Source organism: Rhizobium sp. 10N414 (assembly GCF_056394785.1).
The window spans coordinates 1-114,463 of the sequence record NZ_JBFTIN010000013.1; the positions used below are offsets into that span (position 1 = coordinate 1).

Annotated in this window: 105 protein-coding genes, 1 tRNA gene and 2 pseudogenes (1 of these 108 cut by a window edge); 61 read left to right on the plus strand and 47 right to left on the minus strand. The window is 60.7% G+C overall.

The features are described 5' to 3' along the window. Nucleotides 1-82: 82 nt before the first annotated feature. A tRNA-Met gene (locus tag AC1DE4_RS14140) sits at nt 83-159 on the plus strand. A 123-nt stretch (nt 160-282) separates the two neighbouring features. Here AC1DE4_RS14140 and AC1DE4_RS14145 read toward each other — a convergent pair. Next, entirely contained in the window at nt 283-543 is a 261-nt protein-coding gene (locus AC1DE4_RS14145; RefSeq protein WP_018856437.1) for a DUF4242 domain-containing protein, read from the minus strand. Between the two features lie 41 nt (nt 544-584). Beyond that, nucleotides 585-4,100 carry an AAA family ATPase gene (locus AC1DE4_RS14150; RefSeq protein WP_192241496.1) on the minus strand — a complete coding sequence of 1,172 codons (3,516 nt, stop codon included), beginning with the start codon at nt 4,098-4,100 and terminating at the stop codon, nt 585-587. 321 nt (nt 4,101-4,421) lie between these two features. On the opposite strand from AC1DE4_RS14150, the gene AC1DE4_RS14155 reads away from it, so the two are divergent. Further along, a complete protein-coding gene (locus AC1DE4_RS14155; protein ID WP_025658815.1) occupies nt 4,422-5,804 on the plus strand; it encodes an FAD-binding oxidoreductase in 1,383 nt (460 codons plus the stop codon). A gap of 385 nt (nt 5,805-6,189) precedes the next feature. Beyond that, nucleotides 6,190-7,188, plus strand: a complete 999-nt coding sequence (locus AC1DE4_RS14160) for a sulfite oxidase (RefSeq protein WP_348648609.1) — start codon at nt 6,190-6,192, stop codon at nt 7,186-7,188. 37 nt (nt 7,189-7,225) lie between these two features. Here the strand turns inward: AC1DE4_RS14160 and AC1DE4_RS14165 are convergent. Then, nucleotides 7,226-7,726: pseudogene (locus AC1DE4_RS14165) on the minus strand (IS30 family transposase); the annotation flags it as partial. Nucleotides 7,727-8,668: 942 nt separating this feature from the next. Here AC1DE4_RS14165 and AC1DE4_RS14170 point away from each other — a divergent pair. Then, nucleotides 8,669-9,619, plus strand: coding sequence for a hypothetical protein (locus AC1DE4_RS14170; protein ID WP_192241494.1), 951 nt, complete (start codon nt 8,669-8,671; stop codon nt 9,617-9,619). 56 nt (nt 9,620-9,675) lie between these two features. On the opposite strand, the gene AC1DE4_RS14175 is transcribed toward AC1DE4_RS14170, so the two are convergent. The 6 genes from AC1DE4_RS14175 to AC1DE4_RS14200 form a co-directional block, all read right to left on the minus strand. Beyond that, nucleotides 9,676-11,466 (minus strand): hypothetical protein, encoded by a 1,791-nt coding sequence (locus tag AC1DE4_RS14175; RefSeq protein WP_192241493.1) that lies wholly within the window; start codon nt 11,464-11,466, stop codon nt 9,676-9,678. Nucleotides 11,467-11,667: 201 nt separating this feature from the next. Further along, nucleotides 11,668-12,807 carry an AI-2E family transporter gene (locus AC1DE4_RS14180; RefSeq protein WP_192241492.1) on the minus strand — a complete coding sequence of 380 codons (1,140 nt, stop codon included), beginning with the start codon at nt 12,805-12,807 and terminating at the stop codon, nt 11,668-11,670. Between the two features lie 52 nt (nt 12,808-12,859). Next, nucleotides 12,860-13,696, minus strand: a complete 837-nt coding sequence (gene ppk2, locus AC1DE4_RS14185) for a polyphosphate kinase 2 (RefSeq protein ID WP_025658822.1) — start codon at nt 13,694-13,696, stop codon at nt 12,860-12,862. Between the two features lie 15 nt (nt 13,697-13,711). Continuing rightward, nucleotides 13,712-15,388 (minus strand): SulP family inorganic anion transporter, encoded by a 1,677-nt coding sequence (locus AC1DE4_RS14190; RefSeq protein ID WP_477881811.1) that lies wholly within the window; start codon nt 15,386-15,388, stop codon nt 13,712-13,714. Between the two features lie 104 nt (nt 15,389-15,492). Then, complete coding sequence (locus tag AC1DE4_RS14195; RefSeq protein WP_018856448.1) at nt 15,493-16,650, minus strand: HlyD family secretion protein; 1,158 nt, start codon at nt 16,648-16,650, stop codon at nt 15,493-15,495. Further along, nucleotides 16,650-16,991, minus strand: coding sequence for a DUF3302 domain-containing protein (locus AC1DE4_RS14200; RefSeq protein WP_018856449.1), 342 nt, complete (start codon nt 16,989-16,991; stop codon nt 16,650-16,652). Before AC1DE4_RS14200 ends, AC1DE4_RS14195 begins: the two co-directional genes overlap by 1 nt. Before the next feature lie 319 nt (nt 16,992-17,310). Here AC1DE4_RS14200 and AC1DE4_RS14205 point away from each other — a divergent pair, with 319 nt between their 5' ends. The 4 genes from AC1DE4_RS14205 to AC1DE4_RS14220 all read left to right on the plus strand — a co-directional run bounded on the left by AC1DE4_RS14205 (nt 17,311) and on the right by AC1DE4_RS14220 (nt 20,976). Continuing rightward, nucleotides 17,311-17,625: a hypothetical protein gene (locus AC1DE4_RS14205; RefSeq protein WP_026371697.1), complete on the plus strand. Its 315-nt coding sequence runs from the start codon at nt 17,311-17,313 to the stop codon at nt 17,623-17,625. Nucleotides 17,626-17,671: 46 nt separating this feature from the next. Further along, entirely contained in the window at nt 17,672-19,099 is a 1,428-nt protein-coding gene (locus AC1DE4_RS14210) for a DUF3300 domain-containing protein (protein ID WP_113472064.1), read from the plus strand. A gap of 34 nt (nt 19,100-19,133) precedes the next feature. Next, complete coding sequence (locus tag AC1DE4_RS14215) at nt 19,134-20,069, plus strand: DUF2950 family protein (protein WP_018856452.1); 936 nt, start codon at nt 19,134-19,136, stop codon at nt 20,067-20,069. A gap of 409 nt (nt 20,070-20,478) precedes the next feature. Next, a complete protein-coding gene (locus AC1DE4_RS14220; RefSeq protein ID WP_281419720.1) occupies nt 20,479-20,976 on the plus strand; it encodes a DUF2971 domain-containing protein in 498 nt (165 codons plus the stop codon). 59 nt (nt 20,977-21,035) lie between these two features. On the opposite strand, the gene AC1DE4_RS14225 is transcribed toward AC1DE4_RS14220, so the two are convergent. Then, entirely contained in the window at nt 21,036-22,985 is a 1,950-nt protein-coding gene (locus AC1DE4_RS14225) for an adenylate/guanylate cyclase domain-containing protein (RefSeq protein WP_477881814.1), read from the minus strand. 2 nt (nt 22,986-22,987) lie between these two features. After that, nucleotides 22,988-23,659: a VIT1/CCC1 transporter family protein gene (locus AC1DE4_RS14230; protein ID WP_192241490.1), complete on the minus strand. Its 672-nt coding sequence runs from the start codon at nt 23,657-23,659 to the stop codon at nt 22,988-22,990. Nucleotides 23,660-23,742: 83 nt separating this feature from the next. On the opposite strand from AC1DE4_RS14230, the gene AC1DE4_RS14235 reads away from it, so the two are divergent. After that, entirely contained in the window at nt 23,743-23,871 is a 129-nt protein-coding gene (locus tag AC1DE4_RS14235; protein WP_281419719.1) for a hypothetical protein, read from the plus strand. Nucleotides 23,872-24,173: 302 nt separating this feature from the next. Here the strand turns inward: AC1DE4_RS14235 and AC1DE4_RS14240 are convergent, their stop codons facing one another. Next, a complete protein-coding gene (locus tag AC1DE4_RS14240; RefSeq protein WP_026371699.1) occupies nt 24,174-24,638 on the minus strand; it encodes a hypothetical protein in 465 nt (154 codons plus the stop codon). A 332-nt stretch (nt 24,639-24,970) separates the two neighbouring features. Between AC1DE4_RS14240 and AC1DE4_RS14245 the strand changes: the two genes are divergently transcribed. From AC1DE4_RS14245 to AC1DE4_RS14265, 5 genes are all read left to right on the plus strand, one after another. Continuing rightward, nucleotides 24,971-25,168 (plus strand): hypothetical protein, encoded by a 198-nt coding sequence (locus tag AC1DE4_RS14245; RefSeq protein WP_018856458.1) that lies wholly within the window; start codon nt 24,971-24,973, stop codon nt 25,166-25,168. A gap of 61 nt (nt 25,169-25,229) precedes the next feature. Next, on the plus strand, nt 25,230-25,874 hold the full coding sequence (locus AC1DE4_RS14250; RefSeq protein ID WP_192241489.1) for an alpha/beta hydrolase family protein: 645 nt from the start codon (nt 25,230-25,232) through the stop codon (nt 25,872-25,874). A gap of 111 nt (nt 25,875-25,985) precedes the next feature. Then, entirely contained in the window at nt 25,986-26,948 is a 963-nt protein-coding gene (locus AC1DE4_RS14255) for an ABC transporter substrate-binding protein (RefSeq protein ID WP_192241488.1), read from the plus strand. Continuing rightward, on the plus strand, nt 26,945-27,643 hold the full coding sequence (locus AC1DE4_RS14260; RefSeq protein WP_025658833.1) for a L,D-transpeptidase: 699 nt from the start codon (nt 26,945-26,947) through the stop codon (nt 27,641-27,643). The genes AC1DE4_RS14255 and AC1DE4_RS14260 overlap by 4 nt, the downstream gene beginning before the upstream one ends. 111 nt (nt 27,644-27,754) lie before the next feature. Next, entirely contained in the window at nt 27,755-28,039 is a 285-nt protein-coding gene (locus tag AC1DE4_RS14265) for a hypothetical protein (RefSeq protein ID WP_082728634.1), read from the plus strand. A gap of 38 nt (nt 28,040-28,077) precedes the next feature. On the opposite strand, the gene AC1DE4_RS14270 is transcribed toward AC1DE4_RS14265, so the two are convergent. From AC1DE4_RS14270 to AC1DE4_RS14285, 4 genes are all read right to left on the minus strand, one after another. Further along, entirely contained in the window at nt 28,078-30,321 is a 2,244-nt protein-coding gene (locus tag AC1DE4_RS14270) for a glycoside hydrolase family 2 protein (protein WP_113472052.1), read from the minus strand. 143 nt (nt 30,322-30,464) lie between these two features. Beyond that, a complete protein-coding gene (locus AC1DE4_RS14275) occupies nt 30,465-31,376 on the minus strand; it encodes an SMP-30/gluconolactonase/LRE family protein (protein ID WP_018856465.1) in 912 nt (303 codons plus the stop codon). Between the two features lie 99 nt (nt 31,377-31,475). Beyond that, nucleotides 31,476-32,297 carry an SDR family oxidoreductase gene (locus AC1DE4_RS14280; protein WP_169682939.1) on the minus strand — a complete coding sequence of 274 codons (822 nt, stop codon included), beginning with the start codon at nt 32,295-32,297 and terminating at the stop codon, nt 31,476-31,478. 84 nt (nt 32,298-32,381) lie between these two features. Continuing rightward, entirely contained in the window at nt 32,382-33,563 is a 1,182-nt protein-coding gene (locus AC1DE4_RS14285; RefSeq protein ID WP_192241487.1) for a phytanoyl-CoA dioxygenase family protein, read from the minus strand. A gap of 94 nt (nt 33,564-33,657) precedes the next feature. On the opposite strand from AC1DE4_RS14285, the gene AC1DE4_RS14290 reads away from it, so the two are divergent. The 6 genes from AC1DE4_RS14290 (at nt 33,658) to AC1DE4_RS14315 (ending at nt 41,810) form a co-directional block, all read left to right on the plus strand. After that, entirely contained in the window at nt 33,658-34,680 is a 1,023-nt protein-coding gene (locus AC1DE4_RS14290; RefSeq protein WP_169682941.1) for a substrate-binding domain-containing protein, read from the plus strand. 62 nt (nt 34,681-34,742) lie between these two features. Further along, complete coding sequence (locus AC1DE4_RS14295) at nt 34,743-35,960, plus strand: adenylate/guanylate cyclase domain-containing protein (RefSeq protein ID WP_018856469.1); 1,218 nt, start codon at nt 34,743-34,745, stop codon at nt 35,958-35,960. Between the two features lie 149 nt (nt 35,961-36,109). Next, nucleotides 36,110-36,541, plus strand: coding sequence for an OsmC family protein (locus AC1DE4_RS14300; protein WP_018856470.1), 432 nt, complete (start codon nt 36,110-36,112; stop codon nt 36,539-36,541). Nucleotides 36,542-36,836: 295 nt separating this feature from the next. Then, the gene (locus tag AC1DE4_RS14305; RefSeq protein WP_192241500.1) at nt 36,837-37,445 is read left to right on the plus strand and encodes a TetR family transcriptional regulator; all 609 of its coding nucleotides are present in this window, start codon (nt 36,837-36,839) and stop codon (nt 37,443-37,445) included. A 52-nt stretch (nt 37,446-37,497) separates the two neighbouring features. Further along, a complete protein-coding gene (locus AC1DE4_RS14310; protein WP_113472048.1) occupies nt 37,498-38,634 on the plus strand; it encodes an efflux RND transporter periplasmic adaptor subunit in 1,137 nt (378 codons plus the stop codon). Between the two features lie 26 nt (nt 38,635-38,660). Further along, nucleotides 38,661-41,810 (plus strand): efflux RND transporter permease subunit, encoded by a 3,150-nt coding sequence (locus AC1DE4_RS14315; protein ID WP_169682966.1) that lies wholly within the window; start codon nt 38,661-38,663, stop codon nt 41,808-41,810. A 44-nt stretch (nt 41,811-41,854) separates the two neighbouring features. Here AC1DE4_RS14315 and AC1DE4_RS14320 read toward each other — a convergent pair whose 3' ends face one another. From AC1DE4_RS14320 to AC1DE4_RS14330, 3 genes are all read right to left on the minus strand, one after another. Then, the gene (locus AC1DE4_RS14320; protein ID WP_169682948.1) at nt 41,855-42,778 is read right to left on the minus strand and encodes an ROK family protein; all 924 of its coding nucleotides are present in this window, start codon (nt 42,776-42,778) and stop codon (nt 41,855-41,857) included. Between the two features lie 72 nt (nt 42,779-42,850). Beyond that, nucleotides 42,851-44,185 carry a sensor histidine kinase gene (locus tag AC1DE4_RS14325; protein WP_192241486.1) on the minus strand — a complete coding sequence of 445 codons (1,335 nt, stop codon included), beginning with the start codon at nt 44,183-44,185 and terminating at the stop codon, nt 42,851-42,853. Nucleotides 44,186-44,187: 2 nt separating this feature from the next. Further along, a complete protein-coding gene (locus AC1DE4_RS14330; protein ID WP_025658844.1) occupies nt 44,188-44,841 on the minus strand; it encodes a response regulator in 654 nt (217 codons plus the stop codon). 222 nt (nt 44,842-45,063) lie between these two features. On the opposite strand from AC1DE4_RS14330, the gene AC1DE4_RS14335 reads away from it, so the two are divergent. The 8 genes from AC1DE4_RS14335 (at nt 45,064) to AC1DE4_RS14370 (ending at nt 54,274) form a co-directional block, all read left to right on the plus strand. Then, nucleotides 45,064-46,017, plus strand: coding sequence for a sugar-binding transcriptional regulator (locus AC1DE4_RS14335; protein ID WP_025658845.1), 954 nt, complete (start codon nt 45,064-45,066; stop codon nt 46,015-46,017). Nucleotides 46,018-46,162: 145 nt separating this feature from the next. Beyond that, nucleotides 46,163-47,473, plus strand: coding sequence for an ABC transporter substrate-binding protein (locus AC1DE4_RS14340; protein ID WP_026371702.1), 1,311 nt, complete (start codon nt 46,163-46,165; stop codon nt 47,471-47,473). Nucleotides 47,474-47,608: 135 nt separating this feature from the next. Further along, on the plus strand, nt 47,609-48,481 hold the full coding sequence (locus AC1DE4_RS14345) for a carbohydrate ABC transporter permease (RefSeq protein ID WP_025658847.1): 873 nt from the start codon (nt 47,609-47,611) through the stop codon (nt 48,479-48,481). A 1-nt stretch (nt 48,482) separates the two neighbouring features. Next, nucleotides 48,483-49,313 (plus strand): carbohydrate ABC transporter permease, encoded by an 831-nt coding sequence (locus AC1DE4_RS14350; protein ID WP_026371704.1) that lies wholly within the window; start codon nt 48,483-48,485, stop codon nt 49,311-49,313. An 18-nt stretch (nt 49,314-49,331) separates the two neighbouring features. Next, nucleotides 49,332-50,330: an ABC transporter ATP-binding protein gene (locus AC1DE4_RS14355; RefSeq protein WP_018856481.1), complete on the plus strand. Its 999-nt coding sequence runs from the start codon at nt 49,332-49,334 to the stop codon at nt 50,328-50,330. 106 nt (nt 50,331-50,436) lie between these two features. After that, nucleotides 50,437-51,918 (plus strand): mannitol dehydrogenase family protein, encoded by a 1,482-nt coding sequence (locus AC1DE4_RS14360; protein ID WP_192241485.1) that lies wholly within the window; start codon nt 50,437-50,439, stop codon nt 51,916-51,918. 83 nt (nt 51,919-52,001) lie between these two features. Continuing rightward, on the plus strand, nt 52,002-52,691 hold the full coding sequence (locus AC1DE4_RS14365) for an HAD family hydrolase (RefSeq protein WP_018856483.1): 690 nt from the start codon (nt 52,002-52,004) through the stop codon (nt 52,689-52,691). Continuing rightward, nucleotides 52,691-54,274 (plus strand): FGGY-family carbohydrate kinase, encoded by a 1,584-nt coding sequence (locus AC1DE4_RS14370; RefSeq protein ID WP_192241484.1) that lies wholly within the window; start codon nt 52,691-52,693, stop codon nt 54,272-54,274. The genes AC1DE4_RS14365 and AC1DE4_RS14370 overlap by 1 nt, the downstream gene beginning before the upstream one ends. Before the next feature lie 20 nt (nt 54,275-54,294). Here AC1DE4_RS14370 and AC1DE4_RS14375 read toward each other — a convergent pair whose 3' ends face one another. Then, entirely contained in the window at nt 54,295-55,149 is an 855-nt protein-coding gene (locus AC1DE4_RS14375; protein WP_025658852.1) for a MurR/RpiR family transcriptional regulator, read from the minus strand. A 231-nt stretch (nt 55,150-55,380) separates the two neighbouring features. On the opposite strand from AC1DE4_RS14375, the gene AC1DE4_RS14380 reads away from it, so the two are divergent. After that, nucleotides 55,381-56,094, plus strand: coding sequence for a sulfate transporter family protein (locus tag AC1DE4_RS14380; protein ID WP_192241499.1), 714 nt, complete (start codon nt 55,381-55,383; stop codon nt 56,092-56,094). 34 nt (nt 56,095-56,128) lie between these two features. On the opposite strand, the gene nth is transcribed toward AC1DE4_RS14380, so the two are convergent. Then, nucleotides 56,129-56,911, minus strand: coding sequence for an endonuclease III (gene nth, locus AC1DE4_RS14385; RefSeq protein ID WP_018856487.1), 783 nt, complete (start codon nt 56,909-56,911; stop codon nt 56,129-56,131). A 22-nt stretch (nt 56,912-56,933) separates the two neighbouring features. Between nth and AC1DE4_RS14390 the strand changes: the two genes are divergently transcribed. The 3 genes from AC1DE4_RS14390 to AC1DE4_RS14400 all read left to right on the plus strand — a co-directional run bounded on the left by AC1DE4_RS14390 (nt 56,934) and on the right by AC1DE4_RS14400 (nt 58,967). After that, on the plus strand, nt 56,934-57,431 hold the full coding sequence (locus tag AC1DE4_RS14390; RefSeq protein WP_112646056.1) for a DUF2244 domain-containing protein: 498 nt from the start codon (nt 56,934-56,936) through the stop codon (nt 57,429-57,431). A gap of 69 nt (nt 57,432-57,500) precedes the next feature. After that, on the plus strand, nt 57,501-58,373 hold the full coding sequence (locus AC1DE4_RS14395) for a methylated-DNA--[protein]-cysteine S-methyltransferase (RefSeq protein ID WP_062374322.1): 873 nt from the start codon (nt 57,501-57,503) through the stop codon (nt 58,371-58,373). A 114-nt stretch (nt 58,374-58,487) separates the two neighbouring features. Continuing rightward, the gene (locus tag AC1DE4_RS14400) at nt 58,488-58,967 is read left to right on the plus strand and encodes a hypothetical protein (RefSeq protein ID WP_062374324.1); all 480 of its coding nucleotides are present in this window, start codon (nt 58,488-58,490) and stop codon (nt 58,965-58,967) included. A 20-nt stretch (nt 58,968-58,987) separates the two neighbouring features. Here the strand turns inward: AC1DE4_RS14400 and AC1DE4_RS14405 are convergent, their stop codons facing one another. Next, the gene (locus AC1DE4_RS14405) at nt 58,988-59,971 is read right to left on the minus strand and encodes a sugar-binding transcriptional regulator (protein ID WP_025658858.1); all 984 of its coding nucleotides are present in this window, start codon (nt 59,969-59,971) and stop codon (nt 58,988-58,990) included. 355 nt (nt 59,972-60,326) lie between these two features. Between AC1DE4_RS14405 and tal the strand changes: the two genes are divergently transcribed. After that, nucleotides 60,327-61,292 (plus strand): transaldolase, encoded by a 966-nt coding sequence (tal, locus tag AC1DE4_RS14410; RefSeq protein ID WP_018856492.1) that lies wholly within the window; start codon nt 60,327-60,329, stop codon nt 61,290-61,292. A 57-nt stretch (nt 61,293-61,349) separates the two neighbouring features. Here tal and AC1DE4_RS14415 read toward each other — a convergent pair whose 3' ends face one another. Continuing rightward, complete coding sequence (locus tag AC1DE4_RS14415; protein ID WP_477881823.1) at nt 61,350-62,186, minus strand: amidohydrolase family protein; 837 nt, start codon at nt 62,184-62,186, stop codon at nt 61,350-61,352. A 208-nt stretch (nt 62,187-62,394) separates the two neighbouring features. On the opposite strand from AC1DE4_RS14415, the gene AC1DE4_RS14420 reads away from it, so the two are divergent. The 5 genes from AC1DE4_RS14420 to AC1DE4_RS14440 all read left to right on the plus strand — a co-directional run bounded on the left by AC1DE4_RS14420 (nt 62,395) and on the right by AC1DE4_RS14440 (nt 65,146). After that, nucleotides 62,395-63,126 (plus strand): SDR family oxidoreductase, encoded by a 732-nt coding sequence (locus AC1DE4_RS14420; protein ID WP_192241481.1) that lies wholly within the window; start codon nt 62,395-62,397, stop codon nt 63,124-63,126. Nucleotides 63,127-63,226: 100 nt separating this feature from the next. Further along, entirely contained in the window at nt 63,227-63,865 is a 639-nt protein-coding gene (locus AC1DE4_RS14425) for a DUF1345 domain-containing protein (protein WP_192241480.1), read from the plus strand. A 38-nt stretch (nt 63,866-63,903) separates the two neighbouring features. After that, nucleotides 63,904-64,245 carry a MerR family transcriptional regulator gene (locus tag AC1DE4_RS14430; protein ID WP_162763489.1) on the plus strand — a complete coding sequence of 114 codons (342 nt, stop codon included), beginning with the start codon at nt 63,904-63,906 and terminating at the stop codon, nt 64,243-64,245. 23 nt (nt 64,246-64,268) lie between these two features. Continuing rightward, complete coding sequence (locus AC1DE4_RS14435; protein WP_246779272.1) at nt 64,269-64,697, plus strand: hypothetical protein; 429 nt, start codon at nt 64,269-64,271, stop codon at nt 64,695-64,697. After that, a complete protein-coding gene (locus tag AC1DE4_RS14440) occupies nt 64,694-65,146 on the plus strand; it encodes an adenylate/guanylate cyclase domain-containing protein (RefSeq protein ID WP_246779271.1) in 453 nt (150 codons plus the stop codon). The genes AC1DE4_RS14435 and AC1DE4_RS14440 overlap by 4 nt, the downstream gene beginning before the upstream one ends. Here AC1DE4_RS14440 and AC1DE4_RS14445 read toward each other — a convergent pair. The 8 genes from AC1DE4_RS14445 to AC1DE4_RS14480 form a co-directional block, all read right to left on the minus strand. After that, entirely contained in the window at nt 65,143-65,316 is a 174-nt protein-coding gene (locus AC1DE4_RS14445) for a DUF1328 domain-containing protein (RefSeq protein ID WP_018856498.1), read from the minus strand. The two genes, AC1DE4_RS14440 and AC1DE4_RS14445, sit on opposite strands and share 4 nt — an antisense overlap. Nucleotides 65,317-65,462: 146 nt before the next feature. Beyond that, nucleotides 65,463-65,957 carry an ester cyclase gene (locus tag AC1DE4_RS14450; protein WP_018856499.1) on the minus strand — a complete coding sequence of 165 codons (495 nt, stop codon included), beginning with the start codon at nt 65,955-65,957 and terminating at the stop codon, nt 65,463-65,465. A 58-nt stretch (nt 65,958-66,015) separates the two neighbouring features. Continuing rightward, nucleotides 66,016-67,443 carry a gamma-aminobutyraldehyde dehydrogenase gene (locus tag AC1DE4_RS14455; RefSeq protein ID WP_192241479.1) on the minus strand — a complete coding sequence of 476 codons (1,428 nt, stop codon included), beginning with the start codon at nt 67,441-67,443 and terminating at the stop codon, nt 66,016-66,018. A 15-nt stretch (nt 67,444-67,458) separates the two neighbouring features. Further along, nucleotides 67,459-68,274: an ABC transporter permease gene (locus AC1DE4_RS14460; RefSeq protein WP_018856501.1), complete on the minus strand. Its 816-nt coding sequence runs from the start codon at nt 68,272-68,274 to the stop codon at nt 67,459-67,461. After that, nucleotides 68,264-69,238, minus strand: a complete 975-nt coding sequence (locus AC1DE4_RS14465; protein ID WP_018856502.1) for an ABC transporter permease — start codon at nt 69,236-69,238, stop codon at nt 68,264-68,266. Before AC1DE4_RS14465 ends, AC1DE4_RS14460 begins: the two co-directional genes overlap by 11 nt. After that, on the minus strand, nt 69,235-70,221 hold the full coding sequence (locus AC1DE4_RS14470) for an ABC transporter ATP-binding protein (protein WP_018856503.1): 987 nt from the start codon (nt 70,219-70,221) through the stop codon (nt 69,235-69,237). Before AC1DE4_RS14470 ends, AC1DE4_RS14465 begins: the two co-directional genes overlap by 4 nt. A 199-nt stretch (nt 70,222-70,420) precedes the next feature. After that, on the minus strand, nt 70,421-71,581 hold the full coding sequence (locus AC1DE4_RS14475; protein WP_018856504.1) for an ABC transporter substrate-binding protein: 1,161 nt from the start codon (nt 71,579-71,581) through the stop codon (nt 70,421-70,423). Nucleotides 71,582-71,711: 130 nt separating this feature from the next. Next, the gene (locus tag AC1DE4_RS14480; RefSeq protein ID WP_018856505.1) at nt 71,712-72,620 is read right to left on the minus strand and encodes a LysR family transcriptional regulator; all 909 of its coding nucleotides are present in this window, start codon (nt 72,618-72,620) and stop codon (nt 71,712-71,714) included. Nucleotides 72,621-72,801: 181 nt separating this feature from the next. Between AC1DE4_RS14480 and AC1DE4_RS14485 the strand changes: the two genes are divergently transcribed. Further along, nucleotides 72,802-73,527 (plus strand): hypothetical protein, encoded by a 726-nt coding sequence (locus AC1DE4_RS14485; RefSeq protein ID WP_113471964.1) that lies wholly within the window; start codon nt 72,802-72,804, stop codon nt 73,525-73,527. 67 nt (nt 73,528-73,594) lie between these two features. Here the strand turns inward: AC1DE4_RS14485 and lysS are convergent, their stop codons facing one another. The 4 genes from lysS to AC1DE4_RS14505 form a co-directional block, all read right to left on the minus strand. Next, a complete protein-coding gene (lysS, locus tag AC1DE4_RS14490) occupies nt 73,595-75,091 on the minus strand; it encodes a lysine--tRNA ligase (protein ID WP_477881827.1) in 1,497 nt (498 codons plus the stop codon). A 16-nt stretch (nt 75,092-75,107) separates the two neighbouring features. Continuing rightward, the gene (gltX, locus tag AC1DE4_RS14495; RefSeq protein WP_025658866.1) at nt 75,108-76,565 is read right to left on the minus strand and encodes a glutamate--tRNA ligase; all 1,458 of its coding nucleotides are present in this window, start codon (nt 76,563-76,565) and stop codon (nt 75,108-75,110) included. 190 nt (nt 76,566-76,755) lie between these two features. Then, entirely contained in the window at nt 76,756-78,525 is a 1,770-nt protein-coding gene (locus AC1DE4_RS14500) for an SLC13 family permease (RefSeq protein WP_192241478.1), read from the minus strand. Nucleotides 78,526-78,625: 100 nt separating this feature from the next. Next, nucleotides 78,626-79,180 (minus strand): TetR/AcrR family transcriptional regulator, encoded by a 555-nt coding sequence (locus tag AC1DE4_RS14505; RefSeq protein WP_018856510.1) that lies wholly within the window; start codon nt 79,178-79,180, stop codon nt 78,626-78,628. A gap of 112 nt (nt 79,181-79,292) precedes the next feature. Here AC1DE4_RS14505 and AC1DE4_RS14510 point away from each other — a divergent pair, with 112 nt between their 5' ends. Further along, the gene (locus AC1DE4_RS14510) at nt 79,293-80,327 is read left to right on the plus strand and encodes an aldo/keto reductase (protein ID WP_477881829.1); all 1,035 of its coding nucleotides are present in this window, start codon (nt 79,293-79,295) and stop codon (nt 80,325-80,327) included. A 60-nt stretch (nt 80,328-80,387) separates the two neighbouring features. Here AC1DE4_RS14510 and AC1DE4_RS14515 read toward each other — a convergent pair whose 3' ends face one another. Beyond that, nucleotides 80,388-81,149: a bestrophin-like domain gene (locus tag AC1DE4_RS14515; protein WP_018856512.1), complete on the minus strand. Its 762-nt coding sequence runs from the start codon at nt 81,147-81,149 to the stop codon at nt 80,388-80,390. Nucleotides 81,150-81,285: 136 nt separating this feature from the next. Here AC1DE4_RS14515 and AC1DE4_RS14520 point away from each other — a divergent pair, with 136 nt between their 5' ends. Next, complete coding sequence (locus AC1DE4_RS14520) at nt 81,286-81,834, plus strand: glutathione peroxidase (protein WP_018856513.1); 549 nt, start codon at nt 81,286-81,288, stop codon at nt 81,832-81,834. A 9-nt stretch (nt 81,835-81,843) separates the two neighbouring features. Here the strand turns inward: AC1DE4_RS14520 and AC1DE4_RS14525 are convergent, their stop codons facing one another. After that, on the minus strand, nt 81,844-82,500 hold the full coding sequence (locus AC1DE4_RS14525; protein WP_192241475.1) for a TetR/AcrR family transcriptional regulator: 657 nt from the start codon (nt 82,498-82,500) through the stop codon (nt 81,844-81,846). 123 nt (nt 82,501-82,623) lie between these two features. Between AC1DE4_RS14525 and AC1DE4_RS14530 the strand changes: the two genes are divergently transcribed. Further along, on the plus strand, nt 82,624-83,823 hold the full coding sequence (locus AC1DE4_RS14530; protein ID WP_192241474.1) for an HlyD family secretion protein: 1,200 nt from the start codon (nt 82,624-82,626) through the stop codon (nt 83,821-83,823). A 23-nt stretch (nt 83,824-83,846) separates the two neighbouring features. After that, complete coding sequence (locus AC1DE4_RS14535; protein ID WP_018856516.1) at nt 83,847-85,430, plus strand: DHA2 family efflux MFS transporter permease subunit; 1,584 nt, start codon at nt 83,847-83,849, stop codon at nt 85,428-85,430. A 57-nt stretch (nt 85,431-85,487) separates the two neighbouring features. On the opposite strand, the gene AC1DE4_RS14540 is transcribed toward AC1DE4_RS14535, so the two are convergent. Continuing rightward, entirely contained in the window at nt 85,488-86,315 is an 828-nt protein-coding gene (locus AC1DE4_RS14540) for a helix-turn-helix transcriptional regulator (RefSeq protein WP_192241473.1), read from the minus strand. 93 nt (nt 86,316-86,408) lie between these two features. On the opposite strand from AC1DE4_RS14540, the gene AC1DE4_RS14545 reads away from it, so the two are divergent. Next, complete coding sequence (locus AC1DE4_RS14545; protein WP_113471959.1) at nt 86,409-87,341, plus strand: phytanoyl-CoA dioxygenase family protein; 933 nt, start codon at nt 86,409-86,411, stop codon at nt 87,339-87,341. Nucleotides 87,342-87,372: 31 nt separating this feature from the next. Here AC1DE4_RS14545 and AC1DE4_RS14550 read toward each other — a convergent pair whose 3' ends face one another. The 3 genes from AC1DE4_RS14550 to AC1DE4_RS14560 all read right to left on the minus strand — a co-directional run bounded on the left by AC1DE4_RS14550 (nt 87,373) and on the right by AC1DE4_RS14560 (nt 89,841). Beyond that, nucleotides 87,373-88,122, minus strand: coding sequence for a TerC family protein (locus tag AC1DE4_RS14550; protein ID WP_113471958.1), 750 nt, complete (start codon nt 88,120-88,122; stop codon nt 87,373-87,375). A 101-nt stretch (nt 88,123-88,223) separates the two neighbouring features. Continuing rightward, on the minus strand, nt 88,224-89,063 hold the full coding sequence (locus tag AC1DE4_RS14555) for an AraC family transcriptional regulator (RefSeq protein ID WP_192241472.1): 840 nt from the start codon (nt 89,061-89,063) through the stop codon (nt 88,224-88,226). 106 nt (nt 89,064-89,169) lie between these two features. Further along, on the minus strand, nt 89,170-89,841 hold the full coding sequence (locus tag AC1DE4_RS14560; protein WP_025658877.1) for a TetR/AcrR family transcriptional regulator: 672 nt from the start codon (nt 89,839-89,841) through the stop codon (nt 89,170-89,172). A gap of 154 nt (nt 89,842-89,995) precedes the next feature. On the opposite strand from AC1DE4_RS14560, the gene AC1DE4_RS14565 reads away from it, so the two are divergent. The 9 genes from AC1DE4_RS14565 to AC1DE4_RS14605 all read left to right on the plus strand — a co-directional run bounded on the left by AC1DE4_RS14565 (nt 89,996) and on the right by AC1DE4_RS14605 (nt 99,145). Beyond that, nucleotides 89,996-91,192 (plus strand): HlyD family secretion protein, encoded by a 1,197-nt coding sequence (locus tag AC1DE4_RS14565; protein ID WP_113471957.1) that lies wholly within the window; start codon nt 89,996-89,998, stop codon nt 91,190-91,192. Between the two features lie 19 nt (nt 91,193-91,211). Continuing rightward, nucleotides 91,212-92,804, plus strand: a complete 1,593-nt coding sequence (locus tag AC1DE4_RS14570) for a DHA2 family efflux MFS transporter permease subunit (RefSeq protein WP_018856523.1) — start codon at nt 91,212-91,214, stop codon at nt 92,802-92,804. Between the two features lie 147 nt (nt 92,805-92,951). Then, on the plus strand, nt 92,952-93,977 hold the full coding sequence (locus AC1DE4_RS14575) for a LacI family DNA-binding transcriptional regulator (protein ID WP_018856524.1): 1,026 nt from the start codon (nt 92,952-92,954) through the stop codon (nt 93,975-93,977). An 18-nt stretch (nt 93,978-93,995) separates the two neighbouring features. Beyond that, a complete protein-coding gene (xylB, locus tag AC1DE4_RS14580) occupies nt 93,996-95,450 on the plus strand; it encodes a xylulokinase (RefSeq protein ID WP_192241471.1) in 1,455 nt (484 codons plus the stop codon). 39 nt (nt 95,451-95,489) lie between these two features. Then, the gene (xylA, locus tag AC1DE4_RS14585; protein WP_192241470.1) at nt 95,490-96,800 is read left to right on the plus strand and encodes a xylose isomerase; all 1,311 of its coding nucleotides are present in this window, start codon (nt 95,490-95,492) and stop codon (nt 96,798-96,800) included. A 166-nt stretch (nt 96,801-96,966) separates the two neighbouring features. Continuing rightward, entirely contained in the window at nt 96,967-97,743 is a 777-nt protein-coding gene (locus AC1DE4_RS14590; RefSeq protein WP_026371711.1) for a phosphodiester glycosidase family protein, read from the plus strand. A 109-nt stretch (nt 97,744-97,852) separates the two neighbouring features. Continuing rightward, a complete protein-coding gene (locus AC1DE4_RS14595) occupies nt 97,853-98,245 on the plus strand; it encodes an ester cyclase (protein WP_026371712.1) in 393 nt (130 codons plus the stop codon). 80 nt (nt 98,246-98,325) lie between these two features. Next, nucleotides 98,326-98,547 carry a hypothetical protein gene (locus AC1DE4_RS14600; RefSeq protein ID WP_018856529.1) on the plus strand — a complete coding sequence of 74 codons (222 nt, stop codon included), beginning with the start codon at nt 98,326-98,328 and terminating at the stop codon, nt 98,545-98,547. Between the two features lie 127 nt (nt 98,548-98,674). After that, entirely contained in the window at nt 98,675-99,145 is a 471-nt protein-coding gene (locus AC1DE4_RS14605; RefSeq protein WP_018856530.1) for a cupin domain-containing protein, read from the plus strand. 133 nt (nt 99,146-99,278) lie between these two features. On the opposite strand, the gene AC1DE4_RS14610 is transcribed toward AC1DE4_RS14605, so the two are convergent. After that, on the minus strand, nt 99,279-99,905 hold the full coding sequence (locus tag AC1DE4_RS14610; RefSeq protein WP_113471954.1) for a cysteine hydrolase family protein: 627 nt from the start codon (nt 99,903-99,905) through the stop codon (nt 99,279-99,281). Between the two features lie 33 nt (nt 99,906-99,938). Beyond that, entirely contained in the window at nt 99,939-100,463 is a 525-nt protein-coding gene (locus AC1DE4_RS14615; protein WP_018856532.1) for a hypothetical protein, read from the minus strand. A 224-nt stretch (nt 100,464-100,687) separates the two neighbouring features. Here AC1DE4_RS14615 and AC1DE4_RS14620 point away from each other — a divergent pair, with 224 nt between their 5' ends. Further along, the gene (locus AC1DE4_RS14620) at nt 100,688-101,185 is read left to right on the plus strand and encodes a winged helix-turn-helix transcriptional regulator (RefSeq protein ID WP_018856533.1); all 498 of its coding nucleotides are present in this window, start codon (nt 100,688-100,690) and stop codon (nt 101,183-101,185) included. Between the two features lie 45 nt (nt 101,186-101,230). Here the strand turns inward: AC1DE4_RS14620 and AC1DE4_RS14625 are convergent, their stop codons facing one another. Then, complete coding sequence (locus AC1DE4_RS14625; protein ID WP_018856534.1) at nt 101,231-102,262, minus strand: LacI family DNA-binding transcriptional regulator; 1,032 nt, start codon at nt 102,260-102,262, stop codon at nt 101,231-101,233. A gap of 170 nt (nt 102,263-102,432) precedes the next feature. Here AC1DE4_RS14625 and AC1DE4_RS14630 point away from each other — a divergent pair, with 170 nt between their 5' ends. From AC1DE4_RS14630 to AC1DE4_RS14640, 3 genes are all read left to right on the plus strand, one after another. Next, nucleotides 102,433-103,956, plus strand: coding sequence for a sugar ABC transporter ATP-binding protein (locus tag AC1DE4_RS14630; RefSeq protein ID WP_192241469.1), 1,524 nt, complete (start codon nt 102,433-102,435; stop codon nt 103,954-103,956). Nucleotides 103,957-104,036: 80 nt separating this feature from the next. Further along, nucleotides 104,037-105,041, plus strand: coding sequence for an ABC transporter permease (locus AC1DE4_RS14635; protein ID WP_025658889.1), 1,005 nt, complete (start codon nt 104,037-104,039; stop codon nt 105,039-105,041). A gap of 88 nt (nt 105,042-105,129) precedes the next feature. After that, entirely contained in the window at nt 105,130-106,077 is a 948-nt protein-coding gene (locus tag AC1DE4_RS14640) for a substrate-binding domain-containing protein (protein ID WP_016556996.1), read from the plus strand. A gap of 64 nt (nt 106,078-106,141) precedes the next feature. Here AC1DE4_RS14640 and AC1DE4_RS14645 read toward each other — a convergent pair whose 3' ends face one another. Beyond that, complete coding sequence (locus tag AC1DE4_RS14645; RefSeq protein ID WP_169682962.1) at nt 106,142-107,920, minus strand: adenylate/guanylate cyclase domain-containing protein; 1,779 nt, start codon at nt 107,918-107,920, stop codon at nt 106,142-106,144. A 285-nt stretch (nt 107,921-108,205) separates the two neighbouring features. Here AC1DE4_RS14645 and AC1DE4_RS14650 point away from each other — a divergent pair, with 285 nt between their 5' ends. The 4 genes and pseudogenes from AC1DE4_RS14650 (at nt 108,206) to AC1DE4_RS14665 (ending at nt 112,906) form a co-directional block, all read left to right on the plus strand. Beyond that, nucleotides 108,206-109,258 carry a sugar phosphate isomerase/epimerase family protein gene (locus tag AC1DE4_RS14650; RefSeq protein WP_018856538.1) on the plus strand — a complete coding sequence of 351 codons (1,053 nt, stop codon included), beginning with the start codon at nt 108,206-108,208 and terminating at the stop codon, nt 109,256-109,258. Nucleotides 109,259-109,372: 114 nt separating this feature from the next. Further along, nucleotides 109,373-110,560: a Gfo/Idh/MocA family protein gene (locus AC1DE4_RS14655; RefSeq protein ID WP_018856539.1), complete on the plus strand. Its 1,188-nt coding sequence runs from the start codon at nt 109,373-109,375 to the stop codon at nt 110,558-110,560. Nucleotides 110,561-110,686: 126 nt separating this feature from the next. Beyond that, a complete protein-coding gene (locus tag AC1DE4_RS14660) occupies nt 110,687-111,070 on the plus strand; it encodes a hypothetical protein (RefSeq protein ID WP_018856540.1) in 384 nt (127 codons plus the stop codon). A gap of 236 nt (nt 111,071-111,306) precedes the next feature. Beyond that, nucleotides 111,307-112,906 (plus strand): annotated as a pseudogene (locus tag AC1DE4_RS14665) (ABC-F family ATP-binding cassette domain-containing protein). Between the two features lie 17 nt (nt 112,907-112,923). On the opposite strand, the gene AC1DE4_RS14670 reads toward AC1DE4_RS14665, so the two are convergent. Together AC1DE4_RS14670 and AC1DE4_RS14675 are read right to left on the minus strand one after the other, a co-directional pair. Further along, nucleotides 112,924-113,652 carry an esterase family protein gene (locus AC1DE4_RS14670; protein ID WP_192241468.1) on the minus strand — a complete coding sequence of 243 codons (729 nt, stop codon included), beginning with the start codon at nt 113,650-113,652 and terminating at the stop codon, nt 112,924-112,926. Further along, nucleotides 113,649-114,463: the 3' portion of an acetylxylan esterase gene (locus tag AC1DE4_RS14675; protein WP_477881838.1), read on the minus strand. The gene runs 151 nt beyond the window's last position; only the last 815 of its 966 coding nucleotides appear in the window; its start codon lies beyond the right edge, outside the window; its stop codon occupies nt 113,649-113,651. The genes AC1DE4_RS14670 and AC1DE4_RS14675 overlap by 4 nt, the downstream gene beginning before the upstream one ends.

Consider the following 114,463-nt stretch of genomic DNA (forward strand, 5'->3'; position numbering starts at 1 on the left):
TGCTCGGGCAGTAGCGTAAACTGAGCGTAAACTGCTTCGCAGTTTACGCACCGTGACAAAACCCAAAGGGTTTTGCACTTGGCGCGGGGTGGAGCAGCCCGGTAGCTCGTCAGGCTCATAACCTGAAGGCCGCAGGTTCAAATCCTGCCCCCGCAACCAACAAAACCTGAATATTTGCCAGTCAAGTCGCCTCACAGAAAGCTCCTCCGCATAGGCGGACGGCCTTCACGTGTAAATTCGGTAGCTCAAGCAGGTGCAGCCGGGAGGGGCGGTCGGGCAGGGCTATGCAAACATATTGGGGCCGATCTCCCCGCCAACTTCAATGATCACATCCGCGGGGACATTGTTCCTCCTTGCCGCGGCGCGAATGGCTTCAGGATTTGGCGCTTCGTAAAGGCAGTATGTCTTTTTCCTGTCGGCGCTGAGGAACGAAAAAATCCACTTCACCCCTTCCTCGTCGTTGATCAGGTTGATTTCCTCGACTCCCTCTTTCGACAGTTGGAGTTGTTCGGCAAAGTTTCTTTCGATGATATAGCGTGGCATGATGAGACCCTCTTCTCACCCAAAGCGGCGAACCTCTGATCCTAATGAATGGTCTGCTTCAGTCGCTGTTGCAGCCTGACCATTCCCAGTTCGGCCGCAGTTGACCGGGCATGCTCGGATAAGGACATTGCTCTCTTTATCGCGGCTCTGCTACCTATTTTCATTAGCAAATCGGAATATTCTGCCTGCGTGTGCGCGAGCCACGGTCGCGAGCCGATCGCCGAGTTCATCTCGAGAGCATGCTCATAGTGCTTTGACGCCCGATCGAATTCACCCAGCGCGGCGGACAACATACCCAGATAGCGGCTTGCGGCACCGAAGCAGACAGTCGCCATACCTATCGTGACGGTCATCTCCTTGTAGTCGAGCATAAGCTTATAGAGTGTCCTGGCCGCTTCCATGTCCCCCAGGCCGGCGGCGACTTCCGTTAGAAACGAGAGGGATGCGCTTCGTTTTCCGTCAAGCGGCAGGGTGAAGCGTGTGCTGAAAAGCTCTTCCAATCTCCGCTGGGCGGCTTCCCGATAACCCAGGTCAAAGGCGACCAACGCGAAGCCCGGTAGCCAGGTGATTTCGTCCGGGTTTTCCTCGATCAACAATTTCATGACCGGTGCGACCTCCGAGAGACGGCTCTGCTCCCGGCGGATCGCGAACATTTGCATGCCGTAGACACCTTCGGGTGCCACGCCAAGGGTGTGCTTGCCCAGCTTCAGCGCTTCTTCGGCAAGCTTCTCGGCGGCGGTGAACCTCCCATCGAGGATGGCCATCATCGCTCTTGCGATCCGAGCGTAGAACTGGACGTTGAGATGCTGGCGCTTGGTGCCGAGTTCCTCCAGGGCGTCGACCGCCCGATCGGCCCGTGCGCGCTCGCCCAGTTCAGTCGAGACGTAGGTGTCAATCGAAAGCGCCCTGGTTAGCACATCGTCATCGTCGATCTCGCCCGCGAGGCGTCGTATTTCGTCAATGCGGGCCATCCGGTTGTTTTTCTCCGTGGCGGTTTTAACCGGTGAGGCTGTCAGGAGCGGGAGAACGGAGAGCTCCACAAGAGAAGTCTTGTCGCCAACCTCCCGGGCAAGTTCTATTCCAACGCTATGGCATTTTGCGGCCTTCTCGCTGTCACTGAGGTAGGCGTAAGCCCGCGCAAGGTGGCTAAGAATCTGGCACCGCGACTTCTTGTCCGCTGGTTCAACCATCGCCATGGCCTCCTCGAGAAGCGGCAGGGTTTCGGCAAGCGAGTTCGAGGAGAGAAATTGGGAGCCGTCGAGGCCGATCACTGCGCGAACGAAGCCCTGAATGTCTGCCGCTTTGCGTGCCAATGGGGCGGCCAGCCTGTATTTCGCCAGCGAATCCGTCATGCGGCCGGCAGCGTACAGGGCGTCGCCTAGTTTCAGGACTGCTGCGAGAAGGTCTGTTTGGTGGCCGGGCTCGTTGGGCAACTGTTCCGCGATCGACAGTGCGTTCTGGAAATGGTCGACCGCCTCGTAGTTGGCGGATCGTGCAAGGGCTCGTTCTCCAGCTTTCATCCAGTATGGAAGCGCGAGTTCGACCCGTTGCGCTTTCTCGTAGTGTTGGGCGATGAGTTCGGGCTGCGTGGCAGCGACATCGGCATACTGGTCGACGAGAACCTTGGCGATTTCCTCGTGGAAATGTCGCCGCCGCCGGTTGAGGAGCGATTGGTAGGCGGCATCCTGAATGAGCGCATGACGGAAAACGAGGGTATCATTCAAGACACCGCCTCCGACGACGATCTGGCTGGAAACAAGCTGGTGCAGTGCTTTCTCGAGGATCCTATCATCGAGACCTGCAATCTTCGACAGAAGGCCACGATCGAACTCCCTGCCAATAACGGCAGCAATCTGGGCGACCTCTTTGGCTGTTGCCGCTAGATGATCGAGACGAGCCATCAAAGAACCCTGCAGGCTGTCCGGGATCTCTACGTTGAGCGACGGTGACGTTCCGCTCTCGATGATCGTGCGGGTCAACTCCTCTATGAACAACGGCACGCCGTCCGCTCGCTCTAAGATCATTTCGGCAAGCTGTTCGGAAATGTCGCAGTCCATCGATCCGATGAGCTCGCGCATCTGTTGCCTAGTCAGACGTCCAATGGAGAGTGTTGTCGACTGCGCCAATCCACTGGCCCAGTCCGCGCTCCATTCCGGTCTATGGGTGACGACGACGAGGGCGGCCGTGCCGTGAAGCCGGCCGACGAGTTCTTCTAGCAATTCGATGGTGGACGGATCCATCCAGTGTGCGTCTTCTACGACCATGAGCACCGGTGCGATTCTGGTCGCAAGAAGCAATCGGTTCGCGAGAGTGCGGACGAGAAGTTCCTTACGCTGGTGGGCGGAGAGATTTAGCGGCTTGAACTCGTCACCGCCATCGAGCGAAAGCAGCTCCGCATAGATCGCACCAACTTCCGAGGGCCTTTCGCCGTAGCGGCTGACAAGTGTGCGAAACTTCTCGACTCGCGTGTTTCGGTCGTCTGCCGGCGTAAACATCGCGACCCGGCTCAGTCGCTCGACGATCGGGTAAAAGGCCGATGTGGCGTGATAGGGCGAGCACTGCAATCGGATGAGTTCATGCTCTGTCTCGCGCAGATGTTCTTCGAAGGCTTCGACAAGACGGGATTTTCCGATGCCCGCCTCCCCCGACAAAAAGACCATCTGTCCTTGGCCGGCCTTCGCCAGCTCCCACCGTTCGAGCAGTAGCCCGATCTCGCTGGCACGTCCGACAAATTTCGAGAGCTTTCTGGAATGCGCGGCTTCGAAACGGCTGTCCACCTCTCGCTCGCCGCGGACTTCGAACAGCGCAGTGGGCGAGGTGAAGCCTCTCAGCGTCCGCTCGCCGAGGCTGGCGATTTCGAACGACCGCCCGGCGAGGCGGCGGGTGCTGTTCGAGACCACGATCTGCCCTGGGGCGGCCGCCCCCTGCAGACGTGCCGCCAAGTTTGGGGTGTCGCCGGCGATCGATCCACGCTCCTTCGCGCTGCCATCGGTGTCGCCAACGACCACGTGCCCGGATGCGATGCCGATCCGAGCCTTCAGTCCCCGCTGGTTGGGCGACTGCAGCGCATCGACGGCGGTTATCGCCTCGAGACCGGCCCGGATCGCGCGCTCGGCGTGGTCCTCATAAGCCATGGGCCACCCAAAATAGGCAAGCACGCCATCTCCGAGATACTTGGCGACATAGCCTCCGAACCGCGTGACTGCGCCCGCGACGCTATCCTGATAACGGCGGATCAGCTCGTGCATGTCTTCCGGGTCGAGTTGCTCCGACAACGCAGTCGATCCTACGAGGTCGCAGAAGAGCACGCTGAGCAGCCGTCGGTCAGCCGCAGCGTCCGTCGCGACGGGAGCGGGCTGCTGTTCGTCCGGAGGTTGCTGCGCAAGTCCGTTTATCGCGGCTAGAATAATCTTCCGGTGACCAAGCGAGACGCCGAGTTCACGGAGGTCGGATTCCGCGACATGAGGGAGCGCTCGCAGATCGACGTCATTCTCGATGAAGGCCGCGGCGTACTTGCCGAGACCGAGTTGGGCTAGCCAATCCTCAATCGTCTGCATCGACTTTCAATCCGCTCAACCGTTCCCGAAAAATACCACGAACGTCGGCATCCTGCCACGCAGTGCCGGGAGCCGCTCGCGTTGAACAGGCCGAGCAATCGATGGCGAATTTGCGAACGCAGCCCTCGCAGATCATGCGGCATTTCAGCGCCAACACTAAGGACGATTATAGACTATCCGCATCTTGCAGCGCATTCTTCGAAGTCGCAATCGACCGCTGTGGGGAGCGAATTCAGTCGTCAGCGCATCATCCTTCAAACGCCCCTCGTCAGTATTCGATTCGACGTCATGAGCTCGGAGGCTCGGCTTCAGGAGGGTGTTATGATCAGCGAAAATATCGGGAAGTTCACACAGATTCTTCGCGGTGCTCTTATCGGGCGCGACCATGCCGACTACGAGGACGCCCGCAGGCTCTACAACGCCATGATCGACAAGCGGCCGCTCTTGATCGCAAAGTGTACGGATGCTGCGGACGTGATTGCCTCCGTGAACTTCGGCCGCGACAACGAACTTCCGATCGCCGTCCGGGGCGGCGGCCACAACGGGGCTGGGTTTGCCAGCGTTGACGACGGCATCGTCATCGACCTGTCGCCGATGCGGGGTGTGCGCGTCGATCCCGTCAAGCGGACAGTTCGTGTAGGGGCCGGGTGTACGACCGGCGAGGTCGATCATGCCACCCACGCCTTTGGGCTTGCCATCCCCTTCGGTGTCGTCTCAACCACAGGTGTGGCGGGCCTGACGCTGAACGGCGGCCACGGATACCTCACCCGCCAATATGGGCTTGCCATCGACAATCTGATCGAGGCCGACGTCGTGCTCGCGGACGGCACGCTCGTCACCGCCAGCAAGGCCGAGCGCCCGGATCTGTTCTGGGGGCTGCGCGGCGGCGGTGGCAACTTTGGTGTGGTCACCAGTTTTCTGTTCGAGGCGCACCCTGCGGACAGCGTTTATGCCGGTCCGATCTTCTGGGAGTTGAAGGATGCTGCGACGGTGATGCGCTGGTACCGCGAGTTTTTGGCGACTGCGCCGGACGAGTTCTACGTCTTCCTTGGGCTGCAGACGGTTCCCTCCGCCGATCCGTTCCCGGTGGAGCATCGTGGCAAGAAGATCTGCGTGCTTCTCGTTTCCTACAATGGAGCGGTCGCCGACGGGGAGAAGGCAGTTAACGCCGTCCGCAGGGCGCTCCCGCAGCCGATTGTCGATTTTGCCGGTCCGATCCCGTACCCGACACTTCAAGGCATGTTCGACGGACTCTTTCCGAAGGGCCTTCAATGGTACTGGAAGGGTGATTTTGTGAAGACGCTTCCGGACGCGGCGATCGAAGCACACATCGAGCAGGTGGCCAAGGCACCCAGCGAACCCTCGTGCATGCACCTCTACCCGATCGATGCCGCCGTCCATCGCAAGGCAAGAGATGAAACGGCGTGGAATTGCCGGGATGCCACATGGTCGATGGTTATTGCCGGCGTTGACGCCGATCCGCGCCAGGCGGCGACGCTGAAAAAATGGGCGACCGACTACTGGCAGGCGGTCCACCCGTTCAACCTCGACGGCGCTTACCCGAACTTCATGATGGACGACGAAGGCGATGTGCGCCTGAAGGCCACGTATGGCGACAATTACGAGGGTCTTGTCCACCTGAAAAAGAAGTACGACGGGAGCAACCTGTTTCGGATGAACCACAATATTCGCCCTGCCGCCTGACGCCGAGAGGGGCGTCACTGAAAGGCGCTTCCTCGATCCTGGCGGCCACTGCGATGGTGGCTGCCAATGTACACCTTTGGCGTAATGGCGTCACCCGCCGAGGCCGCTTGCGGCCCTTTGCTGCCGTTCGAGATCGATCCGAGGAACGTGCGGTATGTGCTAGAATGCGGCCCGAAAGCGGAATGCGACAGACGCACGGCGAGGGGCGGTGTGATCGAACCGGAATTCGCGCGACCGAGCCGACGTTGTGCTCTTGGAAGGAGAGACGAGGACGATGCCGACACCACAGCAACCCAGTCTAATAGTTCGACAGAAATCCCCACAGAACATCGAGTTTCCGTTTGCGTCGCTCTCCGATTGGCGGATCCCAACGGAGCTGTTCTTCGTGCGAAACCATTTTCCGTCACCGGACCTCAATGCGCGAGACTGGAGATTGCGCGTTGACGGGGCGGTGGAGCGGCCGATCGAACTTGACCTCGACAGCATCAAGGCGATGCAGAGCACGACTTTCACCGCCGTCGTCGAGTGCGCAGGGAATGGGCGCGTCTACTATGTGCCGGCGAAGGAGGGGTTGCAGTGGCAGAACGGGGCCGTCGGCAACGCCGCGTGGACGGGTGTTCTTCTGCGCGAGATTTTGGAAATGGCGGGCGTTAGGCGAACCGCACGTGAGGTTCTGCTCGTAGGCGCCGACAGCGGCGTCGTCGACGCGAACAAGAAAACGGCTTCTCCAGGCCCCATCGCTTTTGCCCGCAGTTTACCGCTGGAGAAGGCCGTCGCTGACAGCACGATCCTTGCCTATTCGATGAACGACGAACCGTTGACGCGCGATCACGGCTACCCGCTACGCGCGGTGGTGGGTGGCTGGTTCGGCATGGCTTGGGTCAAGTGGATCACGCATATCACGGTTGTGGAGCAACCGTTCCTTGGCTACTGGCAGGCGCGCGACTATTTCCGTTGGGAGCGCAGCCTTGGGGAACCTAGGCTGGTCCCCCTTACGGAGATGGAGGTCAAAGCGCAGATCGCGCGTCCCGTACAGGGGGCGCATCTCATCCTCGGCCAACCGTGCCGGATTTTCGGAGCCGCCTGGAGCGGAGAGGCTGGTATCCGGCAGGTGCAGGTCTGCACCGGAGATGGCAGGGGCTGGCGCGAGGGAAGGCTTCTCGAAACAGAATGTCCCTTCGCATGGCGCTTGTGGGAGTACAAGTGGACCCCTGAAAAAGTGGGGCGATATATATTGCGATGTCGCGCGATCGATGGGGCGGGGTGCGTGCAGCCCGACCTCCCGCGTTCCGACTGCGAGAGCTACGCGGCCAATTGGATTATTCCGGTGGATGTTACGGTCGTTCCCGAGCCACAGACGTACGCGGAGGAATTCGTGATCTAATCACCCGCGTGGGGGATGGCGGCTTATGGCAGTGGGTTCAATTGATCGCCGCAACACATTCTGCAAATTTTTGCGCGGGCGTCTGATAAAGCAAGGTCTTTCTTGGACGTTCGTTGAGCTGCCTGGCGATAGCATTGAGCTGGGCTTGGCTATGTACGGACAGGTCAGTGGCGCGCGGTAGGTATTGGCGCAGCAATCGATTGGTGTTCTCATTTGAACCGCGCTGCCAGGGTGATCTGGGATCGCAGAAGTAAATCTCAACGTCAGCGGCTATTGCCAGTCGTTGATGGTCAGCCAACTCCTTGCCCCGATCCCAGGTCAATGATTTGTAGAGTTCGCCCGGCAGTTTCTGTGACTGCTTTATCAGCGCAGAAACTACGCTTTCGGTATCCTTATTGGCGACCTTGATCAGCATGACGTAGCGCGAGTGACGCTCGACCAGCGTCGCGATGTAACTGTTCTTCGACCCACCGATAAGATCGCCCTCCCAGTGACCGGGGACTGCACGGTCGTCAGCGGACGCAGGCCTCTCGCTTAGAACCTCAATCTCGACGACCGGCTGGCTACGAATACAGTCGAGTTGTTGGTCGGCACCGCGTGCGCCTCCTCCGCAGTGCTGGTCGGAGGCGAATGGCTGGTATGCTTTGACAACTCACATCTTGAAGAGCCTTTCAAAGCCCCGATTCTGACCGCATCCGAATACGAGCCGGACTGGCCCCCGAAGCCGCGTGATCGCCTTAGACTCGGATCGGGCACCGGGGAACGTGGCACATTCGGCCCGGCAACGCTTTGGAATTCCAAGGCAATCGGGAACTATTATCCGAGCGACTTTGCCGATGGTTCCATCATCAAGTCGATCGGCGATGCGTTGTTCTGGAACATGTTTCCAGCAAAGGAACCTGAGAAGCATTCGTCTGCCGATTTTGATTGGGAAGTATTTCTCGTCACCCTCGCACCAGGCCGAGTTTCGCGCCAATGAAGACGCTGAGCTATTGAAGCGCTACGGGGTTTCCAACCTGTCGTTTGCTGACCGCATCCTTGGTGGCGAAGTGTCAGACGTGCCGAGCTCAGCCCGCCAGTTGAGGGTTTGACGAGCCGGGGTCTGCGGGAACCCGAAAAGCCCAGACAATAACCGGGCGCGAATCTCCTTGATGACAAGACTTCTGACCAGCCTGGGCTCGAGTGCGGAGCGCAGGGTCTGCTTGTGAAAGTGATCGGCCTTGCCGCTGGTCGCCGCGATTTCAAGTACTCGGGAGTGTGTGGTTGTTCCCGACTTGCTATCGCATCTATGGATTCCATATCATTCCAAAATGAAGCCCCAGAGCATTGGGGATCTACACGACGTTTACCCCGTCGACAGGCAGCTGAGAGTCTTAAGTTCGTCGCGGCACAGTCTGCGAGACAGAGCGACCGGTCGGGTCGCAAGCCCTATACGTCGCCTTGAGCGCTTGTGAGAGCGATATGTTTACGGGAGGGAGCCATGAGTTCGCGGGGCGGACAAGGCGATGATCTGTCACTGGAACCCGAAAGGGTTCGTGATCAGCTTGATCGCATCTTGTCGAGCGCCGAGTTTCAGGTTCCGGAGCGTAGTCGGAGATTTCTTGCATATGTCGTCGATGAAGCACTGGCGGGACGATCAGAGAATCTGAAGGCTTACACCATTGCGCAGGCGGTCTTCGGCCGAGATGCTTCCTTTGATGCCCAAAACGATCCGGTCGTTCGTATCGAAACAGGGCGTATTCGCCGCGCCCTGGAGCGATACTACCTCGTGGTCGGGCAAAGCGATTCCATACACATCGCCATACCCAAGGGTGGATACGTACCGAGTTTCACCGCAAGCCAGTCAGAGATTGCGTCAGGACGTCATTCGCCGGGAAAAGATGTCGACGTGCAGGAGGCGCCGGTGGCGCAACATAAACGTCCGCTTGCCTACCGGGATTTTATCCTGCCGGTTGGTGTCCTGCTTGTCATCGCCGCCATGGGCATGTTGGTGCTGATGCGGCCGCTCCAAGAACTGGTTGCTTCACTGAACCCTTCGTCGGGCACACCTTTGCCTGCGGGAGATGAGATGCGGCCGCAGATCGTCGTGGAGCCTTTGGTCGGCATAGGTCGGGACAATGGCGACGCCGGCATCGCCAAGAGTCTGACGGATGGCGTCATTGTGGAACTGACGAAGGTCAAATCAATCGCTGTCAGGACGCCTGGGCCGAAGGCGCATATCGCGGCGCCAAACCAACCGTCACTCTCCATCCAGGGCAGCGTGGGCACCGAGGATAAGCGGTTGCATGTCCAAATCCGGCTGGTTGATCGAGCCGACGGAACCGTTGTCTGGACAGGCGCCTATGACAGAAACCTTGACGAAGGACGCATTCTTGACGTGCAGGATGAAATCGCCCGGCTGATCGCGAATGCGATATCTCGGAGGCAGTAGGGTCAGCCTCCTTCCATATAGAGAGTGCAGATGCCACAGATGCTGCAGCGTCGAACTTATTTACCGGTGTCCGCGGCGGGTTCGATTGCGACACCTGCGGCTCGTAGACCTTTGAAAAATGCTTCCTGATCTTCCGGGCGCTGCAGACGCAAGGAAACCTCCTTGCGGATGTTCTTCATCAATCCGGATGCATGGGCATTCAGCCATTCCCGTTCCTGCCTGGCGTCAGCCGTTTTCCCGGCCGTGCCAAGAATAGCAAGGAGCACGAGGTGATGCGTGGGATTGTATTCCAGGTCGGACATGCGAGACCACAGTTCCGCGGCCCGGACGTCATTCCTCATCAGGGCACACAATGCCATGCCCACTTCGTAGTATCCCCTCGGGCCCGCATTCTTGTTGACGGCGCTCGAAATCAGCTCGCAGCCTGACTGCCATTTCCCCGACATGGCCAGCCGCAACCCGTATTCCCCCGCGACCTCGGTATCATTGGGGTTCATGGCATAGGCTGCCGCACCCGCCTGAAGGGCTTTGTCGACATCATTTCTGAAAAAGCTCACCTGCATGAGAGCCTCAAGGACACGCGCATCGTTTGGGGCAAGCGAGGCTGCCCGCTCCGCCGCGCTGGCGGCTAATTCCAGCGTCTCGTCCGTTGAGGATGTGCCGAGCTTATAACGAAACCTCATCTCGTCCAGGTAGGTGAGGGACAGAAGCGCCCAGGAGGCAGCGCTTTTCGGAAACAGCTCTGTCGCTCGTTGCAGACAGTCGCGCGCCGTGTTGTGCGTCTGGGCATTCATCGACCTACGGTAGCTATAGTAAGCCAATCTGCAGGCATAGGCGTCCGCATCTCCGCTCTGCGGCTGCCGGGCAAGTGCGTCGGTGTCGGCTTGAAAAACCGCACCATATGGTTCCGCGACAGTGCTGGCGATCTCTTCAGCGGCGCCGGTCAGGATCTCGAGCTTGCTTTGCGCACGAAGGTCCGCGTCGTAATTGTTCGCCCAAATCACTGCACCGTCGGATTGGCGCACGAGCCGGGCGACAAGCCGCAATCTTGGCCCGTCGAGTTGGACATTGCCTTGCAAACCATAAGCATTCGGGCTCGGTTGTTCGGCCTTCGACGCATCCGCGACAACGACGACGTCATCGAACTTTGCTAGCTTGCCGATAATCTCGTCCCTCAGGCCACGCGCGATGTCGGAAGCAGCATTTGCGGAACCCTCATCCTCAAAGGACTCGACAATGACTCTGGGTTCGGCCGCTTCTGTCGGCGAGGCGCCTGAGGGATTTTGGTGCCACCCCGACAATGCCTGTGGAAGGACGATATAAAGCGAAGCTGCCGCGAGCAAAAGGGCGGTGCCGAGCGTCAGCGTGGTCGATAATTGAGGGCGGCGGAAAGATTGGCCGAGGCGGTGAAGCGGCCCGGTGTCACGGTGACGCTCGATCGCTGGCGCGAGATCAAACTGCGGCGCCGCGAGCGACGGTGTCGGAACGTTGTGAGCATATTCGAAGCACGGCCTGTACCCACCCTTGGGGATCGTAATCGTTACCTCGTCCGCTTGGCCGGCGATGAGGTAGTAGCGTTCAAGTGCTCGGCGGACTCGGCCTGCTTCGATCCTGACGACAGGATCGTTCTGGGCGTCGAAATTGACCTGGCGACCAAAGACCTCATTGGCGATTGTGAAGGCCTTCAGGAATTCCGATCGGCCTGCCAAGGCCTCGCTTATGATGAATTGCAGAAACTTGCGGCCCCGCTCCGGCGAATGGAATTCTTCGCTCGCCAGTATCCGTTCAAGTTGGTCGTAGATTTCCTCGGCCGTCGGCTTCGAGGGCTTGGCTATTGCGCTGCTCATGATGACGCCCTAACGAGATCACGCAAATATTTTAGCTGAATATAGTATTAGCTCAGAACTGCCGGTGGCTGCAACCGCTACATACGATACACCTTCAAATGGTTACCCGCCGGTTGAGCGCGGTGCAGTCCGATTTGGGTCACTGGTTTTGGCCTAGAACAGTCCATCAAACCGATCGATAGGTGCAGCGTTGGATAAAATTCAATCCGTGCCGGTGTTCTCTGCCATCGCCGGGGCAGCCGTAGCCCCGGGCAATGTCTCTGATGGCCAAGCCCAGGCGCGCAGCAGTTCGTAAAAGACACTGAGCACGATTGGCCCCAGAAACAGGCCGAGCAGGCCATGCGAGAGAGTTCCGCCGATGACGCCGATGAGGATTACCGGCATCGGAGTTGAAAGCCCTCGGGACATCAAGATCGGCTTCAGCACGTTGTCCACGACCGTGATCGGGATCGCCACGACAGTGAAGGCAAAGGCCATCGATGCAGGCCACGAGAACCATGCCCAGATGATGGCCGGGATAAGAACGAGGCCAGGGCCAAGCTGCATGAGGCAAAGCATGAACACGACAAAAGTCAGGGCTCCGCGCGCCGGAATATCGAAGAAGGCAAAGCACAGGCCGCATAGGAGCGTCTGAAGCAAGGCTACGCCGATGACGCCGCGCGAGACGTTGCGAACCGTTGATCCCGCCAGCCGCGCAAAGCCAACCCCCCTCTCTCCGCCGATGCGGCCCGCCAATACCTGAATCGTTGCTGCAAGGCGGGGGGACATGGTGAGGAAGATGCCGGAGAGAATGACCGAAGCGACGAAGCTCAGCACCCCACCGCCGATTGCTGCAAATTTGGCGATGATGACTCCCATGACCTCGCGGAGAGGCGCCTGGAATTTCATGATTGCTGCCGCGAGATTGCCGGCGACCTGGTTCCAGCCGGCGTAAAGGCGCTCGCCGACCACTGGCCAACCACGTATAGCCTCAGGAGCCGCGGGCAAGGTGAAATTGTCGGACTTCAATTGCGCCACGAGAGCCAGGATTGCATCGGCGAAATTGACCGCGACAAGCGCCAATGGCGCGATTATGAGCACAAGGCACGCTATGACAATAATGGTGGCCGAAAGCTTGGGCCGATTTCCTAGAAGTCTGGACAGACCGGTGAACATCGGAAAGAGCGCTACCGCGAGGATCGCGGACCAGATGACGATCAGCGCGAATGGCGCAATCAGCTGCAGGCTCCAATAGGCGAATAGTCCAATGATGCCGATCCGCACCAAGTCGCTGACCCGTGCCTCTACCGAAATCTGCGCGGGACCGGCTTCTGCCGCGGTCCCGCTCTTTTGTTGCTGCATCGCGTAGCCTATTCCACGGTTTTCCACAGTGCATGCCTGAACGGATCAGGCGTCATCGAGTCGTCTCCGGCACAACATGCCTGACGCTCTGATCCTCGACATAGTTCGATGGCCGCTTCTGTCGTTTGCCAAGATCCGGTGCGTCGAACTTTACCCGCTCGTAGGGGATCGACTGCAGGATATGGGAGATGCAGTTTATCCGGGCGCGCTCCTTGTCGTCGGAAGGCACGAGCCACCACGGCGCGTGGTTGCTGTCCGTCATCCGCAGCATCTCGTCATAGGCTCGCGTGTAGTCCCACCAGCGCTGGTAGGACTCGACGTCCATGGGGCTGAGTTTCCACTGCCGAACCGGATCGTCGATGCGCCGCTTGAAGCGGCGTTCCTGTTCTTCCTCGCTGACGGTCAGGAAATACTTCAGCAGAATAACGCCGCTTTCGACGATGGCCGCCTCGAAGCGGGGCGCAAGTTCCAGGAAGCGCTGAGCCTTCTTCTCGCTGGCGAAGCCCATGACGCGGTCAACGCCGGCGCGGTTGTACCAACTGCGGTCGAAGATCACGACCTCGCCGGCTGCCGGCAAATGCGCAATATAGCGCTGCATGTAGATCTGGGTTTTCTCGCGATCGGTGGGAGCGGGTAAGGCGACGACGCGGAATACACGCGGGCTGACCTTTTCCGTTATCCGCTTAATCATCCCACCCTTGCCGGCGGCGTCACGGCCTTCGAAGATGATGACAATCCGGGCGCCCGACTTCTTTACCCATGCCTGCAGATTCGCCAGTTCGATCTGCAGTCGCTTGATTTCCTTGTCGTAGTCCCAGGACTTGGCTTTCTTATGCTTGCCCTTGCGTTCCGCTGGAACCTCTTGCTTCGGATCGTATGCTTCGTCCATCGTTCCCTCCATTGTTTAACGCGCATTCCCTGCGACATTGCCCATGAGCGCGCGCAGGGCCTCTTCCCGACCATTGAAAAGATTGTGGGCGCCGATCTTCTTGATGAACCCGGCACGCTCCAGGATGCCGCGACTCTCCTCGCTGACGTCGGCAATGGCAAAGACGATGTCCCGCTTGGCCAAGTCATCGGCCACAGCGTCGAGTGCGAGCGCACCTGTGCTATCCACGTGCGTGATGGCACCGGCGTCGAGAACGAAGCACTTGGTTCCGGGAGCAAGCTCTCTGGCAACCTCCGTCAGACGCATGCGGACATAGTCGGCGTTATAGAACAGGATGTTGCCCTGGATGGCGAAGACGGCAGCGCCTTCGACGGGGCGCGCTTCCGGGAAGCGGGCGAGCTCGAAGAAGCCGTGCCGTCCGGCAATGTGACCAAGGAGGCTGTCACGCGGAAACATCGTCTTGCGCAGGAGGTAGACGAAGGTTGCGGCAACGGCAAYGACCACGCCGTTGAGGACGCCGAAGCTGATTGCGCCCCACATGGCGATCAGCGCAAAGACGAATTCCATGCGGCTGATGTGCCAGATCTTCTTGAGTTCCTGAACATCGATGAGGCTGATGGCGGCGCTTGCAAGGATGGCTGCGAGCGCGGGGATCGGCAGGATCCGCAGAGCGCTGTGGAGGAATACAAGAGCGGCGATCAGCGTGGCAGCTGAGACCAGTCCCGCCAGCTGGGAGACGCCGCCCGTGGAGAGGTTTATCGCGGTTCTCGAGTCCGACATGCTGATGGGAAAGGAACCGAACAGGCCGGGCGCGATGTTGGCCGCGCCGAGACCGATCAGTTCCTGGTTCGCATTGACGTTTTCACCAGTGCGCGATCCGAAGCTTCGCGCGGTCACGATGCCGGCGCCGAAGCTCACCAGAAAGATCGCGGCCGAACCAAGCACAAGCTTATCGAGCGGCATCTGATGGATTGCCGGCAGGGAAAAGCTCGGGAAGCCGCTTGGGATATTGCCCACGACAGCCATGCCACGTCCCTGGAAGTCGAAAAGCGCCGAGAGAATGACGGAAATAACAACCACGAGCACAGGACCCGGAACCTTGAGGTGGAACGCCTTGACGATCCAAAGCAGCGCAAACATGGAGAGACCGAAGAGAAGCGACGGCCAGTGGATCAAGGCGGCCTTGCCAAGAATTTCGGCAACCGGCGCAAGGAGACCATCCGACTCAATCTTTACACCAGTGAAGCGGCTGATCTGCCCGACGAGGATGGAAAGCGACACGCCGGCAAAGAAGCCCACCAGGATCGGGCGCGACAGGAAGCTCGCGAGGACGCCGAGGCGCAGCAGTTTTGCGGCGATGCAAAAGACGCCGACGCCAAGGGCGAGCGCCGATGCGATGGCAACCCGGTCAATGTTGGCAGCAGCCGGATCGGCCGCGATGATAACGGTCATCGCAGCCGCAAGCACCGTCATCGTTGYGGCATCGGGGCCGACGACCAAGAGCCGGGAAGGGCCGAAAAGTGCGTAGGCGATCGGCCCAACGATGCTGGCGTAGATGCCGGTCTCTGGAGGCAGGCCAGCAATCGCCGGATAGGCAATGGCGCTCGGCAAACCCACCGCGGCGATCGACAATCCGGCAGGGATATCGCTACGAAGCCAGTCTTTCTTGAAACCGGCCAGGCCCCGCAACATTGGTAGGCTGCCTATCAACTCGGGCTCCCTCTGCTCTCTCGTGGTTGATCTCCAAGCTTGTCCGGCCGCCGCATCCAGGCAACGACCGGAAATTGTTGATGCGTTCAGTGTTCGAGGAAGACGTAGTTCATCCAGCTGCTCATGCGTAGCAGGACCTTTCGGAGGAGAGCGACGTGGTGCCAGTAATGTGTGTAGACCGCGACCTCGGCGACCACACCGCCGGGCAGTTGATACCCGTCGGTGCTCTCCAGTATTTCGATACCCGCCAGTGTCTGCCCCGGCGACAGCCGTTCGGGCGATTGCGGGTCGATCAGCGCGCCGCCTGGCTGCAACTGGCCTTGCGCCATCACATCGATGACTTCCCGGACGCGCGCCTTGAAGATCTTGCCGGGGACGGCCTTGAACGCCACCTCGGCCTCGTCGCCAACCCGCACGCGCTGGAGCGAATTCTGAATGAAGGCGGCAGCGAGGTACCGGTCCTCGCTGTTGATGAAGACCATCACCGGCCGCAAGGGCAGGGGATTCGCCATCATGCCGGGACGTAGGAAAACCTGCGTCACGTATCCGTCGCTCGGTGCGCGCACGGTCGTCTGGTCAAGCTCGTATTGCGCGTTCGCCAACTCTGCCTCCAGCCGCGCGACCGTGGGATTCGTTCCGTTGATCTCGGACTCGTAGGCGAGCCTTGCTTGCGCCGCCTGAGCACGGGCTGTATCGACGGCGGCCTCGGCCGTCAGGTAGATGCCGCGCCGGTTCTCGACTTCGAGTTCGGAGTAGACGGCACCTCTGCCGCTGGATTTTGCGTTTTCATTCGATGCCTGAAACTTTTCGAAGGCCTGCAGCGAGCGGTCCCTAGATGCTTCCGCACCTGTTACGGCCGAATTGGCGGCATCGAGAGCAGCCTTCAACTGCAGGACGGTCTGCTTGGCTTCGGCAAGCGACGCCGTTTTCTGATCGACGGCATATTGATAGGGCCGAGGATCGATCCTGAAGAGAACATCGCCCTTCTTCAACGGAGCATTTGGCGTGACCGGCACCTCTACGACCTGGCCGCCCACGACCGGGATGACCGGAGCCGAGGTAAAATAAATGCGCCCATCGCTGGAATAGGGATGGTTGTAGCTCATGAGCAGCACCAGCCCGGCAATTATGAATATGCCGCCGAGGACAGCCGTCGCAAGCGACCACTGGTTCACTGGAATTCTGAACAACTTGAAGATCGCGAAGCAAAAAGCCGCGTAGGTCAGCATCAGGAGTAATTCCATCAGACCTTCTCCCTCTCTGCCATTGGAGCCTCGAGTTCCGCGATCCGTGCGTGGAGACGGGCAATTTCAGCGTTGGCTTCGGCTTCTGGGGATAGCTTGCCATCCGTCCGGATGCCCCAACCGCGATCCTCGCGGTAAAGGGTGGCCCAGATGAAAAGGAAGGGCCAGATGACGTGCAGCGTGAACAGGCTCACCCATCCGGCAACGTGGATGGCGTCCTGGTGCGGATGGTTCCTGGCCTTGGCGATCAGGTGTGGGATGTCGTGGATCGCGATCACTGCATAGAACAGAGTGACTACGACGAAGAGCAACACTCCCAGTGCAAAATAGTCGAGAAACACCGTTCCTCCTTTTCGGTTTGGTCTGGCCGCCTCTTCGGCTTGGTCTGGCCGCCCGTTCGCTTGCTGTCGACCTGCGGATACTAGACCCACTTTGGCGCAAAGACCCGTAGCATCACGTATCCTCTATTGGTCTGACGAAAGGTGCAGCTGCTGAAGATGATCCTGGATGGTCGCCGTAGCAGATCGATGGAGGATGGCAGGAGCGACAGGCGCATAAGGGAAAACTCCGCCGAACGTAGGATCGCGTAAGTTACGCCGCCATTCCGGGCTGACGCTATATGATGCAACTCTGCTTAACGCATTTGACAGCGGGGCGGGGATGGTTTCGGGAGATAGCAATTCTACACCTTTGTCGGTTCTCGAAAGGGCCGAGGCGCACTTTCCTGGCCAGGCGCAGCTGGTGCAGCGGCTCTTTTACGGGAGCGACGCGTTTCACAGCATGTGCGAGGATCTGGCAATCGCGGTGGAAACCTTGACGCATATCGAGCGCCTTCCCGAAAGCGTGCGCGAAGCGCGGCGGCAAGAATATGCCGCACTGGTTGAAGCCCTTTTGAAGGAAATGGGTGAGGCGCTCGCACAATCGAAAATCGTGATGCTTAGGCGGCCTTCGGACACCAGACCAAAATCTCCGTGAGGCACTTACACAAAATTTGTTTTGATTCAGAGGAGGTCGTTGCGTGGTGAAAGCAAGATATTTGAGATTGCTTGCGGGGCTTTCTGCGCTGGCAATCATTTCGATGCATCCCGGCCCGCCAGCGTATTCACAGACCGCGACCCCCACACAGAAACTCGCCTCGACAGAGACGACGGCGCCGGAGGCCGCTCTGCTTTCCGAGAATGAGCTTGAAGTGCTTGTGGCACGCATCGCCCTCTATCCGGACGAGCTCGTGGCGGCGATCTCGGCGGCTTCACTGTTTCCGGTGCAGGTCATCGAGGCTCAGCGTTTCCTGGAGGCCAAGAAGAAAGACGCCGATCTCAAGCCGAAGGATGATTGGGATGGAAGTGTCATCTCGCTCCTCAACTATCCAGATATCGTCAAGATGATGAGCGACGATCTCGATTGGACTCAATCGCTGGGTGACGCGCTTACAAACCAGCAAAAGGATGTACTGATCGCCATTCAGCAGCTTCGCGACGAAGCGGTGGCGAAGAACGTCATCAAAACCGACGACAAGATCACGGTCGTGACTGAGAACGAGAACGTCGTCATACGACCGACCAATCCCGAGAAGGTCTATATCCCTCAATATCCACCCGAAATGCTCTATGAGCCAGGCTATACGGCCGCTCCGATCTCCTACTATCCCAATTCTTACGACAGCTACTATTATCCGGGTGCCGGGTTCTTTGCCGCCGCGGTGACGGGCGTCGCCTGGGCTGCCATCGTCAATTGGGACGATTGGGGCGTTTGGGGCGGCAATTGGGGCGGCGATGTCGATATCGACTGCAACAACTGCTTTAACGACCGAAATTTCAACGGCAAGGTCAAATGGAACGACGTCGACTGGACCAAGGTCGATCGCAGCAAGCTGAATATCGACAGGGATCAGCTCGCCAACATCGATCGTTCGGCGATCAAATCCAGCCTGCAGTCCGACAACCGCAACCAGCTCAAGAACAAGGTCAGCGACCGGCAGGCGAACCGCGGACAAGGAGCCAGAAATGTCAGCACACGTGCTGACGATATTCGAAAGAGCACTGCGGAGGGCCTGAGGGCAAATCCGAGGGCAGGCGATGCTGTCGCCAACCGGCCGGGTGGGGCGCGTCCGGATGCCCGTCCGGGCGATCTGGGCAATCGCGTGGATGCGCGTCCAGGAAATGCCGCCAATCGACCGGGCAATGCTGCCAACCGTCCATCAAAGCCGGCAGTCAAGAAGCCAAGCGCACCGAAGATGGCGGCGCGGCCCGACAACCGTTCGCGCCAACCGAGCGCCCTCGGCAACGTGCAGTCCGGCCGGCGTGAAGCGGTGGCTTCCCAGCGAGGCGGACAGAGCATGGGAGGCGGGCAACGGGGTGGTCCACGTCCCTCCGCTCAACGCTCGCGCCCGATCCCACACGGCGGCGGTGGGGGGCGTGGAGGTGGCGGTCGCGGCGGCGGTCGGCGATAGGGTGTCCAGCTATTCAGATTTCCGGAGATAAACCATGAGACCACAGTTTAAGTTGATTCCGCTGTTGCTCGGAACGGCTCTCTCCCTGGCGTGGGCGGCCCCGTCGATGTCGCAGATTCAGACGAATCTTCAGGAATTCGTGGCCGGTACGCCGCCGTCATTCGATGACCCATCGGCGGCGCTTGAGCGGTTCAAGACGGTGTTGAGCGCCAATGATATCGATGGCCTCGCGAGCCTTCTCGGTCTGGACGCGGCCAAACTGCGATCCAGCAAGGAGGCGATGCTAAGCTATGAAACGATCCGCGAGGGCGCTTTGCGCCAACTGCAATTGCAGGACCTCCATGATCGCAAGGTGGTTCTGATTGGCGACGTCATGTGGCCGCTGCCCTTTCCTCTGTCGAAGAACAAGGACGGCAAATGGGCATTCGATACCGAGGTCGGTTTGCAGGAGATCGTCAACCGCCGTGTCGGTCAGAGCGAACTGGCGACAATCCAGACGATGCATGACTATGTGAACGCCCAATACGCGTACGCGCAAATCGACGAGGACGAGGACGGACTTTTCGAATTTGCGCAGAAGCTGATCAGCACCCCGGGACAACGCGACGGCCTCTACTGGGAGCCCGGTGCCTTTGATGAAGAAAGCCCGGCGGGGCCCCTGATCGAAACGGCCGCCTTCAGTAAGGCGAAGCGCGGCGAAGGCTACTATGGCTACCGCTATCGCATCCTGACGGCCCAGGGCCCCAACGTGATCGGTGGAAAGCAGAGCTATATCATCAATGGCAACATGACGGGCGGTTTTGCGTTGATCGCCTGGCCGGTCAAGTATCACGTGACCGGGGCTCAGACCTTCGTCGTCAACGGTTCCAACATCGTCTACCAGCGAGATCTGGGGCCCGAGACCGAGCAGCGCGCCGCGGCGATCAAGGAGTTCAACCCCGACGACAACTGGACGGTCGTGCGCGACTGAGGTGTGGTTCTGGCAGAACGGTTCAATTTAGCCCTGAAAGGCTCCAGCGTGGTTTCGCCTCAACGGAGCTCGACTGACGCCAAATATGATTAACGATCACCTTTCGCTTCTGCCGACGTCAGCCGGCAGGGCGAGCGCGACACTGCGGCCGCGCCTTTTCCACTACACGACACTTCAAGGGTTTCTCGGTATTGTCAGTTCGAAAGTGATATGGGCGACAAACATCCACTATCTGAATGATTCAGAGGGAGTTCCTATATGGGCTGGGCTACCTGAAGGCGGAGGCAGAAGCGTGCGAAGGCCGCATCGTCAAGACAGCAGGCCATTTTGCTTCGGGTAGCCTCTCTCATCGATTTCTTCCAGCAGGGGATATGTCTACACGGCGTCCTTTGCGGAGGACGACGATCTCCTGAGCCAATGGAGGGGCTATGGTGCGGGTGGAGGAGTATGCTTGGGATTTGTCGTCAGCGACCTGCAAAGGGTTGCCGAAAGGGCGGGCTTCCGCCTTGTCAAGTGTATCTATGAGCAAAGCCAGAAAACGCCCTTGGACGATGAACGGGTCGAAGAGTTCGCAAACCAGATTGTCACTCGTTACCAGCAGCTAGCCTGTGCCTTCAAGGATCCGTCCTTTCGTGAGGAGTGCGAATGGCGCATCATTTCGAAGTTCGTACCACGTGACCATCAGTCCGTGAGAGTCCGTGGGACGGCGACGATGCTGGTGCCTTATTTTGAAGTCGACCTTGATCTGGGCAACGATAGTGAGGGCCGCACAAACCTCGGGTTTGAGACGGTGATCGCGGTACCCAGCCTGCAGAAAGAGCGAATACTCCAGGCAGCTTCGATCGCCACGAGGCACCTGAGCGTAGAAGCCTCAAGGCCATCCGATATCCCCTACCGATCGCTATAGCCGCGCTCTCTGGCAGGGGCCAAGAGCCTTCCTGCAATGGACGGATTGTTCGAGCGATACTAGCCCCGAAGCTCGTAAAGCTCGGTCTGCCCCGTTCGGCCCCTGACGCTGACAGTGCCGATAGGCAGGAAACTGAAATTCTCCGCAACTGCGTTGCGGACCGCGCTGCTGACGAGGATCGAGGTTCCATAGTCGCGGTTCAGGCCCTCCAGTCGCGAGGCGATGTTTACAGTGTCTCCGATTGCGGTGTATTGCCGGCGGGTTTCGGCGCCGACGCTGCCGACGACGGCCGGTCCGGTGTGCAGGCCGAAGCGGGTAACGAGTTCGGGGCGACCGGCGGCGCGATTGGAAGCATTCATCTCGTCGATCGCCGCTTTCATCGACAAGGCACAACGGCAGGCGTTTTCGATATGCCGCTCGTCATGAACCGGTGCGTTCCACATCGCCAAAACGGAGTCGCCGATATATTGCACTATGGTACCGCCGTGGCGCTCGACAATCATATTGAGGGTTTCGAAATAGGTGGAAAGCAGGGCGACGACCTCTTCGGGCGAGCGCCGTTCGGAGATGGTGGTAAACTCTCTGATGTCGGTGAAGAGGACAGTGATCTCCTGCCTGGAGGCGGAGCCGATCGCTGATTGGCCTGTCATGACAATCCTGCGGACCAGTTCACGCGGCACGTAGAGCGAGAACATCCGGATGGTATCACGGGCGGAACCGAGCGCTTTGCCGAGCGCGTTCACCTCGGATATCCAGGAGCGCGAGACGCGGCTCTGTTTGAATTCCAGATTGCCCAGTTGCCTCGCCTCGTCGGCCAACGCATAGAGCGAGCGGCTGATCAACCGGGAGATGATGATCGCGGCGATCGCGCCCGCCGACAGGAAGGCGGCTGCGGCAGCCAGATTGCGCCTCAGGGTCCGCTCGACAGGACCGACCAGGTCGTCAAGCGGTGCTGCGATGACGACCGTGTAGTTTTTCAGCATGCCGGCTATTTCCGCACGAAAGCTTTGGGCCAGATACTCGCGGCCATTCACCAGAAAGCGGACGACATCGCCATCCGGCCGGCTGCGGTCCTGTGCCAGATTCGCGACGGCCGGGATGGCTGGGTCTGTCGCTGCCACGTCTGCAACAGACATCAGCCTCCCGCGACGCATCTGATCGCGCAGTTTCGTCATGATCGCGGGGTCGGAGTGAACGATCAGGCGGCCAGTGCTGTCGAATACGTAGCCATGCGCCGCTTCCGAGATCGTCCCGGTATCGACAACCTCTCCCAAGGTCACAAGCATCACATCGGCGCCGATAACGACCTGGTCCTTCCCGGCTACGGGCGTAGCGAACGTCAGGGTGAGGTAGTTGGTCGCAGCGGAAACATAGGGGCCGACCGATGTCGTCCGGCCCTCCGAGACGGCGGCCTTGTACCAGGGCCGGGACCGCGGGTCGAAGACATCGTCGCCGTCTGCGCGCCGAGCGAGAGGTCGAATGTCCTGGTCGAAGAACGTCCAGGTCGTCACTGGAATACCGATGACCTTCGTGATCGCACGAACCGCGAATGCGGCGTCGGCCGGAGCATTCAAGGCGTCGCGCCACGCCGGATTTGTCGCAAGGTTGGTGGCCTGAATGTACGTCCCGTCAGCAAAGCCGACATAGACCCCGTCTATGTGGAAGGACGACTTCAGTTCTCGCAGCAGCAGGGCCTGCTTCGCCGGCAGATCCTGGGGTGGCGGCGTGAGTATTTGCGGGACGGCGGCGGCCGTCTCGATCGCGGTGTATCCGCCGTTGAACACATCGCGGTAGTTCTCGATGGTGCGCAAGCCGAGTTGACGCATTTGTGCTTCGCCAGCGGACAGGGCGGTCACCTTGCCTTGGGTATATGCCATCCACACGAGCGGCAGCGCCGTGCAAGCCAGCAGCCCGACAATGATGACGCTGAGGTGCAATCGCAGGGGAAATGCCCAGTCCGATGCACTCCTGGTCCCTGTCGCGGGCGGTGGCGTAGCGCGGTCCACCATCCCTACCCCCCGAGAGCAATCGCAATGCCGACCAGCGCGAGGCCTAGGCACGTCATCGTTATGCCTGCGTTGAGCGGCTTTGCGTCCGAAAAATGCGCCCAGGCACAGCCTGTCAGGAAGAGCAGGGCAACCAGTAGAAAATTGCTGGTTCTCAGCGCAAGGTCCGCACTGCTGATCATGAAGAAGGGGATAACCGCAGGCAGCGATGTCGCCGATACCAGGAGAAAGACGATGAAGGCGGCGAGAAAATCATCTCTCGACAGACGAGTGTTGGCAGGGCTTCCTCGCCGCGCGAGGCCGAGCATGGCTTGGTAGAGTGCCTCTTCATCCGCTGCCGCGGAAACTAGCGGTTCGCCGTCGATCGGAAATTCCTTCCGGAGCGCAGCAATGGCGTCCCGCTCGTTTTGAGCGGCCCTGACCTGCCGAAAGACGCGTCCGCGTCGGCTCTTGTAGAATACCACGCCCAAGACGAACAGCACGGCGTCGATGATGCCCCATGCCACGTTGCAGCCGATGGTCGCGACGATCAGCTCGCGGACGTCAAGGCCCCCTTCGGTGAAGATGACCCGTGAGCCGACGGTAAATGTCAGCGCCATAATCAGTCCGAAGAGGACTTCGCCGAGGGCATCACCCGGGTCGATTACATCGGCGATCTGTGGCCTGCCGGATGCCATGAAATGCCTGCTCCTTCGCGGCTGCTGAATTCCTCATATGGAACGATCCACGACTTCAACGAAGCAGCGCGGACGCAAAACTAATGATGAGGATCCCCGAGATCCGTCGCTGTCTTGTCTCCGTGGCAAGCGAGACATTGAGCGCTCTTTTCGAGTCCTACGACCTGGGGGTCGACGCCTTGGGGCGCTTCCTCGGCCAGCTCGACGGATGAGCGGCGCATCCTTGAATCTGAACGGCTTTGCTCGAACCTCGAGGCGGAGGTGGTGGTGTACTGCAATGAGCGATACGGCCAGGAGATGCGTTCGCAATATGCTTCAATCGCCTTCATCGCCACGGGCTCCGATGCCTTGAGAATACGTCCTGGCGAGTGCTGTGCGCTTCCATGCCGTCTTGGCGCACCGTGGCATCGCGTGCTCCGTTGGCGCGGAGGGCCAAGCTTCTCCCCGCTTACCCCGCAAAGCGCAGGACGTTCGCAAACCCTGTCGGCCGGTATCGCGCGCTTTCCGCTCCGAATTATTCGACGGGCGGCTCCCAGGTCAGGTAGAAGCCGACGTCGCCGGGGATGCCCCCCGGAAAATTGATGATCACCGCCTTCAGCCCATAGCCCTGGGGCTTGGCCGCCGTCTCGAAGAGATCGTAAAGTTCCCTTGCCTTGCCCTGGAGGGTATTCTGCCAGCCGGGCAGGTTGTTGTTGATGTGTCGACCGCCATCCGAGCAGAGGCTCGACGGGAAGCTGTAGACCATCGCTTCGTATTTTCCGTCCGCGGCGGCTTTCATCACCAGCCGTTTGATGACCGCCCGCTCTGTCTCGCCGATATGCTTCTGGAAAAAATCCTCGACGAACTCTGCATGTTTCGTCGCCTCGCGGGCCTTTATCTTGTCGTCGCGTTCCATCTCCGCAAGCTGAAGTTCAAGGGCACGCTTGCGCAGATCTTCGGCACTGGTCATCGACTGAGGGGTCGTCTCGTTTGCAGTCATCGCCATGTCCTCCGAGTTTTCCAAAGGATAAGATGAGTACGGGCGTCAAGGCAGTAAAATACACAGGGGATGAGGTAGTATACGGTATATTACGCCGTGGGCCACTGGCTGATCTTGTCCCAGTGCATGTGCTCGGCAGACAGAGTTGAAACGGCCCCTGGGGGGAAGCCGCCAAGTGCGGCATGGACATTTGGTGATCGAAGGGGCGTCGACCGCATATTAATTAGTAATCTGTAATAAAATCCCGCAGTCGCCGTTCAGGAAATGTTGCTGGCGGTCCCTGGAACATTTAGCGCAGTCGCAGGTTGCTTCTGGAAATTAGGAGCGAAGCGATGCTAATTCTTGAAGAAGTTCTCCTCGTTTCTGCCGATCGGGTGGCCTGCTGTCGCGGTCAGCTCGAACTGGATCTCGACCAAATGATCCTGCAACTCGAACGGTCGGGCTTCTCCCGCAAGGAGATCCTGGTCGCCATGAGCGAAATGATCAGCGAAGAATTCTCGGCGCTTCCCGACATGCCGAAATTCCATTGACCGGCTATCACCTTGCACGTCCGATATGGTGAGGCTTTGCTCATTGCGCTATGACATCGCGATGAGCGAGACGTTTCTGATCACCGGCCCGGACAATCCCCCAGCCACCATCCTGCTTGCCCACGGTGCCGGCGCACCGATGGACTCGAAGTCCATGACGGCGGCTTCCGAAGCGCTTGTCGGTAAAGGCTTCCGGATCGCGCGCTTCGAGTTCGCCTACATGGCGGCGCGGCGGACGTCGGATGCAAGAAAACCGCCGCCGAAAGCCGAGACCCTCATCCCCGAATACATGGAGGCGGTAAAGGAGGTCGCGAGCAGCGGGCCGCTCATCATCGGCGGCAAATCCATGGGCGGACGAGTGGCCAGCATAATTGCCGACGAGCTATATGACCAAGGCGCGATCTGTGGATTGTTGTGCCTTGGCTATCCTTTTCATCCACCCGGCAAGCCGCAACAACTGCGCACCGCGCATCTGAGAAACCTGCGTTCGCCGACGCTTATCTGCCAGGGGACGCGCGACGAATTCGGTACGCGCGAGGAGGTCGAGAACTATCCGCTTTCCCCCGCAATATCATTGCGTTGGCTCGAGGATGGCGACCACGATCTCGCGCCGCGCAAGAAGATATCCGGCTTCTCCGTCGCCGATCATCTCGCCACGATGGCAGCGAGCGTCAAGGCTTGGGCAGACGAAAACTGCCTTCGCTAGGACCGGGTGCGAACGTCAATTCGACTTGACGCATGTAAATGCTTTATGCATGTTCGCCTGCAAGATGTGACGTGCATTTCTGCGATCCTTTCTCGCATGTTTGGGGGCAGCATGATGAAGTGCGTAGCATGTTCAGGGCTCTTCTCATCCATTCTCGCCGCAGCGCTTGCGATGAGTAGTGCCGCCTTCGCCGCCGATCTCGTGATCGCGATGCCGAACTGGCCTTCCGGGCAGGCGACGGCGAATATTCTCAAGGTCAGCATTGCCAAGGAATTCGGGCTCAATGCCGATGTGCAGGAGCTCGGGACGCTACTTGCGTTCAATGGCATGGAGAAAGGCACGGTGGACATCCAGCCGGAGGTCTGGCAGCCGAACCTCGAAGATGTCATCAAAACCTTTGTCACGGAAAAGGGTGCCGTGGTTCTCGCCAAGCATGGCGTGCCGGCATGGCAGGGCATCTGCGCGACGCCGGCTGCCGCCGAAAAGGGGCTGAAGTCGATCGCGGATCTCAGCGATCCGGAGAAAACAAAGATTCTCGACACTGATGGTGACGGCAAGGGCGAGCTGTGGCTCGGCGCGCCGACCTGGGCTTCGACGGGGATCGAGCGGGTGCGGGCAAACACCTACGGCTACGCCAAGAACCTGACGCTGGTCGAGTCGGAAGAAGAAGTCGCCATGGCGGGGCTGGATATCGCGATCGCAACAAACCAGCCGCTTGTCTTTGCCTGCTACGCGCCGCACTTCATCTTTGACCTGCACAGGATCGTCCGCCTTACCGAGCCCCCGCATGATGCCAGCAAGTGGAAGCTCGTCGGTCCCAGTGATCCGCTCTGGGTCACCAAGTCCTCCGCATCGACGGCCTGGGATACAGCCAACTTCCGCATCGGATACGGCGCCGCTTTCGCCAAGAAACGCCCCGAGATCGCGGCGTTTCTGGAAAAAGTCGATCTGACGCCGGAGGAGGCGACGGCGATGAGCTATGCGCTTGAAGTCGACCGCATACCGCCGCTCGACTACGCGAAAAAATGGGTCGCCGACAACGCAAAGCGCGTGGATGGGTGGGCTAAGCAATGACGGCACGCTGCAAATTTCCGGTGAAGAGGAAAGAGGCCATCCGGCCGCGCAAGCTGACTTTGGCTCTGCTTGCTGCGGCAGCCTGCCTCGGCCCCCTGGCTGCCTGGGCTCAGACACAGATCTATGACTCCAAGACGCACACTTGGGTCGACTACGACAAGAAGAAAGCTCGCCAGTACTACGCGCGCAACAACCAACCGCCGGAAGCATTCCGGATGCAGACCGTGACCTTCAGGACCGCGGAGCCGCCAGGAACGATCATCATCGACGGCAACCAGCATTTCCTCTACCTCACCCAGCCTGGCGGGCAGGCCATCCGCTACGGTATCGGCGTCGGGCGCGAAGGCTTCGGTTGGGCCGGGATCGTGCGTGTGGGCCGGACAGCGGAATGGCCGACCTGGACACCACCGGCCGAAATGGTGGCGCGTGACCCAAACGCGGCCAAGTGGGCAGCCGGGATGCCGGGCGGACCGGAAAATCCATTGGGTGCCCGGGCGCTCTACCTCTACGAAGGCGACCAGGACACCATCTATCGCATCCATGGGACGGCGGAACCTTGGACCATCGGTCTCGACGTTTCCTCCGGCTGCATCCGTATGAACAATAACGACATCGTCGACCTCGCCTCGCGGATCAAGATTGGCGCCAAGGTCATCGTGCTGATGCAGGGGGCGGCGCTCTACAAGGGCGTCTGACAATAGGTCCGGCACAAGCGCCGGAAATGGAGAAAACAACGCTAGTCGGGGGACAGGATCTTGGGGCAGAGAATCGCGAGGGGAATTTCGATCGGCTGGGCGATAACGGCAATGGCGAGCGCGGCGTTGCTCGGCGCCTGCACGCCGCCGACGCCGCCAGCGCCTGACAGCATGGCCCGCACCACGTTGCAGACCGCACCGGCGGATCTCCAGCTACTCTGCGCCAATTCGGCGGCCGGAATTGCCGGCGCGAACGCCAAGGTACTGCCCACGGCCTCCCGTCAACTGCCCGACGGCACCTTCGGCGTCGATCTCGATGCCGGCGGCAAGAAGTTCTCTTGCATCGTCGACAACAACGGCACAGTCCGGTCAGTGCAGCCGGCGCGGTCCGGCTGACGGCACGCCCCGCGAGGTCGGGCGTACCGCCATTATGCTCAAACGGCGGTCAGTTCGATCTTGACGGCAGGGAGCCGGCTGCAGTTCGCCTGTACGCTGATCGCGCCGGTCAGTCCTGTCGCTTCCAACCAGAAGCCGGCCGTGCCGCCCTGTAGCGGAATCGATGCCGGCCCGACAATCTTCGCCGGTCCGTCGACGTGCATGGTGACATTGTCATTCATGAAGGGCAGGCGCTGTCCCTGCTGATCGAGCGCGCGGATGATGACGCGGGTCGTGTCGCGCTCCCGGGCCTTTAAAGTCGGGCTGTCGGCAACGACCTGCAGCGTTGTCGGCAGCGGGTCGGCCGCGAGCGTCAACCTGGCAACCGGCTCGCCCGCAATGTAGCCGGTGAATTCGCCATCGATCCATTCAAGCCCCCACGTGCCAAGCTCGTCCGGCGTGAAATGGCGGTGGTCGAGAACGACAGGCGGATGCGGCAGGTGCGGATAGTTCTCGCGGTCCGGGCCGATCCGCTTCGTCACCGCGCCGTATCGCAATTCGACCTCATCGCAGTTGGTCAGGATGATCAACGGCAAAACGCCGCCGATGTTGCGCTCGCCGCGAGCCCAGAAGGTGACGGGCTTCATGACGACCTCTTCGGAAGGATCGCATTGGCTCGCGTAGACATAGGCGGCAAACTTCGGCTCGCGGAACATGTCCATGACGCCGTGGTAGCAGATGCGGTCGCCGGAGCCGAAGTCCTTGTGGGTGTTGTAGTCGAACATGCACCAGCCGATCGCACCCGCGATATCAGGATCGCCATAGGCTGCGTTCAGCACCTCGAGATGTCGGCGGACATGCTCGGCTTGGCGAGCCTCCTGGTCGTAGATCTTGGTGGGATACATGTGGCCACCAAACTCGGTGATCATGTAGGGCACCTTGTACGACAGACCGGTGGATTCCTGCTGTGGACGAAGCGCCGTGCGCGGGCGGTTGTTGCCGGGCAGTTCCTCGTTGCCGAGGATGAAGTCGTTCATCGTGTAGACGTCTTCGAGCAGTTCGCTGTCGGTTATGTAGCGGACGCCGCCGGTCTGCCGCGTACGGTCCAGTTCACGGGCAAGTTGGTTGGTCTCGACATAGAAATCGTGGCTGTCCTGTGATTCGTTGATGCGAACGCCCCAGATGATGATCGAGGGATGGTTCCAGTCGCGCTCAATCATGCGCCGCACGTTGCGGATCGATTCCTGCTGCCATTCGACGTCGCCGATATGCTGCCAGCCTGGGATTTCCTCGAAGACCAGAAGACCAATGCGATCGCACCGATCGAGGAACCACTTCGATTGCGGATAGTGCGACGTGCGGACGATATTGCACTTCAGCACGGATTTCATGATATCGGCGTCGCGTTCCTGGGCCGATCTGCCAGCGGCATAGCCGACATAGGGGAAAGCCTGGTGGCGATTGAGACCGCGTAGCTTCAGCGGCCGGCCATTGAGAAGAAAGCCTTCGATCGTGAACTCGGCGGTGCGGAAGCCGAAGTGCGACGAGACGCGGTCGGAACCGTGACTTGTCTTCAGTTCGACGGTGACTTCGTAAAGCGCCGGATTGTCGATATCCCAGAGCGATATACCGGTCAGCTCATTGAAAGAGAGAGTAACATCTTCACCGGTCGTTTCCGCGGAAGCCGTGGCGAGCACGCGCCCATCCTCATCCTTCAGGGATGCGGATACCGAGCCCAGGAAGGTGAGTTGTTGCAGATTGGCAAGATCGACACGCACGCTTGCCGACTTTTCCTCCGCCAACACATTGTGGGTTTCGATCTTCAGGTTGGCGATGGAAACCGGGTCCGTGACCTTCAGCCAGACGTCACGGTAAATGCCGGCATAGGTCAGGTAGTCGATGCGGCCGCCGAAGGGCGGGATTTCAGGGTTTTCGCTGCCGTCGATTTTCACGGTAATCAGATTGTCGCCGACCACCAGGCTGCCGTTGAGGCGCGCCTCGAACGGTGTGTAGCCATCCTTGTGCGCGATGATCTCTTCACCGTTCAAATAGACGACGGCATCGGCCATGGCGGCGTCGAAGACAAGCGAGACCTCACGGCCCTCGAATTCCGGCATCCAGCGCAGGATCTTTTGGTAGGTGAATGCCCGCTGGTAGCTTGTCTCGTCGAAGTAGTTGAACGGCAGTTCAACGGCCGTGTGTGGCAGGCTGACGGTCGCTGAGCCATCGAAGCTCCCGAGCAGGCGCTGGCCGAAACCCTCGTGGAAACTCCAGCTCTCGTTGAAAGAGACGACGGAACGCATCTCAGGCTCCCATGCAAAAGGCGTTGCGAACAGATTGGCGCTGCTGAAGGGCGCGTGGAAACTCAAGCATCGATGGTTCTTTCTGGATTGGAGATGGCTGACTGGTAGTCAGCGCTGACGTCCTAGTGGCGCGCGATGCTATCCTATGGATATTGGGCGCCGTTGGTCGTGGTGTAAATCGAATAGAGCGATAGGGTGGCGGTGATGAACAGTCGGTTCTTCTTTACGCCGCCGAAGGCGATATTCGAGACCGTCTGCGGCACCTTGATCTTGCCGAGGAGCGTGCCGTCGGGCGCGAAGCAGTGAACGCCATCGGCAGCGCTGGTCCAGAGATTGCCGCTGACATCGAAACGGAACCCATCCGGCACGCCGCTGTCTATCGAGCAGAAATACCGGCTGTTCGCGAGCCTTTTGCCGTCCACGATGTCGAAAACGCGGATGTGGCGGGGGACATCATGGTTTCGGGAGCCGGAATCGGCGATGTAGAGCTGCTTCTCATCCGGCGCGAAGGCTAGGCCGTTGGGCTGAATGAAATCCGTGGCAACAGCTTCGATCTCGCCCGTCGATGCGTCGATGCGGTAGACGTTGCGGGTTTCCTGTTCGGGCTCGGACTTATGGCCCTCGTAGTCGGACATGATGCCGTAGGTCGGGTCGGTGAACCAGATCGAGCCGTCCGATTTCACGACGACGTCGTTCGGAGAGTTCAGGCGTTTGCCTTTGTAACTGTCGGCCAGCACCGTGATGCGGCCGTCGAATTCAGTGCGAGTCACGCGGCGGCCGCCGTGCTCGCAGGAAACCAACCGGCCCTGGCGGTCCCGGGTGTTGCCGTTGACGTAATTCGAGGGAGAGCGGAAAACTGAAACGCTACCGTCGGGCACCCAGCGCATCATCCGCTCATTGGGAATATCACTCCAGATCAGGCAATTGAGGTCCGAGAACCAGACGGGACCCTCTGCCCAACGACAGCCGCTATAAAGTTCTTCCAGCCGGGCGCTGCCGGCGATCAAGCCACGGAAACGGTCGTCACGAATGTCATAGAGCGCATCTTCTGACACGGGTCAGCTCCTCCCAAAGCGATGTGACGATCTTCGTAAACGTAAACGGTCAAGTGTTCCAGAGCCCGGCGCCGGCAAAAGCGCCGGGCTCTGCATTTTTTAGAGGGCTGTGTCCGGATGCGGCGAGCCGTCATAGGCGCCCCAGATCGACTGGTCGAAGCAGATCACGGACCCGGTCATGAGGCCTGATTCCGGCGAGGAAAGATAGGCGCAGGCACGCGCCACTTCCTCGGGATCCACGAGGCGGCCGAACGGCTGGGCCGCGGCCGCCTTTTCCAGCCAATCAGCCGGTGCGTCGTGATATTCCCGCTGAATGCGGTCCTCGCCCTCGGAGGCCATCCAGCCGATATTGAGGCCGTTGACGCGGATGCGGTTGCGTAGAAGCGCGTAGGCGGTGTTCTTTGTCAGGGTTTCCAGTGCACCTTTCGAGGCGCAATAGGCGGCAATGAAGGGCTGCCCTGCCTTGGCCGACATGGAGCCGATATTGACGATGGTGCCCTCGATTTTTTCGCGCCGCATCACTTTTACTGTCTCCTGCATCAGGAAGAACGGGGCACGGACATTGACGGCGAACATGGCGTCGAAGAGCTCCGGACTGGTGTTCAAAATTGTGCCGCGGTCGGTGATGGCGGCCGCATTCACCAGGGCATCCACGCGACCGAATGTCTCGTCGCAGACTTGAACGACGTTTCTGGCATCCTCGACCTGGCCAAGGTCGGCCTTCACATAAACGACCTTGGCCCCGGTGGCGGCAGCGATCTCATGGGCCTTGGCCTTTCCCTTCTGCTCGTTGCGGCCGCAGATGACAAGGCCCTTGGCGCCGCGCTCGGCGAAGAGGCGGGAGATCGTTGCCCCGAGTCCCTGAGTGCCGCCGGTTACGATGGCGATCTTGCCGTCGAGGCGGCTGTGGTTTGTTGTCATGTACTCCTCCTTTGAATGATGGCCTATATGCCGAAAGCTCCCGGCACCAAGGCGCCGGGAGCTGATTTCGTCAATGCGGATGCGTCAGCTTAGTCGCCGCTCGCTCTGTTGCGCCAGTGCCGAGAGGAACCGCGCGTCATCCCAATCCTCCCGCAGCGCCTCGTGCATCAGCTGCGCTTGCGTCTTCGGCGCGAGGCCACCAAGCGGTGGGTCGCGGTCGAGGTTGGTCGGGAACGAGTAGCCCTCGGCGCAGGCGGCAACGGCATAGCCGATCTCGATTTCGGACAGCTTGCCCCTCAGGGCCTTCAAAGCCGGGAACAGCTTGGCGCTCATGCGCTCGCGGTTCACGGTCTCCATTGCCCGCCCGAATGCCGAGGAGACCTGCAACAGATTAGCGACGCGCTTGATGTCGGTCGAGCGGTTCGTACCAGCCGCGTGGAACAGCGCCGGATTGAAGAACACCACGTCGCCCTTTTCGAGCGGCAGCTGGACATGATGCGTCTCGAAATAGTCCTTGAACTCCTGGCGCTTGACCGCGAGGTAGCCCGGCTCATAGGTCTGGCTGTGCGGCAGGAAGAGGGTTGGACCGCTTTCGAGCGGCATGTCGCAATGAGCGATCGCGCCCTGCAGGGTCAGCACCGGCGAGAGCCGGTGCACATGCGCCGGGAATTGCTCGATCACCTTGGAAGACTGGAAGCCGAGATGGTAGTCGCGGTGCGCGGACTGTGCCGCGCCACCCGGATTGACCCGGTTGACCTGGGCGGTCATTTGATAGCTTGGGCCCAGCCAGGCTTCGCTTGCGATCGCGACGATGGGGTTTGCGTAGTACTCGGCGAAGTTCTCGGGATCGGCGAGGCAGTGCTTTTCCAGCGAGTTCCAGATGCGGTCATTGGCACCCGGCTTAGCAAAGTGATCGCCGCCGCCGCTCGCGGTTCGGTGTTGCTCCTCGATGATCTCGCTGAATATTGCGCTGGCGCGGTCGATGACGCCGGGATCCCTGTAGGCGCGCTTGAAAACGACGACGCCCGGGCCGTCGCCAAAGGCTTCGCAGATCTCGGCGAGAACCGCTCTGCGGCCGCTGGCGATCGCTGCAGCGACCTTGGGGCTATCATAAATCAGAATGTTCTTTTCGACGGCGTCGGCCGTCGGATAGTCGGCGAGAGCCGTTGTCTTTTCGGCAAGCTTGCGGAAGTCGCCGAGATCGCAAGCATCCTCGGTCAGCCAGACGCGATCGGCGCGCAATTTCTGAAGGTTGTCGGTTTTCATCAGGTGCTCCTCCCTTTCCGATGAGGGCACTATACGCCGCCGACTGGTGTGTTATAGATCAGGAATCCATCAAAAAACCATCAAGACGGATTGTGTGGCACACCGGTTTCTCGTCAAGGATATCGCCTTCCAGGCCGGGCTGAGCACAGCGACGGTGGATCGCGTTCTCAATGGCAGGAGTGGCGTCAGGCATCAGACGATGATGCGGGTGCAGGCTGCGATCGCAGAGCTGGAAAAGCAGCAGATCGGCGGCGAGGTGAGCGGGCGGAAGCTCGCCATCGATGTCGTGATGGAAACGCCGGACCGCTTCAGCACCGCCGTTCGCGATGCCTTTGAGGCGGAGGTCGCCACCTTTCTGCCGACGGTGTTCCGGTGCCGCTTCCATTTCGCCGAGGTGATGAAGCAGGCAGAGCTGGTGCAGTTGCTCGACCGGGTCCGGCTGCGCGGCACGAACGGCATCGTCTTGAAAGCACCGGATGTTCCGGAGGTCACTGCTGCGGTTTCCCGCGCAACGGACGCCGGCATTCCGGTAGTCACTTTGGTGACGGACCTGCCGAATTCCTCCCGCAGTGCTTACGCGGGCGCTGATAATCGAGCGGCCGGTGAGACTGCAGCCTATCTTATTGGCGAGCATTTCGGCGACGCGCCCGGGCGGGTTCTCGTCACGCTCTCCAGCGGTCGATTTCGCGGTGAGGAGGAGCGCGAGATGGGCTTTCGCCGCGTGCTGCGCGAACGCTATCCCCAGATTGGGATGATCGAAATCAGCGAAGGCCACGGAACGGATGCAGCGACGGGCACGCTGGCCGCTCGTGCAATCGCGGCGGATCCGGCGATCAACGCGGTCTATTCCATCGGCGGCGGAAACCAGGCAGTGCTGGCCGCCTTCGAGGCGGCGAAGCGGCCGATCCGCGTGTTCGTCGCGCATGATCTCGATGCGGACAATCGCGCGCTGCTTGCCGACCGCAAGATCGGCTTCGTCTTGCACCACGATCTGCGCACGGATGCCCGCTCGGCCTTTCGCGCCGTCATGGGCCGTTCTGTCAGGGGCGGAATTGCGCCTCCGGCATTGTCGTCGCTGGAGATTGTTACACCTTACAACATGCCTGCTACGGATTGAGGTTTGCCTTTCCCTTAGCGGTAAAATCGCGATAGTGCTTTCGCAGGAGCGAGGGAAACGGTATGGAATACAGCGATATAGGGACAGTTGCGGCCTGGCTGACGGAGCAGGGGCTCAAGGGCGCGTCGGAGGCCGAACTGTTGACCGGCTTCTGCGACGCCTGCCGCGAACGTGGCTTGCCGCTCGATCGCGGCATGGCTCTGATGGACACACTGCATCCCGTACACGAAGGCCGGGCGTTCCGTTGGGACAGCCAGGAGGAGATCGAGACCGAATTCGAGTATGGCTCCACCAGCGAAGGACCGGCATTGGAGAGCTGGCAACGTTCCGCCTTCTACTATCTGTGGGCGGGAGAGGAGAACGAGGTCAGACGGCGCATCGGTTTTGGCGATCCGGCCGACTTCGCCATGCTCGACACGATGCAGGCGCAGGGCCACACCGATTTCGTCGCGATGGTCCACCGGTTTGCCAAGGCCGGCACGATCGGCGAGATGGATTGCTTCTTCTCTCATTTCGCGACCCGCCATCCCGAGGGATTTTCTGATCACGATCTCATCATTCTGCGGAAGCTGGTGCCGGTGTTGGCCCTTGCGATCAAGTGTATCGCGCTGGCGCGTATCGCGAGGACCATCGCGGAGGTTTATCTTGGCGATGACGCCGCGCGGCAGGTATTGGAAGGCAAAATCACCCGAGGCAAGTCGGAGCGGATCTCGGCGGCTCTCTGGTTCTCGGATCTTCTGAACTATACGAAAATATCCGACACCGCGCCGCCGGAAGAAATCCTGCCGATGCTGAACGCCTATAGCGATGTGGTCATTTCCGCGATCCATGAGGCCGGTGGCGATGTGTTGAAGCTTATCGGCGACGGTGTCCTGGCGATCTTCAAGGCGGACGAGCCTGCCGATGCCTGTGCTGCGTCGCTGCAAGCCGAGCGATTGCTGCGGCAGAAGCTGAAGGCGTTGAACGATGAGCGCGCGCTGGAAGAACGGCCGACGACCGAGGTCTATATCGGCCTGCACATCGGTGATGTCTTCTATGGCAATATCGGCAGCCGCGAGCGACTGGACTTTACCGTCATCGGCCCCGCCGTCAACGAAGTCAGCCGGATTGCCTCGATGTGCCGATCGGTCGATCTCAACGTGCTGATGTCGTCGGAGTTTGCGGCGACGATCCCGGAGAACGAACGCGGCGCGCTGGCCTGCATCGGCCGTTACGCGCTCCGTGGCGTCAAGCGCGCGCAGGAGCTTTATACGCTCGACACGGCGCGAATCGAGATCTGACGCCTTCTGTCCGTGCGCCGTCAGAAGAAATTTCACGGCGTTGTCGCCTTCTGCCGATAGAGGATTATATCGGTCGAAGAGGCGGGTTGCCTCGTAGATCGGGCGAAGCGGCGACAGCCCGCTTTCTCTCATCCAAACAGGAGGACGGCATGCAGATCAATCGTACAGGTTCAGCGCAGTGGTCCGGTGGACTGAAGGACGGCAAGGGGCAGATCTCCACGCAGAGTGGCGCGCTCAAACACTATCCCTACGGTTTTTCGAGCCGTTTCGAAGGCATCCCAGGGACAAATCCGGAGGAACTGATCGGGGCGGCGCATGCCGGCTGCTTCACGATGGCCTTGTCGCTGATCCTTGAGGAGGCGGGTCTCAAGGCGACCGATATGGAAACGACGGCAAAGGTGACGCTCGAGAGCGTAGAGAGCGGCTTTGCCATCACGGCGATCCATCTCACGCTGACCGGCACGGTTCCGAATGCCGATGAAAGGACATTCATCGAGCTCGCCAACAAGGCCAAGGCCGGATGCCCTGTCTCCAAGGCCCTTTCGGCTGTCCCGATCTCGCTCGACGTCAAGCTCGCCTGAGCCTTGAGGTGAGACCGAGTGCCGCACCGAGGTGTCGGCACTTCGTCACCTGTCCATCTTTCCAAGCTTCGATCGACTGAATCTATGCGCCCTGCGGCCCAAGCCGTCGGGGCGATTTTCCGTGCTCGCCACGCGCGCAGATAAGCGGGAACGGCGAGAGTTGGCAGATGCCCATCCTATTTACACCAGATCGGCCGTGAGTCTCAGATGCGGCCAAACCTTGACAAATTACGAATGATGTCTTACGACTGACGAAATTCAAAAATCGTCAGTCGTAAGTGAGTGCGCAAAATTGATTAGCGATGCTGCGGAAAACACGATCGAAATAACGCGCCAGGAGAATGTGACCCGCATTCTCGACGCTGCCGAGCGGCTTTTCCGTCATTACGGGTATTCGAAGACGACGGTGGCAGACATCGCTCGTGATCTCGGCATGTCGCCGGCCAACGTCTATCGCTTCTTCGCCTCGAAGGTGGAGATCCACCAGGCGATCTGTGGCCGTATGCTGGTTCACAGCTACCAGATGGCGTACGACGTCTGCCACCTGCCGATCAGCGCTTCCGACCGGCTGCGACGTTTTGTGCAGGGCCAGTATCAGATTACGGTCGACACCATGCTCGATCAGGAAAAAGTGCATGAGATGGTCATCGTCGCCATCGAGCGCGACTGGCACGTAATCGAAAGGCATATCGACAGTATTCATGAATTGCTCGCCGATGTGATCCGTGAGGGGATCGCTGCCGGCGAGTTTGCCGAGCAGGACGCGGATGTCGCGTCCCGCTGCTTCGGGGCTGCAACAATCAGCCTCTGTCATCCGCAGATGGTGGCGCAATGTCTTGCCAAGACCAACCGCGCCACCGTCGACGAACTGGTCGAGTTCTCGATCAGGGCGCTAAAGAAATAATTCGCGGCAAGGGCCGCAAATCAACCGATAGCCGATTTCAGGAGTGCGAAAGATGATTTCGCTGAAGAGAGTTCAGTTGCCGTCCGTAGTCAGTCTCGCGCTCCTCGGCGCCGTCGCACTTGCCGTATCCGGATGCAGCGACGAGAAGAAAGCCGAGACGAAAGAGGTCATCCGGCCGGTAAAGGTCGTGGAGATTGCCGAGGCCGGCGATACCCGCGCGCTGGACTATTCCGGTGCAGTGAAGGCTCGTGTCGAGATGAACCTCGGCTTCCGGGTCGCCGGCAAGATCACCGACCGCCGTGTCAACATCGGCGATCGCGTCAAGCCGGGCGATCTGCTCGCCCAAATCGACCCGACGGACTATCAACTGGCGGTCAAGACCGCCGAGGCGAACCTCGCCGCCGCCGAAAAGGGCGTGGCAACCGCTGATCTCGCCAACAAACGCGCGCAGCAACTGTTCGACAAGAGTGTCACGGCGAAATCGCAGATGGAGCAGGCAGCCCTTAGCTATGATCAGGCCGTCTCGACGCGCGATGCCGCGGCGTCGTCGGTCGACCAGGCTAGGAACCAGGTCGCCTATACCGAGTTGAAGGCCGACCGTAGTGGCATCGTTACCTCGATCAGCGCCGACACAGGCGCGGTCGTCGCGGCTGGCACGCCTGTCGCGACCGTCGCGCTTGATGGCGAGAAGGAAGTGCAGATCGCCGTTCCGGAGAACGACATCGCGCAGTTCAAACCCGGCAAGACCGTCAAGGCCAGCTTCTGGTCGGACAACAAGCTCGTGCTCGATGGCAAGGTGCGTGAGGTTTCCGGCAGTGCCGATGCGCAGTCGCGCACCTTCTCGGTCCGCGTCAGCCTTCCGAACGACGATCGCGTGCTGCTCGGCATGACGGCGACGATCGAGGCCGCCGTTGGCAATGCCGAGACCAACGTCGCCATTCCGCTCAGCGCGCTCGCCGAGAAGGATGGCAAGAAGATCGTCTGGATCGTCGATCGCAATGCATCGACCGTCCATGCCCGCGAAATCAAGGTTACGGACTTCACCGGCGCTGGCGTCCACGTCGCCGACGGCCTGAAAACCGGCGACCTCGTCGTCGCGGCCGGCACGCAGTTCATGGCCGAGAACCTGAAGGTCAAGCTGCCCGAACAGCAGTCGGCGCAGGCCGAAACCGGCGACGTCATCCGTTAAGGCCTGGTCAGGAGAGGATTATGACCATGGACAACTCCAACGCCGAAAAGCGCCCCTTCAACCTGTCACGCTGGGCGATCGGCCATCCGAGCATTGCACGCTTCCTGTTCGGCCTGATCCTGATCACCGGCGTCCTTGGCTTGATGCGCATGGGCCAGAAGGAAGACCCGGACTTCACCTTTCGCGTCATGGTCGTGCAGGCCATCTGGCCGGGCGCCTCCATCCAGGAGATGGAAGACCAGGTCGTCAACAAGATCGAGCGCAAGCTCCAGGAAACGCCGCATATCGATTGGGTGAAATCCTACACGCGGGCCGGCAGCGCCATCATCACCCTGCAGGTGAAGGGCGATACCAACAGCCAGCAGGTCGCTGACGCCTTCTACCAGGTGCGCAAGAAGGTCGGCGACATTTCCAGCGAGTTGCCCGAAGGGCTGCTTGGACCCTATTTCAACGATGAGTTCGGCGATACCTACATCACGCTGCATTCGATCAGCGGCGAAGGTTACAGCTATCCGGAGCTGAAGAAATTCGCCATCCAGGCGCGTGACATGCTTCTGACGACGCCGGGCGTTGAGAAGGCTGTCATCATCGGCGATCAGCCAGAGAAGATCTACATCGACGTATCCTCGAAGGCTCTGGCCGAACGCGGACTGACCGTGCTCGACCTGCAGAACGCGATCAAGGGACAGAACAGCGTCGATCCGGCCGGCTCCGTCGACACCGGCATACGTTCGGTGCGGATTTCCGTCGAAGGCGACGTAACGAAGGCCGAGGACATCCGCGAACTGCGGCTAAAGGCCGGCAATCAGGTCACGCGTCTTGGCGATATAGCTACCGTCTATTCGGGCCTCGAGGATCCCTATCAGCGCAAGTATCGCTTCAACGGGCATGAAAGCGTCCAGGTCGGCGTCGTCATGGCCAAGGGCTTCAAGGTCACCGATGTCGGCAAGGATGTCGAATCGACCTACGAGCGGTTCGCGGGATCACTGCCCTACGGTGTCGCCGTCGACCAGATCTCCAACCAGCCCGACGTCGTCACCGATGCGATCAGCGAGTTCATGCATGCGCTTGGCGAGGCCCTGATCATCGTGCTGATCGTCTCCTTCCTGTCGATCGGCTGGCGCTCGGGTCTCGTTATCGCCATCGCCATCCCGCTCGTGCTGGCAGCGACCTTCGCCATCATGTACGAGTTCGGCATCGATCTGCAGCGCATTTCGCTCGGCGCACTCATCATCGCGCTCGGCCTACTCGTGGACGATGCCATGATCGTCGTCGAGCTGATGGAGCGAAAGCTAGAGGAAGGCCTTGTAAAGATCGAAGCGGCCAGTTTTGCCTACTCCTCGACCGCCTTCCCGATGCTGACCGGCACGCTGATTACCACCGCGGGCTTCATCCCGGTCGGCTTTGCGGCGTCGACCGCCGGCGAATATGTGCGTACGCTGTTCTACGTGGTCGGCATTGCGCTGGTTGTCTCATGGTTCGTGGCGGTCTATTTCACGCCATGGCTCGGCTACATGATCCTGAAGCAGCGCCACCATGCGGGCGAGCATCACGATGCCTTCGACACGCGGTTTTATCATCGCCTGAGAGCGACGGTCAGCTGGGCGGTGCGCCATCGCATTATCGTCATTGCCATGACGCTGGTGACCTTTGCGACCAGCCTTTGGGCGTTCCAGTTCATCCCGCAGAACTTCTTCCCGCAATCTTCGCGCCCGGAAATCCTTGTTGATCTCTGGCTGCCAGAGGGCACCAGCATCAAGGAAGTCGAGACGCAGGCAAAAGCGCTCGAAGCCAAGATCATGGATGACAAGGACAAGAAGTTCGTCGCCACCTACATCGGCGAGGGCGCCCCGCGCTTCTTCCTGCCGCTCGACCAGCAGCTCCGCAATCCGAACTTCGCGCAGCTTCTCGTCATGGCAAACGACGAGCCGGCGCGCGAGCGGTTGATTGTCAAGCTGCGGACCATCCTTGCGGAAGACTTCCCTGATATCAGAGGCAAGGTCGATCGTCTGTTCCTTGGCCCGCCGACGGGCTGGCCGGTGCAGATGCGCATCATGGGACCGGATCGTCAGGAAGTCCGCAAAATCGCCGACGAGGTGAAGGCGAAGTTTGAAGCCAATCCGCAACTCGGTGCGATCCACGACGACTGGCTGGAGCCGGTGCCGGCGATGAAGCTGGTGATCGATCAGGACCGTGCCCGTGCGCTTGGCGTTACGTCGCAGCGTGTTCGCCAGATGCTGCAAACGGCTGTCTCCGGCGCCCCGCTCGATGATTTCCGTGACGGCGAGGAGACGGTGTCGATCGTCGCCCGTGAGCCGGAAACCAATCGCTCGCTGTTGTCGGCCGTCAACTCGGTCTACGTGCCGACGGACTTCGGCGGCTTCGTCCCAGTTTCCCAGGTTGCCAAGGTGGTGCCCGTTCTGGAGCAGGGGATCGAATGGCGGCGCAACCGTCTGCCGACGATCAGCGTTCGTGCAACATTGCCGGATGGCGTCCAGTCGAACGACGTAGTTATGAAGATGTATGCCGACATGCAGCCGCTACGAGACAGCCTGCCGGCCGGTTACAAGATCGAGATCCAGGGTGGCGCGGAAGATTCCGCCGAAAGCCAGGCCTCGATCGCGGCCAAAGCACCGATCATGCTCGTCGTCATCGTCCTCTTGCTGATGGCGCAGCTGCAGCACTTCGGCAAGGCGATGCTGGTGCTGGCGACCGGTCCGCTCGGGATCATCGGTGCGGCTGCGGCCCTGCTGATATCGGGCGCTCCGTTCGGCTTTGTCGCCATCCTCGGCGTCATCGCGCTGCTCGGCATCATCATCCGCAACTCGATTATCCTCGTCGACCAGATCGACCAGGACATCAAGGCGGGGATGAACAGGCAGGAAGCGATCGTCGGTGCTGCCGTGCGGCGGTTCCGCCCGATCATGCTGACGGCGCTGACGGCTGTCCTGGCGCTGATCCCGATCTCGCGCGGCGTTTTCTGGGGTCCGCTCGCCTATGCGATGATGGGCGGCATCCTTGTCGCGACGGTGCTGACAATCCTGGTGCTGCCCGCCGCTTACGCCCTCTTCTTCGGCAAGGAGCCGAAAGCAGCTGCGGCCAAGGACGGTGTCGCAAACGGCAACGCACCTGAAGAGGCGGAGGAAATGCACCCGCCGGCCCTGGCGGCCGAATGACGGGAAAGACGATGGCGCGGTGAGAACCGCGCCATTTTCGTTAGTCAGACCGTGGTTTCCGCGGCTTCCGCTTTCAAGCCGAGCAGTGCGGCGCCGATCAGGCCCGGCTCGACGCGGCATTCGCTGCGGACCACGAGCGGGCGATCGAATTTGCGCAGGATGCGCTGGCGGACAGCCTTGTCCAGCTCCGCAAGCAGCTCTTCGACATTCGAAAGACCGCCGCCGACGGGCACGATGGTGGCACCCGTGATATTCACCGTCAGGGCGAGTGGCGAGGCGACGAGGTCGACGAAGACATCGATGGTGCGAGCCGCCTTGGTCTCAGCCTTCAGCCAATCATCGATGATCTCCTGGCTGGACAGGTCGATTTCATGCAGCGTTTTGTGCAGCCGCTCGAGGCCGCGGGCGCCGCCGACCGTATCGACGCAGCCCGTCTGGCCGCAGCCGCAGGGAAAGGCCGGAATGGCAACCGGCGGATTGCCGGCATGAGATGCCAGCGCCGGGCCATGACCCCATTCGCCAGCAAAGCCGCCCGCGGCATTGATCAGCCGGCCATCTGCGACGACGCCACCGCCGACGCCGGTTCCGAGAATGGCGCCCAGAACGATGCGGTGGCCGCGCCCGGCGCCGAGATCGGCTTCCGCCATAGCGAAACAATCCGCGTCATTTGCAATCAGGACGGGCAGGCCAAGTTCGGCCTCGAGATCAGCGGCGAGGTTGCGGCCGTGGATACAGGGAATATTGGCGCAGGTCAGCCGCTGCGTATCCGGATCGACGACGCCGGCGATCGAGAAGGCCAGGCGTGTCGGTTGCTCGCCGGTTTCCGCGATGATGGCACGCAGCGTGTCGACGAATGCGGCAAAATCGTCCTTGGGGGTGGGACGCCGGCCGAGCGGCGTGATGTCGGCTTCGGAGTGCGCCACTCCGCCCTTGATGGCGGAGCCGCCGATGTCGAAAGAGATGATCATTAGGGTTCTGCTGGTTGGATGGCCTCTGCGTCTGCTCGCACCCTTCCGCGGGTTTTGCAAGCCAAATCCGGGTCAGGCAGGCAGGGTCATCTTGGCTTCGAAGCCGGCTTTCTCGCCAGCTGGCGGGGAGCGCAATTCCAATGTACCGCCCATCTGGGAGACGATACGGTCGGCGATGGCGAGCCCGAGCCCCGAACCGGATGCTGTCGTCTTGCCGCGGCGGAAGCGCTTCTTCAGGCCCGCCATCTCGGCCTCGCGGATCGGTGGCCCGCCGTTGACGACACGGATGATGCCGCCACTTTCGAGACTGACATTGACCGGCAGGTCGGGATCGCCATGGATCAGGGCATTCTCGATCAGGTTTCGCGTGACGATGCCGAAGGCATCCATGTCGGCGTTGCGGACGAGCTTTGCATCGGGCGCAGCAGAATACTTGAGCCTGCCGTTCGTACGGCTGTCGCGCTGGAAGTCGGTGACGACCATGTCGAGGACAGGACGCAGGTCGATCGGGCTCGCGCTCCCGCCGATACCCGCCTCGGCGCGTGACAGTTGCAGAAGCTTTTCCGCCAACCGGCTGAGATTGACCAATGAGGCTTCGACCTGCTGTACGCGATCCTGCGTTGGGCCGGGCGGCAATTCTTCCGCAAGCCGTTGGGTCTGTGCCAGCGCACCGGCAATCGGCGTTCTCAGCTCATGCGCACTGTTGGCGGTGAATTCGCGCTCCGCTTCGAGGGCCGCTCGCAGGCGCCCGAGGAGGAGGTTGACCGATCGAGCGATTGGCCTAAGCTCGACCGGCAGGTTCTGGCCATCGACCTCAACCATGTTGCCGCTGTCCTTCGTCCCGATGTCTCGCCGGAGCGCCTCAATCGGCCGCAGCGCCCGCCCGACGACGAACCAGATCGCAAAGATGCTGGCGGGAATCAGTGCTGCCAGGGGGATAAGCAGCGTCACGGCGCTTTCGCGCGCGGCTTCGTTCCGGTTCTTGAACCGGTCGGCCACCTGCAGGAACAGCGAGCCGTCGGCCGCCATTTCGGTGTAGATCCGGGCCGTTGGTGTATCGTGAAAGCCGGTGCTCAGCGGCGCGTCGAACGGCTCGGCTGGAGCGTCATTCGAATGCAACACGACCTTGCCGCTGGCGTTGCGCACTTGATAGGTCAAATACTCGCGTCTGGCGGCAGCGTCGAACATCGCCATGTTGCGTGGATCGCGATCTGTGCCCTGGTTCAGCTCGGCTAGGATAAGCGCCAGCAGGCGCTCGGTCGTCTCCTGCTGGGCAGCGTCGAAAATTTCATCGAATTCATGCTGCATCACGCGGAAACTCAGGCCGATCGCTGCAAGCCAGGAGACAACCAATACGGTCGTCAGGGCAAGGATCAACGGGCCGGTGATGCTGCGTTCACGTTTCATTTTCATCCGAGTGTGTAGCCGATGCCGCGTGCCGTGCGGATACGGTCCTTGCCGATTTTCTTGCGCAGGCGGCTCACATATACCTCGACCGTATTGCTTTCGATTTCGGAGCCGAATGCATAGAGCGCTTCCTCGATCCGGTCCTTTGGAACGATCGCGCCCGGGCGCGCCGTCAGGAGGTCGAGCACCGCCCACTCGCGGCTCGTCAGGATGATCGGCTCGCCGGCCACGGAGAGCTGATGCAGTGGCCGGTTGATCTCGATATCGGAAATGCGGATCACCGGATGCGGATTGGCGTCGTAGCGGCGCGCGACGGCCATGATGCGCGCTTCCAGCTCGTCCAGATTGAAGGGCTTCACGAGATAGTCATCGGCGCCGGCGTTCAGTCCGTCGATACGATCCGAGATCTGATCGCGCGCGGTTAATATGATGACGGGCGTTTTCAGGCCCCTTTCGCGAAGACGGCGCAGAAACTCGACGCCGCTGCCATCCGGGAGCTGAAGATCGAGAAGGATCAGCCCGTAATCGACAGGTCGAGCGGCGGCGTCGGCATCGGCGAGATTTTGCACCCAGTCAACGGCATGATTGGCAGCGGCGACGTGATCCCGCACTGCTCCACCAATCATCCTGTCATCTTCAACCAGCAGAATTCGCACAGTTTTTTCCTCGGTGCCAGTTAGCTCGCAGTTCAACCTTCGGTCAAGCAAGGCTTGATCGACAAAGATGACAAGCAGATGGCACCCGGCTCCAGCTCCAAGCCAAAATAGGCTGTGCAATTTCTCAATGCACTCGACATTTGCCCGAATTCTGGTTTGATTTGGCGCGATGTACATCTTCCCGTCGGCGGTGGCCGCCCCTTTCAGCATGGTAGAGACTTGATGGTACGAAAATCCGAGACTTCGGGACGGCTGGATGATGCGGCGCGTGCGGGATGGCTCTACTACGTGGCGGGGCGAACGCAGGATGAGATTGCTTCCTCCATGGGGATTTCCCGGCAGTCGGCCCAACGGCTGGTGTCGCTCGCGGTCGCCGAACGGCTGATCAAGGTGCGGCTTGACCATCCGATCGCTGCCTGCCTCGAACTCGCCAATGCGGTGCGCAAGAAGTTCAACCTGAAGCATGTCGAGGTCGTCCCGAGCGATCCCGGTTCCAGTTCGGCGACGGTCGGCATCGCGGAGGCCGCCGCAGCGGAGATCGAGCGCTGGCTGAAGCGGCCGGATCCGATCGTGCTGGCGGTCGGCACAGGGAGAACGTTGAAGGCGGCGGTCGATCAACTGCCCGCCATCGAATGTCCCAACCATCGCATCGTATCGCTGACCGGCAACATCGCGCCCGATGGTTCGGCGGCCTACTACAACGTCATCTTCAGCATGGCCGACGCGGTGAAGGCGCGGCATTTCCCGATGCCGCTGCCGGTTCTCGTGACGTCGGCGGCGGAACGGGAAACCCTGCATGGCCAGCAGCTCGTTCGCTCGACACTCGAGATCAGCGCGCAGGCGGACGTGACGTTCGTCGGCATCGGCGAGCTCGGCATCGACGGCCCGCTTTGCGTCGACGGATTTCTCGAGAAAGACGAGATGATGGAGCTGATGCGCAACGGTGCCGTCGGCGAGATCTGCGGCTGGGTGTTCGACAGCGAGGGCAAGCTTCTCGACAACCCGATCAACGAGCGGGTAGCCTCGGCCTCGATTCCCTCACGCGAGTCGTCGACGGTCATCGGAATCGGCAAGGGAAAGCGCAAGTTCAAGGCGATCAAGGCTGCTGTAATAGGCCATCAGATCAACGCGCTGATCACCGATGAGGATACTGCCGAGTATTTGCTCAAGGCATGAGCAAATATTTATTTCTTTAAAATCAGCTAGATAACACCATTGTTCGCTGATGCAGCAACGAATGGTGATTGACATTCTTTGCCTGCGGGTGAGTAATTGCTCATGAGCAAAGCGAATGCTCGCACTCATCTTCTGGGAGGAAGATATGACATTGAGAACTCTCCTGCTGGGCGCCTGCTCAGCACTGGCGTTTGCCGGCATGGCTTCGGCCGAAACGTTGACCATCGCGACCGTGAACAACGGCGACATGATCCGGATGCAGAAGCTGACGGATGACTTCAAAGCAAAGAACCCCGGTATTGAACTCGAGTGGGTAACGCTCGAAGAAAACGTCCTGCGCCAAAAGGTTACGACCGACATCGCAACCAAGGGCGGTCAGTACGACGTTCTGACGATCGGTACCTATGAAGTTCCGATCTGGGCAAAGCAGGGTTGGCTGCTGCCACTCGACAATCTCGGCGCCAACTACGATACCGACGACCTGCTGCCGGCAATCCGCAGCGGCCTGACCACCGACGGCAAGCTCTACGCAGCGCCGTTCTACGGCGAAAGCTCGATGGTCATGTACCGCAAGGACCTGTTCGACGCCGCCGGCCTGAAGATGCCTGACGCGCCGACCTGGGATTTCATCGCGGATGCCGCGAAGAAGATCACCAACAAGGACAAGGAAATCTACGGCATCTGCCTGCGCGGCAAGGCTGGCTGGGGCGAAAACATGGCCTTCCTGACGGCTATGTCGAACTCCTTCGGCGCCCGCTGGTTCGACGAGCAGTGGAAGCCGCAGTTCGATCAGCCGGAGTGGAAGGACACGCTGAACTTCTACGTCAACCTGATGAAGGACGCCGGACCTCCCGGTGCTTCGTCGAACGGCTTCAACGAAAACCTGGCGCTGTTCCAGACCGGCAAGTGCGGCATGTGGATCGACGCGACCGTTGCTGCGTCCTTCGTCAGCAACCCGAAGGAATCGACCGTGGCTGACAAGGTCGGCTTCGCTCTGGCTCCGGACAAGGGCCTTGGCAAGCGCGGCAACTGGCTCTGGGCCTGGAACCTCGCCATCCCGGCAGGCTCGCAGAAGGTCGAAGCGGCCGAGAAGTTCGTCGCCTGGGCAACCAGCAAGGATTACACCAACCTGGTCGCCGAGAAGGAAGGCTGGCTGAATGCACCTCCCGGTACCCGCTCCTCGCTCTATGCGAACGCGGATTACCAGAAGGCGGCGCCTTTCGCGAAGATGACGCTCGACAGCATCAACGCGGCTGACCCGACAAAGCCGACCGTCAAGCCGGTCCCTTATGTCGGCGTCCAGTTTGTCGCCATTCCTGAATTCCAGGGCATCGGCACGGCCGTCGGACAGCAGTTCTCCGCAGCTCTTGCAGGACAGGTTTCTGTCGACCAGGCACTGCAGAGTGCGCAGCAGCTGACGACCCGCGAAATGACCAAGGCTGGTTATATCAAATAGGTAAAACCTCCTGAGAAGGCGGGGGAGTTGAGACCCCGCCCATCTGGGTCGCCGAATGCCCAAATTGCGTCGGCGCCCCTTTTTTCTTAGCTGCCCTGCAGCCGTCTGCCCTTTTGAAGAGGATCGGTCATCGCCATGGCAACGTTACACACCCGCTCCGCAGCGCGAATGATGATCGCACCGTCCGTTGTGCTTCTCTTCCTGTGGATGATCGTCCCGCTCGTGATGACGATCTATTTCTCATTGCTGAATTACAATCTGCTCAGCCCGGGCATGGAAACCTTCGTCGGTTTCCTGAACTACAAATATTTTCTGACCGACCCGGCCTTTATCGCCGCCTTGATCAACACGTTGCTGCTGGTGCTCGGCGTGCTCCTGATCACTGTCGTGGGCGGCATCGCGTTTGCGCTGCTCCTGAACCAGGATATCTACGGGCAGGGGATCGTTCGCATCCTGGTGATCGCACCCTTCTTCGTGATGCCGACGGTTGCGGCTCTGGTGTGGAAGAACATGTTCATGAACCCGGTCAACGGGCTCTTCGCACATCTCGCCAAGGCGCTTGGATTGCAACCCTTTGACTGGCTTGCCAACGCGCCGCTCTTCTCGATCATTCTGATCGTCGCGTGGCAGTGGCTGCCTTTCGCGACGCTGATCATGCTCACCGCCCTTCAGTCACTGGACGAAGAACAGCAGGAAGCTGCCGAAATGGACGGCGCCGGCGCGATCTCGAAATTCTTCTACATCATCCTGCCGCACATGGCCCGCGCCATCACGGTTGTGATTCTGATCCAGACGATCTTCCTGCTCTCCGTCTTTGCCGAAATCCTGGTGACGACGAACGGCGGGCCTGGCACGCAAAGCACCAACCTTACCTTCCTCGTCTATTCGCAGGCATTGCTGCAATTCGATATCGGCGGCGCCTCGGCGGGTGGTATCGTCGCGGTTATCCTTGCCAATATCGTTGCTATCTTCCTCGTGCGCCTTGTTGGCAAGAATCTGGAGGCTTAAGATGGCTAGAAAGGTCTCAACTCGACGCAAAATGGTCATGACGGCGGTCGCCTGGGCGCTCGGCATCCTGATCTTCTTCCCGATCCTCTGGACGTTCCTGACGAGCTTCAAGACGGAAGCGGATGCCATCGCCTCGCCGCCGCAGTTCCTGTTCTTCCACTGGACGACCGAGAGCTACGCGGAAGTGCAGAGCCGCTCGAACTACCTCAGTCACTTCATGAACTCGGTGATCATTTCCTTCGGTTCGACGCTGATCGGACTGATCATCGCGATCCCGGCCGCCTGGGCGATGGCGTTTTCGCCGACCAAGCGGACGAAGGACGTCTTGATGTGGATGCTGTCGACGAAGATGATGCCGCCGGTCGGGGCGCTCATCCCGATCTACCTGATGTTCAGAAATTTTGGCTTGCTCGACAGCCGCAGCGGTCTGGTGATCATTCTCACTTTGATCAACCTGCCGATCATAGTGTGGATGCTCTACACCTACTTCAAGGAAATCCCCGGCGAGATACTTGAGGCGGCCCGCATGGATGGTGCTTCGCTCTTCAAGGAGATCATCTACGTGCTTACGCCGATGGCGGTGCCGGGCATTGCATCGACGCTGCTTCTCAACATCATCCTTGCCTGGAACGAAGCCTTCTGGACTCTGAACCTCACTGCCTCGAAAGCAGCGCCACTGACGGCGTTCATCGCTTCCTATTCCAGCCCCGAAGGCCTGTTTTATGCCAAGCTTTCGGCAGCATCGACCATGGCGATCGCCCCGATCCTGATCCTCGGCTGGTTCTCGCAGAAACAACTCGTCCGCGGCCTGACCTTCGGCGCGGTGAAATAAGACACTACGGAGAGAAACATGGGCAGCATTACCCTTCAAAAAGTCTCGAAGGTCTTCGGCGAAGCCAAGGTCATCCCGTCGATCGACCTCGACATCAAGGACGGCGAGTTCGTCGTCTTCGTCGGGCCTTCGGGCTGTGGCAAGTCCACTCTGCTCAGGCTGATTGCGGGCCTCGAGGACGTGTCGGATGGCAAGATCGTGATCGACGGAAAGGATGCAACCGAGAAAGCCCCGTCAGAGCGCGGCCTTGCGATGGTGTTTCAGTCCTATGCGCTCTATCCGCACATGAGCGTGCGCAACAACATCGCCTTTCCGCTGAAGATGGCCAACGTCGACAAGGCCGAGATTGACAGAAAGGTCGCAGACGCCGCACGCGTCCTCAACCTCACCGACTATCTTGAGCGCAAGCCGCGCCAGCTCTCGGGCGGCCAGCGCCAGCGCGTCGCCATCGGCCGCGCGATTGTACGCCAGCCATCGGCGTTTCTGTTCGACGAACCGCTTTCGAACCTGGATGCCGCCCTTCGCGTCAACATGCGCCTGGAGATCAGCGAACTTCATCAGCAGCTGAAGACCACGATGATCTACGTCACCCACGACCAGGTGGAAGCCATGACCATGGCCGACAAGATCGTCGTGCTGAACCGTGGAAATATCGAACAGGTCGGCTCACCGCTTGAACTCTACCACAAGCCGCGAAACCTCTTCGTCGCGGGCTTTATCGGCTCGCCGAAGATGAACTTCGTCAAAAGCCAGTATGCCGCGCAATTCGGAGCGCACACGATCGGCGTGCGGCCGGAACATGTGCTGTTGTCGACCGAAAGCGGCGACTGGAAGGGCAAGGTCATGGTCGCCGAACATCTCGGCGCGGACACCTTCCTGCACGTGGATGTCGAGGGTATTGGTCATGTCACCGCGCGTGGCGGCGGCGATTTCCCGGCAAAGGCCGGCGATGTCGTCTATCTGACTCCCGACAAGACGCGGATCCACAAATTCAACGAGGGTGGTCTCACCATCTGAGAGCATTGCTGCCGGGTTGGGGACGAGAGCGCACGCCGGACAAAGCGCCCGGCGTACCGATGCCGGGATCTTAGCCGATCCCGAAGACCTTCAAGAGGACTGAAACATGACGTGCAAACTATCGTTGGCAACGCTTTCCGAGGTGGCAAAAACGGCCGCCGTACCGACCTACGAGCGGGCGTCGTTGAAGGCGGGCATCGTGCACTTCGGCGTGGGCAATTTCCACCGCGCCCACCAGGCGATCTATCTGGACGACCTGTTCAATCTGGGTCAGGATCATGACTGGGCGATCATCGGCGCGGGTATTCTCCCTTCCGACGCCGCAATGCGCGAGAAGCTCGCCGCCCAGGATTTCCTGACGACGGTCGTCGAGCAGGACAACAACAAGACTGCTGCGCGCGTTACGGCGCCGATGATCGACATCCTGCCGGTCGGTGACGCCAAGGCGATTATCGCCAAGCTTGCGGATCCAGCGATCCGCATCGTTTCGATGACGATTACCGAGGGCGGCTACTTCATCGACGCCTCGGGCAAATTCAATCCCGGTCATCCGGCGATCGCTGCGGACGGCCAGAATCCTGCCGAGCCGAAGACCGTCTTTGGCCTTGTCGTCGCCGGTCTCAAGGCGCGTAAGGAGAAGGGCATCGTGCCTTTCACCGTCATGTCCTGCGACAACATTCCCCACAACGGCGTCGTCACGTCGAATGCCGTCGTTGGCACGGCGCGTCTCTCCGATCCTGCCTTTGCCGACTGGATCAAGGCGAACGTCGCCTTCCCGAATGCCATGGTGGACCGCATCACGCCGGCAACGGGTCAGCGCGAAATCGACTTGTTGAAGGACGCCTTCGGCATCGAGGACAACTGGCCCGTCTATTGCGAAGAGTTCAAGCAGTGGGTGCTGGAAGACAAGTTTACGGCGGGGCGGCCGGCGCTTGAGAAGGTCGGCGTCACCTTCGTGCCCGATGTAACGCCCTACGAGCACATGAAGATCCGCATTCTGAACGGGGGACATGCGGCGATCGCCTATCCGGCAGCGCTGATGGATATCCATTTCGTGCACGACTCGATGGAGGATCCGTTGATCCGTGCCTTCCTCGCCAAACTTGAGAAGGATGAGATCATCCCGATCGTTCCGCCGGTCCCGGATACCTCGCTGACGGACTATTTCGCGCTGATCGAGCATCGGCTTCTCAATCCGAAGATTGCCGACACCATCCCGCGCCTGGCACAGGACGGATCGAACCGACAGCCGAAATTCATCCTGCCCTCTACGCTCGACAATCTGAACCAGGGGCGGGACGTGGTCGGGCTCGCGCTGGTTTCTGCTCTGTGGTGCCGCTATTTTGCCGGCAAGACGGACAGCGGCAAGGACATCGTCTTCAACGACGCCAGCGCCGATCGGCTGCATGCGGCCGCACTGAAGGCCAAGGACGATCCGATGGCGTTCCTCGTTTTCGACGACACCTTTGGCGAGGTGTCAAAATCCGAGCTGTTCCGAAAGCGCTTTGCCCACGCATTGAAAACCCTGTGGGAAAAGGGCACGCGTGAAACCCTGCAGCTTTATCTTGATAACAAGCTTGCTGTGTAAGGATCACTGGCGGCATTCCTGCCGCCGGCTTCCGCCTTATCCGGCGGATGCATCTTCCTGCACCAACTGCGATTGGGTCTGCCATGGCTGAGGCTGAAACACGGCTCGTCATCTTTGATTGCGACGGCGTGCTCGTCGATAGCGAACCGATATCGGTGAGCGTTCTCGTGAAGGCGATGAACGATCTCGATGTCCCGATTACCGAGGAAGAGGTCTATGGCCGTTTCCTCGGGCGAAGTCTCGCGACTGTCATCGAGACGATGAAGACCGAATACAACGTCCACCCGGGTCAGGAATTTCTTGAGCAAATCCGCACCGATCTCTACGCCCGGTTTCGCAGGGAGCTGAAGCCGATGGCCGGGATCGCCGAGACGATCGACACCCTCGGCATTCCCTGTTGCGTCGCCTCTTCCAGCCAAGTCGAGCGTATCCGCCTGTCGCTGACGGTCACCGGCCTGATCGACCGGCTGCCTGATATCTTCAGCGCAACCATGGTCAAGCATGGCAAGCCCGCGCCCGATCTCTTCCTGCATGCGGCGCACGAAATGAACGTAGAGCCCGCCAATTGCGTGGTCGTGGAGGACAGCCCCGCCGGGATCGAGGCGGCGAAGGCAGCGGGCATGAGGGTGTTTGCCTTCACGGGCGGATCACACGCCAATTTTTCCGGCTATCGCGCTGAACTTGACCGACTTTCTCCCGAAGCCGTGTTTGACGCCATGCCGGATTTAATACACCTTGTCCGCAAACATAAGCAGGACGGGATGCACCTTTAATGCCTCAGCATGTGGTTGCGGTTGATATCGGCACGGGCAGTGCGCGCGCCGGCGTCTTCGACGCTCGCGGCGCATTGCTGGGCAAGGCCGAACACCCGATCATCATGAACAGGCCGCGTGAAAACCACGCCGAGCATGACTCCGAAGACATCTGGTCGGCGGTCTGCATTGCCGTTCGCAAGGCGATGGAGCAATCAGGCGCGGCGCCAGCATCGGTGGGCGCGATCGGTTTCGATGCTACCTGTTCGCTCGTCGTGCGCGATGTCGACGGCAACCAGATCAGTGTTTCCACCGGCGGAGAGCGCCGTTTCGATACGATCGTCTGGCTCGATCACCGGGCGCTGAAGGAAGCCGATTTCTGCACGGCGACGGAACATCCCGTGCTGGAGCACTCCGGGCACTTCATGTCGCCGGAAATGGAAATGCCGAAGCTGATGTGGCTGAAGAAGAAGCTGCCCGGCACCTGGATGAACACCGGCTATCTGTTCGACCTCGCCGATTTCATGACCTGGAAAGCAACTGGCGCGCTCGCCCGCTCGCGCTGCACGCTGACGGCCAAGTGGAATTATCTCGCACATCTCGACAAAGGGTGGCGGAAGGATTTTCTCGAGCGGATTGGGCTCGATGACCTACTGGATCGCGGACGGCTGCCGGAGGAAACGGTGCCGGTCGGCAAGAGTGTCGGGACGCTGACGCAAGAGGTCGCCTCGGCGCTCGGGCTGACGACGGCGTGCCATGTTTCCTCAGGCATGATCGACGCCTATGCCGGGGCGCTGGGTGCGCTTGGCGGCGAGGCGCAGGATGCTCGCAGGCTGGAACGCCAATTGGCGCTGATCGCCGGCACCTCGAGCTGCATCGTTTCGTTCTCGCGCGAGCGCAAACCGAGCCACGGCATGTGGGGGCCGTATTACGAAGCCGTCTTTCCTGAATCCTGGCTTGTCGAGGCGGGGCAATCGGCAACGGGCGCGCTGCTCGATCATATCGTGCGGATGCACGCAGCCGGTGGCGAGCCAACGGCTACGCTGCATCAGAAGATCGTCGAGCGTATTGCGCAGCTTCGCGCCGAGGAGGGCGACGAGTTCGGTGCCCGCATCTTTATACTGCCGGATTTTCACGGCAACCGCTCGCCACTCGCCGATCCGCATGCCGTCGGCAGCATCAGCGGCCTGACGCTCGACACGTCGTTCGACGGACTCTGCGCGCTCTATTGGCGCGCAGCAGTCGCGATCGCGCTCGGGATCCGTCACATCCTCGAGCGGATGAAGGAATATGGCTATGTGCCTGACACCCTGCATGTCGCAGGCGGCCATGTGAAAAATCCGGTGCTGATGGAGCTCTATTCCGATGCAACCGGCTGCAGGGTCGTTGTGCCGAAGATGAACGAGGCGGTGCTCCTCGGTACGGCGATGGCCGCTTCCGTGGCGTGCGGTCTCTATCGAGATCTCGCAGAAGCAGGGGCGGCCATGTACTCCGGTGGCGAAGAGCGATTGCCGGATACAGCCAAGCAGGCATTTTATGACCGGGATTATCGCCGGCTGCTTGCCATGTATCGCCACCGCGCGGAACTGGAAGCGATGGAGTAGGCGCCTAATCCTGGAAGACTCTACCGGTTTCCGCCGTCTCCAAGCATGCTGCCGAATTCAGCCATGCGACGGGTGCGGGCGCCTGCTTCTTCGCCGGCCGCAGTGACAACGTCTTCCGACAGACAGTCGAGGAGGACCATCAGCGGCGGCAGGTTGTCTTCGTCATCGGATCGGGCAGGCGGAAGGGCGAGTACGATATTGGCCTGATCCGGAATCCAGTTGGTGCCTTGTGCTGTAATCAAGATAACCTTGTATCCATAGCGCCGTGCCGTCCGGGCCAGCAGCCGGGCTTTGCCAAAGCGCCGGCTGTCGATCACGATCAGCAAGGCGTCATTGCCATCGAGCCGTGCGAAGAGTTCGGCGAAGCGGCTGCCCGTTCCATCAAGCGCGTGGACGCCGTCGCGCGCATGGGTCAATCGCTGAGCAAAGTGGGACGCGAAGCCGGAAAGATGAGCATGCGAGGCGACAAGAACCTCATGAGCGGATGATATCATCGACACGGCTTCATTCCAGAGGGGCTGGCCCGTCAAATGGTAGATATGGTGCAGCGCCTGGATCTGCTCGGAGACCAGTACCGCGAGCGGCTTGCCGGCGGAAGCGTCGGCCTGCAGCTGGGTGAGCGATGCCTGCATCTGCATTGGCGAAATGGTGGTTGTTTCGCGGATATGGACCTTGACGCTGTCGAGCCCCTGATAGCCGAGCGCGCGTAGAAAGCGGCCCACCGTCATGGGGCTCAGATCCAGCCGATCGGCAACCGACGCGGCTGTTTCGAACGGCAGGTCGTTCAGATGCTCGGAGAAATATTTCGCGATTCGTCGTTCGGCCGGCGTGCCGGACTTGGCATACTGGCGGAGCTTCTGAACAAAATCTTCCACGTTGGCCCGTCCCGATCTTCCCGAAAGCATTTCTCGGATACGCATGGCCAACGCTTGTCGTTTGCAACTATTCCGGAAGCTGCGTTTCAGGATCAAGCAATCATAGTTGATAAATTACTATATAGTAACATAGATTTTCCGACAAGTTTTGGGCTAGTCATCCGAGTTTGTTTCAGCCTTGCCGTTCAAAGTTCGGATTCCTACATGGTTGTTGCAACCGGAGACCTCGGAATGATCTTTCAGGCGGCCCGCCTATCTCTCATCAATCTTTTCGCGCCAGAGACGCGGTCAGTGTTCTGGAAGGTCCTGGGATTGACCCTCCTGTTGCTCGTCGGGCTTTGGCTGGCGCTGCGCAGTGCGTTCATATCGTACGTCTTCCCGTGGATTGCCAGTTTCTTTCCCGCCATGCCGGACTGGGCAGGGTGGCTCGGCTTCGTGTTTGCGATCGCAGCCAGCCTCGGCCTTGCACTTGGCCTGGCGCTTTTGCTGTCACCGGTGACGGCATTGGTTGCCGGCCTGTTTCTCGACGATGTGGCCGAGGTGATTGAAAGACGGGATTATCCCTCGGATCAGTCTGGAACGGCGATGCCGCTCGGTCCGGCGCTCACAAGCTCGATCAAGCTTCTTGGCGTGGTTATCCTCGGCAACATCGTGGCGCTTTTTCTGCTGTTCGTGCCGGGCGTCAACATAATCGCGTTCTTCCTCGTCAACGGCTACCTGCTCGGCCGCGAATTCTTCGAGTTTGCTGCAATGCGGTTTCGTTCGCCGCAGGAGGCACGATCGTTTCGGGCCAAACATGCGGCGACGGTGTTCCTTGCGGGGCTTGTTATTGCGGGCTTCCTTGCCATCCCGATCGTCAATCTGCTGACGCCGCTTTTCGCCGCTGGATTGATGGTGCACCTGCACAAGCTGGTTTCGCGCGGGGACGCGGGCTTTCGCGGGTAGGGCCAAATCGGTAGCGCCGCGATCTGCCGCAGACTTACTCGACGGCCTCTCCAACCACTTGGCGCGGTAGCTCGACCAGCGGCGCCGGCACGTCGCAGCTCTTTTCCGGCGACTTGCAGATATCGGCGATGACGCAGCGCTCGCATTCCGGCTTGCGTGCCTTGCAGGTATAGCGGCCATGCAGGATCAGCCAGTGGTGGGCATGATAGAGATAGTGCTTCGGTACCACCTTCATCAGCCGCTCCTCGACCTCGTCGGGCGTCTTTCCCGGCGCCAGCTTGATTCGGTTGGCGATGCGGAAAATGTGTGTGTCCACCGCCATCGTCGCCTGATCGAAAGCCATGGAGAGCACGACATTGGCGGTCTTGCGGCCGACACCGGGGAGCATCACCAGCTCGTCACGCGTTTGCGGCACAGCGCCGCCGAATTTCTCGACCAGCATCTGTGAGAGAGCGATGACGTTCTTCGCCTTGTTGCGGTAGAGGCCGATCGTCTTGATGTAGTCGCGCACCCGCTCCTCGCCGAGTGCCAGCATCTTTTCGGGCGTGTCGGCAACCCTGAAGAGTGCGCGTGTCGCCTTGTTGACGCCGGCATCCGTCGCCTGGGCGGAGAGGGCTACAGCGACGACGAGCGTGAACGGGTTCGTGTGTTCCAGTTCGCCTTTCGGCTCCGGCCGCTGGATGGAGAAGCGACGGAATATCTCCTCGCGCTCGGTTTCGGAATAGGCAGAACGGACCGTTGCCGGCTTCTTCTGGCGAACGATCACTTTTGAGTTCTGCGACGATGTGACGGCGGATTTGAGTTTCGGAGTTGGCATGGAAAACCTATACTTGCCAGCCATGATGGAAAGCAACGCCGATAAAGCCGACGAACAACCTGTTTTTGCCGCCGAGCTTTTTCCTTACCGGTCGCTTGGCCGCAAGGGTTTCAAGGTGTTGCTGCTTTTGACCGGCGCAGTGTGCGGCCTGTATGGCATGTTCTTCGTCGTGACGGGCGCCTGGCCGATCGGCTTCTTCTTCGGGCTTGATTTTCTGCTCCTCTACGGCGCCTTCTGGCTGAACTATCGGTCTGGCCGCGCGCGGGAGGAAGTGACCGTGTCGCGTACGGATATTTCCGTCCGCAAGTTCGCGCCCTCCGGTCGGATGATCGAGCATCACTTCAATCCCTTCTGGACGCGCTTCTTCGTTCGCAGACATCAGGAGATAGGCATTCTTTCCATGTATATTTCCGGCGAAGGAAGGGGCACGGATATCGGCTCCTTCCTCAATCCCGATGATCGCGAGAGCTTCGCTAAGGCCTTCAAGGGGGCGCTTGCCACCGTCAAGCAACGGATTTGACCGGCACGCAAGAATCGGGTGGCTTGCGAGAGGTCACTTGACTATCTCCTTGGTACAAGGAGAAAGATCATGAATATGGTAGCCAAGCTGAACAAAGACATCACGCCTGATGGCTCTGATTACGAGACCGTGCGCCAGGTGATCGAACTCATCACCGAGGACTATCGCGATCAGCCGTCGTTGGAGACGATCGCAGCGCGGCTCAATCAGTCGCCGACGCAGTTGCAGAAGACGTTTACGCGGTGGGCCGGCCTGTCTCCGAAGGCTTTCCTGCAGGCAGTCACGCTCGACCACGCGAAGCGGCTTCTACGCGAGGAAGCTATGCCCCTTCTGGAGACCTCGATCGAGGTCGGGCTGTCCGGTCCCAGCCGCCTGCACGATCTCTTCGTCACGCATGAGGCGATGTCGCCCGGCGAATGGAAGGCCAAAGGCGGTGGGTTGACGATCCGCTACGGCTTCCATCCTTCACCCTTTGGGGTTGCGCTTGTGATGGCGACGGACCGTGGCCTCGCGGGGCTTGCTTTCAGCAATTACGGTGACGAGGCCGCGTGTCTCGATGATATGACATGCCGCTGGCCGAATGCGACCTATGTCGAGGATATCGAAGCGACGGCACCTTACGCAACGCGGATCTTCGAGCCGGGCCGCTGGACATCGGACCAGCCGCTGCGTGTCGTGCTGATCGGCACCGATTTCCAGGTGCAGGTGTGGGAAAGCCTGCTGAAGATCCCCTTCGGCAAGGCTGTCACCTACAGCGACATCGCCCACGATATCGGCCGACCGACAGCGATGCGCGCGGTTGGTGCGGCGGTCGGCGCCAATCCGATTTCCTTCGTGGTTCCCTGCCATCGCGCGCTCGGCAAAAGCGGGGCGTTGACGGGGTACCATTGGGGCCTGACGCGCAAGCGGGCCATGCTCGGCTGGGAGGCGGCGCACGCCTGATCGCGGCGACGCATCGATCCAACCTGTGGATACGCTTCCTCCCTCGGGAGTCCTGCCATCAAAAACTCAGGAATCACCTGCTTGATTCCATGGCTGGGACTCGAGGAGGCGGAAATGAACCCTGGAGAAAAGCCATGCAAGGTCGTCGGCATTGCCGTTGGCCTGCTTGCGATGTCGCTGGTTCCGGCCTGGGCGGGCTGCAAATCGGCGATGAGTAGCCCGGAATGGCCGGAGGTGGCGCGCGCGATATCGACCGCGCAGTTATGCGAACAGCTTCCCGTGGGACCCAATCGAACCAGCAGCTTCAAGGTTGTGTCTGCAGATGTCTGTTCTACGGGGGACAGTCTCGCATCCATCAGGGCGACGGCGCTATTGACCTGCGAAACTGGCGACAATTCGCTCTTCCAGATGGCGCCGGTGGAAGGCAAGGTTGTTGCCACCGTCGCCCTTGATGTGGGTGCATGCAGGATCACGGACACCCATCTAGAAATCGATGGCGAGATCGGAAGTCTTTTATCGGCACTGCCGGATACCCAGGATTTCGGGCGCAACTGGGCGCAATCGCAACTGTCGCATCTGTGCCAGCTGCGATAGCGGATGCTGGCTAAACGCCGCTAAGCCGCCTCTGCCAGGCCCAGCAGAGCCTTGGCGGCACCCTCGTCCGTGATCAGCGTGTTACAGCCGATCCGCTTGATGGTGGCACGGATTGCGACCGCGCGATGCGCGCCGCCGGATGACAGCACGATGTGCTTGGCCCTCTTCAATGTGTCGAGATCCACGGACATGACGCGGCTGTTGATCGAGTGATCGATCGTGTTGCCGTCCTTGTCGAGGAAGTTGAACATCGTGTCGCAGACGCAGCCGGCGTCGATCAGCTGCTGCAGCTCGGCCTTCGAGATCCACCCTTCCGACAGGGAGGTAGAGTGCGGGCCGATGTCGCCACAGCTGACGATCGCGAGATCCAGCGTTTCCGCCAGCCGATAGATCGTGTCCAGGCCACATTTCTCGATGAGGTTCCGCTTCGTTTCCGTCGAATCCACCAGAAGCGGGGCAAGGAACATATAGCATTCGGCGCCGAGCTGGCTCGCGAGGCGCCAGGTGTAGTCGATCGGGTTCGTCTGGTGGACGGCGACGACACCTCCGAGGAGGGAGACGACCTTGCAATTGTCGCGGCGGGGCGGCCGGAAGCTTGAGAGCGAAGCCGTCATGGTTCGGCCCCAGCCGACGCCGATTGTGTAGTCGTCTGGAATGGCCTCGGAGAGGAACTGTCCCAACGCAAGGCCAACGCTTTTTGCCAACGAGTTGGCGTCAGGCTGCGCCGGCGCCGGCACGACGATCGCTTCGTCGAGGCCATAGGCGCGCTCGAGTTTTACCGAAAGTTCGACGCAATCGCCGATCGAGTCGTTGATCCAAATCTGCACTTCGCTGCGCTTCATCGCCTCGTCGAGCAGGCGGATCACGGTCGTGCGGCTGATGCCGAGCTGTTCGGCGACATCCTTCTGCGTCAGTCCCTGATTGTAATAGAGCCAAGCCGCACGCAACCTAAGGGAGGATGCTTCGGAATAAGCCGTATGCGTGCCACGTTTGAGCTTGACCACATCTCCTCCGGAGCGAATTGCGCCCTAGATCTATCATCAAGCCAGGACAGGTTCGTTGTTCCGCCGATAATGACGGGTGTGACACTTATGTCAATTGAAATGCACAAATGTCCTTGACATATCTGGCGGGGAATAGTGATAGTCGCCGCCAAGAAGTCGCATCCGTGCGACCGAGGAGGTAATGTGCAGGTAAGCGGGACGTCCCATCGGCACTTGGCGGCCGAGGCGTGACGCCGTTTCGCGGGGATGACGCGACCGCTGCTTACACAGGCGGCTCGCAGACTGCCCATTCGTAGATTATTTGCCGGGCGAAGTTCGCATCGGCGCGCAGCTCAAGTCAAAAGGACCAGTAACCATGACATCCAAGCTTGACCACCTCCGCGAGATTACCACGGTCGTTGCCGATACCGGTGACATCGAGGCTGTTGCCCGTCTGAAGCCCGTCGATTGCACGACGAACCCAAGCATCGTGCTGAAGGCACTCGGTACGCCGATGTTCGCAGATACCGTCAAGGAAGCTGTTGCCTGGGGCAAGAAGCAGGGCGGCAATCCGGAGGCCGTTTCCGCCGCCGTTGCCGATCGCCTGGCGATCTCCGTCGGTGCTGCGCTCGTGAAGCTCGTTCCGGGCCGCGTGTCAACCGAAGTCGATGCGGACCTTTCCTTCGATACCGAAGCGTCGCTTGCCAAGGCCCGTTCGATCATCGCTGCCTACAAGGAACGCGGCATCGAGCGTGACCGCATCCTCATCAAGCTGGCTTCGACCTGGGAGGGCATTCGCGCCGCCGAAATCCTGCAGAAGGAAGGCATCGACTGCAACCTGACGCTCCTGTTCTCCAAGGCCCAGGCGGTTGCCTGCGCGGACGCCAAGGTGTTCCTGATTTCGCCGTTCGTTGGCCGCATCCTCGACTGGTACAAGAAGTCGACTGGCAAGGAATTCACGCCTGAGGAAGATCCGGGCGTCATCTCCGTCCGCGACATCTACAACTACTACAAGGCCAACGACATCAAGACGATCGTCATGGGTGCCTCGTTCCGCAGCGCCGGCGAAATCGAAGCCTTGGCCGGTTGCGATCGCCTGACGATTGCGCCGAACCTGCTCGACGAACTCTCCAACGATCAGGGCAAGCTCGAGCGCAAGCTGTCGCCTGATGTGACGAAGCCTGCCCCGAAGATCACCGTCGACGAAAAGATCTTCCGCTGGATGATGAACGAAGACGCGATGGCGACCGAAAAGCTCGCCGAAGGCATCCGTGCCTTCGCCAAGGACCTCGGTACGCTTCGCAGCAACGTTCAGAAAGAACTGCAGCTCGCAGCTGCTTAAGGCTTACGAGCGCTCCAACCAAGAAGGGCGGTGCCATCGGTGCCGCCCTTTTTCGTGTCATATCGACCAGATGCGCTTGGCGTTGGCCTGATAGAGCTTGTCGCGCTCTTCCGGGCTGCAGCCCGAGGTCAGCGCATGGGTGGCAGCGACCCAGGGTGCCAGCCCGCCGCCGAGCGTGCAAACGGGCCAGTCGCTGCCCCAGACGACGCGATCCCAACCGAAGCTGCCGATCGTATGTTCGACATACGGGCGGAGGCTCTCGACCGACCAGTTTTCGAGATCCCCATAGGCGATGACGCCTGAAATCTTTGCCGTCACGTTCGAGCGGCGGGAGAATTCCGTGATGCCCTTGCGCCAGACGTCGCTCATCCCATCCTTGATCGGCGGGTTGGCGCAATGGTCGAGAATGAAGCGAACATCCGGGCAGTGATCGACCAGCGCGAGGATGGTCTCGAATTGATGCGGGAAGACACAGAGATCGAACGTCATGCGGGTGACGGAGAGGCGCTTGATGTTCTCGCGAAACAGCGGTCGGGCGGCTGTGTCGTCGGGGGCCACGTGGAGGACGCGGCGGAAGCCTTTGACGAAGGGATCGGCAGCCGATCGCTCCAGATAGGCCGCGAAACGATCCTCCTCCGGCCGGCAGGCGGCGATGACGCCACGCACAAGACTGCCCTGGCGGCGGCTGACTTCCCTGACGTAATTCGTCTCGTCGTCGATGCGCGCCGGTGCAACGTCCACTTCCATGTGCAGCACATTGGAGATGCCGCAGCGTAGCGCATCGCGCGCATAGTCTTCATAGAGATTGTCACGATTAAGATCACCCGCGCCGGAGAGCCAGGGATAGTCGAGCGCCTGCCGGTCGACGATGTGCAGGTGTGTGTCGAAGAGCATGCGGTTCCTCCCATTCATGCCATGCTGTTTGCCGCAAGCTGCGGCGGCGGCGCCGACTGGCTTTTCAGCCACCAGATTTTTCATGCCCGGCCACACAAGATCAACTAGGCTTCCGGCGCAAACCTCGCTCCATCAGGTTGACGCCAATCTGAATATATTGTTTGCATATGAATGAATGCGCCGCAAGCGCCGGAATTTGGGAGGATGTATGAGCCACGGTCTGGAAGGCAAGAAAGTCGTCATCACGGCGGCAGGTCAGGGTATCGGTCGAGCAAGCGCTGAGCGCTTCATTTCACTCGGCGCGCATGTCTATGCGACCGATATCAACGAAAACACGCTTTCCACCCTGGAAGGCGCCGAGAAGCATGTCCTCAATGCGCTCGATGGCGACGCAGTCCGTGCCTTCGCAGCCACGATCGGCCCGATCGACGTTCTCTTCAATTGCGCAGGCTACGTTCATGCAGGCTCGATCCTCGAATGCGAGGAGAAGGACTGGGACTTTTCCTTTAACCTGAATGCCAAGGCGATGTATACGACCTGCCGTACCTTCCTTCCCGGGATGCTGGAGAAGGGGAAGGGGTCGATCGTCAACATGGCTTCGGTCGCCTCCAGTGTGAAGGGCGTTCCCAATCGCTTTGCCTACAGTGCATCGAAGGCAGCCGTGATTGGCCTCACCAAGTCGATTGCCGCCGACTTTGTTGCCAAGGGTATCCGCGCCAATGCGATCTGCCCCGGTACCGTGGACAGCCCGTCGCTGCACGAGCGCTTGCGTGCGACCGGCGACTACGAAAAGGCACTGAAGGATTTCATCGCCCGCCAGCCGATGGGTCGCATCGCCACACCCGAGGAGATCGCCGCTCTGGTGACCTATCTTGCCGGTGACGAGGCAGGCTTCACGACGGGCCAGATCCATGTCGTCGATGGCGGCTGGACCGGCTAAAGCCATATTGCTCCTGCCGCCATCAAACTGATATCAAAGGCAATCTTGCAGCGGTAGGATTGTGACGGCGGCAGACGCTGGGCGCCGGGAAAGTCAGGTCATGGAGCAACTACGCAGACACATGGTGTTCGTCGTCGCCGTGACCGCTGGACTCGTGACTTTCCTGCTGCTCACCAGCCGCGAGGTCAATCCGCAGAACCTGATTTTTGGCTGGAACGCCGGCGCCATCGTCTTTACGGCGCTCACCTGGCGCCGAATGCTGCGCGCGACCGTCGCTAGCATCCGCGAGAGAGCTGAGGATCTCGACCTTTCAGACGTCTTCCTGATGGCGCTGTCTATTTTGGCGGCGCTCGCCAGCATTGCCGGTATCGCGCTGGAACTTCATGCAGCCAAGGGGGCTGACGCAAGCGAGGCGCTCGCACGATCGCTTGGTGCAATCGCCACGATCCTGATCTCCTGGGCATTCCTGCACACCTTGTTCACGGTGCACTACGCACATCGCTTCTATGGCGGAGAGGCCAAGGGGGAAGGGCTGAAGTTTCCGGAAGGCAATGACGAGCCTATTTATTGGGACTTCCTCTACTACTCCTTCACGATCGGCGTTGCCTCACAGACGGCCGACGTTGCGACGACATCGGTCACCATGCGCAAGCTGACGCTCCTGCATTCCATCCTCTCATTCCTGTTCAATACGACGATCCTGGCCCTTGCCATCAATGTCGGAGCAAGTCTGCTCTAACGCCTTTGGCTGCGTGGAGGGACACACGGATTTGATGTATGAAGCAATCTCATCCCCCAGAGGTTGCCGTGATGGAAGCATTGCCGTGTGAGAGATTGTTGGTCCTTGCCGGCTGTGACGATGCCCGCTTGCGTGATCTCGAGCGCCTAGAGATCATTGGTCCTGGATACACAGGCTATGCCGCAAGCGATGTCAGCCGGCTCCGATTGATAGTTGCCCTGCAGGAAGCCGGCATCAGCCTCGATGTGCTGGCGGAAGGTCTGAGGCGGCGGATCTTTACTCTGGAGTTCGCCAATCAGCTGATGTTCGAGCCCGTAGCGATGACCGAGGCGTTGTTTCGGCCGAGGTGGCGGCAGGGCAACTGGATCTCGACGAGCTGAATGGCATAAGGGCATGCGCCAGCTTGCCGCCGCTTTCAGCGGATCAACCGCTTCGCGAGGACGATGCGGAATTTATCTGGCTGTTGGCGGAGTGCAGGCAGCTTGGTGCCTCCGTTGTCGGGATGGAGCGGGTGCTGCGCGTTTTCGGTCAGTCGGTTCGCCGCTGTGTCGACACGATGCGCGACCTCTTCCGCGGCGAGGTCGAAGAGCCGATGCTGAATGCGGGCCTTAGCTACCATCATCTTTTCGAGGTTGCCGCCACCAAGCGCTTGGCACTACAGCGGATCGGCTTCCGGATGCTGTTCCTGCTGCAGCGGCGGATGCTGGAGGAGGCGGTGTTCGACAATATCGTCGGAAGGCTGCAGGATGCCCTGCGCGAACACGGGCTGGAGCCTGGCGACGAGGACAGCCTGCCGGCCGTGGCCCCGACCTTTCCGGCTTCACGGGCTTGACGCGTGAGATTGGCGATGTGTCTGCCGCCGAGAAGGCCGCCCGTTTTGAAGCAATCGCCCAACGGCTTTCATGCGCGTTCGACGGACGTATCGTCAAGCCACTGGGCGACGGCGTCATGATGCTGTTTCCGGATGCAGCCTCGGCGGTGCAAGCATCGCTATCGCTGGTGGAGCAGAGCCGTTTGGATGAGTTGCCGCCTGTGCGGGTCGGTGTAGCGACGGGGCAGGTTGTGCCTCGTGACGGGGATATTTTCGGCCGGACGGTCAATCTCGCGGCGCGCGTTTCGGCCGTTGCCGGGCCGTCCCAAACACTTGTCTGCCTCAATACGCGTGCTGCCGCGGAAGCGGCAGCACGCGGTCTTGCCTTCCAGGGTCTGGGAGCTGTTTCCCTGAAAGGCTTCAAGGACTCGGTGCCTCTCTTTGCCGCCCAACGCGCGGCGGCAGGTTAAAGCACCGCATTGCCGGCCATCAGCGCCAGAATCAGGAAGATCAGGAAGATCACCAGCGCGATGCCGAAGAGAACGCGAGCAATCGTTGCCGTTGCGGCCGAGATGCCGGAGAAGCCGAAGAAACCGGCAATCAGCGAAATAACGAAGAATATGAGAGCCCATCTAAGCATGGATTTTTTCCTTTTTGCTCATCGTTTAGATGACGCAGGGCGAGGAAATTTGTTCCATATTTTACGCAACCGGTGGGCGCAGCCCGCAGCGGTAGCTGAAAGCGTTGGCGACGCCCCTGGGGAGCGCCGCCGGCCGGATTGCCATGTTACATCAGGCCCAGTTGCTTGTAGAAGCCAAGGGCGTCGTAGTAGTCCGACTGCTGCTTGATCACGTTGTTCTCAATGACGAAGACCGAGGCACCGTCGAAGGAGAAGGACTTGTCGGTTGCCTTGGTCCCATCGGCCCAAGGACCGCTGTTCTTCCCTGAGAAGGTCCACTCGAAGGAAACCTTGTTTCCGCTGACGATCGGATCACCCCGCATCTCCCATTTCAGATCCGGCGCAGCGGTCATGAAGTTGTCGATCACGGCCGCCTTGGCCTCGGCCTTGCCGACGGTCGGCTTGCCAACCGATGCGTCGTAGTAGCTGATCTTGTCATCGAAATAGGAAGCGGCCTTGCCGGCATCGTGGGCGTTCCATGCGGCCAGGTACTGTTGAACGACCTCAACCGGCGTCTGATCGGCCGCATAGACCGGCATGGCCGAAAGCGTCGAGGCGAGACAGATGCCACCGAAGGCGGCAAGAATGGTACGGCGTTTCATTTCGACTCCCCTTTTGTTGCATGTTCTTGTTTGCAGGTTACGGCCCGGCCGCGCGGGATCAACCGTGGTTGATCATTACGTGCCGGACGGCGGTGTAGTCCTCCAGTGCGTAGACGGACATGTCCTTGCCATAGCCTGATTGCTTCAGGCCGCCATGCGGCATTTCGTTGGTGAGCATGAAGTGTGTGTTGATCCAGGTGCAGCCATATTGCAGGCGGGCGGCAGTTTTCATGCCGCGGCTGATGTCCTTGGTCCAGACCGACGAAGCGAGGCCGTAGTCGCTGTCGTTCGCCCAGGTGACGGCATCCTCGACATCGGTGAAGCGGGTGACGGAAACGACCGGACCGAAAACCTCGCGGCGAACGATCTCGTCATCCTGCGTGGCGCCGGCGACGACCGTCGGCGTGTAGAAAAAGCCCTTGTCGCCGGAGGTCTTGCCACCGGTGGTGATTTCCATGTGCTTGTGTTCGGACGCGCGGGCGACGAAGCTTTCGACGCGGTCGCGCTGGCGCTTGGAGATCAGTGGGCCGATCTCGTTCTCGGTGTCGTCGGCCTGATTGAACTTGATCGAGGAGACGGCTGAGGAGAGGTCGGCGACGAATCTGTCGTAGACCTTCGCATCGGCGTAGATGCGGCAGGCGGCGGTGCAGTCCTGGCCGGCATTGTAGTAGCCGAAGGTCCGGATGCCCGCGACAACAGCGTCGATGTCGGCGTCGTCGAAGACGATGACCGGCGCCTTGCCGCCGAGTTCCAGGTGGGTGCGCTTCACGGTCTTGGCGGCTGCCTGCAGAACTTTCTTGCCGGTAGCGACGTCGCCTGTGATCGAGACCATCGAAATCTTCGGATGATTGATCAGGGCATTGCCGACGCTCTCGCCGCGGCCGAGGATGACGTTGACGACGCCTTCCGGCAGGATATCGGCAAGCAGCTTCGCCATCTTAAGTGCGGTGAGCGGCGTCTGTTCGGAGGGCTTGAAGACGACGGTGTTGCCGCCGGCGATTGCCGGAGCCAGCTTCCAGGCCATCATCATCAGCGGATAGTTCCACGGCGCGATGGAGCCGATGATACCGACCGGATCGCGGCGGATCATTGATGTATGACCAGGCAGGTATTCGCCGGCGACGGGGCCGTGCAGATTGCGGACGGCGCCTGCAAAGAAGCGGTAGCAATCGACGATTGCCGGGATTTCGTCGTTCAACACGGCATTGATCGGCTTGCCGCAGTTCAGGGCTTCCAGCGCGGCAAACCCCTCGGCGTCCTTCTCGATCGCATCGGCGATCTTGAGGAGGTAGCTGGAGCGTTGGCCCGGTGTCGTCTGCGACCAGTCCTGGAATGCGGATTCTGCGGCGTCGACGGCAGCGTCGATCTGGGCAAGCGAGGCTTCCGGCAGGTCAAGCACGGTCTCGCCCGTCTTCGGGTTCAGGATGTGCTCTTCCGTTTCCGTGCCCGCTTCGAAACGGGACCCAATCAGCATCGCGGTGTCCATGATGTTCTCCCTTAATTATTTGCCGGCTCCGGCGACCTGGTCGCCGTCGCGAGTGAGGTAGTAGGCTGCCAGGATCGGCAGGAAAGTGACGAGCACGACGACCATCGCGACCACATTGGTGACCGGGCGTTGGCGTGGGCGGATGAGTTCTTCGAGCATCCAGATCGGCAGCGTCGATTGCTGGCCGCCGGTGAAGGTGGTGACGATGACTTCGTCGAAGGACAGCGCGAAGGCGAGCATGCCGCCGGCCAGAAGCGCGGTCCCGATGTTCGGCAGGATGACGTGGCGGAAGGTCTGGAAACCGTCGGCGCCTAGATCCATCGATGCCTCGATCAGTGAACCCGAGGTGCGGCGGAAGCGGGCGACGGCGTTGTTGTAGACGACAACGACGCAGAAGGTCGCGTGACCGAGCACGATCGTCCAGACCGAAAATGGAATGTCGAACAGGCTGAAGGCCGAGCGCAGTGCAATGCCGGTGATGATGCCGGGCAGCGCGATCGGTAGGATGACGAGGAGCGAGATTGCTTCACGGCCGAAGAACTTCGTCTGGCTTACTGCGGCTGCGCAGAGCGTGCCGAGCACCAGCGCGATCGCGGTGGCGATGCAGGCGACCTGCACGGAGAGGCCGAGCGCTGACCAGACATCCGGGCGGTTCCACGCGATGGCGAGCCATTGCGTCGTCAGTCCCGGTGGCGGCCATTGATAGCTCTTCTCTTCCGTCGTGAAGGCATAGACGAAGATCAAGAGGATCGGCAGGTGTAGGAAGAGCAGGCCACCGGCTGCGGCGATCTTTAGAAGCAGCGGTGAACGCTGGGAACGGTCAGAGCGCATCGAAGGCCCCCTGTTTCTTGGCCAGCCAGAGATAAACGGCCATGATGACGATCGGGACGACGGAGAAGGCGGCCGCGAGCGGGACGTTGCCCGCGGTGCCCTGCTGGGCATAGACCGCCTGGCCGATGAAGAGGCGCGACGAACCGATGATCTGCGGGATGATGTAGTCGCCTAATGTCAGCGAGAAGGTGAAGATCGAGCCGGCGACGATACCGGGCAGCGCCAGCGGGAAAAGTACGGTGCGGAAGGTCTGGCTCGGTGTGGCGCCGAGATCGGACGACGCCTCGATCAGGTTGCCTGGGACGCGTTCGAGTGCTGCCTGTGTCGGCAGGATCATGTAGGGCAGCCAGACATAGACGAAGACGACAAACGTACCGAGATAGCTGACCGACAGCGAATTGCCACCGACAACGGGCAGGTTGAGGATGCCGTCGAGCAGCCAGGACAGGTGCAGCTTCTCGAAGATCCAGGTGAGGATGCCTTCCTTCGCGAGGATGAGTTTCCAGGCGTAGATCTTCACGAGATAGCTCGACCACAGCGGCAGCATGACACCGAGGTAGAACAGCGCCTTCCATTTGCCCTGCGCATAGCGAGCAGCGTAGTAGGCGATGGGAAAGGCGACGACGGCAGAAGCCAGTGTCACCAGCGCCGCCATGATGATGGTGCGGATGATGATGTCAAAATTCGTCGGGCTGAGGAGTTGCGCATAGGTCGCAAGCGTGAACTCGTAATTCACCAGGCCCGAGAAATCATCGATCGAGAAGAAGCTCTGCAGGAGCAGCGCGATCAGTGAGCCGATGTAGATGATGCCGAGCCACAGGAGCGGCGGCGTCAGCATCAGGAAGAGCAGCAGTCTAGGATGGCGCCAGAAGGCGTCCGAGAGCTGTCCGAAGAAACCGCCGCGACCGGGAAGGATCGAGGTCTCGCGCAGTTCCGCCGGTTTGGTGAGGGCAAGCGCTGTCATGCTGCGTCATCCATGTAATGCACGTCGACGGGCTGCCAGACGAGGCGGACGCTTGTGCCGACATCCGGCACGTTGGCGCCGGCCGGCAGCATGACGTGCAGGCGGGTGCCGCGGATATCGACCGAGAGGCGGGTTGCCGCGCCGAGGAAGCTTGCATGCTCCACACGCGCCTCAACGCCTTCGCCGGCGACGTGGATCGCTTCCGGACGCAGGCTCGCCCAGCGCTTCTCGCCGCCGAGCGCGGTCATCATATCGGGCGCAATGACATTGGAGGAGCCGACGAAATCCGCGACGAAGCGCGTCTTCGGGCGCCGATAGATGTCGTGCGGCGTACCTTCCTGGACGATGCCGCCGTTGTTGAAGACGGCGACGCGGTCGGCCATCGACAGGGCCTCGCCCTGGTCGTGGGTGACGAAGATGAAGGTGATGCCGAGCGCGCGCTGCAGGCTCTTCAATTCCTCCTGCATCTGCTCGCGCAGCTTCAGGTCGAGCGCGCCGAGCGGTTCGTCGAGGAGAAGGACTTTCGGCTTGTTGACGAGGGCGCGGGCGAGCGCCACACGCTGCCGCTGGCCGCCGGAGAGCTGTCCGGGTTTGCGCGCGCCGTAACCGGGAAGCTTCACAAGCTCCAGCGCCTGCTCGGCGGCTTTGGTGCGCTCTGGCCTACCGACACCCTTGACCATCAGCCCGTAGGCGACGTTGTCGAGGATGTTGAGATGCGGGAAGAGCGCGTAGTCCTGGAAGACGGTGTTGACGTTGCGGCGATAGGGCGGGATGCCTTCGGCGGTCTCACCGAAGATTTCGATGTGGCCGCCCGTCGGCTGCTCGAAGCCTGCGATCAGGCGCAGGCAGGTTGTCTTGCCGGAGCCGGAAGGGCCAAGCATGGCGAAGAACTCGCCGGGCGCGATTTCGAGATCGACGCTGTCGACGGCGCGGACCGGCCCGAAATGGCGCGAGACCTGTTGGAAACGGACGGCGGGAATCATTGTAAAACTCCGGGATGTTGCGTCTTTCATCTTCCCAGCGGGAAGGATGCGGCCCAAGGGGCCCCGACGAGGGGACAATTCGGCGTTCCGTCGTTGCCCCCAGCGCTCGGACGTTTCGCTCTTGTCTTCATTGTCCCCTCGCCTTGCCCTCAGCGGGCGCCTTCTCCGCTTGCGGAGAAGGAGAGGTTGTGCGGGCGGATTATCGTCCGCCGATCACACCGATATAGTCGGAGACCCAACGGTGATACGGTACGCACTCGCCCTGCGTTGCGCATTTGGCCGTCGGCGTTCTCCAGAACTTGATCTTGTCGAAGTGATCATAACCGTTCGTTGAGCAACCCTCGTCGGTCAGCAGCTCGTTGCCCTTGCAGGCAGCGGGAACGGAAGGAACGGCGCCGAACCAGGCAGCGGCATCGCCCTGGACCTTGGCCTGCAGCGAATGCTCCATCCACATGTAGGCGCAATTCGGGTGTTCGCTGTCGACATGCAGCATGGTCGTGTCAGCCCAGCCGGTGGCCCCTTCTTCCGGGAAGGTGGAGGCGATCTTCTGTTTGTCGGCTTGCATCAGGTTGACCTGGAACGGCCAGGAACCGGAGGCCACGACGCCTTCGTTCTTGAAGTCGTCGATCTGGATCATCGCGTCGTGCCAGTAGCGGGAGACGAGCTTGCGCTGGCCGCGCAGCAGGTCGAGCGCCGCCTTGTACTGGTCTTCGTTCAGTTCATAGGGATCCTTGATGCCGAGTTCCGGCTTGTGCGCCATCAGGTAGAGAGCGGCATCGGCAACGTAGATCGGACCATCATAGGCCTGAACACGGCCCTTGTTGGACTTGCCGTCGGGAAGGGTTTCTTCCTCGAAAACGACCTTCCAGCTGGTCGGTGCCTTATCCTTGAAGGCATCGGTGTTATACATCAGCACGTTCGGCCCCCAGAGATAGGGAACGCCGTAGTGGACGTCTTTGACCGTGTACCATGCGCCTTTCTGCAGGCGCGGATCGACGTTCTTGAAGCTCGGGATGAGATCGGTGTTGATCGGCTGGACACGCTTGCCTGCGATCAGGCGAAGCGACGCGTCGCCGGAGGCCGTGACGAGGTCGAATCCGCCTTCGTTCATCAGCGAGACCATTTCGTCGGAGGTCGCCGCCGTCTTGACCGACACTTTGCAGCCGGTTTCCTTTTCGAAGCCGGTGACCCAGTCGTAGCTCTTGTCGCTTTCACCGCGTTCGATGTAGCCCGCCCAGGCTACGATGCTGACAGCACCTTCGCCCTTGCCAAGCGCCTTCAGCGGTTCGGCTGCGGCAACCTGCGTCACGAAGCTCACGCTCGCGAGGGCAGCAGTGCACGATTTCAGAAGATATTTCATCTGATGTCTCCCGGTTGTTGCCACTTTTCGTGGCGTTATGTTCCCGGTTGAAAGGTGCGCTGAATTTTCCGGTTTCGCAAATTCATTTATCAGAAAGGCGATATCGGAATATCCGATATCGTCCGAAGGATCACCGGGGCCGGCCGGATCGCAGGGCTTCTGCGATGCCCACGAAGTCGCGCGCCGCTTGCGGCAAACTCGAGCCCTTTCGCCAGACCATGCCGACCTGGACGACCGGAAGGGAGCCGGACACGTCACGGCTCTCGATTCGGTCGCCTTCCAGCGACCAGGGGCGATAGACCAGGTCGGGCAATAGCGCCACGCCGGCACCGGTCGCGACCAGACTGCGTACCGCTTCCACCGAGCGCGTGCGGAAGGCGACATGCGGCCGTGCGCCAAGCGCCGACAGCAGCTTGCCGGTGTTTTCCTCGATTTCGTCGACGGTCAGCATGATCAGCGGTTCGCGAGCGATGTCCGCCACGGAAATGATGTCGGCGGAAACGAGTGGATGGCCCATGGGCAACCACAACCGGTAAGGTGACGTCTCCAGGATCTCTGCCTGCAGGGCCATGCGGTCGCGCAGGTTGGAAATGACCATGACGGCCACATCCAGTTCGCCGCCGACCAGCAGGTGCTCGAGATAGCCGCCATTGTCTTCGATTGCGCTGACTTCGACGCCCGGGCAGGCGCGGCGATAGCGGGCCAGGAGGTCGGAGAGCACATAGCCGGCGACGAGCGAGGTGACGCCGATGTTGAGTTTGCCGGAGATCTCGTTCTGCTTGCCGGAAAAGCTGGTGCGCGCATCCGTCACGCTTGCCAGGATTTTCGTCGCATGGCGAAGGAACTGATGGCCATTGTGGGTGATCGTCAGGCCGCGTGGATGACGCTCGAAAAGCTCGACGCCGAGGTCGGTTTCAAGCTCCTTGAGGGCCTCCGTGACCGACGATTGCGAGATCGAAAGGTTCTGCGCGGCGCGCGTTACAGAGCCCTGCTCGGCGACGGCAACGAAGTACTGGATCTGGCGAAGCGTGAAGGCCATCAGCCGTTAGAGCATGGCCGTGAGGACATTGGCAAGCATAGGGAAAGCTTGGACCTTTTTTGGTGTTAATCCCATACTGATGCAAACTTAGAGCCCGCGTTTAAGTATTCGGAAACGTCATTTCTCTAGCGTCGAAACCACTCGTATTGCGTTGGAGCTTGTTAATGGCGGAGCAGTTGGCGTGAAGGCCCTACTGCGCATCTTCCGGCCTTCCCGGAAATTGGTGTTTATCATCGCTGGCGTCGCCCTTCTCGGGGGCGTCTCCGGCGGTGCCGCGCTTTTTATCGGCAAGGATAGGCTCCTTGGCCCTTCCGCAGAGACGATGAACGGCCTCTCCTGCACCGACGTCAATCTCGTCACCATCAAGAAGCAGAACCGCGTCTGGATCCGTAAATATATCAAGACCGAGCCGACCGATGGCATGACTCGCGTCAAGACCGCGCTTCGCGTCGCCAAGACGATCTACGATGCGCAGAGGCCCGATCTCGTGCAAGTCGTCGTTCTCGATACCAACGGACCGACGCTGCGCTCGGATATTCGCGGCAGGGCGATCGGCGCTGACGTCGTCTATATTCCGCATCCCGATCCCGTCCTCGAAAGCACGGAAGCCAAGACCTACACCGCCCGTTACTATGACGGGGAGGCGGCGGACAACGGGCTGTTCTTCGGCGAACGCGTCGATCTACCCGAGGACGAGATAACCGCGATGAACGCGTCCTTCAGGGACTATTCGGACTGTATCGATCCCATCGCCGTTGCCGCTACCAAGGGCGGCGAAGGAGAGGGCAAGAAAACTGCGAAGACAGCAGAGGCAAAGGAAGTAAAGCCCGCGGAAGGCGGCGAACATGGCTCCGCACCTGCCAAAGAGCCTGCTGCGCCGGAAGCCGCGCCCGGAGCCGGCCACTAACCCTTTCCAACAAAAAAGGCGGCGAGCCCAACGGGTCGCCGCCTTTTTCTATTCCAGGTAAGCCGGCTCAGTCGGCCTTGCTGCGTCGAGCCGGGAAGAGGATGACGTCGCGGATCGATGGGGCGTTGGTGAGCAGCATGATCAGGCGGTCGACGCCGATCCCGAGACCGCCGGCGGGCGGCATGCCCTGGTCGATCGCATCGAGGAATTCGTCGTCCAGCTGCTTTTCCTTTTCGCCGCGGGCGTGCGCCTGCTCCAGCTGCTCGACCATGCGGCGGCGCTGCTCTTCCGGATCGTTGAGTTCCGAGAAGGCGTTGCCGAGTTCCCAGGCGTTGCAGTAGGTCTCGAAGCGTTCGACAAGGCGCGGCTCGCCTGGCACTTCCTTGGCGAAGGGCGAGATGTCCTTCGGAAAGTGGGTGACGTGTGATGGCTGAATGAGCGTGGCCTCAACCTTTTCTTCGAAGATGAAGGCAAGGCATTCGCCCCAGGTCCAGTCCTTCTCGACTTCGAAGCCGGCGGCCTTGGCAGYCGCGCGGGCTTCCTCGTCGGTCTTCATGGCGAGGAAGTCGATACCGGTCACTTCCTTGACGGCGTCTGGCATCGGCACGCGCTTGAACGGCCCCTTGAAGGAGATCGTCTTGTCGCCGAAGGGGAATTCCGTCGTGCCGTGGATCGACAGTGCCAGGCTTTCGAACAGCCGCTCCACGAGGTCCATGATGTCCTCGTAGTCGGCATAGGCCCAGTAGCACTCCATCATCGTGAATTCAGGATTGTGCCGGGTCGAGACGCCTTCGTTGCGGAAGTTGCGGTTGATCTCGAATACCTTGTCGGTAAGGCCGGAGACCAACGTCCGCTTCAGGTACAGTTCCGGCGCGATGCGCAGGTACATGTCGAGCTTCAGCGTGTTGTGATGCGTCTTGAACGGCTCGGCGGTGGCGCCGCCATAGACCGAGTGCAACATCGGCGTTTCGACTTCCATGAAGCCGTCGTTTTCCATGAAGCGGCGGATGCCGGACACGATCTTCGAACGCTGCTGGAAGCGGAGCTTCGATTCCTCGTTGGTCATGATGTCGAGGTGGCGCTTGCGATAGCGGATCTCGACGTCGGAAACGCCGTGCCACTTCTCCGGCATCGGGAGCAGCGACTTCGTCAGCATGGTGATTTCGCGAGCGTTGATCGACAGCTCGCCGCGCTTCGTGCGGCGCACCGTGCCGGTCACGCCGATGATATCGCCGATATCGATCATGCCAAGCATGTTGCGGGCTTCTTCCGGCGTCACGTCCTTGTGGCTGAAGATCTGGATCTTGCCCGAGGCGTCATGGATATCCATGAACATGCCGGAGTTGCGCGAGGAATAGACGCGACCGGCAACGGTCACGACATCCTGCGTCTCGACGTCGGATTCGAGGTCCTTGTACTTCTCCGCCAGTTCGGCATTGGTCATGGTCCGGTGGAAATGCGCCGGATAGACCTCGCCGATCTGTTCGCGCAGCAGCTTCAGCTTCTGGGCGCGGACCTCGGTCGCGTCGGAGGAAAGGGTCGCTGTTTCGGTCTTTTCAGTCATGATGCAAACGTCCGGTTCAGTTCTTCGGGCCGACGAGGGAGGCAACTGCCTGGGCGGCCAGTTTCAGCCGCTGACGCACGACGGAACGGCCGAGGATCGCCATCGAGTCGAAGAGCGGCAGCGAGCGCGACGAGCCTGATACTGCGACGAAGAGCGGGGCCACGACGACCTTCAGCTTCTTGCCCATGCGGTCGGCAATGGCGCGTAGCTCGGCTTCGATCGTCTCGACGTTCCATTCGAGGATCTTTTCGAGATCCGGCTGGACGGTGTTGAGGATCTCGAGGATCTCTTCCGGCGGTGACTTGATCTTGGCGAAGGCCGACGGGTCAACGCCGAGGTCGGACTTCAGCAGGAAGCCTGCGAGGTCAGGTAGTTCGCCGAGCTTGGAAATGCGCGACTGCGACAGGCGCAGGCCCGCCTTCAGGCGATCGTTCTCCATCGCCCAGTCGAGCACGCGGGCCTGGAACTCCTCTTCGGATAGCTTCTCACGAATCCAGCGGCCGTTCAGCCAGTCGAGCTTCTGGATGTCGAAGATGGCGCCGGCCTTCGAAAGGTTTTCGGGATCGAACTTCTCGGAAAGCTCGTCCATATCAAGCAACTCTTCGCCTTCGGCGATCTGCACGAAGAACAGGCCGAGGAAGTTCATCAGCGCTTCCGGGATATAGCCGAGAGCGGAGTAGTAGGAGATTGACGTCGGGTTCTTGCGCTTCGAGAGCTTCGATTTGTCGGCATTGCGCATCAGCGACAGATGCATGAACACCGGCTGCTCCCAACCGAAGTAGCGGTAAAGCAGGATGTGCTTCGGCACGGATGCCAGCCATTCTTCGCCGCGCGCGACATGGGTGATTCGCATCAGATGGTCGTCGATGACGTTTGCCATGTGATAGGTCGGCATGCCGTCGCCCTTGATCAGGACCTGCATGTCAACGGAATCCCACGGAATGCTGACATCGCCATAGACGCCGTCGGTGAAGTCGCAGGAGCCCTCGGTCGGGATCTTCATGCGGATCACGGAGCCTTCGCCGGCGGCCATCTTCGCGGAGACCTCTTCGGCCGAGTACTTCAGGCAGAGGCCGTCATACTTCGGCGCCTTGCCGGCGGCGCGCTGCTCTTCGCGCATCTTCTCCAGACGCTCAGGCGTGCAAAAACAGCGGAATGCATGCCCCTTGTCCAGCAGCTCCTGGCCGTATGGGGTGTAGATGTCCTTGCGGTCGGACTGACGGTACGGGCCGTAGGGGCCACCGATGTCAGGACCTTCCTTCCATTCGAGGCCGCACCATTTCAGCGCGTCCAACACCTTGGTCTCGAATTCCGGGGTCGAGCGCGTCGCATCGGTGTCTTCGATGCGCAGAATGAACTCGCCGCCGTTCTTCTTGGCGAAAAGGTAGTTGAAGAGAGCGATGTAAGCAGTGCCGACATGCGGCTCGCCGGTCGGCGAGGGAGCAATGCGGACGCGGACGCCGGAAGCTGTCATTTTATGTGCCCGTCAAATGAATGCCGGACGGCTTGCCTGAGAAAGCGACGTTCGGCCGGAAAGAATGCAGATAACTGGATCAGGAAACCGGCCGGAAAAGGGCACTGCCCCCGTTCATCCGCCGATTGCCCATTTGGCTGGCCTTAAGGCCATATTCGACCGCGCGCGTCAAGGAAAATGGGCGATCGCATCAATGGACAGGCCAGACGTAGAGCAGGACAGGTACGCTGACGAGGACGATGACGAATGACAGCGGCAGGCCGAGGCGGGGGTAATCGCTGAAACGATAGCCGCCGGGACCGAAGACCAGCGTGTTGCATTGGTGGCCGATCGGSGTCAGGAAATCGCAGCCAGCGCCGATGGCGACCCCCATCAAAAAGGCCTCCGGTCTATAGCCGAGCGTGTGGGCAAAGCTCGCCGCAATTGGCGCCATGACCAGAACCGTTGCCGCATTGTTGAGGAACGGCGTTACCGCCATGGCGGTGATGACGATCAAAGTCAGCGCGCCGAAGGGCGGCATCTGGGCGGCGAAGTGCCCCAGCCACCCGGCAATCAGATCGCTTCCGCCGGTCGTTCGCAATGTGTCGGAGACGGGGATCAGCGCGGCAAGCATGATGAGGATCGGGCCGTCCACCGCCTTGTAGACCTCGGCAAGGGGGATGGCCCGAAAAACGACCATCGCCAGCGCGGCGCAGAAGAAGGCGACCGAAACCGGAACCATTCCGGCCGCCGTCATCCCCATCGCTGTCGCAAGGATCAGCAGCGGTACGTAAGCTCTGCGCGGCGTGCCGAGCATGATTTCGCGCTGCGCCAATGGGAGACAGGAGAATTCCTGCAGGAAGCCCGGCAGGTTTCGACGGCTGCCTTGCAGCACAAGAACATCGCCGGCGCGCAGGGTGACTTCGCTCAACCGTTCGGTCAGCCTGTGCCCGTGCCGGCTGACCGCAAGCAGGTTGATGCGCCGGCGGTTCCAGAGCGAGAGCTGGCGCGCGGACCACCCGATCAGCATGGACTCGGAGGAGACCACTGCTTCGATCGAAGTCACGTCGCCCTCCGTCTTTGCTTCGGGGATCGGTTTGCCTGAAAGTTTGAGTTTGGCGTTGGAAACGACGCGATCCAGGGCTTCAGGACGCCCTTCCAGCAGAATCGTGTCGCCCGGCTTCAGGAGAACGTCGGGGAACGGCGCGAGGCGCGAATGCCCGCGCAGGATCGCGGTTGCGACCACTTCTCCATCGCCGAGCTGCAGGAGCTCGTTGAGCTTTTTGCCTTCGAAGCCGGAGCCTTCGACCACCGTTGCTTCGGAGAAATAGTTCTTCAAATCCAACGCTTCCTCAAGCGATGGGTTCTCGTTCTGCCGTTCGGGAACTAGCCAGTGGAAAAGGATCAAGAAGACAATGCCAACCAGAGCAAGCGTCGCGCCGACGGGTGTGAAGTCGAACATCGTAAAAGGCGTCCCGGTGATTTCGCCGCGAAGCCGCGAGACCACGATGTTTGGTGAGGTGCCGATCTGCGTCATCAACCCGCCGAGTAGCGCGGCAAAGCTCATCGGCATCAGGTAAAGCGACGGAGACCTCCCGCTTTTTCGGGCAAATTGGAAGGCGACTGGAATCATGATCGCAAGCGCGCCGATGTTCTTGATGAAGGCCGACAGAAGCGCGACGACAATGAGCAGCAGCGCGAGCTGCGCATGCAGCTTGGTCAGGTTCGGAAAGAAGCGCTTGATCGTTGTATCGACGATCCCCGAGCGCGCCACGCCGGCGCTGACGATGAGGGCGCTGCCGACGATGATCACGATGTCGTCGCTGAAGCCCGAAAATGCCCGGTTGAAAGGCACGATACCGACGCAGATGGCCAGCACGAGAGCGCAACAGGCAACCAGGTCATAGCGAAACCGATCCCAGATGAAGACTGCCATCATCAGGCCGATGAGCCCGAAGGCGAGGATCTGCTGCGTTGTCATGCGATTCCAGCAACTTGAGGTTGGCACCGGCGAGTGCCCCGCCGTACCGATAACTGTAAGCTCCGCTGGACTAATCAATGCCGCGCCGCGGGCAAAGTTCCTAACGCCGCCCGTCGAGGATACGGATCGTTTCAGTGAGGATTTCGTCCGAGAGGGCAGGGTCATCGACGGCGCGCGCCATGACGAGGGCTCCGACGAGGCTTGAGAGATCTGCTATGGCCTTGCCGCGATCGACCGTTTGCCCCTGCTGCGCCTGGATCTGTTCGACCTGCTCGATGCGTGCGCGAACGTAGTCGGTGATCCCGCCGCGCTGCCCCTTGGGGAGGCGGGCGATTTCCGGGCCAAGAGCCGCAACCGTGCAGCCGCTGTCCGCCGCATCTCGATGAGCCCTCGATAGATAATTCTTCGCCAACGCACCGAGCGTGGCGTAGGCGGGTTCGGAACGTAGGCTTTCCAAAAGGGCGTGGCTGACGGCTTCCGCGGCAAGGTCGCCCTTCGATTTGAAGTGGCCGTAGAAACCACCATGCGTCAATCCGGCGCCCTTCATTACTTCGTCGACGCCGACAGCATGAATTCCTTTCTCTCGAAAGAGCCGACCGGCCGTGTCGATGATCCGTTGGCGGTTCTGGTTCGCCTGTTCCTTTGTTGGGCGCATTTGAGGCTCTCATCATTTGTTCTTGACAAATTATATGACGTCCGTCATTTAAATGCAAATGAATGACGATCGTCATTTAAAATTGACCAAGGAAGCAAGGAAGGCAATGACAATGCGCTATAGGATTTTCGGCCGAACCGGACTTCGTGTCTCCAGCCTGGCACTTGGCACAGGCAATTTCGGGACGGGCTGGGGTTACGGTTCCAGTGGCGAGGAGGCCAAGGTGGTCTTCGATGGCTACCGCAACGCCGGCGGCAACTTCATCGACACGGCCGACCAGTATCAATTCGGCCAGTCGGAAACGATGGTCGGCGAGTTCATCGCGAGCGACCGCGATGACATGGTCGTCGCGACGAAGTTCTCGCTCGGTGATCGTCACGCGGCCGGCCTCCAGCGTACAGGCAACAGCCGCAAGGCCATGGTTCAGTCGGTCGAGGCAAGCCTGAAGCGGCTCGGCACCGATCGGATCGATCTTCTTTGGGCGCACATGCCGGATGCCGTGACGCCGATCGACGAGATCATGCGAGGTTTCGATGATCTCGTCCGCTCGGGCAAGATCCTCTATGCCGGACTTTCCGACTTCCCGGCTTGGCGCATGGCGACTGGTGCCACGCTTGCCGAGCTTCGTGGCTGGGCGCCACTGTCGGCTCTGCAGCTGGAGTACAGCCTCGTCGAGCGTACGTCCGAGCGCGAGCTGCTGCCGATGGCGGCGGCCTTTGGCCTTGGTACTGTCGGCTGGTCGCCGCTCGGTGGCGGGCTGCTGACCGGTAAGTACCGCAAGGGCGAAACTGGCCGCCAGCAGGGGCTCGGCGTCGTCATTCACTCCGAAAGCGATGCGCGCAAGACGGCAACGGTCGATACAGTTTTGGCAATCGCCGAGGAAACCGGCGTGCCGGCCGGCCAGATCGCCATCGCCTGGGTGCTGCACAAGGGCACGCTGCCGATCATCGGGCCGCGAACGGCTGAGCAGCTTGCCGACAACCTTGCCGCGCTGGACGTGAAGCTTAGTGAGGAGCAGGTTCGGCGCCTCGATGACGCGAGCGCGATATCGCTCGGCTTTCCCCACGATGTGGTCTCCCAGAGCCGCAACACGCTGGCCGGTGCAAAGGCCGACCTCATCGACTGGCCGACGATTGCGGTTCGCTAACTGTGATGCCGTGGCCACACCGCGTCGCTCCTTCCAGGACGGCGCGGTGCTTCGCAGTTGCTATTGTTGAAGCTCGGCAAGCGCCCTGCGAAGTGGTGTGTCGGAGATCTGGATCCAGCCCGAGAATGGAATATCCATATCCAGCACGATGAAGATCGATAGCGATATCAGGAGCGCGGAGATGGTGAACATCAGCACGACAATGATGTTTCTTGGCGCGCGATAGCCGAAGCTCGCAAAGATCAATGTCAGCCACGCCGTCAGCATGCTTATGAGCGGCCTTGGGATGACGCCTTCCGACTGTTCCACGATGACCCAGCGCTGCTCGACGATCCGTTGATATTGCTGGCGAGCGTCGTTCCACAACACCACATGGCCCGGGTCGGAAGGCACGATCAGTGCCAGACTGTCTCCGACGGCGTTGAGGGCAATCTCGCTTGTGCGGTCGCTTTTGACCAGCGGATCCGGCGCGGCGCGTGCCGGATTGGTGAGAGCCTTTTCGACGTAGTTCTCCAGACGCTTGCGAGTTTCCGTGGCCTCGAGGCCATAGGTCCGCAAGGTCCGGTCGAGAAGGATGATCTGGGTTGCGAACGCGTGAACGTTCTTGTCGATCTCGCCGAAAGTGTTCTTCGAGGAATTGATCATCAGGCCGAAGACCAGCGATGTCATGACGACGAAGATGTTGGCGACGAGCCGAACGACGGTGTTGGTCTCGTCCTGCCGGTGATGCACAGGCAGCTTTGAATAGGTCAGCATCGTTCCGATCGAGGCTGTCATGAGCAAAGCAAAGACAACGGCCGCCACCAGCGATTCCAGTGCCATCTTTCGTTGCGCCCTCCCGTGCTCTCGACGGCAAACTAGCTGTTTTAATTGATTTTGTCAGTGGACCGGATCTGCCCGCTGGACAAACGCTCCGTTGGGTATAGCTTCCGCGGCGGAATTCATGGTGGAGATAGCGATGACGGATCTTTTGAACATACCGGTGAAGCTGGCCGATGGTCGCGAGACAACGCTGAACGATCACCGCGGCCAGGTGATTTTGGTCGTCAATGTCGCCTCCAAATGCGGCCTCACCGTTCAATATGAAGGGCTTGAGAAGCTCTATGAGGACAAGCGAGAGCGCGGCTTCGTGATTGCCGCCTTTCCGGCAAACAATTTCAAGGGGCAGGAGCCGGGTACGGATGCCGAGATCGTCGAGTTCTGCACGCTGACCTATGACGTGAAGTTTCCGATCTTCTCGAAGATCTCCGTCAAGGGCGGGGACAAGCATCCGCTCTACCAGAACCTGACGGCGGCTGCCGGGACTGCCGTCGGCGAAGGTCCGATGCGGGAGCGGCTGCGCAGCAATGGCCTGGCGACCGACGATAAGAGTGAAATTCTCTGGAACTTCGAAAAGTTCCTGATCGGTCGCGATGGCAAGATCGTGGCGCGGTTTGCGCCTGACGTGACGGCAGATGACCAGCGACTGGTTTCGGCCATCGACAAGGAACTTTCAAAGACCGCCTAAGGCCGGCTATTAAGCCGGAGCGACTGCTGCGCCGTTCAGAAACAGGTTGGCGCACATTTTCGCCCGGGCCGCGATCTCCTCAATCCCCGGCGCCGGCTGCTGGCGCAGCATGGCGGCGCGCTGGGGCTCCATGGCCATCATGCCGCGCAGCATGCCGCAGGCCGCATGCGGGTCTTCGAGAGCGATGACGCCGCGATCAACCTGCTTGCGCAGCCACCCCTCCATCAGCGCATTCGTTCGGACGATGGCTTTTTCGTAGAAGGAAGCGGAGATCTCCGGGAAGCGGTCGGACTCGCCGATCACAAGCCGCATCATCGTGATTGTGTCGTCCGAAAGCGTCAGCATGCCGTAAGCCATCAGCATCCGCTCCAGTCCCTGGCGAAGATCGGCCGCGGCAAGCGTAGTCGGGTCGAGAGCCAGCAAAAAGCGTCCAATGCGATCGGTGATTAGGTCGGAAAAGAGGTCGGCTTTCGTCGGGAACAGCCTGTAGAGCGTCTTCGTCGAGACGCCCGCTTCCTGCGCAATATCCGCGATGCACGCCGTTGCATATCCGTTCGCGTGAAACTGCTTGTTGGCAGCCTCGATGATGACGCTCCTGGTGTCCTCGTCGCACCGCGCCTGCGGTCTGCCGCGCGGCCTTCTCTCGATCTTGTGATTTTGGACCATCTGTATTTTCCAAATTCAAGTTGACATCCATTTTATAGAGCATATTTTGGAAAACGTCAATTTTCCATTTTGTGCATCAGAGGCTGCATCGCTTGCGACGGCGGCCATGATCCGGAGAAAACAATGACCGCCCAGAAGCTGCATGCTCTGAACAACAACGCCGATCCAACCGCCGTAGCGGTCGCAGAGGTGATCCCGGAAACGCTTGAAGCGAGCAAGCCGCCGCACGCGGAGGCGCCACGCGCTGCCGCTGACGTGCCGCAAGCCCGCAAGCGAGCCGGCCGGTCGCTCCTGCTTGGCGCAGCCGCCCTCGCGATCGTGGCCGCGGGTGCCTACTACGGACACGATTACTGGACGGTCGGTCGCTTCCACGTGTCGACCGACGACGCCTATGTGAAGGCGGACAACAGTGCGATCGCGCCGAAGGTTTCCGGCTACATCGCCCGGGTACTCGTCAACGACAACGAGACCGTCAAGGCGGGTCAGCCGCTTGCGCGTATCGATGATCGCGACTTCCGAGCCGCGCTCGACCAGGCGAAGGCCGACGTTGCCGCCGCGGCGGCGACGCTGAATGCGAAGGAGGCGGCCCTCCAGATCCAGCAATCGACGATCGCCGCCGCCCGCGCCACGGTCGAGGTCGACAAGGCCAACGAGACGTTCGCCGAGCAGAACAACAAGCGCTATTCGAGCCTGGCCACCAACGGTTACGCCCCGGTCCAGACCGCGCAGCAGGCCGCCTCGCAGATCGCGGCAGCACAGGCGACCATCGTGCGCGACAGCGCCGCCCTCGATGCAGCCGTAAAGCAGGTCGATCTTCTGAATGCCGAGCTTGCCCAGGCAAAGGCTGCGCTCACCCGCAGCCAGGCGCTTGAGCGCCAGGCCGAACTCAATCTCTCCTATGCCACGATTGTGGCGCCGGTCGATGGCTCCGTTGGCAACCGTACACTGCGCGTTGGCCAGTACGTCCAGGCAGGCACGCAGCTGATGTCGGTCGTTCCCACCAGCGCGGCCTATATCGTTGCGAACTACAAGGAAACGCAGCTGACCGACGTGCATGCCGGCCAGCCTGTCGAGATCGAAGTCGATACGTTCCCGGGCCGCACTTATCACGGTCACGTCGACAGCATCGCACCGGCCAGCGGCCAGGAATTCGCGCTGCTGCCGCCGGACAACGCCACCGGCAACTTCACGAAGGTCGTTCAGCGTATCCCGGTCAAGATCGTGCTCGACGGCAATGGAGCGGCAGCCGGCGATCTTCGCCCCGGCATGTCGGTGCAGCCAAGCATCAACACCAAGGCCGCCGATGCGGCCGATGGGGCCTGACCGGAGAGGATGAGGGTGGTGCCATGTCTACCACAACTGCAACCGTTGCCCCTGTCTCCCAGCCGGGCGCCAGCGTAAAGGATTGGATTGCCGTACTTGCCGGGATGATCGGCGCGTTCATGGCAATCCTCAACATCCAGATCACCAACGCCTCGCTCCTCGATATCGAGGGCGGCATCGGCACCGGCGTTGACAACGGCGCCTGGATCTCGACGTCGTATCTGATCGGTGAGATCGTCGTCATTCCGCTGACGGCGTATTTCAGCAGCGTCTTTTCCTTCCGCCGCTACATTCTCGTCAATTCGGTTCTCTTCCCGATCTTTTCGATCGCCTGTGCCTTCGCCCACGATCTCGGCACGATGATTCTGCTGCGTGGCCTGCAGGGATTTGCCGGCGGTGTCCTCATCCCCATGGCGTTCACCATGGTGCTTACCAAGCTGCCCAAGTTTCAGCAGCCTCGCGGCCTCGCACTCTTTGCCCTGTCCGTCACCTTTGCCCCGGCCATTGGCCCGACGATCGGCGGCTATCTCACGGAGAACTACGGCTGGCAGACGATTTTCTTCATCAACGCGCTCCCGAGCGCCATCATGGCCGCTGCGCTTGCCCTGACGCTCGAGAAGCAGCCGATGCAGCTCCACCTGCTGAAGGAAGGTGACTGGGCCGGCATTGTTACCATGGCGATCGGCCTTTCCGCCCTGCAGACGGTGCTCGAGGAGGGAAACAAGGAGGACTGGTTCTCCTCGCCTTTCATCGTCAAGCTCAGCATCGTGGCGTTCGTCTTCCTCGCTGCCTTCATCTGGATCGAACTGACGGTTCAAAAGCCCCTGGTGAAGCTCAGTCTCCTGAAGCAGCGCAACTTCGGCATTGGCGTTGCCGTCAATGTGCTCGTCGGCGTCGCGCTGTTCGGGACCGTCTACATCCTGCCGCAGTATCTGGGACAGGTGCAGCGTTACAATGCCGAGCAGATCGGCAATGTCCTGGCCTGGACCGGCCTGCCGCAGCTGCTGCTCATTCCCCTCGTTCCGCTGCTGATGAAGCGCTTCGACGCCCGCTATATCGGTTTCCTCGGCATTTCGATCTTCGCGATCAGCTGCTTCATGAACATCACGCTGTCAGCGAACAACGCCGGTGATCAGTTCTGGATTCCGAACATCGTGCGGGCGATCGGCCAGGCCCTGGTCCTGACCCCGATCACCGCAATCACGACCGCTGGTATTGCTGCGTCGGATGCGGCGGCTGCCTCGGGCCTGACGAACATGCTGCGCAACCTCGGCGGCGCGGTCGGCACGGCGTCGCTTGGCACGATCCTGACCGAGCGCGAGCAGTTCCATTCGAATATCATCGGGCAGTCTGTAACGCTGGCTCGCGATGAGGTTCGTGATCGCCTCGCCCAAACCACCAACTACTTCCTGGCACACGGCGTCTCCGATCCGGCAGTCGCCAGCCAGAAAGCCATCGTCGCCTTGGGTCAGATCGTCAGACGCCAGGCTCTGATCCTTGGCTTTAGCGACACCTTCGCTGTGATCGGCGTCGTGCTGGCCATTGCCGCCTTCGCCCTGTTGCTCACGCGCAAGGCGCAGCCCGGTGGCGGCGCCGGCGCCCACTGAACAGCGCAATTGAACCGAATCAATGCATGACTGCGGCCGGACTCGATCCGGCCACAGTCATGTTCTGCGGTAGTGACGGCGGAATTCGCTTGGCGAACAGTGTTCGCGATCCTGAAACAGTCGCGAAAAGTAGAAGGAATCGTCAATACCGACGGCATACGCAATCGCCTCGATCGACCGATCCGATGTCGTCAGCAGCTGCTTGGCCCGATCGATACGAAGGCGCAGCTGGAAAGCCTTCGGCGACAGGCCGAGGGCAGCCTGGAAATGCCGCCGCAGCGTTGCCGGCGACATGCCGAATTCTTGTGCCAGCGAATGCATGTCCACCGGCTCGAACGCCCGGCGCTGCAAGGTCTCGATGATCAACTCGATCTCGACGTTCGCCCCGTTGTCGCCGCCGGCGTTCGCATGGCGCGCGGATTGGACGGCGATGCGGTGAAGCGTCGCTGCCGCCGAAGCGAGGCTGAGCGGATCGCCTGCGGCAAAGTCGGAATGAAGCGCGCCGAAGAGGTGCTGCATCTCACGCAGGTTCTGTAGACGCACCACCGGTTCTGTCGGCGAGATCAGGCGCTGGCGGATCAGGTCTGCGATCAGCGTCCCCTCAAAGAGAGCCCATCTCTCCTCCCAGCTCGTTCCGTTCGTCGGGCCATAGGAATGTAATGTGCCGGCCGGCAACCAGAAGAGCGACGGCCCGTTGATCTCTTGAAGGCCCGCCTTCGCTGTCTGCAGCGTGCCATCCCCGGCCTCGACAAGGACGACCGCGTGCATTGGCAGGCGGCGGTTGGTGATACGCGTTCCGATGCGCTGCCGGCCAAACCCCGTGACGGCGAGCGCCATGCCTTCGGAAGAGGGCGAACGATAGAGAGCGATCGGCGCTTCAGTCATGAGCGAAAAGTCCAGTCGCTCTTTCCGTCCATGGCAAGTTTATCTCCAGTGTCTCACATATGCATCGTCCATTTCGCTTTTGGAGTGATCGAAATGTCAAGTCTTGCCCTGGATCAGCAGCCAGCTCAACCACCGGCGATCGACTTGGTCGCCAACGGGAAAGTCCTTTCGACCGCAGCGAACCGGTTGGGCGAACTCAAGCCGACGGATCCGTCGATCGGCGTGGAGGCGATCCGCAGGCTTTATCACGAAAACGGCTATGTCTGGTTGAAGCGCTTTCTCGATCCCCAAGTGGTCAATGCGTTTCGCGGCTGGGTTTTTTCGCATCTGGCGCGCGGCGGGCTCGTCGCGCCAGGCACCGATCCGATGCTCGGGCTATCCGCCGGCACGGGTTTGGACAAAGGCCAGGTGGATCGCATTTTGATGTCGCTCGTCCGCTCGGTCGCCTTCGAGGGTTTTTGCGCGCAGCCGCGGCTTGCGCAGTTCATGGATGAGTTTCTTTCCGGCATCTCCTACCTGCACAAACGCAAGATCATGCGCTTTACCCAACCCGGTACGACGACAGCGACGCCGGCGCATTACGATCTGGTCTATCTACGTGGCGGCACCAACCGGCTGGTGACGGCCTGGATTCCGATCGGCGACACCCCAGTCGACATGGGTGGTCTCGTGTACCTCGAGGGCTCGCATGCCATCGGTGTGCGCATGGAGGAGGAGTTTTCCAGAAAGAGCCTCGACCTGTCTGCGGAAGAAAAGATCAGTGCCTTCAACCGCAACATGACCGAGGGCGGCTGGGTATCGAAGGACCTGCCCGACATGGCAGAGCGCTTCGATACGCGCTGGCTGGTCGCCGACTACGAGGCCGGCGATGTCGTGTTGCACAGCCCTTACATGATCCACGCCTCGACCACGAACCAAAGCGCCTCGAACAGGATCAGACTGTCGACGGATATCCGCTATCAAAACGTCGATGACGAGATCGATGCCCGATGGGGCAACCACTGGACCCTGGGGGACATGCTCTAGGGCACGGCCTCATTGCCGTGCCCATGGCGACTCAGTGGCCGCCCTGCTTTTTCCGCTGACGGGCATTGCGGGCGAACATGTTGAGCACCTCCACCAGCGCCGAGAAGGCCATCGCGGCGTAGATGTAGCCCTTCGGCACATGGTAGCCCATGCCCTCTGCGAACAGCGTCATGCCGATCATCATCAGGAAGGCCAGCGCCAGCATGACGATGCTCGGGTTCCTCTCGATGAAGTTCGCGAGCGGCTTTGCCGCGACCAGCATGACGGTTACGGCCACAACGACGGCGACGACCATGATGGGGACGTGTGGGGTCATGCCGACGGCGGTGATGATACTGTCGACCGAGAAGACGATATCCAGCAGCAGGATCTGGCCGATCGCTGCGGTAACGCCTCTTGTTGCTGATGAAACAATGAAATCCTCGTTGTGATCGGCCGGATCGACGTTGTGATGGATTTCCTTCGTCGCCTTCCACAACAGGAACAGACCGCCGACAAGCAGAATGATGTCCTTCCAGGAGAAGCCGTGACCGAACAGTTCGAAGACCGGCGTCGTCAGCGTAACGATCCAGGCAACCATGCCGAGGAGGGCAAGTCGCAGCACGAGGGCAAGGCCGATGCCGACCTTGCGTGCTCTCTCGCGATGCTCAGGTGGCAGCTTGTTGGTGAGAATCGAGATGAAGATGAGGTTGTCGATCCCGAGGACCACTTCCATCACCACCAGAGTGATGAGGGCCACCCAGGCGGCCGGGTCCTGAACGAGCATCATAATGTCTTGCATCGGCGTTTATCCCCTTGCGCCACACAAATTGACGCTCGCAATGTACGGACGCGGCCTGCCTTGGCAAGCGCGCAAGGGGATATACGAAAGCAAGGCGCGTTTTATTCCTTTATGGGAATCCAGATTTCCGTCAGGCCCATGCCGGTATAGGGGTCGAAGCGGTCGTCGTAACGCTCGAACATGTCGGGCATGTTGCCGAACTCCATGCCTGCGTTCGGCATCCAGCTCCCGAAAATCTGGTGCATCGTAGCGGGAATGCCGGAGACGTGGCCGCGATGAGCAAAGACCGCATACCGCTGATCGGGTATCTTCAACGTGGCAAAGCCGTCCGGCAGGTCGCTGCTGTCGTCGACAGCCACGGCCGCCATGTAGCGGAATTTCTCTGTCTCTCCCTCGATGTGCGTGCAGACGCCATAGGCGACATTGCCGACCTGGCCGGGAATGCTGCCGAAATGAACATTGAATTTTTGCCAGAGCGAGGGAATCGCGGCATTGCCGCCATAGGGATATGTCTCCTGCAAGCCGGCAAATAGCATCGGCGGCAAGGTTTCAAATCGTGGCGGCTCGAGTTCGGGAAGGCGGGCGGGATCCATTCTGATCGGCTCCAGTAGTGCGAGGTTGCGCGTGTGCCCCTGCTTGCGGACGGCCTCAGGTGTCAGGCCGAACTGGTCGCGAAAGGCGCGAGTGAATGCCTCGTGCGAGCCATAACCCGCGTCGAGGGCAACCTCGAGAATGCTCTCCGGCTGATCGACGAGCGTCCGTGCCGCGCCGCTCAGACGGCGGGCGCGGATATAGCCGCTGATCGAATGCCCGGTGACGAGTCCGAAGACGCGCGAGAGGTGGTAGCGCGAAAGGCCGGCAACGTCCGAAATCTCTTCCAGAGTAATGTCGTTGCCGAAATGACTTTCGATGAACCAGATCGCACGTCCGACGGCGCTCATTTCTTCTCCCTGGCTGCATTCCCTTCATAGCGAAGGGCAGCAGGCCGCGTTTGATCCCTGTTGCGGGATTCTGGCGCGGACGGAGAAAGAAATCAAAGGTGTGGGTTCAGGATCGCTTCTTGGTGCCGTACGCGGCGGTGAAGACGCGGATGGCGCCGTTGACCACGCGATCCATCTCCTCGCGCGGAGGAGGGGCGTCCATGTCGCCGAACAGCCGCAGCTTGAAGAAGCTTCCGCCGCAGAGCTCCAGGAACTGGCGGGCGGCAAGCTCTATGTCGTCGATCTCGAAACGGCCGGCCTCGACCTGGCTCGTCAGGAAGTCCTTCAGCACCGTCCGGATGTTCTCGGGGCCGGTGAAAAAGCGCTGACAGAGATGCGGCATGCGGTCGCGGACGCCGATGACCGTACGCATCGCATTGATGACCTTATCCTCGGTCAGATGGCTGACAAAGGTCATCCCGAAGTCGTGCAGCGCAACGTCGGGATCATTGGATTCCTTGAGAGTATTGCGCACGCTGGCGACGAACGCCGCGCGCTCGCTCTCCATCATCGCGGTGAAGAGCTCTTCCTTGTTGGCGAAGTAGACGTAGAGCGTTCCTTTTGAAACTCCCGCCTCGCGCGTTACATCGTTCATGCTCGCGGCATCGAAGCCAAGTTTCATGAAAACGCGGCGGGCGCCGTCGAGAATTTGTTTGCGCTTGGCAGGGTCTTCGCCCGCGGCCCATCTGCCGCCTGTCGAGGGAGACTCATCCACGCGCGTATCGGAAAGCTCTGTCATAGCTCCTTAACCATATCCGCATCAGCGAACTTTTCGTTAATAAAATCGAACCGGGTGGTTCGATACAGCTTGATATGAATGGAAAAAGGTTCTATGTCAACTGAACCGAACCGTTCAGTTCGATTAAATTCACTCAATTTGCCGGTAGTCGCCCATGTCGTCCAGTCCAAAAGCCAATGTTGCCCGCATCGTCAGCGAACCTGCTGAAACCGAGGGCAAGGCTCAGGAAGCAGCAGTCCCCACCGCGGAAGCACCGCGCGCGCCGCAGGCTCCTGCCGACACGCAGGCCGTTCCCGCTGAGAAGAAGAAAAAGCGCAGTCTTGCCCTGCCAATCATCGGCCTTGCGCTGCTCGCAGGCGCCGCATGGTACGGCTACGATTGGTGGACGACGGGCCGTTTCCTGGTCTCGACCGACGACGCTTACATCGAAGGCGATATCGCGACGATCTCGCCGAAGGTTACCGGCTATGTCGCCAAGGTGAACGTCGTTGCCAACCAGAATGTCAAGGCCGGCGACGTTCTGGCCTCGCTGGACGACGGCGACTACAAGCTCGCCCTCGATCAGGCGGTGGCTTCTCTCGATACCGAAACGCTCTCGCTGCAGCGTATTGACGCGCAGATTGCCGGTGGTCAGGCAAGCCTCGACCAGGCCAAGGCCCAGAAGACGGCTTTGGAAGCCACCGTTCGCGGTGCGCAGATCACACAGACCCGCGCCGCGGAACTGCAATCCAAGTCTGTCGGTACGACCGCTAACCTCGACGCCGCGAACATTGCTCTCGACCAGGCAAAGGCAAACCTGATTGGCGGTGATGCGGCGATCGCATCCGCGGAAGCAAATGTAACGCTGCTGCAGGCGCAGCGCCGCGAGGCCGAAGGCACGATCCGCCAGCTCGAGCTTGCGCGCGACAAGGCTGCCCGCGACCTCTCCTTCACGGTCCTGAAAGCGCCCTATGATGGCGTCGTCGGCAATCGCTCGGTGCAGGAGGGCGATCTGGTGTCGCCCGGCCAGCGTCTGATGGCGCTCGTCCCGGTTCGTCAGCTCTTTATCGACGCGAACTTCAAGGAAACGCAGATCCAACATCTGGTGCCGGGCTCCAAGGTCAACGTGCATGTCGATGCTTATGGCGACCATCCGATCGTCGGCACGGTTGAATCGATTTCGCCGGCTTCCGGCTCCGTCTTCTCGCTGCTGCCCCCGGAAAACGCCACGGGCAACTTCACGAAGATCATTCAGCGCGTGCCGGTTCGTATCTCGCTGCCGCAGGATGCTCTCGACAGCGGTCGCCTGCGCGCAGGCCTGAGCGTGGTTGTTGATGTCGACACGCGCACGGCGCCGGATGCGACCAAGTAAATCCTGACGAGGTAGGCCGATGGCCGCGAGCGCAACAGTTGGAACCGTTCCGGCCACTCCGGCGGCCACGGATCATATGGATCCACGCAAGCTCATCGCGTTCTTCGCGATGGTGCTCGGCATGTTCATGTCGATCCTCGATATCCAGATCGTGTCGGCATCGCTTGCCGAAATCCAGGCTGGCCTCAGCGCTGGTTCGGACGAGATCGGCTGGGTGCAGACCTCCTATCTGATCGCCGAAGTCATCATGATTCCGCTGTCGGGCACGCTCGCGCGCATCGTCTCGACACGATACCTGTTTGCGGCTTCCGCTGCTGGCTTCACCATGGCGAGCGCGCTCTGTGCTACGGCGACGAACATCGACCAGATGATCGTCTACCGCGCCATCCAGGGCTTCATCGGCGGCGGCATGATTCCGTCGGTCTTTGCGGCAGCCTTCACGATCTTCCCGCCCTCCAAGCGCAGCATCGTCTCGCCGATCATCGGCCTGATCGCCACGCTTGCTCCGACCATCGGCCCGACGGTCGGCGGCTATCTCAGCCACGCCTTCTCGTGGCACTGGCTGTTCCTGGTCAACATTGTCCCGGGCATCATTGTGACGATCGTCACTTGGAATTTCATCGATTTCGATAAGCCGGAATTCGCGCTGATCAAGAAGTTCGATTGGTGGGGCCTGTTGTCGATGGGCGTCTTCCTCGGCGCGCTTGAGTATGTGCTGGAGGAAGGCAATTCCAACGACTGGTTCAACGACAGCTATATCTTCATGGGCGCGATCGCCTCTGCAATCGCTGCCGTTGTCTTCTTCTATCGGGCCTTCACCGTTGATTTCCCGGTCGTCGACCTGAGGGCCTTCACGAACCGAAACTTTGCCTTCGGCTCCGTGTTTTCCTTCGTCATGGGTATCGGCCTCTATGGCTTGACCTATATCTACCCCGTCTACCTCGGGCGCATTCGCGGCTATGACTCGCTGATGATCGGCGAAACGATGTTCGTATCGGGCCTCGCGATGTTCTTCACCGCGCCAATCGCCGGAAAGCTATCGACGAAGATGGATCTGCGGCTGATGATGGTGATCGGTTTCGCCAGCTTCGCGGCCGGTACCTACATCATGACGCATCTGACCCAGGACTGGGACTTCTACGAGCTCCTCATTCCGCAGATCTTCCGCGGCTTCGGGCTGATGATGTGCATGGTGCCGATCAACAATATCGCACTCGGCACGATGCCGCCGGCCCGTATGCGCGGCGCGTCGGGCCTCTTCAACCTGACTCGTAACCTCGGCGGCGCCGTGGGGCTGGCGATCATCAACACCGTGCTGACGAACCGGCAGGATGTTCATTACGAGCGGCTGCGCGAGAATATCGATTGGGGAAATCCCGCCGCGATCGACCAGATGAACAACATGGCGGCGAACTTCGACGCCTACGGCATGGATGGCGCGGTTGTTGCCATCAAGCAGATGGTCGGGCTCGTGACGAAGCAGGCAATCGTCCTGTCCTTCAGTGATGTTTTCCTGATGCTGACCGTGCTGTTCCTGGCGATGATCCTGGGCGTTGCGATGCTGGACAAGCCTGCACCCCAAGGCGGAGGTGGCGGCGGCGGAGGCCACTGACCACTCTTGAAATCAGGGTTTAGGGCCGGCCTGGGACACCACGCCGGCCCTCATTTTTTGCATAAAGATTTGACGTGAACGGAAACGTTTGCAGTTTTTGATTTACGTACATCAAATTTGGAGCTAAAGGTCTCGTCAGGAGGAGAGATGAGGCCAACAGTCCACGATATCGCTGCTGCGGCAGGCGTCAGCCTGGCAACCGTTGACCGGGTTTTGAACCAGCGGCCGGGCGTGCGTCACGTGACGCGCGAGAAGGTCGAGAACGCCATTCGCGAGATCGGCTATGTCAGGGACGTTGCCGCTGCCAATCTCGCCAAGGGCCGGACCTATCCGCTCGTGTTCATCCTTCCGACCAGCGACAATTCTTTCATGCATGGGCTGAATGACGAGGTGCAAGCCGCGATTGCGCGGTCGTCCGTGGAGCGAACGCAAATCCGCACCGTCGAGGTGCCGGCGTTCGATCCGGGCGCGCTCGTCGGGGTTCTGGACGAACTTGGAGAAGAGCGGCCTTCGGGGGTCGCGCTTGTCGCCACCGATGCGCCTGAGGTGCGCGACGCTGTCGATCGGCTGGTGAAGGACGGTATTCCCGTCGTGACGCTGGTTTCGGATCTCACCGGTTCGCAGCGGCATCACTATGCCGGTGTCGACAATATTGCCGCCGGACGCACAGCCGCACGGCTGCTGGGGCGTTTCTTGGGCGGCAGCAAGGGGGAGGTCGCGGTGCTCGCCGGCTCGATGCTGGTCCGCGACCATCGCGAACGCCTCGAGGGTTTTGCTGCCGTCATGGCCGCGGAGTTTCCATCGCTCTCCATCCTTCCCGTCATTGAGGGGCGCGACGATCCTGACATGGCGCATATGCTGGTGGCGGATGCGTTGTCGAAGAAAAGCGGCATCATCGGCGTCTACAGCCTCGGCGCCGGTAATCGCGGCCTGATCAAGGCACTGAAGGAAAAGGCGGTCGACCGGTCGCTGACGGTCGTCGCGCACGAATTGACGGCCCATACTCGCGCCGCGCTCCTTGATGGAACGATTGATGCAATTCTGAACCAGAATGCAGGCCATGAGGTGCGCAGCGCTATCCGCGTCCTCAAGGCGAAGGCGGACGGACTTTCCGTCATCGAGGCGCAGGAGCGCATCCGCCTCGACATATTTCTGAAAGATAATCTGCCGTAACGGCAAAGGGAGAAACACATGTATCTGGGTCTCGATCTCGGAACCTCCGGCGTCAAAGCCATGCTGATCGATGGCGATCAGAAGATCATAGGCTCGGCCAATGGTTCGCTCGACGTCTCGCGCCCGCATTCCGGATGGTCGGAGCAGGAGCCCTCGCACTGGATCCGCGCGACGGAAGAGGCTGTAGCCGGGTTAAAGGCAAAGCATCCGAAGGAACTCGCCGCCGTGAAGGGCATTGGCCTTTCCGGCCAGATGCACGGCGCAACCCTGCTCGATGCCGAGGATAAGGTGCTCCGCCCCTGCATTCTGTGGAACGATACGCGCTCTTATGTCGAGGCAGCCGCGCTGGATTCCGATCCGCGTTTCCGCAGGCTGACCGGCAACATCGTTTTCCCCGGCTTTACCGCGCCAAAGCTTGCCTGGGTCGCCAAGCATGAGCCGGAAATCTTCGCCAAGGTCGCCAAGGTGCTGCTGCCGAAGGACTATCTGCGCCTCTGGCTGACCGGCGAGCACATTTCGGAAATGTCGGACTCTGCCGGCACCTCGTGGCTCGACACCGGCAAGCGCAAGTGGTCATCAGAGCTTCTTGCGGTCACCGGCCTCGATGAAAAGCAGATGCCTCATCTGATCGAAGGCACTGAGCAGGGCGGCAAGCTGCGCGGCGAGCTGGCCAGCAAGTGGGGAATCTCCGGAAGTGTCGTCGTTGCCGGCGGCGCCGGCGATAATGCCGCTTCCGCCTGCGGCATGGGCACGGTCAGCGATGGCGCGGCCTTCGTGTCGCTTGGCACCTCGGGCGTTCTCTTCGCGGCCAATGCGGCCTATTTGCCGAAGCCGGAAAGCGCCGTGCATGCGTTCTGCCATGCTCTGCCGAATACCTGGCATCAGATGGGCGTCATCCTCTCGGCGACGGACGCGCTGAACTGGCACTCCAGCGTCACGGGAAAGTCGGCGGCTGACCTGACCACTGAACTCGGTGAAACGCTGAAAGCGCCGTCGGGCGTCACCTTCCTTCCCTATCTCTCGGGCGAGCGCACGCCGCACAACGATGCCGTCATCCGCGGTGCGTTCATCGGCCTCGAGCATGAGAGCAGCCGCGTGGTGCTGACCCAGGCTGTTCTCGAAGGCGTGTCCTTCGCGATCCGCGACAATCTCGAAGCGCTGCGTTCTGCGGGCACGGATATTTCCCGTGTCACCGCGATCGGCGGCGGCTCGCGCTCGCGCTATTGGCTGGCCTCGATTGCTACGGCGCTCGGTGTGCCGGTCGACCTGCCGGCTGACGGTGACTTCGGCGCAGCGTTTGGCGCGGCCCGCCTCGGCCTGATCGCCGCGACTGGCGCAGATCCGGTTGCGGTCTGCACACCACCGAAGACGGCGGGCACGATCGAGCCCGTCGCGGCGCTCTCCGGCGCTTACGAAGATTCCTACAAGCGCTATCGCGCTCTCTATCCGGCGATCAAATCGCTGCAGCACTGAACCCAGAACAACAATCCCGAAACCCAAGGAGACATGGACATGAGCACCGGATTTTTCGGCGACATCCAGAAGATCAAATATGAAGGCCCGGACAGCAAGAACCCGCTGGCCTTCCGCCACTACAACAAGGACGAAGTCGTTCTCGGCAAGCGCCTGGAAGATCATCTGCGCTTCGCGGTCGCCTACTGGCACACCTTCGCCTGGCAGGGCGGCGATCCCTTCGGCGGCCAGACTTTCCTGCGCCCCTGGTTCGAAGATACGATGAAGGCCGCCAAGCTGAAGGCCGACGTTGCGTTCGAACTTTTCCAGTTGCTCGACGCGCCCTACTACTGCTTCCATGACGCCGACGTGCGCCCGGAAGGCAAGAACTTCGCCGAAAACACCAAGAACCTGAACGAGATCGTCGACTACTTCGCCGAAAAGCAGGCCGCATCAGGCGTCAAGCTGCTCTGGGGTACCGCGAACCTCTTCTCGAACCGCCGCTTCATGTCGGGTGCGGCCACCAACCCGGATCCGGAAGTCTTCGCCTACTCCGCCGCGACGGTTAAGACCTGCATGGACGCCACGGCCAAGCTCGGTGGCGAGAACTACGTTCTCTGGGGCGGCCGCGAAGGCTATGAGACCCTGCTCAACACCGACCTCAAAAAGGAACTCGACCATCTCGGCCGCTTCCTCAACCTCGTCGTCGAGTACAAGCACAAGATCGGCTACAAGGGCACGATCCTCATCGAGCCGAAGCCGCAGGAGCCGACCAAGCACCAGTACGACTACGACGTCGCGACGGTCTACGGCTTCCTCAAGAAGCACGGCCTCGAAAACGAAGTGAAGGTCAACATCGAACAGGGCCACGCGATCCTCGCCGGCCACTCCTTCGAGCACGAACTGGCACTCGCGAACGCGCTCGGCATCTTCGGCTCGATCGACATGAACCGCAACGACTACCAGTCGGGCTGGGATACCGACCAGTTCCCGAACAACGTTCCGGAAATGGCGCTCGCCTACTACTACGTCCTGCAGGGCGGCGGCTTCACCACCGGCGGCACCAACTTCGACGCCAAGCTTCGCCGCCAGTCGCTCGATCCGGAAGATCTGCTGATCGGCCATATCGGCGGCATGGATGCCTGCGCCCGCGGTCTCAAGGCTGCTGCCAAGATGATCGACGACAAGGCTCTGTCCGGCCCGCTCGATGCCCGCTACGCCGGCTGGGATTCGGCCGAAGGCCAGAAGCTCGCCCGCGGCGAATACTCGCTCGAGCAGATCGCCGAGTGGGTCGAAGCCAAGGACATCAACCCGCAGCCGAAGTCCGGCAAGCAGGAACTGCTCGAAAACATCGTCAACCGTTACGTTTAATCGGCGGTTGATTGTGGAGGAGAGGGCCGGGAGCGAGAGCTTGCCGGCCCTTTTTCGTTGATGGGGACGGCGCGCGGTCGTCGCCTTGACGATTCAGGCGAGATAGGATGCCAAGGGTACACTGCGGGCGGCCGGATGGCGATCTGAAAAGAAGGGCATGGCTACGATGGCCTATCTCAGACAGGGCATGCTTGCCATAGCAGCGATGTTGGCAGCGGCGATATCTGCAGGGGCAGCTTCCCCCCAACCCTGCGTGCAGGATACCTTCGGAGGGGAGGCCTATATCGTCTGCACCGTCGAGAAAGAAGAAGGCGATCTGCGCTTGTTCTGGAAGAACGCGGATGGAGAGCCTTATCGGGATTTCTCCAGCGTCGCCGAGGCCGTTCGCAACAAGGGACAGACCTTGGCGTTCGCGGTCAATGCCGGCATGTATCTGCCTGATTTTTCGCCGATCGGCCTCTATGTGGAAGACGGCCAGGAATTGCGGCCCGTCAACCGCACCGAGAGAGACGGCGCCGCCTCGGGTCCCGTGCCGAACTTCTATAAAAAGCCGAATGGCGTGTTCTTCATCGATGGCGCCGCCACCGGAATACTTCCGACGCAAGAATTTTTGAAACGCCGGTCGGAGGTCCGGTTCGCCACCCAGTCCGGTCCGATGCTGGTCATCGGCAACAAGCTGAACCCGATCTTTATCGTCGGATCGACGGACCGCACCCGTCGTGGCGGGGTCGGCATCTGCGCCGATGGCGCGGTGCGCTTCGCAGTCAGTGAAGACAGGGTGAATTTCCACGACTTCGCGCGCTTGTTCCGCGATCATTTGTCCTGCCCGAATGCGCTGTTTCTCGACGGTGGCCGCGGTGTCGGGCTCTACAGTCCGGCCCTTGGGCGCAACGACAAATCCTGGCATGGCGGGTTCGGCCCTATGTTCGGGCTGGTGGAGTGACGCAGGGGCTGCGTCGCGTTCGAAGCGGTCGGATCATCCCGATATGCGGTTGCCAAATCTCGGCGTCATCCTACTTGGCCTCGGGACCATAACACCCGGAGGCGATGCCGTGTCCAAAGCCGACCTTGCTGCCGTCTATCGAGACTACATCGCCTGTCTGAACCGCCAGAATTGGACGGCGCTCGACCAGTTCGTTCATCCCGATGTTCACTACAATGGAGCGCGAATCGGGCTGTCCGGCTATCGCCAGATGCTGGAGGGCGACTTTCTTGCGATTCCGGACCTACATTTCGACATCGATTTCCTGATTTCCGAGCCGCCCCGCGTGGGAAGCCGCCTGCGGTTTGATTGCACGCCGAAAGGGCTCCTGTTTGGCATGCCGGTGAACGGCAAGAGGGTCTCGTTCACTGAAAACGTGTTCTATGAGTTCCGGGACGGGCGGATCGAGGAGGTCTGGTCTGTCATCGACAAGGCGGCAATCGCATCACAGCTGCAGCAATGACGCCGCCGCTTCAATCATTCGCGCTTGCGCAGCCAAGGCTCGAGAGCGTAGACCGCCTTGCTGCGAACGGGGGTTGATAAATGAGCGACAGTGAACGTGATTGGAGCGCCGCCCTCGTGCAGGCCGTCGCCGATAGTCCCAAGCGCGACAACAGCGCCTATCACGCGGCCATGGCCGAGGCACGCCAGGCGTTTGAAGCCGCCGAGGCTGCTCTGGGCGGGCCGGTGCAGGTCAAGACGAAAACCAAGATGAAGCGAAGCGGCGAATACGTCGTGAAATGGGTGTTCAAGCGGGTGAAATGACCTGCCGGCGGTCGGTCGGACGACCGAAGAACGCTTGCCTAGAGATGGTCTGCGGACGTATTCTTGGCTTTCGCGAGCCTGCCCCAGCGCTCAGCCGAGGTTGAAGGCCCCCGAGAGGGAGGATATCATGAAGATCGCATCGATATTCGCAGTCGGCTTGATTGGATTCTGCGGGGCTGCATCGCTCGCTCTGGCGGAGGATGCGCACACTATATTCGCTCCCGGTGATATCAAGTGGGTCGAGGCCCCCAAGGTGCTTCCGGCCGGAGCACAAGCGGCGGTCTTGTTCGGCAATCCCACCAAGAAAGGCTTGTTTGCGCTTCGGCTAAAGGTGCCGTCGGGATATGCGATCCCGCCGCATACACATCCTGGCTATGAAGTTGTGACGATCCTATCCGGGACTGCCAAATTTGGCATGGGCAAAACCGCTGATCGGAGTGCCACGAAGGCACTGGCTGCGGGTAGTTTCTTTGCCCTGCCGCCGGGCACGGCGCATTTCGTCTACTTCGACGATGAGACCGTACTCCAAATCAACACGAACGGCCCTTGGGGCATCAAGTACGTCAACCCGGCGGATGATCCCCAGAAGTCGCAATAGCCAGTTGCCGGGTGAATGCCAATTGCTCCCGCCGCCAAGCGCGGCGGGACGTCCCGGCCGGTGTCGGATGGCGGCGTCACGTTGCCTCTTGGCGCGGACGGTGGGAGAACCGGCGCGCCTTCCAATGCAGTCGTTACGCCGTGGGCAAGGCCGCAATCACTTCGTCGGTCGTCAGGATCGCATGTGCGAAGGTCGGCGCGCTGAGCTCGTGTGCGGCGTGCATCAATTCATGCGAGAAGGCGGCCGTCGCATCGCGCACGAGAGTCACGTGATAGCCAAGCTCCATGGCGTAGCGGGCGGTCGTATCGATGCAGGTATTGGCCAGCAGTCCGACCACGATCACGTGGGTGATGCCCTTCTGCTTCAGTCGGAAATCCAGGTCGGTGTTGGCGAAGCCGCTTTGCCCCCAATGTTCCTTGGCGACGATGTCGCCAGGTTTCGGCGCAAAATCCGGGTGCCATTCGCCACCCCATTCGCCGCGCGCGAACTGGTGTTGGTGCATGATCCGTTGTTGGGTGGGGTTGGGATGATCCCAATCCTCATAATCACCCGGCTCCCACCGCCGGTGCGGGGCGATGGCCACCTGAATGCCCGCCGCGCGTATGGCGCCATCCAGCCGGCGGAGGTTATCGAGAAGCGCGACCTCATCGGCGATCGGCTTGAGGCGCGGATAAACCTTCCCGCCCTCGGACAGGAAGTCGTTGAAGGGATCGACGAGGAGCAAGGCGGTCGTTTGCTTGCTGTAATTCGGCTTTGACATGACTGTCTCCAATAAGCTGAGGTGTTTCGGGACTTAGTTGCGAAGTGCGGCACGCTCGATGCTGGCCGCAAAGAGCGGCGTTTCGCCCTTGTTGTGCGCAATCGACATCGGCTGACGCTGTGCGCGAAAGACGTCGAAAGGAATGCCCTGCCTATCGAGAAAGGCCTTGAATTCTTCCGTTGCTCTGGACCGAACGTGGTTCGTGAATTCGCAGGTCTGATCGTCGATTCGTTTGACGCTGAGTTCCCAAAGCACATGGATCGTCGTGCGGCCTGTCGGCGTGACTATATCCGAAACGGATTCCAGGATCAGGTGATCCTTTTCACCCAGGGTCTCGACATAGTGCTGAACCATCAGGCTGCCGCCGATCGTCTCGACATTGATCGACATGCGCCTACCGTCGGGGGCCGTCGTAAAGCCGGCGGCGATGTGTGCCGGAGAGCAGCGTTGGTACTCGTCTTCGGGGAGCGTGAAGCACCATTTCGGAATGTCGACCTTCTCGATCGGTGCGTTGATGACGGCGGTAAAGCTTGAATCGACGATTTCATGATCACTCACGACGGGTTCCTTTCGCTGCTGGATGAGCTTGATTTCGGCGCGACGTCGCCACGCAACTCCTTTGAGGCGGGCAGTGCCATGCGCCTGCATTGCCGATGCTCCTTTTTGGGCCATGTCGCTCCTTTCAGCGCGGGCCAGATGGCCGGTTGCGCTTGCTTCAATGACGCCTTATATTAACTATGAAAATCATATCTACAAGTAACTATGAAAAAGAAAGTTACACTATGGAGAAAGATTCTGCGCCAGACACGCTGTGCCCGGTTGCTCGCTCGGAGGCGGTTGTCGGGGATCGTTGGACCGTGCTTGTTCTGCGCGAGCTGTTCATGCGCAGTCACCGGTTCGAAGAAATTCAGGCGCAAACTGGCGGGACCCCGCAGATGATCGCAACGCGCCTGAAGTCATTGGAAGCCGAAGGCATTGTGGAGCGCCGTCGCTACAGCGAGCGGCCGCCGCGCTACGAGTATCACCTGACGGAAAAGGGCGAAGCATTCTACCCGGTGATACTGGCGCTGCGCGCCTGGGGCGAGACCTGGCTGAAGTCGGGTGACGAAGGCCGCGCCGTGCAATACACGCACCTTTGCTGCGGCAAGCCGGCGGGGCTTGGGCCGACATGCGAATCGTGCGGCCAGCCGATAAGACGGGAAGATTTGAGTACTGAGCTCAATCCGGCCTATCAGCGCGAACGGGACGCGCGATGGGAGGCATTCAAGGGCAGTCGATAATCAATGTTTGATTGTATCGACGGTGCGGACGCTACGCCGTTCGCTTTAGCGTTTCGTCCAGCGACGCGATGGTGCGCCAACGGAGTTGCGTACCACTAGGTCCGGGCGCAGCAGGATTTCGGTTTCCGCCGGTTGGCCGTCGGACAGGAATTCCAGAAGAAGCGCCATGGCCTGCTTTCCGATCAAGGTTCGCGGCTGGCGGATGGTGGTCAGCGGCGGCGACATGAACACGGCCTGCGGCACGTCATCGAAGCCGGTCACGGAGAAGTCCTTCGGAATGTCGTAACCGCGGGCATTCAGTCCGATCATCACGCCGATCGCCGTCTGGTCGTTGACGCACATGAAGGCGGTCGGCAGCGTGTCGCGCATGAAGAGCTGCTCGACGGCATGGCGGCCGCTCTCTAGCGTTCCATCGCCTTCGAGCACGATGCGCATATCTGGCGCAACGCCCGCCGCATCGAGCCCCGCGTCGTAGCCCTGACGCCGGCGGCTATAGGCAAGGCGTGTGCGCGAATCGCCGATGAAGGCGATCTTGCGATGGCCCTCTGCCAGCAGCAGATCGACGGCCTTTCTGGCGCCTTCCACATCATCCACGCCGACATAAGGAATGCCGCCGTTGAAAACCGGCTCGAAGACCCCGACGCTGGGCGGCAGGCGGGCGGTCATCGTCTGGTGGCCGAAGGGCAGGATGCCGGTGAAGAGGATCAGCCCGGCGGCCTGGTTGGAATTCAGGAACTTCAGATATTCGAGGCCGCGCTGCGCATCGTTCTGCGTGTGACCGATCAGGATGCCGTAGCCGTGGGCGCGCGCCTCGTTCTCGAGGCCGACCAGAATGTTGGAGAAGTTTGGGTCGCCGATGTCAGGAGCAACCACGAGAATCATATTCGACCGACCGAGCCGCAGGCTGCGCGCCATGGCATTGGTCGTGTAACCGGTGATGGCGATTGCCTGGTTGACCTTCAGGCGCGTGGAGTTGGCGACCTTCTCCGGCGTGTGGATCGCCCGCGATACCGTCGCGATCGAAACCTCGGCGATCCGAGCGACGTCTTCTATGGTTGCGGGCGTGGAATTCGACACTGCGTCCTGCCTTGGGATGCCTTCGCCGCGACACTACACAGACTTGCCGGGAGGTCAAACGCGCCGACCTGCAGATCTGTGTGTAACAATGATGTAAACCTTTACATACGTCGTGTAAAGGTTTACATATGGCTTCAAGCGGATGGGAGCCGCAGGGAGGAAATCAGTCAATGAGTGTGGATTCTGCCGACACCGCGCCCGTGGTGTTGTCCGCGCGGCGCATCTGCAAGTCGTTCAGCGGCGTGCAAGTCCTCTTCAGTGTCAATTTCGATCTGCGTGCCGGTGAGATCCATGCTCTCATGGGTGAAAACGGCGCGGGCAAATCGACCTTGGTCAAGGTCATGTCCGGTTTCGAGCAGCCGAGTTCGGGCGAGATCCTGCTCGACGGCCAGCCGGTCGTCTTGCCGGCCAACGGCGCGGCCGAAGCGCTCGGCATCGTTCTCATCCACCAGGAATTCAATCTTGCCGAACATCTGACGGTGACCGAGAGCCTTTTCCTTGGCCGCGAAGTCACGCGGTTCGGCGTGCTTGACCGCAAACACATGCGCGCCGAGACCCGCAAGGCACTCGATCTGCTCGGTTCGCATGTCGACGAGAATGCCATCATCGGCACATTGTCGATCGCCGACAAGCAGATGGTGGAAATCGCCAAGGCAATCAGTCGCGATGCCCGCGTCGTCATCATGGATGAACCGACAGCCGTGCTTTCGCGCGAAGAGACGAACTTCCTGTTCCGGCAGGTGCGCAAGCTGCGTGACAAGGGTACAAGCTTTATCTTCGTATCGCATAAGCTCGACGAGGTGATGGAAATCACCGACCGGGTGACCGTGCTGCGCGATGGCCAGTGGGTCAAGACTGCGCCGACGGCGATGCTCGACGGCGAATCCATCGCGCAGCTGATGGTCGGGCGCGAGCTTTCAAGTCTCTATCCGACCAAGGTCGAGCCCAATGTCGACGAAGAAATCGTCCTTCGGGTCGAAGGTGTCTCGACGGGTTATGTTCAGGATGCCAGCTTCGAGGTCCGCAAGGGTGAGATCATCGGCTTCTCAGGCATGATTGGCTCCGGTCGCACGGAGCTGATGGAGGCGGTCGCCGGGCTTCGGAACCGTGCCGCGGGCGAGGTCCACATTGGCGGTGAATCGATTCCGTCAGGCGATGTACATGCCGCCAATCGCGCCGGCCTTGCCTACATGACGAAGGATCGGAAGTCGAAGGGCCTGCTTCTGCGCTCCGGTATGATGACCAATCTGACGCTGCAATCGCTCGGCCAGCATTCGCGACACGGCTATCTCAGCCCGAGCAGCGAGGCGCAGGCGCTCGCCAAGGCAAGGCGGCGCTTTGATATCCGGGTTCGCGACACCAACATCGTTGCCGGGCGTATGTCGGGCGGCAACCAGCAGAAGCTGCTGCTTGCTAAGGTCATGGAGACCGAGCCCGAGATCATCATCATCGACGAGCCGACGCGGGGCATCGACGTCGGCACCAAGCAGCAGATCTATCATTTCATCTCCGCGCTGGCGCGCGACGGTCGATCCATCATTGTCGTCTCCTCGGAGATGCCGGAGGTGATCGGCCTTTGCACGCGCGTCGCGGTGATGCGCGAGGGACGGATCGTCGGCGTGCTCGAGGGCGACGAGATTTCCGAGCAGGAGATCATGCGCTACGCCGCCGGATTGAAGAAGAAAGCCGCCTGACGGTGGCGGGGAGGCGCTGCGCTCGGCGCGCCGTAAAGGTATGATGCCCATCGAATTGAGGGCGGGAGGTTGGTTTGGAGATGAGTGTGAACGAGGAGACCAGGGAAATCAGCCGTCGCCCCTGGCGGGATATCGATCTCAGGGCGGTCGCGCCCTTTGCAGCCCTGATACTGCTCTTGATCGTCGGCGCGCTGGTCAATCCGAACTTTATCGGCATCACCAACCTCGCCAACGTCGCGACGCGCTGCGCCTTTATCGCCATTATCGCTGTCGGCGCCACATTCGTGATTTCCGCAGGCGATCTTGATCTGTCCGTCGGCTCGATGGTGGCCTTTGTCGCCAGCCTGATGATCCTTTTGATGAATTCCGGCGTGATTGCCGACCCGACACTGATGCTGGCGGCCGCGGTCGTGTTTACGCTCGTCGCCGGTGCGCTCTGCGGACTGGCCAATGGTCTGATCACCACGGTCGGCAGGATCGAGCCGTTCATCGCCACGCTCGGCACCATGGGCATCTATCGCGGCCTGACGACATGGCTTAGCCAAGGCGGCGCGATCACGCTGCGCTCGGCCGACATCCAGACGCTTTACCGTCCGGCTTATTTCGGCAACATTTTCGGCGTGCCGGTTCCGATCGTCGTGATCCTGGCAGTTACCGCCGTTGCGGCCTTCATTCTCTACCGCACGCGCTATGGTCGCCATGTCGTTGCTGTCGGTTCCAATAGTGATGTCGCGCGCTACTCCGGCATTGCGGTCAATCGCGTGCGCACGATCGCCTTTGTCATCCAGGGGCTCTGCGTTGCCATCGCGGTGCTGCTTTATGTGCCGCGCCTCGGCTCGACCTCGGCAACAACCGGCATTCTCTGGGAACTGCAGGCGATCACCGCCGTAGTCGTCGGCGGCACGGCGCTCAAGGGCGGCGCTGGCCGCGTCTGGGGGACCATCTGCGGTGCCTTCATTCTCGAACTCGTCGGTAACATCATGCTGCTGTCGAACTTCATCAGCGAATATCTCATCGGTGCGATCCAGGGTGCGATCATCATCATCGCCATGCTGGTGCAGCGCTCGCTGGTCCGCAAATCGTAAGCGGACTGGTTCCAGGAATTGGCCGGGATCACAGGGCGTCCGGTTGACGGGTAGGAAAAGTCCCTGACGTTTATTGGGAGGAAATAGAATGCGCAAACTCATGTTGGGTCTTGCGGTTGCGGCCGTCACGCTGGCGGGTACCGCATACGCACAGGACAAGAAGTTCACCATCGGCGTCTCGATTCCGGCAGCCGACCATGGTTGGACCTCGGGCGTCGTGTTCCACGCCGAACGCATCGCCAAGAAACTGATGGAACAGCATCCGGGCCTGAACGTCATCGTCAAGACTTCGCCGGATGCCGCCAGCCAGGCGAACGCTGTGCAGGACCTTGATACACAGGGCATCGACGCCCTTGTCATCCTGCCGTCGGATCCGGATCCGCTCGTCAACGCCATCAAGGAAGTCAAAGGTAAGGGCAAGTACGTCGCGCTCGTCGACCGTGCGCCCTCGACCAACGATGACACCGTCCGTGACCTTTATGTCGCTGGCAACAACCCGGCGCTCGGTGAAGTTGCTGGCAAGTACATCGCTGCGCAGACGCCGGACGCCGAAGTCGTCGTCATTCGCGGCCTGCCGATCCCGATCGATCAGCAGCGCCAGGACGGCTTCGACAAGGGCATTGCCGGCTCCAAGGTCAAGGTTCTCGACCGCCAGTACGGTAACTGGAACCGCGACGATGCCTTCAAGGTCATGCAGGACTATCTGACGAAGTACCCGAAGATCGACGTGGTGTGGTGCCAGGACGACGACATGGCTGTCGGCGTGCTGCAGGCGATCGAGCAGGCCAAGCGTACCGACATCAAGTATGTTGTCGCCGGCGCCGGCTCCAAGGACATGGTCAAGAAGGTCATGGACGGCGACAAGCTGATCCCGGTCGACGTTCTTTATCCGCCGGCAATGGTTGGCACGGCCATGGAGCTGACGGCTGCTGGTCTCTACGGCCAGGTTCCGGTTCGCGGCACCTTCGTCCTCGACGCGACGCTTGTCACGAAGGACAATGCGAAGGACTTCTACTTCCCGGATTCTCCGTTCTGATCCGAAGAATCTAATGCGGCGCCCGTTCGACAGTACGGGCGCCTTTCTTTGACAGTGTCGCTTGCTAGTCCGGCAGGCCGGCCTTGGCGAGGTCCGTGATGCAGCGGTCGATGAAGGCTTCGGTCATGACGGGATTATCGCCGAAATAGAACTCTCGGCGGGCGTCAGTGCAGGTCATCCCCGGCCGGAAGCGATGAAGCCTCGCAACTGCTTCTCGCGCCTCGTCGGTTTCGCCACCCACCCTTCCGAGGGCGGCAGCCAGAAAGATCGCTGGCCAGAAGGTGGCGTTCGGCGAGCGGAGCGATGCGCGCGCTGCCTTGGCCGCTTCCGCCATGTTGCCCAATTGATAGTTTGCGATGGCGAGAACGTTATGGAAGGTCCACAGATGCGGGTCGCGAGGACTGAGCCGAAACGCTTCCTTGATCTCCTCTATGCCTTCCGCGGGGCGTTCGACGTAGCAGAGGACCTGACCGAGCGCGAAGTGAGCCTGCGCAAAGCTCTGGTCCAGCTGCAAGGCATTGCGCAGATGCACAAGCCCGGCCTCCGTCGCGCCATCAAGCGCCAGCGCCCTTCCCAGGGCGAGGTGCGCCGCGGGTTCTCTCTGGTCGGATATGATCGCGCGTTCAGCAAGCTCGATCGCATCGCAGATCCGCTCCGCGCGTTCATTGAGGGGGCCATACCAGCCGAGCTGAATGTGAACATAAGCCAGTCGCGCCTGCGCCTGCGCGAACGTCGGGTCAATACTGATTGCCTGCTCGAAGAGCGCCTTGGCGGTCTTCAATTCATCAAGCGTGAACCGATAGAGATGCCAGAGGCCCTTCAGGTAGATTTCCCAGGCATCCATGTCGAACACCGTGCGGCCACGAAGGGCGGCGAATTCGATGGAGCCCAGTTCCGGCTCGATCGTGCCGGTGATTTCCGAGGCAAGCTGGTCCTGAACCTCGAAGATGTCGGCCAGCGTCCGGTCGTAGCGTTCCGCCCAGAGCAGCGTGCCATCCGTGCCGTTCAGCAATTGCGCGGTGACGCGAACGCGATCTGCCGCGCGGCGCACGCTGCCTTCCAGCACGTACTTGACGCCAAGGTCCTCCGCTACCTGTTGCGCATTGGCCTGCCGGCCCTTGTAGCTGAACGACGAGTTACGGGCTGCGACCAGCAGCCAGCGACAGCGCGCCAACGTGGCGATCAGCTCGTCCGTGAAGCCATCCGAGAAATGTTCCTGGCCCTCGATGCTCGACATGTTGCTGAAGGGCAGCACCGCGATGGAGGGCCGATTGCGGACGGGGCCTGTGACCGGATCCTTCGGCGCGGCAGGCGAGGGAGGCGGTTCGCTTTCCGCCGTCCACCGCCAGACACGGATCGGTCGCTCGATGTTCTTGAGCTTGCGGTTGCCGAAATCAATCGCCCTGAAGTCAAGCTTCGACCGGATCTGGTCATTGACCTGCTGGGAGACGCAGATGCCGCCTGGAGGCGCCAGCGCCTGCAGGCTTGCGGCGACATTCACGCCGTCGCCGAAGATGTCCTCGTCTTCGACCAGCACATCATCAACGTGGATGCCGATGCGCCACAACATGCGCCGATCCGGCTCGACGGCCTCATTCAGCGCAAGCAATGCTCTCTGGATGTCCATGGCACAGCCGACGGCATCGACGACGCTCGCAAATTCAGCCAACGTGCCGTCGCCGACGAATTTGACCACGCGCCCATGATGTCTGCCGATGCTGGGGACAATGACTTCGCTGTTGTGCGCTTTCAGCATTGCGAAAGTGCCGCTTTCGTCAAGGCCCATCAGCCGGGAAAAGCCGACCACATCAGCATCCAAGATTGCTGCCAGACGCCGCGTCATGCGCCACCCTCCTGGTTTCAAGACAGTAACACGGCACTGCGCGATGTCCACCGCAGTAAGAAGCGATGGGTTCGCCGGCCGGCGTCCCCATCGTGACGGTGTGGCGACGAGAAATGCGGTACGTACATCTTGCAGCCCGAGACCGACCGTGGTTAAGTCGGCCGCCTTCGATCTCCGCCCGGTGGGGAAGATTTGTAGTTTCGCCGAAATCGGCTTGCAGACTTCAAATCGCGTGCTAGAACACTATCAGAAACGTTTACGGTCATCTTTTAGGGAGGAATTGACATGAAAACGATCAAGGGTCCAGGCCTGTTCCTTGGCCAGTTCGCGGGCGATGCCGCGCCTTTCAATTCGTGGGATTCGATCACCAAATGGGCAGCCGACATCGGCTACAAGGGCGTGCAGGTTCCGACCTGGGCGGGCCAGCTGATCGATCTCAAGAAAGCAGCGTCCTCGAAGGATTATTGTGACGAATTCGCCGGCGTCGCACGCAAGAACGGCGTCGAAGTCACCGAGCTTTCCACCCATCTTCAGGGCCAGCTCGTCGCCGTGCATCCGGCCTATGACGAAGCCTTCGACGGCTTTGCAGCACCTGAGGTGCGCGGCAATCCGAAGGCGCGTCAGGAATGGGCTGTCGAACAGGTCAAGATGGCGCTGACGGCGTCCAAGCATCTCGGCATCAAGGCACATGCGACCTTCTCCGGCGCGCTCGCCTGGCCCTTCATCTATCCGTGGCCGCAGCGCCCGGCCGGTCTTGTCGAAACCGCCTTCGACGAGCTTGCCAAGCGCTGGACGCCGATCCTCGACCATGCCGACGAAAACGGCGTCGACGTCTGCTACGAAATCCATCCGGGCGAAGACCTGCACGACGGTATCACGTTCGAGATGTTCCTCGAGCGCGTGAAGAACCATCCGCGCGCCAACATGCTCTATGATCCGTCGCACTATGTGCTGCAGTGCCTGGATTACCTCGACAACATCGACATCTACAAGGACCGGATCAAGATGTTCCACGTCAAGGATGCCGAGTTCAACCCGACCGGTCGCCAGGGCGTCTATGGCGGTTACCAGGGCTGGGTCGAGCGTGCCGGCCGCTTCCGTTCGCTCGGCGACGGCCAGGTCGATTTCGGCGCGGTCTTCTCGAAGATGACGGCCAACAACTTCGACGGCTGGGCCGTGGTCGAATGGGAATGCGCGCTGAAGCATCCGGAGGATGGCGCCCGCGAAGGTGCCGAGTTCGTCAAGGCGCACATCATTCGCGTCACCGAGAAGGCGTTTGACGACTTCGCAGCGGGCGGTACGGACCAGGCGGCCAACCGCCGCATGCTCGGTCTCTGAGGCCGCGGCCCTCTCGACAGGAGGGCTGATTGGAACGCAGCGGGAAGGGCTCTCCCTTCCCCAGCCGACCGAGGGAAGGGCTGTTTCTGCCCTACGCAAATTCAGGAGGAACCAATGGCAATTGAAGCATCTACAGAACAGGCGCGCGAACCGCGCATCCGTCTCGGCATGGTCGGCGGCGGTGCCGGCGCGTTCATCGGCGCCGTTCACCGCATCGCGGCCCGCATCGACGACCAGTACGATCTGATATCAGGCGCGCTGTCGTCAACGCCGGAAAAGGCGATTGCATCGGGCCGCGACCTCGGCCTCGATCCGTCGCGCACCTATTCCAGCTATCGCGAGATGGCGATCCGCGAAGCCAAGCTGAAGAACGGCATCGAGGCGGTTTCGATCGTCACGCCGAACCATGTGCACTATGACGCCGCGAAGGAATTCCTGCGTCGCGGCATTCACGTCATCTGCGACAAGCCGCTGACCTCGAACCTTGCCGACGCCAAGAAGCTGAAGAAGGTCGCCGACGAGAGCGGCGCTCTCTTCATCCTCACGCACAACTACACCGGCTATCCGATGGTTCGCCAGGCACGCGAGATGATCGCCAATGGCGAACTCGGCGACATCCGGATCGTCCAGGCCGAATATCCGCAGGATTGGCTGACCGAGGCCGTCGAGCAGACAGGCGCCAAGCAGGCCGTGTGGCGCACCGACCCGGCGCAGTCGGGTGCGGGCGGCTCGACCGGCGATATCGGCACGCATGCCTATAACCTCGCGTCCTTCGTATCAGGCCTCGAACTCGACAGCCTGGCTGCTGATCTCGACAGCTTTGTGCCCGGCCGGCGGCTGGACGACAACGCTCACGTTATGCTTCGCTTCAAGGCGAAGGGGTCGGAGAAGGCGGCCAAGGGCATGCTCTGGTGCAGCCAGGTGGCCCCCGGCCATGAGAACGGTCTGAAGGTCCGCGTCTATGGCACCAAGGGCGGTCTCGAATGGGTTCAGGCCGATCCGAACTATCTGTGGTTTACGCCGTTCGGCGAGCCGAAGCGCCTGATCACCCGCAACGGCGCCGGTTCCGGCCCGGCGGCGGCCCGCGTTTCGCGCATCCCGTCCGGTCACCCGGAGGGCTATCTCGAAGCCTTCGCGACGATCTACACGGAAGCTGCGCACGCCATCAACGCGCACAAGAAGGGCAAGGCGGTCGACAAGGCCGTCGTTTACCCGACCGTTGATGACGGCGTGAAGGGCGTTGCCTTCGTCGAAGCCTGTGTGGCTTCTTCGAAGAAGAACGGTGCCTGGGTCAAGGTCTGATCCTCACTCGACTACTCTGACGGATACAACTAATGAGCGCGTTTCCTAGAATATTAGGATGCGCGCTCATTGTCGTTTAACAATGCTATGGCAGAAAATGCGCGCAACCACATGGAGAGATGGTCGATGAAAGTTTCTGCCAAAGTTCTGACATGCGCGTTTGCGCTCGCTGCGTTTCCGGCATTGTCGCAGGAAGTCCCCAACCGCGCACCGAACTTCTATGCCGGCGAGCGTGCTCTCGGCACGGTCAAGGTGCAGACGACGATGTCCCTCTCGGTGCCTGTTGAGGTCGGGCAGGAAATCGGTGAACAGATCAAGGCAGCCCAGAAAGGGCTCTACACGATGGCTAGCGAGCAATGTGATCTCATCCTGCAGGCACTGGCCGAAAGCTGCCAGATCACCAACCTCACCAGCAGCGTGGATCTCAATCGCGGTGGGCGCAACGAAATCCTCGTGAATGCCGCAGTGACAATGGCCGTGAAGGTCAAGGACGCAGCGAAGGGGCCCTAACCAACACGGCGTCATTGAGACGCCGAAGTGCAAGCCCGCTTCGATTTATCCGGCAAACGGTGGCCAGGTCAGGCACGGACCCTCGCCGGTTTGCGGTTGCACCCGATATCGCCTTGATTTCAGCCCTCTGCCCGCCTAGATTGCGGCCATCGCCAATACCAACAGGATGTGTGCAGCAATGGATTCCACGCCGATCGCAACGCCAGCTCGCCTTGCCATTCGGGAGTCCTTTATCCATGCCTGCATCCATTACCCTATCCAATCTTTTGTGGTCCACGCCTGACGGGCGACCCCTTCTTTCCCATCTCGATCTGAGCTTCGGCGCCGAGCGAACCGGTCTTGTCGGCCGCAATGGTGTCGGCAAGACGACGCTGCTCAAGCTCGTCTCTGGCGAACTGCAACCGCAATCCGGCAGCATTGCCTTTGGCGGACGGCTCGGCATCCTGCGCCAGTCGGTCCAGGTGGAGGAGGGGGCAACGGTCGCCGATCTCTTCGATGCCAGTGATGCCTCGCAATCCTTCGCCGCGCCGAAGCTGGCGACGCCACTGCCGACGAACTCGCCATTGCTGATTGGACGATCGAGGCGCGTATCGCCGCGGCGATCGAACGCGTCGGGCTGGACGCAGAACCGGAGACGTTGCTTATCTCGCTTTCCGGCGGCCAGCGGACGCGTGTGGGTCTTGCGGCCCTCGTCTTCTCCGATCCCGATTTCCTGATCCTCGACGAGCCGACCAACAATCTCGACCGGGATGGGCGGGAGGCTATCATCACGTTGCTTTCCGGCTGGCGCGCCGGCGCCATCGTCGTCAGCCATGATCGGGAGTTGCTCGATACCATGGATGCGATCGTCGAGATCACCAGCCTCGGTGCCCGGCGATATGGTGGAAACTGGAGCGCCTTTCAGGTGCGCAAGGCGCTTGAGCTCGCCGCCGCCGAGCACGACCTCGCGGACGCGGAGCGGCGTGTTGCCGATGTGGTCCGCAGCGCCCAGGTCGCGGCGGAACGACAGGCCCGCAGCGATCGCAACGGCCGCAAGAAGGCGGCAAGAAGCGATATGCCGCGTATCGTCGCCGGTGGCCTCAAGCGGGCGGCGGAAAACACCAGCGGCAACAAGGTTCGCCTTGGCGAAAAACGCCGCGAGGAGGCATGGAGGAGGCGGCCGCGGGGCGGCAGCGGATCGAGATCCTGCAGCCCTTTTCAGCGCAACTCGCGTCAACCGGGTTGCCGCCCGGCAGGCATGTCTTGCGGTTGGAGCGCGTCACCGCGGGCTATCGGCCCGAGGCGCCGATCATCCGAAACCTCTCTTTTGCCATGACCGGCCCCGATCGCGTCGCGATCGCCGGGCCGAACGGCTCCGGCAAGACGACAGTGCTGGCGCTGATCACAGGCGTGCTGCAGCCGTGGTCCGGGACCGTTTCCGTCATGACCGGCTTTTCACTGTTCGATCAGAGTGTCAGTCTGCTCGATCGATCGTTGTCGATCCGCGAGAATTTTAGCAATCTCAATCCCCAGGCCAATGAGAATGCCTGCCGTGCGGCTCTGGCGCGTTTCATGTTCCGGGCGGATGCCGCCCTGCAGCAGGTGTCGACGCTCTCGGGCGGGCAGTTGCTGCGCGCCGGTCTTGCCTGTGTTCTCGGTGGCGCAAAGCCGCCGCCGCTGCTCATCCTCGACGAACCGACCAACCATCTGGATATCGATTCCATTGCAGCCGTAGAAGCGGGGCTGCAGGCCTATGACGGAGCGCTGCTTGTCGTCAGCCACGACGAGGTGTTTCTGGAGAATATCGGCATATTGCGTCTGCTTCAGCTTCCGCTTGGCGAAGAGCTTCTTCTCTAGGCGGGCCGGGTGCGGGGTCAGATGTAAAGGCCGGCCATCTTGCGCCAGGCGCCTGCCCGGTGAGCGCGGCCTTCCCAGACATGCAGCTGGTGGCCGACCTGCTTCTCCGCCAGCAGCCGGCTGAGGTGATAGTTGTTGTCGAGGAAGGGGTCGGCGTCACCGATGGTCAGGACGATCTCGACCTCGCGCAGCTTATCCAGCTGCCAGCCGCCGTTTAGCCCCGGCAGGAAGTGCGTCGGCGTGTGGAAATAGACCGTGTCGTCGTAATAGCCGTCGAACAGATCGCCGAAGGAGTCGACCCTGATCGTCAGGTCGTAGCGGCCGGAGAAGGCAACCAGCTTGCGGAACAGATGCGGATGCCGGAAGACCAGGCTGGCGGCCTGGAAGGCGCCGAGGCTGCAGCCATGCACGATGGTGCACTCATGTCCGTTATTCGATGCCATCAGCGGCAGGGCTTCGTTCAGGATATAGTCTTCGAAGGCCGTGTGGCGGCGGATTCGGTCAGCCGGATGCCGGTCGAAGCCGTAGAAGGTCTCTGTGGCCAGCTCCTCGATGCAATAGAGCTGCAGCTGGCCGGCTTGCAGCTTGTCGGAAAGGCTTTCGACCACGCCGAGCCTTTCGTATTCCCAGAAACGTCCCTCGCGGGTCGGAAACATCAGGACCTTGGCGCCGGCATGGCCGAACACCAGCAGTTCCATCTCGCGATGCAGGCGTGGACTATGCCAGCGCAGATATTCCCGGTTCATAACACCTTGAAGAAATCTCGGACTTTCTCGCGCAGTACCGCGTTCTGCTCAGTGCTGCCGGGATAATCGAAGTGCCCCGCATCCAATATGAAGGTTTCATTATATTTTGATGTCGGAAGGGCGTTGGCCACCGCGAACTGGCAGGGCGGCGCGACGGCGGGGTCGAAGAGGGCGACGGCTGCGAGCATCGGCACCTCGATCCGGCTTGCGGCACTGGCTGCGTCGAACATCCGCAGGGTCTCGAGAACGCTTCCATGTGTCGTCTGGTATGTCTGCACGGAATCTGCGCTGCCGACGGTCGGTAGCGTCAGCCATAGCTCCCGGTCGCCGAAGGTCGGGACGACGAGGTGGCCGCGATCGATGCGCGGATCGAACGGGATCGCCAGCGCGCCGATGCCGCCGCCGAAGCTGACGCCGCTGTAGCCGATGTGGCCTGAGAGCCATGGATAARGTGTGAGAAGCGACGAGACGGCAAGCCAGAGATCATCGACGCAGCCGCCGATGATGTAGGTGTTCGGGTTGTCGATACCCTGCAGGACATGCCCCGACGCATCGGCCGGAATGGGCGGGCGGGCGCTGAGCGACAGGCCACGGGCGCAGGGGAAGAAAATGGCAGCTTCCTCGACAGGCAGGTCGAAATCGGGCGCATCGCGGCCGCCATAGCCGTGGCCCACCACCAATCCGCGGCCCACCGGCAGCCGCCGTGGCAGGAGCAGCCAGCCGCCGATCTCGAATCCACCGGTCGAGGTGTAGGTGATGTCGAGGACCTGCCAGTCGGGATGCGTCAGGGTGCTCTTTCGAAGCACCGGCT

Bases quoted from the DNA above. Each gene is read 5' to 3' on its own strand.
- AC1DE4_RS14145 (WP_018856437.1), bottom strand. From the start codon at position 543: ATGCCACGCTATATCATCGAAAGAAACTTTGCCGAACAACTCCAACTG.
- AC1DE4_RS14150 (WP_192241496.1), bottom strand. From the start codon at position 4,100: ATGCAGACGATTGAGGATTGGCTAGCCCAACTCGGTCTCGGCAAGTAC.
- AC1DE4_RS14155 (WP_025658815.1), top strand. From the start codon at position 4,422: ATGATCAGCGAAAATATCGGGAAGTTCACACAGATTCTTCGCGGTGCT.
- AC1DE4_RS14170 (WP_192241494.1), top strand. From the start codon at position 8,669: ATGAGTTCGCGGGGCGGACAAGGCGATGATCTGTCACTGGAACCCGAA.
- AC1DE4_RS14175 (WP_192241493.1), bottom strand. From the start codon at position 11,466: ATGAGCAGCGCAATAGCCAAGCCCTCGAAGCCGACGGCCGAGGAAATC.
- AC1DE4_RS14180 (WP_192241492.1), bottom strand. From the start codon at position 12,807: ATGCAGCAACAAAAGAGCGGGACCGCGGCAGAAGCCGGTCCCGCGCAG.
- ppk2 (WP_025658822.1), bottom strand. From the start codon at position 13,696: ATGGACGAAGCATACGATCCGAAGCAAGAGGTTCCAGCGGAACGCAAG.
- AC1DE4_RS14195 (WP_018856448.1), bottom strand. From the start codon at position 16,650: ATGGAATTACTCCTGATGCTGACCTACGCGGCTTTTTGCTTCGCGATC.
- AC1DE4_RS14205 (WP_026371697.1), top strand. From the start codon at position 17,311: ATGGTTTCGGGAGATAGCAATTCTACACCTTTGTCGGTTCTCGAAAGG.
- AC1DE4_RS14215 (WP_018856452.1), top strand. From the start codon at position 19,134: ATGAGACCACAGTTTAAGTTGATTCCGCTGTTGCTCGGAACGGCTCTC.
- AC1DE4_RS14225 (WP_477881814.1), bottom strand. From the start codon at position 22,985: ATGGTGGACCGCGCTACGCCACCGCCCGCGACAGGGACCAGGAGTGCA.
- AC1DE4_RS14230 (WP_192241490.1), bottom strand. From the start codon at position 23,659: ATGGCATCCGGCAGGCCACAGATCGCCGATGTAATCGACCCGGGTGAT.
- AC1DE4_RS14235 (WP_281419719.1), top strand. From the start codon at position 23,743: ATGATGAGGATCCCCGAGATCCGTCGCTGTCTTGTCTCCGTGGCAAGC.
- AC1DE4_RS14240 (WP_026371699.1), bottom strand. From the start codon at position 24,638: ATGACTGCAAACGAGACGACCCCTCAGTCGATGACCAGTGCCGAAGAT.
- AC1DE4_RS14245 (WP_018856458.1), top strand. From the start codon at position 24,971: ATGCTAATTCTTGAAGAAGTTCTCCTCGTTTCTGCCGATCGGGTGGCC.
- AC1DE4_RS14250 (WP_192241489.1), top strand. From the start codon at position 25,230: ATGAGCGAGACGTTTCTGATCACCGGCCCGGACAATCCCCCAGCCACC.
- AC1DE4_RS14255 (WP_192241488.1), top strand. From the start codon at position 25,986: ATGATGAAGTGCGTAGCATGTTCAGGGCTCTTCTCATCCATTCTCGCC.
- AC1DE4_RS14260 (WP_025658833.1), top strand. From the start codon at position 26,945: ATGACGGCACGCTGCAAATTTCCGGTGAAGAGGAAAGAGGCCATCCGG.
- AC1DE4_RS14265 (WP_082728634.1), top strand. From the start codon at position 27,755: ATGGCGAGCGCGGCGTTGCTCGGCGCCTGCACGCCGCCGACGCCGCCA.
- AC1DE4_RS14270 (WP_113472052.1), bottom strand. From the start codon at position 30,321: ATGCGTTCCGTCGTCTCTTTCAACGAGAGCTGGAGTTTCCACGAGGGT.
- AC1DE4_RS14280 (WP_169682939.1), bottom strand. From the start codon at position 32,297: ATGACAACAAACCACAGCCGCCTCGACGGCAAGATCGCCATCGTAACC.
- AC1DE4_RS14285 (WP_192241487.1), bottom strand. From the start codon at position 33,563: ATGAAAACCGACAACCTTCAGAAATTGCGCGCCGATCGCGTCTGGCTG.
- AC1DE4_RS14295 (WP_018856469.1), top strand. From the start codon at position 34,743: ATGGAATACAGCGATATAGGGACAGTTGCGGCCTGGCTGACGGAGCAG.
- AC1DE4_RS14300 (WP_018856470.1), top strand. From the start codon at position 36,110: ATGCAGATCAATCGTACAGGTTCAGCGCAGTGGTCCGGTGGACTGAAG.
- AC1DE4_RS14310 (WP_113472048.1), top strand. From the start codon at position 37,498: ATGATTTCGCTGAAGAGAGTTCAGTTGCCGTCCGTAGTCAGTCTCGCG.
- AC1DE4_RS14315 (WP_169682966.1), top strand. From the start codon at position 38,661: ATGGACAACTCCAACGCCGAAAAGCGCCCCTTCAACCTGTCACGCTGG.
- AC1DE4_RS14320 (WP_169682948.1), bottom strand. From the start codon at position 42,778: ATGATCATCTCTTTCGACATCGGCGGCTCCGCCATCAAGGGCGGAGTG.
- AC1DE4_RS14325 (WP_192241486.1), bottom strand. From the start codon at position 44,185: ATGAAACGTGAACGCAGCATCACCGGCCCGTTGATCCTTGCCCTGACG.
- AC1DE4_RS14335 (WP_025658845.1), top strand. From the start codon at position 45,064: ATGGTACGAAAATCCGAGACTTCGGGACGGCTGGATGATGCGGCGCGT.
- AC1DE4_RS14340 (WP_026371702.1), top strand. From the start codon at position 46,163: ATGACATTGAGAACTCTCCTGCTGGGCGCCTGCTCAGCACTGGCGTTT.
- AC1DE4_RS14345 (WP_025658847.1), top strand. From the start codon at position 47,609: ATGGCAACGTTACACACCCGCTCCGCAGCGCGAATGATGATCGCACCG.
- AC1DE4_RS14350 (WP_026371704.1), top strand. From the start codon at position 48,483: ATGGCTAGAAAGGTCTCAACTCGACGCAAAATGGTCATGACGGCGGTC.
- AC1DE4_RS14355 (WP_018856481.1), top strand. From the start codon at position 49,332: ATGGGCAGCATTACCCTTCAAAAAGTCTCGAAGGTCTTCGGCGAAGCC.
- AC1DE4_RS14360 (WP_192241485.1), top strand. From the start codon at position 50,437: ATGACGTGCAAACTATCGTTGGCAACGCTTTCCGAGGTGGCAAAAACG.
- AC1DE4_RS14365 (WP_018856483.1), top strand. From the start codon at position 52,002: ATGGCTGAGGCTGAAACACGGCTCGTCATCTTTGATTGCGACGGCGTG.
- AC1DE4_RS14370 (WP_192241484.1), top strand. From the start codon at position 52,691: ATGCCTCAGCATGTGGTTGCGGTTGATATCGGCACGGGCAGTGCGCGC.
- AC1DE4_RS14380 (WP_192241499.1), top strand. From the start codon at position 55,381: ATGATCTTTCAGGCGGCCCGCCTATCTCTCATCAATCTTTTCGCGCCA.
- nth (WP_018856487.1), bottom strand. From the start codon at position 56,911: ATGCCAACTCCGAAACTCAAATCCGCCGTCACATCGTCGCAGAACTCA.
- AC1DE4_RS14390 (WP_112646056.1), top strand. From the start codon at position 56,934: ATGATGGAAAGCAACGCCGATAAAGCCGACGAACAACCTGTTTTTGCC.
- AC1DE4_RS14395 (WP_062374322.1), top strand. From the start codon at position 57,501: ATGAATATGGTAGCCAAGCTGAACAAAGACATCACGCCTGATGGCTCT.
- AC1DE4_RS14400 (WP_062374324.1), top strand. From the start codon at position 58,488: ATGAACCCTGGAGAAAAGCCATGCAAGGTCGTCGGCATTGCCGTTGGC.
- tal (WP_018856492.1), top strand. From the start codon at position 60,327: ATGACATCCAAGCTTGACCACCTCCGCGAGATTACCACGGTCGTTGCC.
- AC1DE4_RS14415 (WP_477881823.1), bottom strand. From the start codon at position 62,186: ATGCTCTTCGACACACACCTGCACATCGTCGACCGGCAGGCGCTCGAC.
- AC1DE4_RS14420 (WP_192241481.1), top strand. From the start codon at position 62,395: ATGAGCCACGGTCTGGAAGGCAAGAAAGTCGTCATCACGGCGGCAGGT.
- AC1DE4_RS14425 (WP_192241480.1), top strand. From the start codon at position 63,227: ATGGAGCAACTACGCAGACACATGGTGTTCGTCGTCGCCGTGACCGCT.
- AC1DE4_RS14430 (WP_162763489.1), top strand. From the start codon at position 63,904: ATGAAGCAATCTCATCCCCCAGAGGTTGCCGTGATGGAAGCATTGCCG.
- AC1DE4_RS14445 (WP_018856498.1), bottom strand. From the start codon at position 65,316: ATGCTTAGATGGGCTCTCATATTCTTCGTTATTTCGCTGATTGCCGGT.
- AC1DE4_RS14450 (WP_018856499.1), bottom strand. From the start codon at position 65,957: ATGAAACGCCGTACCATTCTTGCCGCCTTCGGTGGCATCTGTCTCGCC.
- AC1DE4_RS14455 (WP_192241479.1), bottom strand. From the start codon at position 67,443: ATGGACACCGCGATGCTGATTGGGTCCCGTTTCGAAGCGGGCACGGAA.
- AC1DE4_RS14460 (WP_018856501.1), bottom strand. From the start codon at position 68,274: ATGCGCTCTGACCGTTCCCAGCGTTCACCGCTGCTTCTAAAGATCGCC.
- AC1DE4_RS14465 (WP_018856502.1), bottom strand. From the start codon at position 69,238: ATGACAGCGCTTGCCCTCACCAAACCGGCGGAACTGCGCGAGACCTCG.
- AC1DE4_RS14470 (WP_018856503.1), bottom strand. From the start codon at position 70,221: ATGATTCCCGCCGTCCGTTTCCAACAGGTCTCGCGCCATTTCGGGCCG.
- AC1DE4_RS14475 (WP_018856504.1), bottom strand. From the start codon at position 71,581: ATGAAATATCTTCTGAAATCGTGCACTGCTGCCCTCGCGAGCGTGAGC.
- AC1DE4_RS14480 (WP_018856505.1), bottom strand. From the start codon at position 72,620: ATGGCCTTCACGCTTCGCCAGATCCAGTACTTCGTTGCCGTCGCCGAG.
- gltX (WP_025658866.1), bottom strand. From the start codon at position 76,565: ATGACAGCTTCCGGCGTCCGCGTCCGCATTGCTCCCTCGCCGACCGGC.
- AC1DE4_RS14505 (WP_018856510.1), bottom strand. From the start codon at position 79,180: ATGCGCCCAACAAAGGAACAGGCGAACCAGAACCGCCAACGGATCATC.
- AC1DE4_RS14510 (WP_477881829.1), top strand. From the start codon at position 79,293: ATGCGCTATAGGATTTTCGGCCGAACCGGACTTCGTGTCTCCAGCCTG.
- AC1DE4_RS14515 (WP_018856512.1), bottom strand. From the start codon at position 81,149: ATGGCACTGGAATCGCTGGTGGCGGCCGTTGTCTTTGCTTTGCTCATG.
- AC1DE4_RS14520 (WP_018856513.1), top strand. From the start codon at position 81,286: ATGACGGATCTTTTGAACATACCGGTGAAGCTGGCCGATGGTCGCGAG.
- AC1DE4_RS14525 (WP_192241475.1), bottom strand. From the start codon at position 82,500: ATGGTCCAAAATCACAAGATCGAGAGAAGGCCGCGCGGCAGACCGCAG.
- AC1DE4_RS14530 (WP_192241474.1), top strand. From the start codon at position 82,624: ATGACCGCCCAGAAGCTGCATGCTCTGAACAACAACGCCGATCCAACC.
- AC1DE4_RS14535 (WP_018856516.1), top strand. From the start codon at position 83,847: ATGTCTACCACAACTGCAACCGTTGCCCCTGTCTCCCAGCCGGGCGCC.
- AC1DE4_RS14540 (WP_192241473.1), bottom strand. From the start codon at position 86,315: ATGACTGAAGCGCCGATCGCTCTCTATCGTTCGCCCTCTTCCGAAGGC.
- AC1DE4_RS14545 (WP_113471959.1), top strand. From the start codon at position 86,409: ATGTCAAGTCTTGCCCTGGATCAGCAGCCAGCTCAACCACCGGCGATC.
- AC1DE4_RS14550 (WP_113471958.1), bottom strand. From the start codon at position 88,122: ATGCAAGACATTATGATGCTCGTTCAGGACCCGGCCGCCTGGGTGGCC.
- AC1DE4_RS14555 (WP_192241472.1), bottom strand. From the start codon at position 89,063: ATGAGCGCCGTCGGACGTGCGATCTGGTTCATCGAAAGTCATTTCGGC.
- AC1DE4_RS14560 (WP_025658877.1), bottom strand. From the start codon at position 89,841: ATGACAGAGCTTTCCGATACGCGCGTGGATGAGTCTCCCTCGACAGGC.
- AC1DE4_RS14565 (WP_113471957.1), top strand. From the start codon at position 89,996: ATGTCGTCCAGTCCAAAAGCCAATGTTGCCCGCATCGTCAGCGAACCT.
- AC1DE4_RS14570 (WP_018856523.1), top strand. From the start codon at position 91,212: ATGGCCGCGAGCGCAACAGTTGGAACCGTTCCGGCCACTCCGGCGGCC.
- AC1DE4_RS14575 (WP_018856524.1), top strand. From the start codon at position 92,952: ATGAGGCCAACAGTCCACGATATCGCTGCTGCGGCAGGCGTCAGCCTG.
- xylB (WP_192241471.1), top strand. From the start codon at position 93,996: ATGTATCTGGGTCTCGATCTCGGAACCTCCGGCGTCAAAGCCATGCTG.
- xylA (WP_192241470.1), top strand. From the start codon at position 95,490: ATGAGCACCGGATTTTTCGGCGACATCCAGAAGATCAAATATGAAGGC.
- AC1DE4_RS14590 (WP_026371711.1), top strand. From the start codon at position 96,967: ATGGCCTATCTCAGACAGGGCATGCTTGCCATAGCAGCGATGTTGGCA.
- AC1DE4_RS14600 (WP_018856529.1), top strand. From the start codon at position 98,326: ATGAGCGACAGTGAACGTGATTGGAGCGCCGCCCTCGTGCAGGCCGTC.
- AC1DE4_RS14605 (WP_018856530.1), top strand. From the start codon at position 98,675: ATGAAGATCGCATCGATATTCGCAGTCGGCTTGATTGGATTCTGCGGG.
- AC1DE4_RS14610 (WP_113471954.1), bottom strand. From the start codon at position 99,905: ATGTCAAAGCCGAATTACAGCAAGCAAACGACCGCCTTGCTCCTCGTC.
- AC1DE4_RS14620 (WP_018856533.1), top strand. From the start codon at position 100,688: ATGGAGAAAGATTCTGCGCCAGACACGCTGTGCCCGGTTGCTCGCTCG.
- AC1DE4_RS14630 (WP_192241469.1), top strand. From the start codon at position 102,433: ATGAGTGTGGATTCTGCCGACACCGCGCCCGTGGTGTTGTCCGCGCGG.
- AC1DE4_RS14635 (WP_025658889.1), top strand. From the start codon at position 104,037: ATGAGTGTGAACGAGGAGACCAGGGAAATCAGCCGTCGCCCCTGGCGG.
- AC1DE4_RS14640 (WP_016556996.1), top strand. From the start codon at position 105,130: ATGCGCAAACTCATGTTGGGTCTTGCGGTTGCGGCCGTCACGCTGGCG.
- AC1DE4_RS14645 (WP_169682962.1), bottom strand. From the start codon at position 107,920: ATGACGCGGCGTCTGGCAGCAATCTTGGATGCTGATGTGGTCGGCTTT.
- AC1DE4_RS14650 (WP_018856538.1), top strand. From the start codon at position 108,206: ATGAAAACGATCAAGGGTCCAGGCCTGTTCCTTGGCCAGTTCGCGGGC.
- AC1DE4_RS14655 (WP_018856539.1), top strand. From the start codon at position 109,373: ATGGCAATTGAAGCATCTACAGAACAGGCGCGCGAACCGCGCATCCGT.
- AC1DE4_RS14660 (WP_018856540.1), top strand. From the start codon at position 110,687: ATGAAAGTTTCTGCCAAAGTTCTGACATGCGCGTTTGCGCTCGCTGCG.
- AC1DE4_RS14670 (WP_192241468.1), bottom strand. From the start codon at position 113,652: ATGAACCGGGAATATCTGCGCTGGCATAGTCCACGCCTGCATCGCGAG.